Source organism: Streptomyces sp. HUAS MS02 (assembly GCF_055702265.1).
Map to the genome: position 1 here is coordinate 4,837,467 of NZ_CM146747.1, position 115,343 is coordinate 4,952,809.

The following is a 115,343-nucleotide window of genomic DNA, read 5'->3' on the forward strand; positions in this document are numbered from 1 at the left end:
CCTTGAACTCGGAGCCCTCGAAGACATCGGTGATGTCCACCAGCTCCAGCTGGGCCCGCAGGTCCGGCTTGTCGGAGCCGTACTTGAGCATCGCCTCACGGAACGGGATGCGCGGGAAGGGCGAGGTGACGTGCCGCCCGTTGCCGAACTCCTCGAAGAGCTCGGTCATGAGCTTCTCGATGGGCTGGAAGACGTCCTCCTGCTCGACGAAGGACATCTCCACGTCGAGCTGGTAGAACTCGCCCGGCGAACGGTCCGCGCGGGCGTCCTCGTCGCGGAAGCAGGGCGCGATCTGGAAGTAGCGGTCGAAGCCCGAGATCATCAGCAGCTGCTTGAACTGCTGCGGGGCCTGGGGGAGGGCGTAGAACTTGCCCGGGTTGAGGCGCGACGGCACGACGAAGTCGCGGGCGCCCTCGGGGGAGGTGGCGGACAGGATCGGCGTCGCCATCTCGTTGAAGCCGAGGGCCGTCATCTTGTGACGGATGGCGCTGATCACGGCCGTACGCAGCATGATGTTGCGGTGCATGCGCTCGCGGCGCAGGTCGAGGAAGCGGTACTCCAGGCGCCGCTCCTCGTTGACCCCGTCCTCGGCGTTGATGGTGAAGGGGAGCGGGGCGGCCGCGCCGAGCAGCTCGACCTCGCCGACCTCGACCTCGATCTCGCCGGAGGGCAGGTCCGGGTTGATGTTCTCGGCGCCGCGCGAGACGACCTTGCCGTCGACCCGGACGGTCGACTCCTTGGAGATCTTGTCCAGCGCCTCGTAGGCCGGGGTGCCCGGGCGGGCCACCAGCTGCGTGATGCCGTAGTGATCGCGGAGATCGATGAAGAGGATGCCGCCCAGGTCGCGCCGATTGTGCAGCCAGCCGCTCAGCCGGACGTCGGTGCCGACGTCAGAGGCGCGGAGCTCGCCGCAGGTGTGGGACCTGTACCGATGCATCGTCGTTCATCCAGCCTTCGCTGATCGGGGATCTGGCGGGTGTTTCACGGCCGGTGTTCCCTCGGCCGTTGTTTCACGTGAAACAACGCCAAGGGTACCGGCCACCCCGAGATCGCCTCCCCACCATTTCCCCGAGGGCCAGGACATCCAGTTCCCCAGGGGCCAGGGCCTCCAGCGCTTACCGTCGGGCAGGGCCGTCACGCAGAGGCCCACGACGACGCGGCGGTCATTCCCTGACCGGATACGCACCGTCATAGCCATGGGCAGGACCGCAAGCGGTTACTGTCGCTAGCGTCGATTGCCGTCACCTCCGTCGCCGCCGGTCGTGGTTTCTCGTCATGGCTCCGTCATGGTCCTCATCGGCTCATGGGTCGTCATGACCTCCGGCACCGCTCGGTGCCCGGTACAGCTTCGGTGGCACGGTCCGATCAGCTGTTCTTAGAGTGGGTCAATGCGCACTGGTGAGCCCCCGCCCACCGTGGGGGACGTCCTGTCCGCCCTCGCGACGGGACTGTGGACCTGGGACAGCGCTGCCGGAACCGTCACGCTGGACGCCGAGGCCGCCCGGCTCATGGGGCTGCCCGCCCGGCCGACGACCCTGACCCAGGCCGGGGCGCGCTCGCGGCTGCACCCCGTCGACTGGAACGAGATCGTCTCGGTCGTGCAGCTCGCCGTCGCCGAGGACACCCTCGCCGAGGTACGGATCCGGGTCATGGACGAACAGGGCCGGGTCGTCCGTACGATCCGCAGCCGTTCGAAGCCGACCTTCGACCCGGTGCTCAAGTCCTTCGAGCTGATCGGCACCATCCAGGAGGTCACCGAGCCCTCCCCGGCGACCGCCGTGCGGGGGCCGTCCGTCACCGGCGACTGGCGGCGGTCGCGCGAGGCGTTCCTGCTGGACGCGGGCCGGGCGCTGGCCGAGGCGCGGTCCACGGCCGAGGTGCTGCGGGTCGCGGCAGGCCTGGCGATGCCCGGCTTCTCACCGGACGGCCTCGCGGTCTTCGGTGTGGAAGCCGACCGCCTCACCGTCATCGGCCACCACGGGCACAACCAGGGCGACGAACGCCCCTTCACCCATATGCCGCTGGAGACGGACTACCCGGCCGCCGAGGTGGTCCGCACCGGCCGCGCCGTCTATCTCTCCTCCCCCGAGGACTACAAGGGGCGCTACCCCACGGCCTGGCCGCTCGCCGAACAGTTCGGCCGCCAGTCCTGGGCGTTCCTGCCGCTGACCGTCGCCGGCCGCACGATGGGCGCGTGGATGGCGGGCTTCACCCACCCCGTCACCTTCACCCCCGACGAGCGCTCGGTCCTGACCACCGTCGCGCGCATGCTCGCCCAGGCCCTCTCCCGCGCCGGCGCCGCCGAGACCGAGCGCGAACTGACCGACGGCCTGCAGCGCACGATGCTGCCCAGCCTGGGCCCCGAGATACCCGGCATGAGCGTCGCCGCGCGGTACGTCCCCACCGGCGGCGGACTCCAGGTCGGCGGCGACTGGTACGACATGATCGCCCTGCCGAGCGGCCGGTTCGCGCTGGTCATCGGTGACGTCCAGGGCCATGACGTGCGCGCCGCCGGTCTGATGGGCCAGCTCCGCATAGCCCTGCGCGCCTACGCCTCCGAGGGCCACCGCCCCGACGCCGTCCTCTCCCGCGCCTCGCGCTTCCTGCACGGCATCACCGACTCCGCCGCCGACGCCTACCCCGACCTCCGCTTCGCGACCTGCCTCTACGTCGAGGTCGACCCGCCCTCCGGCGTCCTGGACATCGCCCGTGCCGGGCACCCCGATCCGGTGGTCCGCATGGCCGACGGAACGGTCCTCGTCCGGCCCACCCCGGGCGGCCTCCCCCTGGGCATCGACCCCGACGCCGACTACCCCACCACCCGGCTGGTGCTGGAGCCGGGCGAGACCATCCTCCTGTGCACCGACGGCCTCATCGAGACCGGCGGTCACGACCTCGAAACGGGCTGGCGCCGCATCCGCACGATCCTGGAAACCTTCGACGCGGACCCGGCCGAGACCGCGGGGGCCGTGGAGACCGGGGGTGCCTTGGAGGCCGGGGGCGTGCCGGGGGTCGGAGGCGACCTGGAAGCCGGGGGTGTCCCGAGGTTTGGGGAAGCCCTGGAGGCCGGGGATGCCCTGCGATCCGAAGGGGCCCAGCAATCCGAAGGGGCCATGGAGGTCGACGGGGCCACCGAGGTCAGGGAGACGCCGGAGGCCGGGGGTGCCCAGCGATCCGCAGGAACCCTGGAGGTCGACGGGGCTGGAGGAGCGGCGGCGGAGGAGCCGGGCGCCCGCGCCCCGGCGGCGGCCCGCGCCCCGGCCGCCGCCCTCGTCTCCGTTCGGCCGGAGGCCCCCGGGCTCGGGCCGGGGCGGCTGGAGGCGCTGGCCGACGCGCTCGTGCAAGGGGTGCACGGCCCCTCCTCCCACCACACGCCCGGCCCGCTCGCCGACCGGCGCGAGGACGACATAGCGATGCTGCTGCTGTGCCGGGAGAGCGCGGGACGCGGCGGCACCACCGCCGTACCGGCGCCCACCCGCCGCACCGCCCTGACCGTCGCCCAGGCGGAGCCCGAGCGCATCGCCGGCGCCCGTCAGCAGGTGCGCGAACTCCTGCACGACTGGAGCTGCGGCGACCAGGTCGACTCCGCCGTGCTCCTCGTCTCCGAGATGCTCACCAACGTCCTCGTCCACACCGACGCGGACGCCCTCCTCGTCGCCGAGATGACCGGCGACGGCGGCAAGCGCCGGATGCGCGTCGAGGTCACCGACACCAGCGACGACCTCCCCCACAAGCGCCACCCCGGTGAACTCGCTTCCTCCGGCCGCGGCCTCGTCCTCATGGACGTGCTCGCCGACGCCTGGGGCGTGGACCCCCGCGGCGACGGCAAGAGCATCTGGTTCGAGCTGTACGAGACACCCCCGCCGGAAGGTGCGCACGACGAGTCCCTGAGCTAGTGCCGCATCAGGCAACGTTCGCCCTGGGCGGTCTGCGACGATGACGCCATGGCCGAAGAAGTCATTCCCATTCTTCGCGTCGAGGACGCTGCGGCGGCGGTCGCGTGGTACGGGCGACTGGGCTTCGCCAAGCAGTGGGAACACCGATTCGAACCGGGACTTCCCGTGTTCGTCGAGGTCGCCCGGGGTGGGGTGCGGTTGTTCTTGTCGGAGCACAAGGGCGATGCCCGTCCCGACACGTTGGTCTACCTCCGCGTTCGTGATGTCGACGTCATCGCCTCCGAGTTCGGCGTGCAGGCGAAGGATGCTCCGTGGGCACGTGAGATTGAGCTGCGCGACCCGGACGGCAACCGGCTGCGGATCGGAACGCCAGCGGAATGACACTCGTTGGCAGCGCGCGGCAGGGAAGCTGTGGCTGGCGGCTGAGCGAGTACGCGTCCGCGAGTCGATGACGAAGAGGGGCAGCGCCTGCTGCGGATCATCCGCCGGGTCGGCGGGTCGGTGGTGACCTGGCGGCGGGCCCAGATGGTGCTGCTGTCCGCCCAGGCATGCCCGTGGCGAAGATCGCCGAGGTGACGTTCACCAGCGCGGACCGGGTCCGGGACGCGATCCACAACTTCAACGCCGACGGCTTCGACTCCCTCTACCCAAAGTACAAAGGCGGGTCGGACCAGGACATTCACCCTGCCCGAGCGGCGCGAGATCGAGAAGATCGCCAAGTCCAGGCCGGCCGGGCACGGTCTGCCGTTCTCGACCTGAAGCGTGGCCAAGCCGGCCGACTTCCTGGTCGCCGAGGGGGTGGTCGACGACATCAGCCACGAGGGCCTTCGGGTCCTGCTCCGCGAGGAGAGCGTGTCTTTTCCACGTATAAGGACCTGGAAGACCTCCCGAGACCCTGACTATGCCCCCAAGAAGGCCCGCGTCGAGCACCTCTGCGCGATCGCCGACGGCGAGGTCGTACCCGAGGACGGTGAACCCCAAGTCGTCTTATGCCTGGACGAGTTCGGGCCGCTCAACCTCCAGCCCCACCCCGGCCGACAGGGGGCCGAGCGCGGCGGACGGCACAAGGACCCCGACCGGGAGTCCCGGCCCCGACGGCGGGCGACCAACACCCGCCCGCACGGGGTCAGACATCTGTTCGCCGCCTACGACCTTGCCCGGGACAAGCTCTACGGCCGATCAAGCCGAAGAAGAACCGGACGAGGTCCCTGGAGTTCTGCCGCTACCTGCGCAGCCTCCACTCGCCCGAGATCCGCATCGCGATCGTGCTCGACAAGTTCTCCCCGCACCTGACCACGAAGAAGGACAGCCGGGTCGGCGACTGGGCCGCGGCCAACAACGTCGAGCTCGCCTACCCGCCCACGAACAGCTCGTGCTGAACCGCATCGAGGCCCAGTGCACCGCCCTGCGCCACTTCGCCCTGGACGGCACCGACCACGCCGGCCACAAGGAGCAGAGCAGCATGATCCGCCGCTGCATCATCTGGCGAAACCGTCGCGCCGCCGATCACGGCTACGAGCCGTGATCGACAGGGCGAACGTTGCCTGATGCGGCACTAGATGTGTCGTCTCATGACATTGGTTCCTCGTTGTCAGGCTTGCGGGCGTAGGACGTGAGGCGATCGGCGAGTGCGATGACGAGGTCGCGTAGTTCTTTGGGGCGCTCGATGACGAACGGCCGGTCGAGTGAGGCGAGTACTGGAGGCAACCAGTCGAGTCGCTCGGCCCGCAGCTGGACGCGCGGCCAGTGCTCGGCCGCCGGGTCCTGGCCGGCCGCGGGCTCGTGTTCCTCGATGCTCGCGACGCCGGCGGGGAGGTGCGCGCGGATCTGCTCAACTGTCCCGTGGATCCGCAAGGTCACCTCATGCCGGTACTCGGCTGTGGCGAATCCTGACAGCACGCGCTGTGTCGGACCGGGACCCGCGGGCGCTTCGAATGAGCCGGGCAGGGTCCTCGCGTCTGCGATGCGATCGAGCCGGAAGGTTCGGTCTTCGCCGAGCTGGGCGTCCTTGCCCGTGACGTACCACCGGCCCTCGTGGGCGACGATCCCGTAGGCGTGCAGTGTGCGTTCGCTGCGCCGTCCGTCGCGGTCGGTGTAGCGGATCGAGACCGGTCGGCGGTGGCGCACCGCATCGGCGATGGTGAGCAGGAGCCCGGCGTCCGGGGTGTCGAACTCGCCGGGCTGATCCGTGAAGGCGAGGGTGTCCAGGAGTGTGTCGAGCCGGCGGGCAATGTGCTTGGGCAGCACCCGCCGGATCTTCGCTGACGCCGTCTCGTTCGCCGTGCGCTCCGTCGTCGTCAGCCCTGTCCGGCGGCCGGCGACCAGGCCGAGCAGCACGGCCAGCGCCTCGTCGTCGCTGAGCATGAGGGGCGGCAGGCGGTACCCGGCAGCGAGCCGGTACCCGCCGTAGCGGCCGCGCACCGATTCCACGGGCACGTCCAGGTCGATCAGCTGGCCCACATACCGCCGCACAGTGCGCCCTTCGACGCCGAGACGGTCGGCCAGTTCGGCCACAGTCCGGGTGCCGCCCGACTGCAGCAGCTCCAGGAGTGTCAGCACGCGGCCGGTGGGTCGGGGCACGTTCGCAGCCTAACGCGAATACAGGACCGATTCTGTCCCCTATTTCTCCTAGCCTGCGGCGTATACGCCTCCACCACCAGCCAAGGAGATTCCCATGGACTTCGTCTCGATCCGCATCATCACCAGCGACGTCGCACGCCTCGTCGAGTTCTACGAGCGAGCCACAGGAACGCAGGCGACGTGGGCCACCGACGACTTCGCCGAACTCAGGACCGCGGGCGCCACCCTCGCGATCGCCGGCACCCGCACCGTCCCGCTGTTCGCCCCGGGCTCTGCCCGCCCGGCGGACAACCACAGCGTGATCACCGAGTTCCTCGTCGACGACGTGGACCGCGTTCACAACAACCTGACCGGCTTCGTCACCGACTTCGTCAACGAGCCCACCACGATGCCCTGGGGTAACCGGTCACTGCTGTTCCGCGACCCCGACGGCAACCTCGTCAACTTCTTCACCCCCGTCACCCCGGCGGCCATCGAAAAGTTCGCACGCTGACCCCACAAGTTCGCACGCTGACGCCCCGCACAGCTGCTCACGCGGAGCCCCCGAGATCCCGGTGAACGCGGCCACCGAGCCCAAGAGCACCACCAGCAGGGCCGCGCCCGCGGACTTCCTCAACCACTACAACCACGAGCGCCCGCACTCCGCGCCCGGAGGCCGGCCACCCACCAGCCGGACCTCCGGCAGCGACCACCGCATCGTGTTCGACCAGCCACCGAAGCCGCTCGACACAATCCCCCAGCAGCCCACCTTCGAGGACGCCGCGGAACCAACATCCTGAGACCCCACAACTAGACGGCACCCGAGGGGGGACCGGCCGGGGCCGGACCGGGACCACCCGAACCCGGTCGGGGCCCCGGCCGGGACTCCCCGAACCGCCCCCTCAGCTCGTGCGCCACCCCGAACGCCGCGGCCGTCAGCGGCACCGCCAGCAGCATCCCCAGCACCCCCGCGACCGACGCCCCCGCCGCGATCGCGAGCATCACCACCGCCGGATGCATCCGCACGGTGCGGCTCTGGATGGCCGGCAGCAGCACATGCCCCTCCAGCACCTGCACGAGCAGCACGATCCCCAGCACCCACAGCGCGATCACCACCCCCCGGTCCGCGAGCGCGACGAGCACGGCCACCGCACCCGACACGAACGCGCCGAGATACGGCAGGTACGCCCCCACGAACACGAGCGCTCCGAGGCCGATCGCCCCCGGGACGTCCAGGATCCACAGCCCGACGGTGATGCAGACCGCGTCGATGAGGGCGATGAGGGTGGTCCCCCGCATGAACCCTTCGACCGCCTCGAAGGCCCGCCGCGCGATCGCCTCGACGGTGTCGGCGCCCCCGCTCGGTGACAGCGCCCGGATCGTGTCGACGGCCCGGTGCGAGTCCCGCAGGAAGAAGAAGACGAGGAACAGCGCGAGCACGGCCATCGCGATGACCTCCGCGACGACGCTCACCCCGCTGATGACGTTGGACGCCGCCGTCCCCCCGAACCTGGCGAGCAACTCCTTCGCGTTGGCTGCCAGATCGTCGAGCGAGGTCCCCGCCGCCCCGAAGTGCGAGGCGAGATCACCGGCGGCGTCCCGCAGCGAGGCGATGATCTGGTCCCCCGTCTCGACGAGCGCCGCGACCACGATGTACACGGCACCGCCGACGACCCCGACCACGGCCACGCAGGTCAACGCCGCCGCCAGCGACCGGTGCACCCGCGCCTTGACCAGCCTGCGGTGCAGCGGCCCGAGCAGGGCGGTCCCCAACAGCGCGAGCAGCACCGGTGTCACCGCCGTCCGGAACTCCACGCACAGCCGCACGCCGACGTACGCGACCCCGGCCACCAGCAGCGCGACGGCGCACCACGCGGCCAGACGCCGCACGGTTTCGGGAAGCAGCTGCACACCCCCAGGGCACCACGCCCCACCGCCCGTGTCGCCGGATGGGACCCCGCCCGGGTGACGCCGACGCGCGGCCCCCGATCACCGCCGCTCGCACACGATGATCACTGCCGCTCCTACTCGGTGATCACCGTCGCTCGTACACGATCACCCGTCGCCCGCGCACCGACTCGTCCGCCACCACGGTGAAGTACTCCTCCAGCACAGCGGCCTTCATCCGGTCCCGTCCCCCCGACGGCGGACGGGCCACCCCGGGCGCGTCGGTGACCAGCAGGATCCGGTGGCGGGCCAGCATCGCGTCCCGTATCCGGACGGGATCGGCCTCGACCCCCTTGAGCGTCCCGGACGCCACGGGGCTCCGGGCCAGCGCGATGTCCCGCAGGCCCGCGAAGTCGTCGGGGGAGACGAGCGCGGTGTCGCGCCGGGCCGACGGGGCGAAGAGGACCGCGTCGCCGGGCCGCTTCAGGTGCCGTACGTGCACGGCCGCGGCCAGGACGTCGTCGACCCGGCTGTCAGGGGACCGTTTGGCCAGTGAGTGCGGCAACAGCGCCACCATCGCGACGCCGACCAGCACCGGCACGAGCCACGACGCCGTCCTCGGAAACTCCGGCCGGACGGCCCGCACCGCCGCGCTCAGGGCCGCCCCGATCAGCAGCGCCAGGCCCAGCATGCTGAACAGGACGTAGCGGTCGAGGAACACGGGACGGATCAGGCACAGGCCGAGCAGCCCGAGCTGCGGCACCGCCAGCAGCGGCAGCGCGACGGCCGCCAACGACAGCCGCCCCGCCCGCGGCCGGTCCAGCAGGGCCCCCAGCCCGCCGATCGTCAGCAGGACCGCGGGGCCGATCAGCATGTGCCAGGTCAGCGGCGGTATCCAGGAGACCTGGTCGGACTGCCGCCGGCTGAACAGGATCAGCGGCAGGACTCCCGCCGCGGCGACCGCCGAGGCCGCCGCCCAGCGCGTCCAGGTCGCGCGCGGCGCCCGTGCCCACGCCAGGGTCGCCGCGTGTGCGGGCACCACCAGCAGGGACAGCCAGTTCAGCAGCCCGCAGACCAGGATCAGGCCCCCGTACGCCGCCCAGCGCGCCCCTCCGCCGGCCCGCCCCCGCTGGAGCACGGTCACCAGCAGCAGCGTGGAGAGTCCCGCGCCGGCCGCGATCAGCGCGTACGGGCGGCCCTCCTGGAGATGGAACTGCACGGTCGGCAGCAGCCCGAACGCCAGTCCGCCCCCGAGCCCGGCCCAGGGTCCGGCCAGCCGACGGCCGATGACCGTGACACAGGCCGCCGCCCCCGCCATGGCCAGCACCGAGGGCAGCCGCAGCGTCGTCGTACCGGGTCCGAAGCAGGTGAAGAGGCCGTGCATCAGCAGGTAGTAGGCCCCGTGCACGACGTCGACCTGGGCCAGCATGTGGAGGATGTCGGCGGTCGACCGCCGTGCCACCTGCCAGGTCGCGGCCTCGTCCCGCCAGACGCTGTGCTGCCGGGAGAGCCCCCACAGTCCGAGCGCGATCGTCCACAGCACCGGTGCCGACCAGACCGGCAGCCGCCGCGCGGTCGCCGCGGCCGCCGAGCGGACCGCCGTGACCGTCGCGCACCCTCCGAGAAGGGCCGGCGCGGGCGCGCTCAAGTGAGCGGAGAAGGGTGGGCCGGACGTCGGGATCCATCGTCGTGGAACGGCCTGCGCATGGTGTCTCTCCCCGTTTCCCTGCGTGTGCGGGGGAACGGGCAGGACTGAGCCCGCCCCGGCCGATGGCCGGGGCGGGCTCCGAGTGGTGCGCTCTCCCCCGTGAGCGCCACCCGCTCCGGAGGTCAGCCGAAGGGGTGGGCACGCACGAACCTACGCGGCGGGGTGCCGCTCAGCCAGGCGTCGGCCGGGTGGGCATGATCACCCGGTGCGGAGTGAACCCGGACGACGCCCGGTGGCCCGATTGGCGGGGACGAGCCGTATTTGCCCAGCGATGGGCGCTCGCTACAGCCCTTCGGAGGTCATCCCGTGGACCGCCGGGATCGTCCCCAGCCGGCCCTTCTGGAAGTCCTCGAACGCCTGCTGGAGCTCCTGGCGGGTGTTCATCACGAACGGGCCGTAGTGGGCCATCGGCTCACGGATCGGCTGTCCGCCGAGAAGCACGATCTCCAGGTCGGGCGCATGGGAGTCCTGCTGCTCGTCCGCCCGGAAGGTGATCGAGGAGCCCGCGCCGAAGACCGCCGTCTGCCCGAGGTGGATGGGCCGCCGGTCCGCACCGACGCTGCCACGACCGGCGAGGACGTAGGCGAGGGCGTTGAAGTCCTCCCGCCACGGCAGGGTGATCTCCGCGCCCGGCGCGACGGTCGCGTGGAGCAGGGTGATCGGGGTGTGGGTGACGCCCGGCCCCTGGTGACCGTCCAGCTCACCGGCGATGACGCGGAGGAGCGCGCCTCCGTCGGGAGAGGTGAGCAGCTGGACCTGACCACCGCGGATGTCCTGGTACTTGGGGGCCATCATCTTGTCCCGGGCCGGGAGGTTCACCCACAGCTGGATGCCGTGGAACAGGCCGCCGGACATGACGAGGGACTCCGGCGGCGCCTCGATGTGGAGGAGGCCGGAGCCGGCCGTCATCCACTGGGTGTCGCCGTTGGTGATGGTGCCGCCACCGCCGTGGCTGTCCTGGTGGTCGAAGATCCCGTCGATGATGTAGGTGACGGTCTCGAAGCCACGGTGAGGGTGCCAGGGGGTGCCCTTCGGCTCTCCCGGCGCGTAGTCCACCTCGCCCATCTGGTCCATCATGATGAACGGGTCGAGGTGCTGGTAGTTGATCCCCGCGAACGCCCGGCGAACCGGGAAGCCCTCGCCCTCGAACCCACTGGGCGCGGTATTCACGGCGAGCACCGGTCGGGCCACCGCGTCGGTCGGTGCGGCGACACGGGGCAGGGTCAGCGGGTTCTCGACAGTCACTGCGGGCATGTCGGTACCTCCTTGTGCGCTCAGTTTAGTTGACGATTGAACTTCCTGCCACCCTCAACAGCACACAGGCCTTCCGGCATTCCCGCCGAGCCCGCACCCCGGGACGCACCCTGAAGGGGCGCGGGGAGCTGCGCGAACAACCCCCGCAGCCCCGCACTCCGCAACGAACCGCACCCCACCGCCCCGGACCCGGACCCTGACCCGGAACCCGGCGGAACCAGCGGAGCTACCCGTCTGCGAAGCAATGGCGTCTAGCCATACATCCGCCGCATCGCGAACTCCACCATCTGCTCCACGGCCTTCGCGTCGAAGACCATCCGGTGCTCCCCCTCCATGTCGAGGACGAAGCCGTACCCGGTCGGCAGCAGATCGATCACCTCCGCACCGGTGATCACGAAGTACTTCGACTCCTTGCCGGCGTACCGACGCAGCTCCTTCAGCGAGGTGAACATCGGGATCACCGGCTGCTGGGTGTTGTGCAGCGCCAGGAATCCGGGGTTGTCCCCGCGCGGGCAGTACACCTTGGACGACGCGAAGACCTGCTGGAAGTCCTCCGCCGCCATCTGCCCGGTGGTGAAGGCCCGCACCGCGTCCGCGAGGGAGGGCGGGGACGGCTCCGGGTACAGGGGTGGCTGCTGCCCGTAACCGCCCCCCATCTGGCCGCCGGGCATCTGCCCGGGCATCTGCTGCTGCGGCGGCGGGGCGTACTGCTGCTGGGGGCCGGCGCTCTGGTCGTAGCCGTACATGCGGCAAAGCGTAACGAGTCACAGATGACCCGATCGGGGTTGCTTCTTATTACTGATGGGTAGCATCATCGACGTACAAGCTACTAGTTGGTACGTGAACCAGTGCGAGGATCCAGTGCCTCGCCGATCTCTTTCTTACGGAGCCGTCGCCATGGGGCACTACAAGTCGAATCTCCGCGACATCGAGTTCAACCTCTTCGAGGTCCTCGGGCGCGACAAGCTGTACGGCACCGGCCCGTTCGCGGAGATGGACACGGACACCGCCAAGACCATCCTGGAGGAGCTGGCCCGGCTCTCGGAGAACGAGCTGGCGGAGTCCTTCACGGACGCCGACCGCAACCCGCCGGTCTTCGACCCGGAGACGAACACCGCGCCCGTACCGGCATCCTTCAAGAAGAGCTACAAGGCCTTCATGGACTCCGAGTACTGGCGGCTCGGCCTGCCCGAGGAGATCGGCGGCACCACCTCGCCCCGCTCCCTGATCTGGGCCTTCGCCGAGCTGATCCTGGGCGCCAACCCGGCCGTCTGGATGTACTCCTCGGGCCCCGCGTTCGCCGGCATCCTCTTCGAGGAGGGCAACGAGGTCCAGAAGCACATCGCCAAGGTCGCCGTGGAGAAGCAGTGGGGCTCCACGATGGTCCTCACCGAGCCCGACGCGGGCTCCGACGTCGGCGCCGGCCGCACCAAGGCGGTCCAGCAGGAGGACGGCTCCTGGCACATCGAGGGCGTCAAGCGCTTCATCACCTCCGGTGAGCACGACATGGAGGAGAACATCCTCCACTACGTCCTCGCCCGCCCCGAGGGCCACGGCCCCGGCACCAAGGGCCTGTCCCTCTTCCTCGTCCCGAAGTACCTCTTCGACTTCGAGACCGGCGAGCTGGGCGAGCGCAACGGCGTCTACGCCACCAACGTCGAGCACAAGATGGGCCTCAAGGCCTCCAACACCTGCGAGATGACCTTCGGCGACCGCCACCCTGCCAAGGGCTGGCTGGTCGGCGACAAGCACGACGGCATCCGCCAGATGTTCCGCATCATCGAGTTCGCCCGCATGATGGTCGGCACGAAGGCGATCTCGACGCTCTCCACGGGCTACCTGAACGCGCTGGAGTACGCCAAGGAGCGCGTCCAGGGCCCCGACCTGGCGAACTTCATGGACAAGACCGCGCCCAAGGTCACCATCACCCACCACCCCGACGTCCGCCGCTCGCTGATGACGCAGAAGGCGTACGCGGAGGGCATGCGCGCCCTCGTCCTCTACACGGCCTCCATCCAGGACGAGATCCAGGTCAAGGAGGCGGCGGGCGAGGACATCTCCGCCCTGGAGGCCCTGAACGACCTGCTCCTGCCCATCGTCAAGGGCTACGGCTCCGAGAAGGGCTACGAGCAGCTCGCCCAGTCCCTGCAGACCTTCGGCGGCTCCGGGTTCCTCCAGGAGTACCCGATCGAGCAGTACATCCGCGACGCCAAGATCGACACCCTTTACGAGGGCACCACCGCGATCCAGGGCCAGGACTTCTTCTTCCGGAAGATCGTCCGCAACCAGGGCGCCGCGCTGAACACCCTCGCCGAGGAGATCAAGAAGTTCCTGGCCCTCGGGGAGGGCGGCGAGCAGCTGGACGGCGCCCGCGAGCACCTCGCCAAGGCCGCCGTCGAGCTGGAGGCCATCGTCGGCCTCCTCCTCACCGACCTCGCCGCCACCGAGCAGGACGTCAAGAACATCTACAAGGTGGGCCTCAACACCACCCGCCTGCTGATGGCCTCCGGTGACGTCGTCGTCGGCTACCTGCTCCTCAAGGGCGCCGCCGTCGCCGCCGAGAAGCTGGAGACGGCCTCCGCCAAGGACAAGGCCTTCTACACCGGCAAGATCGCGGCGGCGAAGTTCTTCGCGGCCAACGTCCTGCCGGGCGTCACCCTCGCCCGCAAGATCTCCGAGGGCGTCGACCTGGAGCTGATGGAGCTGGACGAGGCGGCGTTCTAGCCCGCCCCGCACCGGCCGCACCCCGGTCCTGGCGCCGGACGGACCCTGCCCGTCCGTCCGGCGCCTCCCCCTCCGTAGCTCACCACGAGGGCCCGCTCCCATCCCCAGGGAGTGGGCCCTCGTACGTCGTTAAGGTGAACCCCATGCGCACACCCCCACGCTTCGATCGCGGCCACACCGACGACCTCATGACCTTCCTGGCGAGCAGCCCGACCCCCTACCACGCGGTGGCGAGTGCCGCGGAACGGCTGGAGAAGGCAGGCTTCCGGCAGGTCTCGGAGACCGACGCGTGGGACGGCTCACTGGGCGGCCGGTACGTGCTGCGCGGGGGCGCGATCATCGCCTGGTACGTCCCGAAGGGCGCCCACCCCCACACCCCCTTCCGCATCATCGGTGCCCACACCGACTCCCCCAATCTGCGGGTCAAGCCCCGCCCCGACAGCGGCGGCCACGGCTGGCGTCAGGTGGCCGTCGAGATCTACGGCGGCCCGCTGATGAACTCCTGGCTCGACCGCGACCTCGGCATCGCCGGCCGGCTCTCCCTGCGCGACGGCACCAGCCGCCTCGTCAATGTCGACAGACCCCTCCTGCGCGTCCCCCAACTCGCCATCCACCTCGACCGGACGGTCTCCTCCGAGGGCCTCAAGCTCGACAAGCAGCGCCACCTCCAGCCCGTCTGGGGCCTCGGCGACGACGTCCGCGACGGCGACCTGATCGCCTTCCTGGAGGAGGAGGCGGGCCTCCCCGCGGGCGAGGTCACCGGCTGGGACCTGATGACCCACTCCGTCGAACCGCCCGCCTACCTCGGCCGCGACAACGAACTGCTCGCCGGACCCCGCATGGACAACCTCCTCTCCGTGCACGCCGGTACGGCCGCACTCGCCTCCGTCGCCGGCTCGGGCGACGAACTCCCCCACATCCCCGTCCTCGCCGCCTTCGACCACGAGGAGAACGGCTCCCAGTCCGACACCGGCGCCGACGGCCCGCTGCTCGGCGGGGTGCTGGAGCGCTCCGTCTTCTCCCGCGGCGGCTCCTACGAGGACCGGGCACGGGCCTTCGCCGGCACCGTCTGTCTCTCCTCCGACACCGGCCACGCCGTCCACCCCAACTACGCGGAGCGCCACGACCCGACGCACCACCCCCGCGCGGACGCCGGCCCGATCCTGAAGGTCAACGTCAACAACCGCTACGCCACCGACGGCTCCGGCCGGGCCGTCTTCGCCGCCGCCTGCGAGAAGGCCGGCGTGCCCTTCCAGACGTTCGTCTCCAACAACTCCATGCCCTGCGGCACCACCATCGGCCCCATCACCGCCGCCCGGCACGGCATCCGCACCGTCGACATCGGCGTGGCCATCCTCTCGATGCACAGCGTCCGCGAGCTGTGCGGAGCGAAGGACCCCTACCTCCTGGCGAACGCCCTGGCGGCCTTCCTGGAGGACTGACCCGCGGCCGTGCACCCCGTCCCGCCCTCAACGCCTGTTAATGACCGGCCTGTCCGGGTACCCGATGTCGACCGGTAGGACCGAACGACCGGAACGACCGGCCGACCCAACCGGACACAGGGAGGAACACTCATGGGCCTGGGCGGGTGCATCATTCTGATCGCGGTGGGGGCCATCCTCACGTTCGCCACCGACTGGGACATGCAAGGGGTCAACCTCGACCTGGTCGGCATCATCTTCATGATCGTCGGACTCATCGGAGTCGCGACGTTCAGCAGTATCGCCAGGCGGAGGCGGGTGGTGGTGCCCCCCACCACCCCGGTCGTGGACGAGACCGGCCAGCAGCGGGGCGGCTACCAGGGCTACTAGGCCGGACAACGGCCTGGGCCGGCCCTGGCTGGTCCGGCCCTGGTCCGGGCCTTTCGGTCCGGGCCTGGGCCGCTCATGGTCGGGGCGCTCCTGGTCGGGGCCCACGCCCCGTCGCCCTCGTCCATCCCCGTCGGCACCAGCGGCAGCCGGTCCGTCCCACCCTCCGTGCGCCGGACCGGCACGCCCCGGTCCTGCTGGTGGACGTGGCAGGCCGGGTGGGCGTGGGAGGGGTCGTCGTCGCAGGAGGCGGCCATCGCCGAGACGTGGAACACGCCCTCGGATATGGACGGGTCGAGTTCGAGCTCGTGGGACAGGGCCGTGCCCGCGCCCTCGCCCCGCAGCTCGGGCCGCCAGCCCCGCACCGCGTACTGCTTCCAGGTGGCGAGCTCCGGATCGTGGAGCATCGGGTGCTTGTGCTGATCCAGTCACTCTTGCCCGCGAGCTCGGGGGCGCGAACGCGGGCCCGCTTGGTCATCTGTCAAACCAATCACACTGAGGGGAATCAGCCTGGCGCGTTGTCCTGCTTCCAGACGGTGTGCAGGCGTTTCGCGGCATCGAACCGATACCCCCGCCCCTCCGCCTTCGTGCCCCAGATCCGATCGACCGCCGCGGACAGCAGGGCTCGCCGTTGCGGCACGTCACTCTGCTGCCGGGCCGTGGTCACAACGGGGTTCCTCGCCAGGAACGCGCACACCACTGCCTCCTCGACACGGACAGCCATGGCTCGCGCACCCGGACAGATATGCCCCAACCTCGGTAGCCCTTCACCCGCCTTCGCCGGGAAACCAGCCTGAGCCCTTCGGGCTACAGACGACGTTTCGGAGCGGGTCCGGGGGAACGTCTGCACGCATGAGATTCCTCGTACGCGACCGGATCCTCGGCATCGGTGACGACTACTGGATCGAGGACGAGCACGGCCGGAAGGCCTTCCTCGTCGACGGCAAGGCCATGCGGCTGCGGGACACCTTCGAGCTGAAGGACACCCGGGGGGAGGTGTTGATCGACATCCGCCGCAAGATGTTCGCGCTGCGCGACACGATGGTCGTCGAACGCGGTGGCGAGCCGCTCGCCACCGTCCGCCGCAAGCGCCTCTCCCTCCTGCGCAACCACTACCGGGTCATCCTGGCGGACGGCACCGAACTCGACGTCAGCGGCAAGATCCTGGACCGTGAGTTCGCCATCGAGTACGAGGGCGAACTCCTCGCGCTCATCTCCCGCAGATGGCTGCACGTCCGCGAGACCTACGGCCTCGACGTCGTACGCGACGACGCGGACCCGGCCCTGCTGATCGCCGTGACGGTGTGCGTGATCAACCTGGCGGAGCGGGAACGGGACGACGACTGAGGGAACACACGTGGCGAAAGCGCACGCCGCCAAGGCTCAGCGCCGCGAAAGCTCGGCGGAGTCGAAGCCCGGCAGGCACGAAGCTCAGCGGCGCGGTGGTTCCAGTCCCAGCAGGCGGTCCTTCAGTGCCGGGAACTGCTCACGCGTCGTCGCGACCCTCGTCGGGTCGAGGTCGACCGTGAGGACCTCCTCGCCGGGGCCCGCCTCCGCCAGGACCTCGCCCCAGGGGTCGACCACGATCGAGTGACCGGCCTGGGGAACTCCCGCGTGCGTACCGGCCGTTCCGCAGGCGAGGACGTAGGCCTGGTTCTCCACGGCCCGGGCCTGCGCCAGCAGCGTCCAGTGGGAGCGGCGGCGCTCCGGCCAGCCCGCCGACAGCACGAACATCTCGGCGCCCGCGTCGACGAGCCCCCGGAACAGCTCGGGGAACCGCAGGTCGTAGCAGGTGGCGATGCCGATGGTGGTGTCCGGGACGCGGAGCGTCACCAGCTCCGCGCCGGCGCCCATCAGCACGGCCTCGCCCTTGTCGAAGCCGAAGCGGTGGATCTTGCGGTAGGAGGCGGCGAGGTCGCCGGACGGTGAGAAGACGAGGGAGGTGTTGTAGAGGGTTCCGTCCGGGGCCCGCTCCGGGATCGAGCCCGCGTGCAGCCAGACGCCCGTGTCGCTCGCCGCCTTGGCCATCGCCTCGTACGTCGGCCCTTCCAGCGGTTCGGCCGCCGAGGAGAAGGATTCGAACGCGAACGCGCCGGTGGTCCAGAGCTCCGGGAGGACGACGAGATCGGCGCCTGCCTGGTCCCGTACCCGCGAGGCCACCCGGCGCCTGCGCGAATCGACCGATTCGTCCTCGTCTACGCCGATCTGGATGAGCGAGGCGCGCACAGTACCACCGTCCTGGCATTCGAGCCGTCCATACCGGCCTACGATCGTCACACGAAAGCACTGCCGGGGTGCCTCAGAGCAGCGTAACTTAACGTTTCACAGCACCCACTGACAGCCGCCGACGACCTACTCCACGCCGTCAACGCCGACGCCCCCACTGAAGACCACCACCCACGTAGCCGACACGTACCGACCGTACTGACACGTACCGACCGCCCGAGGGGTCCCGTTCCGTGAGTCTGCATCCCACTCTTCAGCCCTACGCCGACGCCTGGACCCACTCCGTGGACGCGATATCCGAGCTGGTGTCGCCGCTCGTGGAGGGCGAGTGGAACCGCCGGACGCCATGCCCGGGGTGGTCGGTGCGCGATGTGGTCTCCCATGTCATCGGCCTGGACTGCGAGATGCTCGGCGACCCCCGGCCGATCCACACCCTGCCGCGCGATCTGTACCACGTACGGACCGAGCACCAGCGGTACATGGAGATGCAGGTCGACGCCCGCCGTCACCACACCGCGCCGGAGATGACCTCCGAGCTGGAGTACACGATCATCCGGCGCAACCGCCAGCTGCGGAACGAGTCCCGGGACCCGGGTCACAAGGTGCGGGGCCCGCTCGGCACCGAGCTGACCCTCGAACAGGCCATGCGCAACCGCGCCTTCGACGTCTGGGTCCACGAGCAGGACCTGCGCGCCGCGCTGGGCCAGCCCGGGAACCTGGACTCGCCGGGCGCGCTCGTCGTCCGTGACGAGCTGCTGTCCGTGCTGCCGAAGGTGGTCGCGGAGGACGCCCAGGCGCCGCGCAGTTCGGCCGTCGTCTTCGACGTGCATGGCCCGGTGGAGTTCATCCGTACCGTCCGGGTGGACATCCAGGGCCGCGGCACGCTGGAGACGGCTCCCGCCCTCGGCCCCGCCGCCACCCTCACACTCGACTGGGAGACCTACGTCCGTCTCGCCTGCGGCCGCGTCACCGCCGATCTCGTCGCCGACCGCATCAAGGCGGAGGGTGACCCCCACCTGATCGCGGCGATCCTGCACGCGTTCGCGGTGACCGTGTAGCGGCCGGGTGACCTGGTAGCGGCCGGTTCTGCGGGGCCGCCGGCTCGCGGGGCCGCCGAAGCGCCGCCCCTCACACCGGCGCCCCGGCCCTACGCCGGTACGTGCACCGTCTCCACCCGGCTCGCCACCAGACGTTCCCGCTCGCGGCGGGCCGCGCGGCCGCGCAGGCGGAGGATCTGACTCAGGCCCAGCGCCTGGAGGACGAACACGGCGGAGAAGGCGATGCCGTAGTCGTCGTCGGTCAGGTCCAGGAGGACGCCGACCGCGAACAGGGTCGTCATGGAGGCGACGAAACCACCCATGTTGGTGATCCCGGAGGCGGTGCCCTGACGCTCCGGCGGGTTCGCCGGGCGGGCGAAGTCGAAGCCGAGCATCGAGGCGGGGCCGCAGGCGCCGAGGACCGCGCAGAGCACGATCAGGAGCCACATCGGGGCGTGCTCGCCGGGGTGGACGAGCGTGGCCGCCCACACCACCGCCGTCGCGAGGACGGTGCCGAGCGCCAGCGGCAGCCGCGCGGCGTGGTGCCGGGCGACGATCTGGCCGTACACCAGTCCGACCACCATGTTGGACAGGACCACGAGGGTGAGCAGTTCACCGGCGGTGCCCCGGCTGAGCCCCTGCGCCTGGACCAGGAACGGCATCCCCCACAGCAGCAGGAACACCATCGCCGGGAACTGGGTGGTGAAGTGCACCCACAACCCGAGCCGGGTGCCGGGCTCCCGCCAGGACGCCGCGATCTGCCGCCGCACGTACGCGGCACCGTGGTGCGGGAACGGCTCCGGCTCGTGCCCGTCCGGGTGGTCCTTCAGGAACAGCAGGGTGAGGGCCAGTACGACCAGACCGGCGACCGAGCTGCCCGCGAACGCCACCGTCCAGCCCACCCCGTGCAGCAGCCGGGCCAGCAGCAGCGTCGAGACCAGGTTGCCCGCCATGCCGACCAGGCCCGCCATCTGCGCGACCAGCGGCCCGCGTCGGGCCGGGAACCACCGGCTGCCCAGCCGCAGCACACTGATGAACGTCATCGCGTCGCCGCAGCCCAGCAGCGCCCGCGACGCCAGCGCCATGCCGTACGACGGCGACAGCGCGAAGCCGACCTGGCCGGCCGTGAACAGCAGGATGCCCAGGGTCAGCACCTTCTTGGTGCCGAGCCGGTCGACCAGCAGGCCGACGGGTATCTGCATGCCGGCGTAGACCAGCAGCTGGAGGATCGAGAACGTGGACAGGGCGGAAGCGCCCACATGGAAGCGCTCGGCGGCGTCGAGGCCGGCCACGCCCAACGACGTACGGAAGATGACGGCGACGAAGTAGACGGAGACGCCCACGCCCCAGACGGCGAGGGCGCGACGGCCGCCGGGCGGGTCCCCGGGCAGGGACCCGGCGGACGACGATATGACGGGGCGAGTCAACGGACCTCCCCTCGCGCCAGGTTGGAGAACCAGCTGACGTGGCGGTGCACGATCTCCACGGCCGCCTCCGCGTCGCCCGTGCGCAGCGCCTGGAGGATCTCCTCGTGCTCGGTGAGCGTCTTGGTGATGCGGTCCGGGTGGGCGTGCATCACGGCGACGCCCATCCGCAGCTGCCGGTCGCGGAGTTGGTCGTAGAGGCGGGAGAGGATCTCGTTCCCGCCGCTGCGGACGATCTCGGCGTGGAAACAGCGGTCGGTCACCGCGGCGCCCGCCAGGTCCCCGGCGGCGGCCTGCGCCTTCTGCTGCTCCAGCAGGCTCTCCAGCCGCTCGATCAGCTGCGGCGAGGCCGGGGCCGTCTTGCGGACCGCGTGCTCCTCGACCAGCTGCCGGGTCTCCACGACGTCCGCGATCTCCTGCGCGGACACGGGCAGCACCAGGGCGCCCTTCTTCGGGTAGAGCTTGATCAGCCCTTCGACCTGCAGCCGCAGCAGCGCTTCCCGAACCGGCGTCCGCGACACGCCGACCGCCTCCGCGAGCTCGCCCTCGGTGAGCAGGGTGCCGCCCTCGTAGCGGCGCTCCAGAACACCCTGTTTGACATGGGCGTAGACACGGTCGGCGGCGGGAGGCTGCTTCACGGCGGGAACGGCGAGGGCGGAGACGGGAGCTGGGGCGGAGGGCATGTCCACAGCATAGATACAACACGTACGCATTGCCGCCCTCGTCCACGATCCGGGACGGCACGCCCACCGCGAAACCGGCCCCGAACCCGCCTCGCACCCACCCTGAACCCGCCGAAGAACTGTGAGATGGACGCGAATTGACCCCCGCCCCACCCAGGGCACAACCTTTTGTGCTACTCACTTGTCACATGAGAAGCGGCACTGCTTGCCCGAAACCGGAGCACAAGTGGCCGCGCTCCACAGACATTTGACGCAATCGGGGTACTTGACTTGATTACCGCCATAAAGGGCGCACGTGTCCGCAGAGCCGCTGCAGTCGTCGTGACCACCGGTGCGATGATCGCGACCGGAGTCGTCACCTCCGCTCCCGCGCAGGCGGCTCCCGCGAAGCCGACGATCACCGCCAAGGGCGGGTTCGTGATGAACGCCGCCAACGGCAAGACGCTCTTCACCAAGGCCGCCGACACCAAGAGGCTCACCGCCTCCACCACGAAGGCCATGACGGCCAAGGTCGTGCTGTCGCAGTCGAATCTGAACCTCGACGCCAAGGTCACCATCAAGAAGGAGTACAGCGACTACATCGTCAAGAACGGCGCCTCGTCGGCCAACCTGATCGTCGGCGACAAGGTCACCGTCCGTCAGCTGCTCTACGGGATGATGCTGAAGTCCGGCTGCGAGGCCGCGATGGCGCTTGCCGACAAGTTCGGCACCGGCTCGACGGTCGCGGCCCGTACCAAGAACTTCATCGCCAAGATGAACTCCACGGCCAAGAGCCTCGGCATGACGAACACGAAGTTCGACTCGTTCGACGGCATCAGCAAGGGTGCGAACGCCTCGACCCCGCGCGACCTCAGCAAGCTCGCGCAGAACGTCATGAAGAACACGACGTTCAAGAAGATCGTGGCGACGAAGGCCTACACGGCCAAGACCATCACCAAGACCGGCAGCACCCGCACCATGGCGACATGGAACAACACGAACGACCTGCTCGGCTGGAAGGGCACGATCGGCGTCAAGACGGGTTCCGGCACCGAGGCCAAGTACTGCCTCATCTTCGCCGCCACCCGTAACGGCAAGACGATCGTGGGCACCGTCCTCACCTCCTCCTCCGCGGCCAACCGCACGGCCGACGTGAAGAAGCTGATGGACTACGGCTTCGCCACTCTCTAGACGAGCGGCCTCTCGGAGGCATGCGAAGGGGGCCACCGCTGACCGCGGTGGTCCCCTTCGCGTTTCCCGCGCAAGCCGATCAGGCTTCTTTACCTCGCAATAGTGAACATGGCTAACCCAGCTGGCATATTCGATTTCCACCTCCGTACGTTCCACAGCGGAGGTGGTTCAGATGATCGAACCCAGCAAGCACCAGCCCGACCCCCGCATGCGGAAGGAGGACGCCCTCGACGTCGGCGACTTCGTCTACGCGGCAACCGGAGCCCGCGTCCGCCGACTGACCATGCCGGACGGGACGCATTGGTTCCCAGCGGTGGATGTCTGCAAGCAGTTGGGGCACACCAACACGCAGAAGGCGCTCTCCGACCATGTGCCGGAGAATCATCGAGAGATTCTCGAGACCCTAACTGGAGGTTACGGTCTCGGCGTTCCCGCAGGTAGAGAGTGGCGTCGAGACCTGAATCTCATCGATCTCCAAGGCCTGATCCTGCTCGTCAGCGCCTGCACCAAGCCAGAGTGCGCACCCTTCAAACGATGGGTCGCCGAAGTGATCGAGACCGTTCAGCGCGAAGGCTCCTACACCTTGGAGGAGGCCGAGGTGCAGCCCGCCGATCCGGCGGCCCCCGTCGCGTACGCCATGCCCGAGCAGGTCGCGGAAGCCATCGTCCGCCTGGAGGAGCGCAACCTCCACGCCGACGAGCAACTCGCGCAGGCACAGCACAGGTCGATCGCCCTGCAGGAGCACATGGTGGAGTTGCAGAGCGCAACCCTCGCCGCCCAGCAGGCCATCGCCCAGGCCATGGAACGCATCGCCGACCGGCTCGACGCCCTCGCCCTCACGCTCGCCCGACCGACGCCGGACACCACCGCGCGCTCAACGCGCCCCACCACGGAGACGGTCCTGGCCGACTGGCGCGAGCGGCTGTCCGTGACGGCGGACGTGTGGACGGTGGCCGTCGTGATCGCCCCGGTCCTCGTCGAGGAGGGCGAGTTGCGGCAGCCGCTGGACGCCATCGCGGCCCGTACGGGCCTGTCGGTGCACCGCGTCAACGAATGCCTCCGGCTGCTGCGCAAGCACGCGTGTATCCATCCCGTGGGCGCGGCGGAGGACGGGGCGCCGGTGTATGTGCTCAGCCGTCGCTGACGGCAACGTCTGACCAGGGCTGACAGAGAATGAAAAAGAAAGAATGAAAGAGAAGGGGCCGGTCGCAAGACGAAGTTGCGGCCGACCCCTTCTGCATGACCCTACCCAGTCACCGGACTCACGCCCAAGTGATCAACCTCTTCGGCTGTTCCAGGATCGCCGCCACGTCCGCCAGCACCTTCGAGCCCAGCTCCCCGTCCACCAGACGGTGGTCGAAGCTCAGGGCCAGGGTCGTCACCTGGCGGGGCTTCACCTTGCCCTTGTGGACCCAGGGCTGGAGACGGATCGCGCCGACCGCGAGGATCGCGGACTCGCCCGGGTTCAGGATGGGCGTGCCGGTGTCGATGCCGAAGACGCCGACGTTGGTGATGGTGACCGTGCCGCCCTGCATGGCGGCCGGGGAGGTCCGGCCCTCCTTGGCCGTCGAGACCAGCTCGCTCAGCGACTGCGCCAGCTCCGGCAGCGCCTTGGCGTGCGCGTCCTTGATGTTCGGGACGATCAGACCGCGGGGGGTGGCCGCGGCGATGCCGAGGTTGACGTAGTGCTTGACCACGATCTCCTGGGCGGCCTCGTCCCAGGTGGCGTTGATGTCCGGGTTGCGCCGGATCGCGACCAGCAGGGCCTTGGCGATCAGCAGCAGCGGGTTGACCCGCAGGCCCGCCATCTCCTTGTCCTGCTTCAGCTCCTCGACCAGTTTCATCGTCCGCGTCACGTCCACGGTCACGAACTCCGTGACGTGCGGGGCGGTGAAGGCCGAGCCGACCATCGCCGCGGCCGTCGCCTTCCGGACACCCTTGACCGGAACACGGGTCTCCCGCACGCCGTCGTACGAGGCCACCGGGGCCGGGGTCCCGACGGGAGCGGCGGACGGGGCTGGTGCGACGGGGGCCGGGGTCGCCGCCACGGGCTCGGGAGCCTTCGGCGGGGCCACGGCCGCGTGGACGTCCTCGCGGGTGATGATGCCGTCCGGGCCGGACGGGGTGATCGTCGCCAGGTCCACCCCGAGGTCCTTGGCTAGCTTGCGGACCGGCGGCTTGGCCAGCGGACGCGCGACGGTGACCCCGTGCTGTCCGTGTCCGTTGAGGTCGCCCTGGATGCCCTGGAGGGCCGAGGCGCCGTACAGCGTGTCCTCGGCGGGCGCGGCGGCGGCCGGGACGCCCTTGCGGGGGCGTCGCTTCGTGGAGGACTCGGCGACGCCGTAGCCGACGAGGACCGGCTTGCGGCCCTCGGGCTTCTTGGCCGCCGGCGCCGCCACGGGCTTGGCCGCGGGCTTCGGTTCGGCCGCGGGCTCGGCGGCCGCGGGCCGGGCGGGCGCGGCTTCGTCGGCGCCGGCCGGGGCCGCACCGCCCGCCACGTCCACCGCGATGATCGACGTGCCGACGTCGACCGTGGTGCCCTCGGGGAAGTGCAGGGCGCGTACGACACCGTCGTACGGGATGGGCAGTTCGACGGCGGCCTTGGCCGTCTCGACCTCGCAGACGATCTGGCCGTCGGTGACGGTGTCACCGGGCTGGACGTACCACTTGAGGATCTCGGCCTCGGTGAGTCCCTCGCCCACGTCGGGCATCTTGAACTCGCGCGGAGACGTGTCTGTCATCGTCGTCACGGACCTCTCCCTCAGTACGCCAGCGAGCGGTCGACGGCGTCGAGCACCCGGTCCAGGTTCGGCAGGTACTCCTCCTCCAGCCGGGCCGGCGGATACGGGGAGTGGTACCCACCGACGCGCAGGACCGGAGCCTCCAGGTGGTAGAAGCACCGCTCGGTGATGCGGGCGGCGATCTCCGCGCCCGAACCGAAGAAGACCGGGGCCTCGTGGACCACGATCAGGCGGCGCGTCCGCTCCACGGAGGCCTGGATGGAGTCGAAGTCCAGCGGGGAGACCGACCGCAGGTCCAGGACCTCCAGGGCCCTGCCCTCCTCGGCGGCGGCGTCGGCGACCTCCTGGCAGAGCTTCACCATCGGGCCGTACGCGGCGAGCGTGAGGTCGGTGCCCTCGCGGACCACCCGGGCCTTGTGCAGCGGGCCGGGGATCGCCTCGGGGTTGACCTCGGCCTTGTCCCAGTAGCGCCGCTTCGGCTCGAAGAAGATCACCGGGTCGTCGCTCTGGATGGCCTGCTGCATCATCCAGTAGGCGTCGGACGCGTTCGACGGCGAGACCACCTTCAGGCCCGCCACGTGCGCGAACAGTGCCTCCGGGGACTCGGAGTGGTGCTCGACGGCGCCGATGCCGCCGCCGTAGGGGATACGGACGACGACGGGGAGCTTGACCTTGCCCAGCGAGCGCGCGTGCATCTTGGCCAGCTGGGTGACGATCTGGTCGTACGCGGGGAAGACGAAGCCGTCGAACTGGATCTCCACCACCGGGCGGTAGCCCCTGAGGGCCAGGCCGATGGCGGTGCCGACGATGCCGGACTCGGCGAGCGGGGTGTCGATCACCCGGTCCTCACCGAAGTCCTTCTGGAGGCCGTCGGTCACCCGGAACACACCGCCGAGCTTGCCGACGTCCTCGCCCATGACGAGGACCTTGGGGTCGGCTTCGAGGGCCCTGCGCAGCGATTCGTTGATCGCCTTGGCGATCGCCATGTTCTTCACAGCGGATTGCCCGGCGGTCTGCCCTGCCGCCTGCGCGGCTGTCTGCGTGCTCATCGCTACTTGCCCTCCTCTTCGTCCACATCGGCGAACGACGCCTGGTACGCCGCGAACTGGGCGCGCTCCTCGTCCACGAGCGCGTGGCCGTCCGCGTACGCGTTCTCGAAGATGGCGAAGTGGTCCGGGTCGGGCATGGCACGCACCACTTCGCGCACTCGCCTTCCCAACGCCTCGCTCTCCGCTTCGAGTTCCGCGAAGAATCCCTCGTTCGTGTCCGTTTCGGACTCGAGGTAGCTGCGCAGACGCGCGATCGGGTCCTTGGCCTCCCAGGCCACCCGCTCGTCGTCGTGGCGGTAGCGGGTGGGGTCGTCGGAGGTGGTGTGGGCGCCCATGCGGTAGGTGTACGCCTCGACCAGGGTGGGGCCCTCGCCCCGGCGGGCGCGCTCCAGCGCCCACTTGGTGACGGCGAGGCAGCCGAGGACGTCGTTGCCGTCGACGCGGACGCCCGGGAAGCCGAAGCCCTGGGCGCGCTGGTACAGCGGGACGCGGGTCTGCTTCTCCGTGGGCTCCGAGATGGCCCACTGGTTGTTCTGGCAGAAGAACACGACCGGCGCGTTGTAGACCGCGGAGAAGGTGAAGGCCTCGGCGACGTCGCCCTGGCTGGAGGCGCCGTCACCGAAGTAGGCGATGACCGCCGAGTCGGCGCCGTCCTTGGCGACGCCCATGGCGTAGCCGGTGGCGTGCAGCGTCTGGGAGCCGATGACGATCGTGTAGAGGTGGAAGTTGTTGCTGTTCGGGTCCCAGCCGCCGTTGTTCACGCCGCGGAACATGCCGAGCAGATTGGTCGGGTCGACGCCGCGGCACCAGGCGACGCCGTGCTCTCGGTAGGTCGGGAAGACGTAGTCGTCCGCGCGGGTGGCCCGCCCGGAGCCGATCTGGGCGGCCTCCTGGCCGAGCAGCGAGGCCCACAGGCCCAGCTCGCCCTGGCGCTGCAGGGAGGTGGCCTCGGCGTCGAAGCGACGGGTCAGCACCATGTCGCGGTACAGGCCGCGCAGCTCGTCGGCGGTGATGTCCGCGACGAACGGGTCGTACTCGGCATTCTTGACGCGCTTGCCCTCGGGCGTCAGCAGCTGGACGAGTTCGGGCTGGGCGTCGGTCGGCTTCTTCGCAGTGGCGCGCCTGGTGCCGGTGGTGCCGGCCGCCTTGCTGCCGGTGGTGCCGGTCTTGCCTGCGGCGCTGCGTCGCGGCTTGCGCGCGGCAGTGCTCTCCACGGTCACGTGTGCTCCTCCGTCGGTCCGGCCCCCGGGGTTGCCGGGTGACCAGTGCGGCTCGCCTGATCCCGGTGCCCGTGCACGGGGTGGGTGCCCTTGGCCGGGAACAGACGTGACAGGTGCCCCGGCGAGCGCCCTGCACGAGGCACGTTACCCAGTGCGCCACATTCCTGTGAAACCCCTACTGACCTGCGATTTTCCTTGGATTTCCAAGTAATTCGGTACTAGGGGGTCCAAGTAGTTCGCGTCTGTCGGGAACAGCTGCTGGTCACAGCACTGGCTACAGCCTGGCAGGGGGGCCGGAACACCGGCACGTTATCCCGGCCACCCCGGCCACGGGAAGAGTTCGCCGGGGGCGGGCCGCGAGATCGGTGGCGCAAGTTGCTCCATCCGTGAAGCGGGTGGGAGTGCCCCGCTCCGCCCCGGCGCGGCGTCCGCCCGGCCCGTATGTCTGCGCGTCGAGTCGTAGTTCGGATCTATGCACTCGGTGATCGGTAACGACTGTGTGTGACAAGCATGAGGTCAGCGGCGTGGCGCGTGCCCTAACATCTGGCGCGTGCCGCGCTCATCTGTACCACCCCCTGTGCTCCACGCGCCCCCTCTGGGCCCCCTGCTGGAGCAGTACGCCGCCGGTTCCGTGCTGGCCTGTGAACCCGTGGACGAGGGACTTCTCAATCGCGGCTACCGGCTCCGCACCACCCGCGGCCGGTACTTCCTCAAGCACCACTTCGACCCCGAGACCGCCCACCCGGCCGCGATCCTGCGCCAGCACCGGGCCACCCAGTGCCTCGCCGACCTGGGCGTTCCCGTCGCCCCACCGCTGACCGGACGGGACGGGGGCACGGTGGCGATCGTCGCCGGCCACGCCTACGCCCTGCACCCGTGGATCGAGGGGCGCCACCGGCACGGCGGCCAGCTCACTCCGGGGCAGTGCGCCCGCCTGGGGGCGCTGCTGGGGGTCGTGCACGCCTCCTTGGACCGGGTGATGCCGACGCCGGAGGAGCCGGACGCGTCCGTGAAGGAGCCGGTCTCACCCGCGCGGAAGCGGCTGATCCCGGCGCAGCGGCGGACGGGGGAGACCCGCCGGCCTCGAAGGGGTGCCGGGGCGGCCGTCGGGGCCGAGAGCGCCGATCCGGCGCAGACCTTCGCCCTCATCGACGATCTGCTCGACCGGGTGCGCCGCTACCGCCCGGCCGACCCCTTCGACGCGCTCGCCCGGCACCGGCTGCTGGAGCGGCGGCGCCTGCTGGAACGGCACGCGGACCGGCGGCCGCCCAGGGGCGGCCCGGTGGGGTGGGTGCACGGCGACTTCCACCCCTACAACGTGCTCTACCGGGACGACGTCCCCGAGGTGCCGGCCGCGATCCTCGACTGGGACCGGCTGGGTGTGCAGCCGCGTGCGGAGGAGGCGGTCCGGGCGGCGGTGATCTTCTTCGTACGTCCCGTCGGTGCCCTCGACCTGGCGAAGGTGCGCTCCTACGCGCGCGCGTACCGGCGCTCCGCGGGCGCCGCCCCGGCCGAGCTCGCGGCGGCCGTGCACCGTGTGTGGTGGGAGCGGCTCAACGACTTCTGGATGCTGCGCTGGCACTACGAACGCGGTGACACCCGCGCCGACCCGCAGTTCCCGGCGGCCTCGGCGCTGGTGGTGTGGTGGACACGGGAGTACGACGCGGTGCGCGAGGCGTTCGTGGAGTGAGCCGACGCGCCGCGCGCTGCACGACGAAGGGGTGCGCCGGGCGGGTTCCGCCCCGGCGCACCCCCTCCAGCGTGGTCAGCCCTCTTCGCCGCCGATGCCGCCCGGCAGCCCGCCCGCGTCGCCGCCGCCACTGCTGTCGTCGGTCGGCTCGTCGGTCGGCTCGTCCGTCGGCTCGTCGGTGGTCGGCTCCTCCGACGTGGGCTCCTCGGACGTCGGTTCCTCCGACGGCTCACTCCGCGTCGGCGACGGGGTGGAACTCGGCTGCTGCGTGTACGACGGCGTGTAACCGCCGCCGTTGTTCGAGTCGGTGGTGTCGTCCGTGGGCTCCTCGGTCGCCTCGTCGGTGGGCGACTCGCTGGCGTCCTTGTCCTTGCTGGACGTCGTGGCCGTCGGGGACTTCGTGGTCTCGTTGCCGCCGCCGCCGGAGTCGCCCTTGTTGTTCAGCGCCAGGGCGACGCCCGCCGCGATGGCGATCACCGCGAGGACGGCGAGGATCCACAGCTTGCCGCGGCCGCTGCCCCGGTTGCCGTTGCCCTCGAAACCGCCGTCGTCCCGGCCTCCGCCGCCGTACCCCGGCAGGATCGGCTGCGGGATCTGCGAGGTGCCCGATTCCCCCGGGTGCGGCATGACCGTCGTACCGGACATACCGCCCGGCGGGGTGTGTCGGCCGTCGTGCATGGCGACGGGCCCGGTGTTCCAGGTGCCGGTGTGGCCGCCCTGGTCGTAGAGCATCTGCAGGCCGTACTGGACGAGGCCGCGCATCTCCTCGGCCGTCTGGAACCGGTCGTCCGGCTCCTTGGCGAGGGAGCGCATGACCAGTCCGTCGAGCTCCGGGGGCGCCGCCCCCTCCGAGGTCTCGGAGGGCGGCACCGGGATGTCCTGGACGTGCTGGTAGACCACCGAAAGGGGGGTCTCGCCGATGAAGGGCGGTCGGAGCGCCAGGAGTTCGTAGAGCAGACAGCCGGTGGCGTACAGGTCGGAGCGGTGGTCGACGGCCTTGCCGAGCGCCTGCTCCGGGGAGAGGTACTGCGGCGTGCCCATGACCATGCCGGTCTGCGTCATCGTCGTGGACGCCCCGTGCAGGGCGCGGGCGATGCCGAAGTCCATCACCTTCACCGCGCCGTTCGTGGTGATGATGACGTTCGCCGGCTTGATGTCACGGTGCACGATGCCGTGCTGGTGCGAGTACGCGAGCGCCTCCAGCACACCGGAGACGATGATCAGCGCCTGCTCGGGGCCGGGGGCCTCGGCGTTGAGCAGCAGGTCCCGGATGGTGCGGCCCTCGACCAGCTCCATGACGATGTACGGCACCGGGGTGCCGTTCACGACATCCTCACCGGAGTCGTAGACCGCCACGATCGAGTGGTGGTTGAGGCCGGCCACGGCCTGTGCCTCGCGCGTGAAGCGGGCCTTGGACACGGGGTCCTCGGCGAGGTCGGAGCGGAGCAGTTTGACCGCGACCGTCCGCCCGAGACGTACGTCCTCGGCCGCGAACACCTCGGCCATACCGCCCCGGCCGAGTCTGTGGGTCATCCGGTACCGACCGTCGCCCACGAGCCCGCCGTTGCCCCACAACTCCGGCGCGTCCGACATGCCGCCGCCAGTCGCCTCGGGGTCGGACGGGCCCTGAGAGCGCTGCTGCTGTGCCATCAGTCCTCGCCGTCGTTTCTGCCCGCGGTCCGCGCGGTACTTGTTACGGTCTCCGTCGGCCACGCTACAGCCTTCACGCAAGAGGCCGGTCCGGGTTGGATGCGCGACGGGTTCACGACGGATTCAAGGTGGATTCAAAGGTTGATCGGCCATGAAACCCGCCGCGCGCGCACTCGTGCAAGTTCTGTGTACCGGGCGTACGCCCCCTGTAACGCTTCCGCGACGCTTCTTTCGCGTACGGTCACGGATCGGGCACCGCGCTTGACGTGTCAGTGCCCTGGGGCAGACTTGGCCGGGAATAGCACAAAGGATCACCGGAATCATCAGGGATCACCGATCGCGGGAGCCACGCCAGCTGCTTTCGCGCGCGCCGATGGGGGACGCAGGAAGATGAGCCAGGACGCCGCACAGGGCCGGTACACGGGGCGGTCGCTAGCCGGTGGCCGGTACCAACTGCGTGACCTGCTCGGCGAGGGCGGCATGGCCTCCGTCCACCTCGCGTACGACTCGGTGCTCGACCGACAGGTCGCGATCAAGACACTGCACACCGACCTCGGCCGCGAACAGGCCTTCCGTGAGCGCTTCCGCCGTGAGGCGCAGGCCGTGGCGAAGCTCACCCACACCAACATCGTGTCGGTCTTCGACACCGGCGAGGACGATCTGGACGGCATGACGACGCCGTACATCGTCATGGAGTACATCGAGGGCAAGCCGCTCGGTTCGGTGCTCGACGCGGATGTCGCCCAGCTCGGCGCCATGCCCTCCGACAAGGCTCTGAAGATCACCGCGGATGTGCTGGCGGCGCTGGAGATCAGCCATGAGATGGGCCTGGTCCACCGGGACATCAAGCCGGGCAACGTGATGATGACCAAGCGCAACGTCGTGAAGGTCATGGACTTCGGCATCGCCCGCGCCATGCAGTCCGGTGTCACGTCGATGACGCAGACCGGCATGGTCGTCGGCACCCCGCAGTACCTCTCGCCCGAGCAGGCCCTCGGCCGCGGCGTGGACGCCCGCTCCGACCTGTACTCGGTCGGCATCATGCTCTTCCAGCTGACCACCGGGCGACTGCCGTTCGAGGCGGACTCGCCGCTGGCCATAGCGTATGCGCACGTCCAGGAGGAGCCGGTCGCTCCCTCCTCGATCAACCGTTCCCTGCCGCCGGCCGTGGACGCCATCATCGCCCGCGCGCTGAAGAAGAACCCGAACGAGCGGTTCCCGAGCGCGGAGGCGATGCGGGACGAGTGCCTGCGGGTCGCCGCGTCCCTCCAGCCCGTCGCGCCGAGCATCGTGCCGGGTGTGCAGACGGCCAGCGGCGCGGGGGTCTCCTCCGCGGTCTTCCCGCCGATCGACCACACGGGCGCGCCGCAGTCGGGCAGCGTGCAGACGCCGTACCAGCCGCCGGCGACGGGCGGTTACGGCCCGCCCACGCCCGCCCCCGCTCCCACGCCCGCCCCGTCCTACGGCTACCCGCAGCAGGGCGGCTACCAGACGCCGCCGCAGACCGCCGCGTACTCGCCGCAGCAGGGCTCCAACCCGCCGCCGTACAACATCACGCCCCAGCAGTCCTCGCTGTCGGCCGGGCGTTCCGGGGGCGGGAAGAACAACAAGGGCGTCATCGTGGGCGCGATCGCGGTGTCGGTCCTGGCGGTCGGCGGTCTGATCGTGGCGCTCAGCCTGAACTCCGGCAGTGAGGCCGAAGGCGGCGACGACGGCGCGAACGCGTCCCCCTCGCCGACCGTGGTCGAGGGGCACAAGGGTCCGGACACGTCGAAGGTCATCGACTCGACCGAGTGCACGGAGCCCACGGAGTCGTACAACGACCCGGACAAGATCGAGCTGCCGGACTTCACCTTCAAGAACATCGACTCGGTGAAGAAGTGCTTCCAGGCGGCGGGCTGGCAGTACGACGTCCAGAAGGTCGACGAGAACACGTACGGCGAGGGCACGGTCATGGAGCAGTACCCGTCCGCCTCCGAGGACGTCGACCCCAAGGACATGCCCTCGATCATTCTCAAGGTCTCGACGGGCAACCCGGCCTGACGTCCCTGTCGCGGCCGTTGCGGGAACAGTCGTAGGAAGGGCCCGGCACTCGGTGTGCCGGGCCCTTTGCGTACATGGTGGGGGGTTTCACCGAACGGCTCTCGGAGGCTCTCGTCGAAAGCCTGCCGGAAGGAGTGGTGGCTAGAGGTACGGGCCGCCGGAGCGGCCGAGCGTGCGCGGGTCGTCGTCGCCCTCGTGGCCGCCGACGCCGGGCGGCAGCGCGCGGCGCATCTGCTCCAACTGGGCCCGGGCGGCCATCTGCTGGGCGAACAGCGTCGTCTGGATCCCGTGGAAGAGGCCTTCGAGCCAGCCGACCAACTGGGCCTGGGCGATCCGCAGTTCCGCGTCGCTCGGGATCACCTCGTCGGTGAAGGGCAGGGAGAGCCGCTCCAACTCCTCCACCAGCTCGGGCGCCAGGCCGTCCTCCAGTTCCTTGACGGAGCTGGCGTGGATCTCCTTCAGCCGGGCCCGGCTGGCCTCGTCGAGCGGGGCGACCCGTACCTCTTCGAGCAGCTGCTTGATCATGCTGCCGATGCGCATGACCTTGGCCGGCTGTTCCACCATCTCCGTCACCGGGACCTCGCGGGACTCCTCATCGCCTCCACCGCCGCCCACGGCCATGCCGTCCTGGCCCACGACCAGGATCTGGGGCTGTTCGGGCGACCGTTCGTTCCTCGGCATCTCCATGCCGCCATTCTCTCGCACGCGTACACCTCACCACCCTGGTGCCCCCCACACAGGGTGATCCACCGTTTACGTAGCCATGGTTCGCGTCTTGCCCGGGAGTGGCTGTCGCGTGGGTGCTTCCAGACGGAGCCAGAGGACCGTGCCGCGGGCTCGGGGCGGTGGCCGCGGCCTCGGGAACAGCCGACGGGTTCGGCAGCGGGCCGGAGATCCGCGTCGGCAGGTCGGCGTGCTGAGGGCACAGCGGGTGGGAGCGCTCGGGTCGAGGGCGCGGAGCGGGTCGGTGCGGCGGGTCGGTGCGGCGGGCCAGGGACCGGGCCGGCCGGGGACCGGGCCGGCCGGTGCTGGGACACCGAGCGCCGCCCCGGCGAGCACAGCCCCGACCCGCCGTTGCCGCCCCGCTCGCTGCCGCGACCCGAACGCGCCCCACCCGGAACACGCCGTCTCGGGGCTACCGCCGTGCTCCGCTCCGGCGCGTGTCGGGGCAACTGTGAGCGCAGGGCGGCCTGGGGCAGGGCAGACGCTGCCCGGCAGCCGTCGGCTCGCGGGCGGGACACGCGCGCGGCAGCCGTCGGCTCGCGGGCGGGACACGCGCGCGGCAACCGTCGACTCGCTTCGAGCGCGCCGCATCGACGTCGGTCGGTTCGGAGGGGCGGTGCGACGCGTCCGGATGCCGGGAGGTCGGTGCCGTGTGACGCTGAGGGCGTGGCTACCTGGCTTCGTTCGGTGCGCGTGACGGGACCGGTTCTCGTCGCGGGGCTGCTCGTCGTTCTGGTGACGGGGGTCGCGCCCACGGCGTACGCGGCCGATCCCGACCCCGACCCCGCGACCTCCTGGGCCGGCAGCCGCGCGGGCGAAGGCCGCGAACGGCCGGGGCGGCCGGACGCGGTCCCCGTGGAACCGGAGGACGAGACCTCCACGCCCCCGGAAGAGCCCGCCGCCGAACCGGACGGCCCGGACTCCCCCCTCGCCCCCGACCCCTCGCAGAACGCCGCCCTGCCCGTCCCCGGGGTCCCACCCGGAACCGGCACCGCGACCGTCGAGGAGCCCGTCCTGCAGGCCCTCGCCCTCGGCGGCGGCCTCATCCTCATAGGCATGGGCCTCGGACTGGCCTTCGTGGGGCTGCGCATACGGCGGTACTGAACCGAAGTGAACCGGAGTCGTGCCGCTGGGCCGGGCGCGGCCCAGCGGCTCACCGAACCCTCCTACGGCACCACCAGCAACACCTTGCCCACGTGGCCGCTCTCCTCCAGCACCCGGTGCGCCGTGGCCGCGTCGTGCATGGGGATCTCACGGTCGACGACCGGACGCACATGGCCTCCGGCGATCAGGGGCCAGACGTGTTCGCGTACGGCGGCCACGATGGCCGTCTTCTCCTCCGGGGGCCGGGCCCGCAGCGAGGTCGCGCTGATCGCCGCCCGCTTGGCGAGGAGGGCGCCGATGTTCAGCTCGCCCTTGATACCGCCCTGCAAGCCGATGATCGCGAGCCGTCCGTTGACCGCGAGGACCCGGACGTTGCGGTCCAGGTACTTGGCGCCCATGTTGTCGAGGATGACGTCCGCGCCCCTGCCGTCCGTAGCCGCCCGGACCTCCTCGACGAAGTCCTGCTCGCGGTAGTTGATCAGGATGTCCGCGCCCAGGGCGGCGCACTGCTCCAGCTTCTCCTTGGTACCCGCCGTGACGGCGACCTTCGCGCCGACGGCCTTGGCGAGCTGGATGGCCATCGTGCCGATGCCACTGGAGCCGCCGTGCACGAGGAGCGTCTCACCGGGACTCAGGTGGGCGATCATGAAGACGTTCGACCAGACCGTACAGGTCACCTCGGGCAACGCGGCGGCCTGCCGGAGGTCGAGACCGGAGGGGACCGGCAGCAGCTGACCGGCCGGAACGACGACCTTCTCCGCGTAGCCACCGCCCGAGAGCAGCGCGCACACCTCGTCGCCGACGCTCCACCCGGCCACCCCCGGCCCGATCTCCGCGACCCGGCCGGAACACTCCAGGCCGGGGTAGGGGGAGGCGCCGGGCGGTGGGTCGTAGAAGCCCTGGCGCTGCAGCAGGTCGGCGCGGTTCACGGCGCTCGCCGCCACGTCGATGAGCACTTCGCCCTCGCCGGGCACCGGGTCGGGGACCTCGTCCCAGACCAGGGCCTCGGGTCCACCGGGTTCGGGAATCGTGATCGCATGCATGAGAGGGACGCTACCCCCGCCCTCCCCGTCCGATCCCGGCCCCGTCCCCCCTCGCTTCGCCGATCCCGGACTCCCCCCGCACGCCCCGCGTCTCCCTCGCGCGCGCCCGGGTCTCCGACCTGCAGCACCACCCCGGCCGCCCCCTAACCTGGCTCTGCGGACTCCCACCGCGGTCCAGCCTCGCCGGTCCCTCGGTCGTCCGGCCGTCCGTTCGTTCGTCTCTGGTCGCGTAAACGGGGTGCGATCGACGCTCATCGGAGAGACGGTGGAGACCCCACGGCCGCACGGGCGCTCGCCGACGCGCTTCGCTTCGATACCGAAGCAGCCGAAGCGATCGTGATTTCCCGCGTTTTTCCCGCGCGGCGACCGATGAGTTCCGGCGGTCCCGGCGGTCTCCCCTTGCGTAGCCCCGGACACGGGCCCCGTACGCGGAAGGATCTCAACATGAGCGCACAGACGTCCGGCCTCGCGATCGAGACCGCCGGTCTGGTGAAGACGTTCGGCGAGACCCGGGCCGTCGACGGCGTCGACCTGGCCGTGCCCGCCGGCACGGTCTACGGCGTCCTCGGCCCGAACGGCGCCGGCAAGACCACCACGGTGAAGATGCTCGCCACCCTGCTGCGCCCCGACGGCGGCCAGGCACACGTCTTCGGACACGATGTCGTCCGGGAGGCCGACGAGGTACGCGGCCGGGTCAGCCTGACCGGGCAGTACGCCTCCGTGGACGAAGACCTCACCGGCACCGAGAACCTGGTGCTGCTCGCCCGGCTTCTCGGCCACGACAAGCGAACGGCCCGGGAGCGCGCCGGTCAGCTGCTGGAGGCATTCGGACTGAGCGACGCGGCCGGAAAGCAGGTCAAGCACTACTCGGGCGGCATGCGGCGCCGTATCGACATCGCCGCATCCATCCTCAACACGCCCGACCTGCTGTTCCTGGACGAGCCGACGACCGGCCTCGACCCGCGCAGCCGCAACCACGTGTGGGACATCGTGCGCGCGGTGGTCGCCCAGGGTACGACCGTGCTGCTGACCACGCAGTATCTGGACGAGGCGGACCAGCTGGCGTCCCGGATCGCGGTCATCGACCAGGGCAAGGTGATCGCGGAGGGCACGAAGGGTGAGCTGAAGGCGTCCGTGGGCGCCGGTTCCGTCCATCTGCGGCTGCGCGACGCGGCCCAGCGGCCGCAGGCCGAGGAGGTGCTGCGCCTCGCCCTCGACGCCGACGTGCAGCGCGAGCCGGACCCGGTGGCACTGACGGCGCGCGTCGGTGCGGGATCCGCCAACGGACAGGGGGCCGCCGAGGCCGCCGCCCGGGCGCTCGCCGAGCTGGCCCGCACCGGCATCACCGTCGACAACTTCTCGCTGGGCCAGCCCAGCCTGGACGAGGTGTTCCTCGCCCTCACCGGACACGACACCAAAGCGGCCACGCAGGCCGAGGACGCCCCCGAGACGAAGGACGAGGCAGCGGCATGAGCACGGCCACCACCACCGACAACAAGGAACTCGCCCCCGTCAGCGCCGAGTCGCTCGCCGCGCTGCTCATCGCCAAGGAACGCCCGCCGCGGCCCAGCGCCGTGTCGGCCTCGCTGACCTTCGGCTGGCGGGCCATGCTCAAGATCAAACACGTACCGGAGCAGCTCTTCGACGTCACCGCCTTCCCGATCATGATGGTGCTGATGTACACGTACCTCTTCGGCGGGGCGCTGGCCGGCTCACCGGAGCAGTACATCCAGTTCCTGCTGCCCGGCATCCTGGTGATGTCGGTCGTGATGATCACGATGTACACCGGTGTCTCGGTCAACACGGACATCGAGAAGGGTGTCTTCGACCGGTTCCGCTCGCTGCCCATCTGGCGGCCGTCGACGATGGTCGGCTATCTGCTGGGCGACGCCCTGCGCTACGCGATCGCGTCGGTGGTGATGCTCACCGTCGGCATGATCCTCGGCTACCGCCCGGACGGTGGCGTGGTCGGCGTGGTCGCCGGGGTCGCGCTGCTCATCGTCTTCTCGTTCTCGTTCTCGTGGATCTGGACGATGTTGGGCCTCATGCTGCGCACCGAGAAGTCCGTGATGGGCGTCAGCATGATGGTGATCTTCCCGCTGACCTTCCTGTCCAACGTCTTCGTCGATCCGAGCACCATGCCGGGCTGGCTCCAGGCGTTCGTCAACAACAGCCCGGTCACGCATCTGGCCTCGGCGGTCCGCGAGTTGATGGCGGGCGAGTGGCCGACGGCGGAGCTCGCCTGGACGCTGGGCTGGTCCGCCCTGTTCGTGCTGGTCTTCGGACCGATCACGATGCGGCTGTACAACCGCAAGTAGGAGATCGCTCCGAGAGGGTGGCCCCGGCGTGCGGGACCCCGGGGCCACCCTTTCCGTTCCCGTTACGGCTTTCGCTCCCGTTACGGCTTTCGCTCCCGTTACGGCAGATGCTTGGTCTCGGGGGTGATCTTCGTGCTCGGGGTGGCCCGGACGATGGTGATCAGGCGGTCCGTCAACTGGAGCTCACCGATGGACGGATCGTCGTAGCCCAGCACCCGGTGTCCGCGCAGCACGCTGACCACCAGGTCCTCCGTCTCCCGAACACCTCGTCCCACCTCGGCCTTTATGACCGGCCGTTCGGCGATGTCGAGGCCGCTGCCCTGTTGGATGAGGTCCTCCATCACCATGCCGGCGGCCGGGCTGAGCACGGAGAGCCCGAGGAGCCGTCCGGCCGCGCTGGCGCTGGTGATGACGACATCGGCTCCGGACTGCTTCAGCAGCGGCGCGTTCTCCTCTTCCCGGACGGCGGCCACGATCTTCGCGCCCCGGTTGAGCTGGCGTGCGGTCAGCGCCACCAGAACGGCCGTGTCGTCCCGCGCGGTCGAGATGATGATCTGGCGCGCCTTCTGCAGCTCGGCCCGCAGCAGCACATCACTGCGGGTCGCGTCCCCGATGACCCCCGTGTACCCCTCGGAGGTCGCCGCCTCGATGGCCTTCGAGCTCGGGTCCACGACGACGACCTGCTCCTTCCTCAGACCCGTCGCGCAGACGGTCTGGACCGCCGAACGCCCCTTCGTCCCCCAGCCGACGACAACGGTGTGCTCCCTCAAGGCCGCCCTCCAGCGGTTCAGTCGCCATTCCTCGCGCGTGCGCTCCGTGAGCACCTCCAGCGTGGTGCCGACCAGGATGATCAGAAACAGCACACGCAACGGCGTGATCACGAAGATGTTGGTGAACCGGGCAGCATCGCTGACCGGGGTGATGTCGCCGTATCCGGTGGTGGAGAGGGTGACGGTGGCGTAGTAGAACGCGTCGAGCAGATCCACTGATCCGTCGGAGTTGTCGTTGTACCCCTCACGGTCGGCATAGACGATGAAGGCGGTGGCGACCAGCAGGAACAAGGCCATCGCCAGTCGCTTGCCGACCTGGCGGATCGGCCGCTCGACCTCTCGTTTCGGCAGTCTCACCTGGTGGGTCACGTGACGCTCGTCCGCATTGCGGGCGATCGCGTCCTGGCCCGGAAGTTTCACGTGAAACACTCCCCGTTTCGGCGTACATCCCCTGGCTGCACTCCGCCCCCGACTGCCTGTTGTTTCACGTGAAACACCGTTGGTCGCAAGGCCGTTGGGCCGTATCGACGTTTCACGTGAAACACACCTGGATGCCCGCCGTCGCCCAGGGCAGATCGAGCAGTTCCAGCTCCTGGCCGGAACGAGCGCCGCCCGGCGGTACGACGGCGAGAGCATCGGCGGTGGCGATGCCGCGGAGCATAGCGGGACCGTTGTAGTGCAGCGGAAGGGCGTCATCACCCCGCAGACTGACCGGCACCAGCCGTGTGTCGTACGGGTGCCCGTGCACCGCCTCCCGCAGCGGCATCGTGTACGGCTCCGGGGCGGCTCGCCCGGCGAGGGTGCGCAGCAGCGGCTCGGCGAGCGTGAACAGCCCGGACACAGCGGCCAAGGGGTTGCCGGGCAGCCCGACGAGGTGCTGATCCGGCTTGATCCGGGCCAGCAGCATGGGGTGGCCCGGGCGCACCTTCACCCCGTCGACGAGGAGTTCGGCCTCGACGCGACGCAGGGTGGGGTGGACATGGTCGACGGGTCCGGATGCCGTGCCGCCCGTGGTGACGATGAGGTCGGCGGAGGACTTCTTCACCGCCCGGTACAGGGTGTCGGCGTCGTCGCCGAGGCGGCGTACGGCGGTGACCTCGGCGCCCAGTGCCCGGAGCCAGGAGGGCAGCATCGGTCCGAGGGCGTCCCGGATCGAGCCCTCCCGCGGGAGCCCCTCGGTGAGCAGTTCGTCGCCCAGGACGAGCAGTTCGACGCGGGGACGGGGGAGCACGCTCAACGTGTCGTACCCGGCGGCCGACGCGAGCCCGAGCGCGGCCGGGGTGATCTGCGTGCCGAGCGGCAGCAGTTGGTCGCCGTTGCGGCACTCCTGGCCTCGTGGCCGAATGTCCTGCCCGTGGGCGAGGTCCCGGGTCGGGTGCAGTCGCCCCTTGTCGTCGGTGCGGCCGTGCTCGCTGCGCAGGACGGCGGTCGTGTCCGGCGGGATACGGGCGCCGGTGGCGATCCGGACCGCCTCCCCGTCCGTGAGCCGGACGGACTCGCCGTGACCGGCCAGCACACCGTCCTCGCGTACCGCCCAGGGCCCGGGGCCCGCGACCGCCCAGCCGTCCATCGCCGACGTGTCGAAGGAGGGAAGGTCGGTGAGGGCCAAGAGCGGGGCGGCGAGCACGAGGCCGAGCGCCTTGTCGACGGTGACCGACACGGGGACCCTGCGCCCGGCCGAGCGGGCGGCGCGTTCGGCGACGGCCCGGGCCTCGGGCCAGGAAGTGGCCCGGTGGTGGGAATCGTCCTTGGCCCGGTGCGCGCCGGTCCGACCGGTCGTGGGGGTCTCGCGGGAGGAGCGCGGCTCGGCCGGCCCCCGGACGGGCCTGTCGTTGGCCACGGCCAGCGCCTCCTCCACGTCGAGTTCCTCGGCGTCCTGGGCGGTCATCCGGCGGCCGGGCCGGTGTCCTGGCCGGCGCCGGGCCCGGGGTGGGGCTGGGCGGGCGGGGCGGCTTCGGGCCCGGCATCCGGCCCAGCCTCGGGAGTGGCCTCGTCGGCCCAGCGCAGGGCAAGGGCGGAGGCCTTGCGCGCGGCCTCGGTGACCGCCTCGGGGCCTCCCCCGGCCTTGGCGGCGGCGTAGCCGATGAGGAACGTGGTCAGCGGGGCGGCGGGCCGGGCCACGCTGTGGGCGGCGTCACGGGCGAGGTCGAGCAGCTCTGTGATGTCGACGTCGAGGTCGATCCCCAGCTCGTCCTTGACTGCGGAAATCCATTCATCCAACACGTGGCCATGCTCCCTGATCCGTGCGCGGGCGGCGGCGATGTCGTCCCAGGTGTCGCAGTCGAAGGACGCGAGGGGGTCGGTGATTCGGGTGAGGCGCAGTGCGGCGGTCAGCCGCCGCAGGGGCAGCCCCGTCAGCCCGTCGTGCTCGTCGGCGAGCCGCGCGAGCTCGCGGCGGAGGGTCTCGGCCCGGTAGGCGGCCACGAGCGGCTGGTCACGGCCGTCGGGGTCGGTGACCAGGACGCCGTCGACGGTCCCCTCGTCGGCCATGAGGGCGTCGAGCAGCCGCCGTACCGTCTTCTCGTCCAGGAACGGCAGGTCGGCGGAGAGAACGACCACGTACGGCTCGGTGGTGTGCCGGAGTCCGGCGTCCAGCGCGGCGAGGGGGCCGCCGCCGGGGGGTTCCTCGCGGGCCCACACGACGGGCCGCGCGGTGGGCCGGGGGTCGGAGACGACCACGGTCGTCCCGGCCCCGGCGCACGCGCTCAGCACTCGGTCGAGCAGGGCCCGGCCGCCGACGCGCACGGCGGGCTTGTCCGTGCCGCCGAGCCGCCGGGCGGCACCGCCGGCGAGCACGACGGCGTCGAACACGTCGGTACCGGGGTCCCCCGGGGGCTCGTACGCGGTCACCCTCCGAGTATGCGGGCCTCCACGATCACTGGGAACGGGGGAGGCGGCGCGTTCCCGGCCCGGTCGGGTCCGGCCGCCGCGGCGGCCGGACCCGACGGACGAAGCCGGTGATCAGAGCGTGCGCAGCAGCACCGCCGGCTGTTCGACGCAGTCCGCCACGTGGCGCAGGAAACCGCCCGCCGTGCCGCCGTCGCACACCCGGTGGTCGAAGGTGAGCGAGAGCTGCACGACCTGCCGTACCGCCAGCTCGCCCCGGTGCACCCAGGGCTTGGGGACGATGCGGCCGACGCCGAGCATGGCGGCCTCGGGGTGGTTGATGATCGGCGTGGAGCCGTCGACACCGAACACGCCGTAGTTGTTGAGCGTGAAGGTGCCGCCGGTCAGCTGGCCGGGCGTCAGGGTGCCCGTGCGTGCCGCCTCGGTCAGCCGGGCGAACTCCGCGGCGAGCGACTCCGCGTTCCTGGTGTGCGCGTCCCGCACGACGGGGACGACCAGCCCTCGTTCCGTCTGGGCGGCGAACCCGAGGTGCACCTGCTCCAGCCGTACGACCTCGCGGGCCTCCATGTCGACCGTGGAGTTGAGCTCGGGGAAGCGGGCCAGCGCGGAGGTGCAGATACGGGCGAGCAACGCCAGGAGGGAGATCTTGGGGCCTCCGGCGGCGTTCATGGCCGTGCGGGCGTTCATCAGCTCCGTCGCGTCGGCGTCCACCCAGCAGGTCGCGTCCGGGATCTCACGCCGGCTGCGGGAGAGCTTGTCGGCGACGGCGCCACGGATGCCACGGAGGGGGACACGGGTACCGGACGCGGTGCCCGCGGGCACGGACCGCGAGTCCGGAGTCGCGGCCGGCGTGGCGGTCACGGCCAGGGGTGCCTGGACCGGAGCCGTGGCGGCCCGCAGCGCGTGCTCCACGTCCGCCCGCAGGATCAGGCCCTCGGGCCCCGAGCCCCGCAGCGTCCGCAGGTCGAGCCCGTTCTCCCGGGCGAGACGTCGGACGAGCGGGGAGATGACGGGCACGGGCCCGTCCGGGCGCGCGGGGGAGGTGGCCGCCGTGAGGCTCTCCGGGCGCGCGGAGGAGGCGGCCGAGACGGCCCCGTCCGACTGACCGGGGGAACCGGCCGGCGCTGTCGGCCTCTCGACGGAGTCGAGCGCCACCGTCGGCGCCGCCGGGCCCGCGGGCCGGATCGGCTCGCCCGGCCGCACCCGCCTGCGGCGCGCCGGGGGCGCCCCGGTGCCGTAGCCGACCAGCACGTTGCCGGAGCCCTCGCTCCTGTCGGCGGTGCCCGTGCCCGGCGTCCCGGCGGAACCGTCGGTGACCGGCGCTCCCACCGCCACGGTCAACAGCGGCGCGCCGACGGGCAGTTCCGTGCCCTCCTCGCCGAAGCGGGCGGTGACGACGCCGCCGTAGGGGCAGGGGACCTCGACCATGGCCTTGGCCGTCTCGACCTCGACGACGGGCTGGTCGATCGCGACGACGTCGCCGACCTGGACGAGCCAGCGGACGATCTCGGCCTCGGTCAGTCCCTCGCCGAGGTCGGGCAGCTTGAACTCCAGCACCTGGGCCATCAGTTCTCCGCCTCCCACTGCAGGCGCCCCACGGCGTCCAGGATCCGGTCGACGCCGGGCAGATGGTGCCGTTCCAGCATCGGCGGCGGATACGGGATGTCGAACCCGGCGACGCGCAGCACGGGCGCCTCCAGGTGGTGGAAGCAGCGCTCGGTCACACGGGCCGCGATCTCGCCGCCCGGGCCGCCGTAGGAGCCGGACTCGTGCACGACCACCGCGCGTCCGGTCCGCCGTACCGACGCGGCGACCGTCTCGTCGTCGAAGGGCACCAGGGAGCGCAGGTCGACGACTTCGAGGTCCCAGCCCTCGGCCGTGGCCGCCTCGGCGGCCTCCAGGCAGACGGGAACGGACGGGCCGTAGGTGATGAGCGTGGCGCTGCGGCCCGTGCGGCGCACGACCGCGCGGCCGATCGGCTCGACACTCTGCGGTTGCTCGGGGTTCCAGGTGTCCTTCGACCAGTACAGGCGCTTGGGCTCCAGGAAGACCACCGGATCGTCGGACGCGATCGCGGCGCGCAGCAGCCCGTAGGCGTCGGCGACGGTGGCGGGCGTGACGACATGGAGGCCGGGGGTCGCCATGTAGTACGCCTCGGAGGAGTCGCTGTGGTGCTCGACGCCGCCGATGCCGCCGCCGTACGGGACGCGGATCGTGATCGGCAACGGCATGGCGCCGCGCGTGCGGTTGCGCATCCGGGCGACATGACTGATGAGCTGCTCGAACGCCGGGTAGGCGAACGCGTCGAACTGCATCTCCACGACCGGCCGCAGCCCGTACATGGCCATGCCGACGGCCGTGCCGAGGATGCCCGCCTCGGCGAGCGGGGTGTCGGTGACGCGGTCCTCGCCGAACTCCTTGGCGAGGCCGTCGGTGACCCGGAAGACCCCGCCGAGGGTGCCGACGTCCTCTCCCATGACGTGCACGGTGGGGTCGGCGGTCATGGCGTCGCGCAGGGCGCGGGTGAGCGCCTGCGCCATGGTGGCGGGCTTGAGCGCGACGGTGGTCATCGGTGCGCCCCTTCTTCCTCCGCCGCCAGCTCGGCCCGCAGCAGGGCTTCCTGTTCGCGCAGTTGGGGGGTGGGTTCGGCGTACACGTGGGCGAAGAGGTCCATCGGGTCGAGCACCGGGTCCTGGTTCATGCGCTCGCGCAGGTCGGCGGCCATCGCCTCGGCGGCGTCCCGGGCGGCCCGGATGCCGTCCTCGTCGAGGAGTCCGCGCTCGGTCAGCTCGTGCTCCAGGAGCGCTATCGGGTCGTGCGCGCGCCAGGTCTCGACCTCGGCGTCGCCCCGGTAGCGGGTGGCGTCGTCGGCGTTGGTGTGGGCGTCGATGCGGTACGTCACCGCCTCGACCAGCGTGGGTCCGCCGCCCGCGCGCGCGTGGGCCACGGCTTCGGCGAGCACCTGGTGCACGGCCGCCGCGTCGTTGCCGTCGACCAGGCGGCCCGGCATCCCGTAGCCGACGGCCTTGTGGGCGAGCGACGGGGCGGCGGTCTGCTTGGCGAGCGGGACGGAGATCGCGAAACCGTTGTTCTGGACGAGGAAGACCACCGGGGCCTGCCAGACGGCGGCGAAGTTGAGGGCCTCGTGGAAGTCGCCCTCGCTGGTGCCGCCGTCGCCGACCAGGGCGAGCGCCACCACGTCGTCGCCCTTGAGGCGGGCGGCGTGCGCGAGGCCCACGGCGTGCGGGAGCTGAGTGGCGAGGGGGGTGCACAGGGGTGCGACACGGTGCTCGTGCGGGTCGTAGCCGGTGTGCCAGTCGCCGCGCAGCAGGGTGAGCGCCTGGACGGGGTCGAGGCCGCGGGCGACGGCGGCGAGCGTGTCGCGGTAGCTCGGGAAGAGCCAGTCCCGTTCCTCGAGGACGAGCGCGGCGGCGACCTCGCAGGCCTCCTGGCCGGTGCTGGAGGGGTAGACGGCGAGCCTGCCCTGCTTGGTCAGGGCCGTGGCCTGGGTGTTGTAGCGGCGGCCGCGCACCAGCTCGGCGTAGAGCCGGCGCAGCAGCGCGGGATCGGCGTCGGCGGCCGCGTCCGTGCCGAGCACGCGGTACGGCAGGGCGTCGGGCAGCAGCGGCGCGGGGTCCGTGCGGGGCTGCCAGGCGGGCGGCGGTGTCGGGCGGTACGCGCCCCGCTGCTCCATGACCGTCATACGGCACCTCCTCGTGGGAGTGGCTCAGGGACGCGGCACGGTTGTGACGCGTCTCACCTACCGATTGTTCGGTCGTTGGCGCATTTTGGCTACAGGCACCCTGAGGCTGTGGACAAACGGTTCTGCACAGCCTCAAATGAACGCAGTACGTCCATGGTAGGGAGGCGGGGGCACATGGCACCTGAACAAATGGCCGAGCCTCCGGAGCACGGCCCGGCGCTGCCGCCCCCTCGACCGCTGGACGCCATAGACCAGGACATCCTGCGCATGCTGCAGGCGGACGGCCGCGCCTCGATACGGTCGGTCGCCGAACGGGTCCACGTCTCCCGCGCCAACGCCTACGCGCGCATCAACCGCCTCATCGAGGACGGCGTGATCCGGGGCTTCGGGGCGCGCGTGAACCACGAGCGCGCCGGAAAGGGCACCTCGGCCTACATCACCCTCAAGATCGTGCAGAACTCCTGGCGCACGGTCCGCGACCAGCTGCGCCAGCTCTCCGGCGCCGCCCACATCGCGCTGGTGGGCGGCGACTACGACGTCCTGCTGCTCGTGCACACCTCGGACAACAGAGCCCTGCGCGAGGTCGTCCTCACCAAGCTCCAGGCCATCCCGGAGGTGCTCAGCACCCGGACGCTGCTGGTGTTCGAGGAGGAGGACGTGGAACCGGAGGGCTGAGCGCCCGAGGGCCGGCTGTCCCGCCGGACGGCACCCAGGCGCACGCGCTCACCGAGGGGCGCGCGCCGAGGGGCACCACCGAGGACGGCTCACCCCTGGGCGCGCAACCCCGAGAACACCAGCTGCGTCACGGCGTCGGAGACTTCCCGCTCGCCCATGCCCCGCCCGTCCGGCCGGTACCACTCGACGATCGAGTTGATCATCCCGAAGACCAGCCGGGTCGCGAGCCGCACCTCCACGTCACCCCGGACGTCCCCGTCGGCCGCCGCCGCCTTCAGCAGTTCGGCGACCCGGTGGTCGAAGTCGCGGCGCCGCTCCAGCGCCCAGCGCTCGGTGTCGGTGTTGCCGCGCACCCGCAGCAGCAGGGTCACGTAGGGGAGCTCGTTCATGAGCACCTCGACCATGCGCCGGACGACGTGCTCCAGGCGCTCCACCGCACGCCCCTCACGCGCCGGTTCCTCGTCGAGGATCGCGAAGAGGCCGTCCAGCGCCCGGCTGACGGCCCGGCGCAGCAACTCCTCCTTGCCGGTGACGTGGTGGTATATCGACGACTTGGAGATACCGGCCGCCCTGGACAGGTGCTCCATGGACGTGCCGTCGTAGCCGCGCTCGTTGAAGACCCGGACGGCGACGGACAGCAGCGTCTCCGGGGTGTACGTGTCGCGCTTGGCGGTGGTCATGAGGAGGTGCCCTCCCGCTTGTCGGAAGCGTAGGCGTGGCGGTAGAGCGCCAGGGACGGCGCGTAGCGTCCGGACGGGTCGCGCAGGTGCAGATCGTCCAGGAGGGCGTACGCCCAGTTCCGGCCCAGCCTGCGGCTCCATTCGAAGGGCCCCAGCGGGTAGTTGACGCCCAGCCGCATCGCCGTGTCGATGTCCTCCTTGGTGGCCACGCCCTTGGCGACGGCGTCGTGCGCGAGGTCGATGATCCGTGCCACCGTGCGGGCCACGATCATGCCGGGGGCGTCCCCGATGACGCTGACGTCCTTGCCGAGCGCCTGGAAGAGGCCGGTGGCCTCGGTGAGAGTCTGCGGTGAGGTGTCCTGGGAGGCGGAGAGCGCGATCCGGGTGGCTCTTCGGTAGTCCAGCGCCAGGTCGAAGTAGACGACGTCCCGGAACTCCACCGAGGTCTGCCCGTCGGCGAGGGCCAGCTGGCCGCCGCTCGGCAGGACGAGTCGGGTGCCGTGGTCCTCCTCGTCCTCACGGACGGGGATGCCCGCCTCCCGGATCAGGGTGAGCAGGTCGGAGGCGGGGCCGAGGTCGCCCTCGACGACGACGTACGCCGGCGCGGGCACCGGCTCGGCGGTGTGCGGCTCGGGGCGCTCGGCGCCGTCGGTGTGGTCGTACCAGCCCTGTCCCGTCTTGCGGCCGAGCCGGCCGGACTCGACGAGCCGTCGCTGGGCGAGCGAGGGCGTGAAGCGCACGTCCTGGAAGAACGCCTGCCAGACGGAGTGGGTGACGGACTCGTTGACGTCCTGCCCGATGAGGTCGGTCAGTTCGAAGGCGCCCATCCTGAAGCCGCCGCACTCCCGCAGGATCGCGTCGATGGTGACGGGCTCGGCGGCCTGCGCCTCGTACACCGCGAAGGCCTCCGCGTAGAACGGCCGTGCGATGCGGTTGACGATGAAGCCGGGGGTGTCCGCGCAGGCGACCGGCGTCTTGCCCCAGACGCGCGCCAGCTCGTACGCGCGCGTGGCCGAGGTGACGTCGGTGGCGAACCCGGAGACGACCTCGACGAGCGGCAGCAGCGGCGCGGGGTTGAAGAAGTGCAGGCCCACGAAACGGCCCGGGTTGCGCAGGGCACTGCCGATGGCCGTGACGGACAGGGAGGAGGTGTTGGTGGCGAGCAGGCAGTCCTCGCCGACGATGTCCTCCAAGGCGCGGAACAGTTCCTGTTTGACGTCCAGCCGCTCCAGGACGGCCTCGACGACCAGGCCGCAGTCCGCGAGGTCGGCGAGGCTCTCGGCGGCGTGCAGCCGGGCGCGCGCGGAGTCCCGGTCCGCGCCCGTCATGCGGTCCTTCGCGACGAGCCGGTCGAGCCGGGCGCCGATCGCCTCGGCGGCCTCCCGGGCACGACCGGGGGCGACATCGAACAGGCGTACGGGGTGGCCGGCGACCAACGCGACCTGGGCGATGCCCTGGCCCATGGTGCCGGTGCCGACGACGGCCACGGGGCTGCTGAGGTCGAGTGCTGTCATGTGCGCGATCCTCCCGCACGGGGTTGTCCACAGATGCGGCGGACCCCCTTGTCCCGACCGATCGTTCGGTTACTCTAACTCTGTCCGCCCGCCCGTCGCCCACCACCACCCTGCACGAGGCGCTTCGCGCCGCCCCCCGAATTCATTCCTGCCCAGGTCAGAGCCCGATGAAGAGCCCCTGACGTGAGGAGTTGGTCAAGCATGGCCGCCGAACCGTCCGCGCACACCCTGATCGCCCAGCACCGGCCCACCCTCGACCAGGCCCTGGAAGCGATCCGCACCCGCGCGTACTGGTCGCCCCACCCCGAGCACCCCAAGGCGTACGGCGAGAACGGCAGCCTGGGCATGGCCGAGGGCAAGGCCGCCTTCGACGCCCTCCTCGGCACCCGTCTCGACCTCGGCCAGCCCGGCACCGACGACTGGGTGGGCGGCGAGACCTCCCCGTACGGCATCGAGCTCGGTGTCACCTACCCGCACGCCGACGTGGACACGCTGCTGCCCGCCATGAAGGCCGGGCAGCGCGCGTGGCGCGACGCGGGCGCCGAGGCGCGCGCGGCGGTGTGCCTGGAGATTCTCAAGCGCATCAGCGACCGCACCCATGAGTTCGCCCACGCCGTCATGCACACCAGCGGCCAGGCGTTCATGATGGCGTTCCAGGCCGGCGGCCCGCACGCCCAGGACCGTGGCCTGGAGGCGGTGGCCTACGCGTACGCGGAGCAGGTCCGCACCCCCGACGAGGCGGCGTGGAGCAAGCCCCAGGGCAAGCGCGACCCGCTCGCGCTCACCAAGACCTTCAAGCCCGTCCCGCGCGGAATCGCCCTGGTCATCGGCTGCAACACCTTCCCCACGTGGAACGGCTACCCGGGCCTGTTCGCCTCCCTCGCCACCGGCAACGCGGTGCTCGTGAAGCCCCACCCGCGCGCGGTGCTGCCGCTCGCCCTCACGGTCCAGGTCGCCCGCGAGGTCCTCGCGGAGACCGGCTTCGACCCGAACCTGGTCGCGCTGGCCGCCGAACGCCCCGGCGAGGGCATCGCCAAGGACCTGGCGACCCGCCCCGAGATCCGCATCATCGACTACACCGGTTCCACGTCCTTCGGCGACTGGCTGGAGGCCAACGCCCGCCAGGCGGAGGTCTACACGGAGAAGGCCGGCGTCAACACGGTGCTCGTCGACTCCACCGCCGACTACAAGGGCATGCTCTCCAACCTGGCCTTCTCCCTCTCCCTGTACAGCGGCCAGATGTGCACCACCCCGCAGAACCTGCTCATCCCGCGCGACGGCATCAGCACCGACGAGGGCGCCAAGTCCTACGACGAGGTCGTCACCGATCTCGCGAAGTCCGTCGGCGGCCTGCTGGGCGACGACGCGCGCGCGAACGCGCTGCTCGGCGCGATCGTGAACCCCGACGTCAAGGCACGCCTCGAAGCGGCAGCCTCCCTCGGCGAAGTCGCGCTCCCCTCCCGGGAGATCACCCACCCCGAGTTCCCGGACGCGGTCGTCAGGACGCCGGTGATCGTGAAGCTCGACGGCGCGCGCAAGTACTGGGAGCGGACCGACGACGAGGCCGCGTACCTGAGCGAGTGCTTCGGGCCGGTGTCGTTCGCCGTCGCGGTGGACTCGACGGCGGACGGGCTGGACCTGCTGCGCCGGACCATCGCCGAGAAGGGCGCGATGACCGTCGGCGCGTACACGACCTCCGACGAGGTGGCCGAGGCCGTCGAGGAGGTCTGCCTGGAGGAGTGCGCGCAGCTGTCGCTGAACCTCACGGGCGGGGTCTACGTCAACCAGACCGCGGCGTTCTCCGACTTCCACGGATCCGGTGGCAACCCGGCGGCGAACGCGGCCCTGTGCGACGGGGCGTTCGTCGCCAACCGGTTCCGGGTGGTCGAAGTGCGCCGTGAGGCGTAGCGGATCACGCCGCTGAGCGCCCCTCAGGGGGCGCCCGACCCCGCGCTCCAGTGGTACAGCGTCATCGCCACGCTGGTCGCCAGGTTGTAGCTGGAGACCTGGGGACGCATCGGGAGCGACAGCAAGTGGTCGGCGCGGGAGCGCAGTTCGGTGGAGAGACCGCTGCGTTCGGAGCCGAAGGCGAGAACGGCGTCGTCCGGGAGCTTCAGCCCCCGGATGTCGTCGCCCTCGGGGTCGAGCGCGAACAGGGGGCCCGGGGGCAGATCCGCCACGCTCAGGCGCTCCACGGCGGTCGCGAAGTGCAGGCCCGCCCCGCCGCGCACCACTGTGGGGTGCCAGGGGTCCAAGGTGCCCGTGGTGACCACCCCGGTAGCGCCGAAACCGGCCGCCAGGCGGATCACGGCCCCCGCGTTGCCCAGGTTGCGCGGGTTGTCGAGGACGACGACCGGGGCGGTGCGCGGCATGCGGGCGAGCGCCGCCAGATGGGCCTCACGCGCGGGGCGCACGGCCAGGGCGGCGACGGCGGTGGGATGCGGGCGCGCCACGAGGGTCCGGTACGTCTCCTCCGGAACCTCCTGGAGGAGGCCCGCGAGCCGGTCCCGTACGTCCGGGGCCAGGTCGTCGGCGAGGGCGAGCGCCGCCGCGCGGTCGACGGTGACGGCCACCGGCACGTCGGCGCCGAAGCGCACGGCGTGCTTGAGGGCGTGAAAACCGTCGAGCAGGACAGCGGTGTCGACGAGACGGCGCCAGGCCCGCACGGGGTCCCCGGCCGGGGAGGCGGGCGATGCGCTCGCGGAGGCGTCGGTGGGACGGGCGGATGAGCCGCTCGCCGAGGCGTCGGCGGGACGCGCGGGTGAGCCGCTCGCCGGGTCGACAGCGGGTCCCGCCACCGGTCCGGCCGCTGCTTCGCCCCCAGGCTCGCCCGCCGCTCCGCCCTCGGGTTTGCCCGCCGCCTCGCTCGCAGGTCCGCCGGCCCCTTCGCCCCCTGGCGCGCTCACCGGATCGTTCATGCGGTGAAGCCTACGGGTGGTTGTTCGGCCGTCCCCTTCTCCTGCTTCTCCTGGGGGAGCGGCGGTTGCCCCGGGGTGCGCGGACCCGGGATCGTCCGGTCGCCGCCGGGCGGCACACGGCGCAGGACGCGGTCACGCGCCCGGACCACCAGGCCACCCAGGCGTTTCAGGAAGGGCGTCGGCAGGAAGACGGCGTCGGCGGCGATCATCGCGAGCGAGAAGAACGGCAGCCCCAGCACGACCGCGATCACGGCGTGCTCGGTCATCATGACCGCCAGCAGGACATTCTTGACCCGCCGGTTGAAGAGCGTGAACGGGAAGGCGACCTGCACGACCACCGTCCCGTACGTCACCAGCATCACCATCGTGCCGCTGGACGACATCAGGTCGGAGAGCGCGGCCCAGGGCGAGAAGTAGTCCAGGTGGAACGGGTAGTAGACGGCCGTGCCGTCCTGCCAGCGCGAGCCCTGGATCTTGTACCAGCCGGCCGCCGCGTAGATCAGACACGCCTCGGCCATGATCACGACCAGGGCGGCGTTGTGCGAGAGATTGCCGACGATGTCGAGCAGCGCACGCGGCTTGGCGTCCGACTCGACGCGCCCGGCGACCCACCACAGGCCGTGCACCGCCCACAGACCCCAGAAGAAGGTGAGCCAGCCGCCCAGCAGGCCCCCGGGGATCAGGCCGCCGAACGTCGCCACCAGCAGCGCGAAACCGAGCACAGACCACAGGACGGGACCGACCAGATCCTCCTGCGCCCTGCCGTCGCGCTCCAGACGCTCGCGCGTGCGCCGTGCGCGCCGTGCGTCCAGCGACCAGACCTGGGAGCAGCGGACGAAGACGAGATAGATCGCCATGAGGTGGATGACGTTGTCGCCGCCGTCCCCCATGAAGACGCTGCGGTTCTGCAGCGAGAGCACGCCCACCATGAACAGGACGCTCATGGCGCGGGTGCGCCAGCCGAGCAGCAGCAGGAAGGTCGACAGGACGGCGAGTGCGTAGACGATCTCGAACCACACCATGCTGTCGGACCACATCAGCACCGTGAAGGCGTGGTTGTCCGCGATCAGCCGCTGGGCCAGCTCGAAGCTCCAGGGCCCGTGGGGGCCGTACAGCTCGCGCCGGTGCGGGAACTCTCGCAGCAGGAACAGCAGCCAGGTCGCGGAGAAGCCGATCCGGATGATCGCGCTCTGGTACGGGCCCAGCGCGCGATCGGTGACACGGGTGATGCCGTTGCCGATCGCGGCGACGAGGCGTCCCACGGGGGTCACCGGCGGAACCGGGTGGGGCGGGCTCATGGAGCTCATCCGGCGCTCGCCTCCGTCCGGCCGGTGACGGCACGGTCGGCACCGGCCGCGTCGGCGGCGGCGTCCGTCCGGTCGTCGTCGGTCACCGACCACCAGGGCAGCTCGCGGACGACGGGCTTGTCGGACACCTTTTCCTCGCTCCACTCGGGCGGCTGCACATTGGTGGTACGGGACCGGAGCTGGATGCGCTCGATCTCTCCGCCGGGGCCGCCGGCCTGCTCACGGTCGAGGCGCATCACGACGATGCGGCGCACATAGCGCTCGGACAGATCACCGCGCGACGAGGTGGCGCGGTGCTCGCCGTCATGCGTCGCGGTGTAGAAGTCCCAGGCCCGGCGCAGTTCGTTCTGCTGGGTGTGGCTGGGCACCGGATTGTGGTCGATCGCGGCACCGTCCAGCGCCGACAGGTCGTACCAGCCGGTGGTCCGCACCTCACCGCCGGCCGTGCGGACCTCGGCGCGCGCCTGCACCGCGATGTTCTGCTGCAGCGGGTTCGGCGCGAACAGCTTCCAGTTCTGCTCGAACTCCGGATAGACCCATTCGTCGACCGCCCGGCCGTGCTGCTTCGTCAGTGTGTTCGAGGGTGCTATGTGCAGAAACACCAGCCCGAGATGCGCACAGGTCGCCACCGCCACGATCGCGAGCACCAGCGCCACGGCGATCTGGTACGGCAGGGTCAGCGCGGCGATGCCGGAGGCCGGCTGCGCCGGCTCGGCTATCCGCTCCGGCCGCGAGGGGGAGGACGCCTCCGACGGTGACTCCACCAGCGGCTCCGAGGACTCGGACGGGTGCGGCGACTGCGTCGGTGCCTCACGAGGCGGCTGGCTCTGCGGACTCTTCGGAGGCGTGTCGCGCACGGAGGCCGCGTCACTCTCGGGCTCGTCCGGCCCTCGCCGGGCGTTCGAGTCCTCGTCGTTCGCGTCCATCGCGCCCAGCTCCCCGATTTCCACTACCTGGTCGACTTCCCCACCGGAACTTACTCAGCCGCGTTCCTCCGGCACAGCCCCGATGGCCACAGCAGTCACATCGTCACACCGCTCACACGGCACCCCCGAGGTTATCCACAGCGGGGGACACCTTACGGCGCGGTGCGGTCCGCTTCTCTCCCGAAAGCCGCTGCGGCCGCGCTGCCACCCCTCGGACCAGGCGTTCGTCACCAGGCCGCCGCCCGGGCGCCGCCACACCATTCCCTTCTTCTAGAACCTGTTCTATCTTGACGCCCCGTCATCGGCGACACGGAAGGGGCGGGACCGTGGACTTCACGTTCACCGAGGAGCAGCAGGCGGCGGCCGAGGCGGCGAGGGCGGTGTTCGCCGGGGTCGCGCCGGACGGAGTGCCCAGCCCGTCACTCGTGCCAGGGGCGGTCGCCGACGACTTCGACCGGGCCCTGTGGGCGAAGCTCGCCGACGCGGACCTGCTCAGCCTGTTGCTCGACCCCGCGTACGGAGGGTCGGGGCTCGATCCGATCGCCCTCTGCCTGGTGCTGCGCGAGTCGTCGAAGGTGCTGGCCAGGGTCCCCCTGCTGGAGAGCAGCGCCGCCGCCGTGGCCGTGCAGGCCCACGGCGACGAGGACCTGAAGGCGGAGCTGCTCGCGCGCGTCGCCCGGGGGGAGGTCGTCCTGACCGTCGCCGCGCACGGCCGTACCGGACACGATCCGGCCGAGCTCGCCGTGACCGCCCGCCGGGACGAAGGCGGCGCCTGGGTCCTGGACGGCATACAGACGGCTGTGCCCTGGGCCTACAACGCGGACTTCGTCGTCGTCCCCGCGACGGTCGCACGGACGTCGGTGGCCCCAGGCGCCTCCGCCGAGCGGGCCGACGGGGCAGCGGAGGCCGGTGCCGCCGAGCAGGACCCGGTGGCGGCCGAAGACAGCCGGGCCGTGCTCGCCCTCGTCCCCCGCATTCACGCAGGGGTGACGCTCGCCGAGCAGATCTCCACCACCGGCGAACGGCTCGCGGAACTGCGACTGGATTCGGCGCGGATCGCCGACCGGAACGTCCTCGACGCGGAAGGCGCGTGGGAACGGCTACGGGAACTGCTGGCCACCGGCACCTGCGCCCTGGCTCTCGGCCTGGGTGAGGGTGCCCTCAGCATGACCAGCGACTACGCCGGCAAACGCGAACAGTTCGGCTTCCCGATCGCCTCGTTCCAGGCCGTCGCCGTCCAGGCCGCCGACCGCTTCATCGACCTGCGCGCGATGGAGGCGACGCTGTGGCAGGCCGCCTGGCGCGTCACCTCCGGCGCTGCAGGGGCCCTGCCCGCCTCCGGAGATGTGGCCGTGGCCAAGATCTGGGCCTCGGAAGGAGTACGGCGGGTCGTGCAGACCGCGCAGCATCTGCACGGGGGCTTCGGCGCCGACGTCGACTATCCCCTGCACCGCTACCACGCCTGGGCCAAACACCTCGAACTGTCGCTCGGCCCTGCGGCGGCCCATGAGGAGGCCCTCGGGGACCTGCTGGCGGCACACCCCCTCGGCTGAGCACCGCGCACGCCTCGACGCGGGGCGCGCCCGTCGGATCCGCTCGTCCTCCGCGCGCCCCGAACCGCCACGTTCCCTAGAGAACGAAGCCCGCCCCGCCCTTGTCATCCACCACGGGACGACCGGCGGCAGCCCAGACCTGCATGCCGCCGTCGACGTTCACGGCGTCGATGCCCTGCTGCACGAGATAGTTGGTGACCTGCGCCGAGCGTCCGCCCGAGCGGCAGATCACATGGACCCTGCCGTCCTGCGGCGCCGCCTCGGTGAGCTCGCCGTAGCGCGCCACGAACTCACTGATGGGAATGTGCAGCGCCCCTTCGGCATGACCCGCCTGCCACTCGTCGTCCTCCCTGACGTCCAGCAGGAAGTCGTCGTCCTTGAGGTCTGTGACCTCGACCGTGGGCACACCCGCTCCGAAATGCATGCGTCCGACGCTACCCGACCGAACGGCCGCCGTCCGAAGCCGCCGACAACCGAGCGGACCAGCGGACCGACTCGGCAGCCCAAGCCGCCGCAGCCGCTTCAGCCACCCTGCCGGTCCTGGCCTCCCTGGCCCCCCTGACCGTCCCGGCCACCATCGACGTCCTGGCCGACCAGCCCCGCCAGCTCCGCCTCCCGCTGCTCGACCTCCGCCAGCAGCTGGTCGGCGATCTCGTCGAGGAGGCGGTCCGGGTCGTCCGGCGCGAGGCGGAGCATCGAGCCGATGGCGCCCTCCTCCAGCTCACGGGCGAGGAGCGCGAGAAGCTCCTTGCGCTGGGCGAGCCATTCCAGCCGTGCGTACAGCTCCTCGGCGCGGCTCGGCCTCTGCTCCTCCGGGACCGGCCCGGCCGCCCACTCCTCGGACAGCTCCCGCAGCAGCACCTCGTCACCACGGCCGTAGGCGGCGTTCACCCGGGCGATGAACTCGTCCCGCCGCTCCCGCTCCTTGTCGTCCCGCGCCAGGTCGGGGTGCGCCTTGCGCACCAGTTCGCGGTAGAGCCGGCGGGCCTCGTCGCTCGGGCGGACCCGCTCCGGGGGCCGCACGGGCTGGTCGGTGAGCATGGCCGCCGCCTCGGGGAACAACCCCTCCGAGTCCATCCAGCCGTGGAACAACTCCTCCACGCCCGGCATGGGCATGACCCGAGCGCGCGCTTCCTGCGCCTTGCGCACGTCCTCGGGGTCACCGGTGCGGGCCGCCTTCGCCTCGGCGATCTGGGCGTCCAGCTCGTCCAGCCGCGCGTACATGGGGCCGAGCTTCTGGTGATGCAACCGGGAGAAGTTCTCGACCTCCACCCGGAAGGTCTCCACGGCGATCTCGTACTCGATCAACGCCTGCTCGGCCGCCCGCACGGCCCGCTCCAACCGCTCCTCGGGCCGCCCGGGGACCCCCTCCCCGGCGTCCCCCTGACCATCGGCGGATGCCGGCCCCGCGTCGGACACCGACGACTCGGCAGGCCCCGACGTCCGAGCAGCGGCGTCGCCCTCGGCGGACGGCGTCGCTCCGCCGGGCTCGGCGCCCGCGCCGGGCTCCGGGGTCTCCACGGGCTCGGTGGAGCGCTCGGACGGTGTCTGGTCGGCTTCCGGGGTCGTCACCCGACCCAGCCTAGGCCACGGCCCCAGGCCGCACGGCAAGCCACCGGACACCTGGCCATCGCGCATCCGCACGAACGCCCGACCACCCCAGGCCGCCCTGTCCGTCCACCCTCATCACCCAAGGCCGCCCCGACCGTCCACCCGCCATCACACCTGGCCGCCCCGCCCTCCGCTCCGTACCCCGGGTCCGTCGCGATCCGCCCTCCCCTCAGACCCCCGACTCCGCCGCGATCCGCCCTGCCCGCACCGCCGCCACCAGGTCCGAGTGATCCGCCTCCGTGCGGTCCGCGTAGGTGACGGCGAACGTGGCCGTCGCCTCGTCGAGTTCGTCGTTCTTGCCGCAGTAGCCGGCCAGCAGGCGGGGGTCGGCACTGTGGGCGTGAGCGCGGGCGAGGAGGGCGCCCGTCATGCGGCCGTAGTCGTCGATCTGGTCGGCGGCCAGGGCGGCGGGGTCGACACTGCCCTTGCGGTTGCGGAACTGGCGCACCTGGAAGGGGAATCCGTCGACCGTCGTCCAGCCCAGCAGCATGTCGCTGACGACCTGCATGCGCTTCTGGCCGAGGACCACCCGGCGCCCCTGGTGATCCACCTGCGGCACCTCGAAGCCGGCCGTCACGAGGTGCGGCTCCAGAGCCGACGGGCGGGCCTCCTTCACCTGGAGGACGAGCGCTTCACCACGGTGGTCCAGGAGCAGGACGACGTACGAACGGGTCCCCACACTGCCGGTGCCCACCACGCGGAACGCCACGTCCTGCACGGCGTACCGGGCGAGCAGCGGATGGCGGTCCTCCGAGAGCGTGGTCAGGTACTGCGTCAGGGAGGTGGCCACGACGGCGGCCTCCTTGTCGTCCACGCGGCGCAGCACCGGCGGGGCGTCCACGAAGTGGCGGCCACCGCCCTCCACCTGCCGGGTCGACTTGGCCGCGAAACGGCCGCTGGTGTTGGCGCGCGCCTTCTCAGCCACCCGCTCCAGCGTGCCCAGCAGGTCGTGGGCGTCGGTGTGGGAGACCAGTTCCTCGTCCGCGATGGCGTTCCACGCGTCGAGCGCCGGGAGCTTGGCGAGGAGCCTCATGGTGCGCCGGTAGGCGCCCGTCGCGTCGTACGCCGCCTTGCGGCAGACGTCCTCGTCGGCGCCAGCCTCCCGGCCGGCGAGCACCAGCGAGGTGGCGAGGCGCTTGAGGTCCCACTCCCAAGGGCCGTGCACGGTCTCGTCGAAGTCGTTGAGGTCGATGACGAGCTCCCCGCGGGCGTCTCCGTACAGGCCGAAGTTGGCCGCGTGGGCGTCTCCGCAGATCTGCGCGCCGATGCCGGTGATGGGCGTATGGGCCAGGTCATGGGCCATGAGGCCCGCCGAGCCGCGCAGGAACGCGAAGGGGGTGGCCGCCATCCTGCCGACTCGTATCGGGGTGAGCTCGGGGATCCGGCCGCGGTTGGACTCCTCGACCGCCGACACCGCGTCCGGCCGGTCGGTGGTGAGCGTCAGGTCGGCGTGCGCGCTGCGGGGCACCCTGGTGCGCAGGGCCTTGCCCTCGTCCTTCGGCGACCCCGCCACGGGCCACCGGGCGAACCCCGTCACCGCCGGCACCCGCGCACCGGCGGACCGCGCCACCGTCGCCGCCCCGATCCGCCCGGACTCCGCCGACCCCGGCTCGGCTCCCGCGCCCGCCGCCATCGCACCGACCTCGGTCACAGCGACCGCCTCCCCCGCTCACGTCCACGCACGAACATCAACTCGTGACGACGGTACAGCCGGTGGCCGAAACGCGTCAGACCCTGTGGACAACTCCGCGTCACACCCGTCCACACCTGTGGATAACCGGATGGAAGGACGGAACCGACCTCCGCGCCACCATCGGCGAAGACCGGGAGCCTGCCCGACCGCCTCGTCGCCCAGGTTCGCCGGGAAAAGCGAGGGGCGGCCGCTCCGCCATGAGAGCGGCCGCCCTTGTCATCGAACCTGAGCCCGAGCACGGCTCGTGCGCGCCGCCCACCCGCACCACTGGACGGCGCCAGACGGGCCAGACGGCGACAGACTGCACCGGACGGCTTCAGACAGCTTCGACGGCGTAAGACGGCGCAGACGGCCTCAAGCCGCATACGTGGCGTTCTGCGCGGTGGTCACCACCTCCTGGCCGTCGGCCGGGCTCAGCAGTCCCGCCGCCACCCAGGAACCGACGGTCGACTGCACCCGCGCCACCAGCGCGGCCTTGTCGGCGAACGGCGCCCCGGCCCAGATCTCGTCCAGCAGCGTCGTCCCGTCGGACTTCGCCGGGTTGGCCACGCCCGAGTCGGTGCCGCCGAGGACGACCTTCGGCTCGGAACGCCGGACGTAGGCGTGGGTCGGATCCTCGCTCCCTTCGTGGAAGGGCGCGAACTCGGTGCCGTCCAGCGTGTAGTGCAGCGGCTTACCGCTGACCGGTGCGAGGGACGGCAGCAGGTCACCCGAGAGTCCCGCGTTGCGGTACAGCCCGACCGACAGAGAGCTGGTGGCACTGCTTCTGCCGACCAGGTTGACCGGCCCGTAGAACGGGGTCTGGAGCGTCGGGTCGTCGAGCGCCTTCTCCACCCGCAGCCGGAACGGGATCGTCACCCGGACGACGTCCCCGGCGCGCCAGGTGCGGGAGGGGATCGTGAAGTAGCTCCCGGCGGTCGGCGTACCGCTCACCGCGCTGCCGTTGACGGTCACCCGGAAACCGGCGGTGGCCCAGGACGGCACCCGGAGCCGCAGTTCGAAGGCCGCGCTGCCGCCCCCGACGGTGATCGTGGAGCCCTGCTCGCGGGGATAGTCGGTGCTCTGCGTGATCGTCACGCCCTTGGCCGACCAGTTCAGCGTGGTCGCGCTGTACAGGTTGACGAAGAGCGCGGTGCCGTCGGCCTTGGTGAAGTACACCGAGTCCTGGTACTTGGTGGCGCTCTCCATGCCGGTGCCCTCGCAGCAGGTGGTGCCCTGCTTGGGGGTGTAGTCGCGCACCTGCCCGGGCTTCAGCCCGATGAAGTACGTGACCAGCGGTTTCTCGGCGTCGGCCTTGTCCTGCTTGGAGCCGAGGACCTGGTTGAGCAGGGCCCGCTCGTAGTAGTCCATGTATTTCGGGTCCTGCTCGTGGAAGAACAGGCTCCGGCTCAGCTTGAGCAGGTTGTACGCGCAGCAGGTCTCGGCGTTGGTGTCGCTGATCGTTCCCGAGATGGCCCCGCGAGCCTCCCAGAACTCGGCCGTGCTGGTGCCGCCGATCCCGTACATGCGGTGCGGGATCACCATGCCCCAGAAGTTCTTGGCGGCGGTCAGATAGCGCGTCTCGCCCGTCGCGTCGTACAGCCGGACGTAGCCGGTCATGATCGGAATGTGCTGGTTGGCGTGGAGGCCGTCCAGGATGTCGGTGCCGGCGGCGCAGGCGTCGATGAGCCGGTCGAGGTCGAACAGCTTGGCCAGTGCGAGGTGGTCGGCCTTGCCGGTGATCGTGTACAGGTCGACGATCGCCTCGACGATGCCGCCGAATTCACCGCTGGAGAAGATGCCCCACATCCGCTGAAGCGTGGTGTCGGGCAGCTTGGAGAGCCGCGCGTACATCCAGTCGCACATTCCGGAGGCCAGGTCGAGCGCGCGGGCGTCGTCCGTGGCGAGGTAGGCGTCGAGCAGGCCCTTGAGGATCTTGTGCGCCGTGTAGTACGGCGCCCACACCTTGGTGTAGTCGGCGGTGGTCCGCGTCTCCAGGTCGATGAACTGCGTCTCCGGGTACGCGGCGAGGAAGCCGGGATGGCTCGGTCCGCCCCAGGTGCGGCGCAGCGTGGCGGTCAGGCCGCGTCCGGAGGCATCGTCGAAGGTGCCACCGGAGGTCGCGAAGAAGTAGTACGACGCGAGGTTTCCGAGCCCCGCGGAGGACCTCTTGGCCTCGTTGGTCTGCAGCGAGGTGATCTCCGCCGTGGTCAGAGCCCTCGACCAGACGTTGAACTCGTCGAAGGCGCCCGCGAACACCGGGTCGTCGGGGTAGTTCGAGCGACCCAGCCAGTTGTTCGTGAGGGCACCCAGGACGGACGGGTTGAGCGTCATCGAGGTGTTCTGGGCGACGGCGGTGCCGTTGACATGGAGGGTGCCCGTGGTGCCGCTGATCGTGACAGCCAGGTGGCTCCACTGATCGAGCGGCAGGGCGGCGGTGCCGTTGAGCCCCTGCTCCCCGCCCGCACCACTGTTGGTGATCGCGAAACGCGGCACCCCGCTGCCGTTGCGAGATGCCAGGTACATGTACCGGGTCGTGTTGTCGCCGAAGTCGAAGACCCGCTGCCAGTTGGCGTCGTGGGTGGGCTTCACCCAGACCGACAGGGTGATCGCCGAGGCACCGCCGAGCACGGCGGCCGGCAGGTCGACGTACTGGTAGGAGCCGCGGACGTTCTCGTGCGCGCCGCCCCATCTGCCGGTGACGGCCAGCATGCGCGGATCTTCGCGCAGCGCCTCACGCACCTCGGTGAGCGCACCCACCATGGTGCGGATCTTGTCGGCGTACATCTGCTCCCCGGTGCTCGCGTACGCCTGCGCCAGCATCGTCAGGAAGTGCCCGGTGTAGTGGCCACGGAGATTGCCGTTGGCCTCGCCGTCCAGGCCCTCCCAGCCGCCGGGGGCGACGGCGCCCTTCGTGGAGAGTCCCGCGTTGGCGCGGAAGACCTGCAGCAGCCGGTCGACGTCGTAGCCGCGGCCGTGGTCGAGCATCAGCTGACGCTTGTCCGCGAAAAGGCCCTGGCCGAGCGTCACGTCCTTGAGTTCGAAGGGCCGCACCGACCAGGTGGACGGCGTCGGGACCGTGGCGGCGACCGCACGGCCGCCGCCCGTCCCCAAGGAGGCCCCGGGTGCGGCCGCGGCGAGTATCGCCGACTGGAGGAGGAAACGTCTGGAGAGGGGCGGTGCCATGTGCGCCTCGTCTCTGGCGGTGGGGGGTGGAGGGCGAAAGCGAGCACCATGTTCGACATTGCGAACGTTGTGCGAATTCCCGACCGGAAGATAGGCATGCAACAGTCGGGCGTCAACGGCAATGACGGGCTTTCCGAGGTCAACGACCCACATCGCGGGGCCACTTGCACGCCCTCGACACCGTTTCACGTGAAACATCGCTCGTGCCCACATCTACGACGGTTCACGTGGCGCTGACTCCCCTGACGTATGCGACCGCGCACACCCAGCACGGCACGCCCCCGCGCCGTCCCGCACCACCGGAAGTCGAAAGCCCTTACCGAATCTCCTGAGAGACTCCTCACACTCCAGAGCCCCGCGCAGTAAGCCGACCTACCCGTGCGCATGCAGGTCCGACGACAAAAAGAAGCGGTCCCATCGTGATTACGATGGGACCGCTTCGCTGTGCGCGAGGGGGGAGTTGAACCCCCACGCCCTTGCGGGCACTGGAACCTGAATCCAGCGCGTCTGCCTATTCCGCCACCCGCGCATTGGGTGTGTCCTCAGGCCCCGTTCCTAGCGGTCTGGCGCCTTCCGACATCGAGAAGATTAGCACGCTGGAGAGGGTGGCTTCACATCCCTTAAACCGCGGCCCGCCCCATCCCACGCCGCCTGGCGGGCCGACCAGCACGGACCGAACACACGCCCCCTCCTGTCACGTATCAACGAGTGCTGGTTCACGTATCAACCTCGTACCGGTCCCGGTCATCTCCTTGGGAGAGGGACGGGCGCACAGTCCGGTGCGGGACACTGGTCTCGCGCCGCCTCTACGATCCTTGGCAGAGTTCGGACGGGGTAGTTCGAAGAGGAGCTCCGATGGGAATCCGGGAGGGGACTTCAGTGGGCGTCGACGCCGGGTGACACCGGTCGACCGGGCCGACAGAGGGAACCAGCCGATTTCCCGGCGCGTGGATACGATCAGTAAGCAGTACCGATGCGGTACGCAGAGCGGTGACGACGGAGGAGGTGCCCCATGGGAGTCCTGAAGAAGTTCGAGCAACGTCTCGAAGGTCTGGTCAACGGCACCTTCGCCAAGGTGTTCAAGTCCGAGGTCCAGCCCGTGGAGATCGCGGGAGCGCTCCAGCGGGAGTGCGACAACAACGCGACCATCTGGAACCGCGACCGTACGGTCGTCCCCAACGACTTCATCGTGGAGCTGAGCACGCCCGACTTCGAGCGCCTCAGCCCCTACTCCGGCCAGCTCGGTGACGAGCTCGCCGGCATGGTGCGCGACTACGCCAAGCAGCAGCGCTACACCTTCATGGGCCCCATCAAGGTCCATCTGGAGAAAGCCGACGACCTCGACACCGGCCTGTACCGGGTGCGCAGTCGTACGCTCGCCTCCTCCACCAACCAGCAGGCCCCCTCGGGCGCCCCGGCGAGCCCCGCCGCGGGCCGCCCCGGCGGCTACGGCTACCCGCCCACCGCCGCACCCGCGGGTGCCCCGCCCATGCCGGCCACACCGCCGCCCGGCGGCCGTCCCGCCCCGCTCGGGCAGCGGCCGCCCGCCTCTCCGGCGGGCGGGGGACGCACGCGCTACTGGATCGAGATCAACGGCACCCGCCATCAGATCTCCCGCCCGACGCTGGTGCTGGGACGCAGCACCGAAGCCGACGTGCGGATCGACGACCCCGGCGTCTCCCGCCGGCACTGCGAGATCCGGACCGGAACGCCCTCGACGATCCAGGATCTCGGATCCACCAACGGCATCGTGGTGGACGGGCAGCACACCACCCGCGCTACGCTCCGCGACGGCTCGCGGATCGTCGTGGGCAGCAGCACCATCATTTACCGGCAAGCCGAAGGGTGAAGCGGGGGCAATGTCAGAGCTGACCCTCACGGTCATGCGGCTGGGTTTCCTGGCCGTACTGTGGCTGTTCGTGATCGTGGCCGTGCAGGTCATCCGCAGCGACCTGTTCGGTACGCGTGTCACCCAGCGGGGGTCGCGCCGCGAGAGCGCGCGGCCGCAAGCGGCGGCCCGCCAGGCCGCGCCCCCGCAGCAGCGCGGCCAGCAGCCCGCACCCTCCACCGGCGGTGGCGGCCGTCGCGGGCGCAACGCCCCGACCAAGCTCGTCGTGAGCGAGGGCACACTGACGGGGACGACCGTGGCGCTCCAGGGCCAGACCATCACCCTGGGCCGCGCACACGACTCCACGATCGTGCTGGACGACGACTACGCCTCCAGCCGGCATGCCCGGATCTACCCGGACCGCGACGGCCAGTGGATCGTCGAGGACCTGGGGTCCACCAACGGCACATATCTCGACCGGAACCGACTGACGACTCCCACGCCGATTCCGCTGGGCGCGCCGATCCGCATCGGCAAGACCGTCATCGAGCTGCGGAAGTAGTGCTACATCATGAGTAGGCGCGAGCGGAGCGAGCACGCAGGGGCGGCCCCCACCAGGGCTCCCGGCGCGCTCCCGACCGGAGGGTGGGCACCGTGCGGATGTACCCGGAGCCGACGGGCGAGGTGCGCATGAGTCTGTCACTGCGCTTCGCCGCCGGATCGCACAAAGGCATGATCCGCGAGGGCAACGAGGACTCGGGCTACGCCGGTCCGCGGTTGCTCGCGATCGCCGACGGCATGGGCGGCCAGGCGGCCGGTGAGGTCGCCTCCTCCGAGGTGATCTCCACCCTCGTCACGCTCGACGACGACGTCCCCGGCTCCGACATCCTCACCTCCCTCGGCACCGCCGTGCAGCGCGCCAACGACCAGCTGCGCTCGATGGTCGAGGAGGACCCGCAGCTGGAGGGCATGGGCACCACGCTCACCGCCCTGCTGTGGACCGGCCAGCGACTCGGCCTGGTCCACGTCGGCGACTCCCGCGCCTACCTCCTCAGGGACGGCGTCCTCACCCAGATCACCCAGGACCACACCTGGGTGCAGCGTCTGGTCGACGAGGGCCGCATCACGGAGGAAGAGGCCACCACCCACCCGCAGCGCTCCCTGCTGATGCGCGCGCTGGGCAGCGGCGACCACGTGGAACCCGACCTCTCCATCCGTGAGGTCCGGGCCGGCGACCGGTACCTGATCTGCTCCGACGGCCTGTCCGGCGTGGTGTCCCACCAGACGATGGAGGACACCCTCGCCAGCTACCAGGGCCCGCAGGAGACCGTGCAGGAGCTGATCCAGCTCGCGCTGCGCGGCGGCGGCCCGGACAACATCACGGTCATCGTCGCCGACGTCCTCGACCTCGACACCGGAGACACCCTCGCCGGGCAGCTCTCCGACACCCCCGTCGTGGTCGGCGCCGTCGCCGAGAACCAGCTCCACCTCCAGGACAACGGCATCATGCAGACCCCCGCCGGCCGGGCCTCAGGTCTCGGCCGCCAGGGGCACGGACAGGGCGGCGGCGAGTTCGGCCCGCCCGGCTCCGGCGACACCACCGGATACATGCCCGCCGCGGGCGGCTTCGGCGACTACTCCGACGACGACTTCGTCAAGCCGCGCAAGAAGCGCAGGTGGCTGAAGAGATCCTTCTTCGGCATCCTCGCCCTCGCCGTGGTCGGCGGGGGCCTGTACGGCGGTTACCGCTGGACACAGACGCAGTACTACGTCGGCTCCAACGACGACCACGTGGCGCTGTACCGCGGCATCAGCCAGGACCTGGCCTGGATCTCGCTCTCGAAGGTCGAGAAGGACCACCCCGAGATCGAACTCAAGTACCTGCCGCCCTACCAGCAGAAACTGGTCGAGGCCACGATCGCCGAGGGCGGTCTGGGCGACGCCCGGAAGAAGATCGAGGAGCTGTCCACCCAGGCGTCGGCGTGCAAGAAGAACGCCGAGCGCCGCGAGGCCGCGGACAGCAACGCCAAGACGGGCGAGGGCGAGGCGGGCGGAGTCACGGGAACCACGAAGACCTCCCTCACGTCCAAGGCCACATCGTCCCCGACGCCGACACCGCCGGCGTCCCCGACCCCGACCCAGACTGAGACCGCACCCACACCGTCGACCGGCCCCACCCTCTCGGAGGAGGAGCAGGAGCTGGTCTCACGGTGCGGTGAGCAGTAGGCAAGCCGCGAGGGGCCCACGTACACCATGAGCAGTACTACCAACCCGTCGACGCAGCACACGTCCACGATCGGCGCGATCGGCACACCGAGCCGACGCAACACCGAGCTGGCACTGCTGGCGTTCGCGGTCGTCATCCCGGTGTTCGCCTACGCCAACGTGGGTCTCGCACTCAACGACGAGGTGCCCGCGGGACTCGCCGCCTACGGCATCGGCCTCGGGGTGCTGGCCGGCATCGGGCATCTCGTCATCCGCAAGTTCGCGCCGTACGCCGACCCGCTGATGCTGCCTCTGGCCACACTGCTGAACGGACTGGGGCTGGTGGCCATCTGGCGACTGGACCAGTCGAAACTGCTCCAGCAGATCGGACAGGCCGGCGGCAAGGCGACCAATCAGCTCGTCTACACAGCGATGGGCATCGCCCTCCTCATCGTCGTACTGATCTTCCTCAAGGACCACCGCACCCTCCAGCGCTACACCTACATCTCCATGGCCGGCGCGCTGGTCCTGCTGCTGCTCCCCCTGGTGCCGGGCCTCGGCGCGGAACTCACCTACGGTGCCAAGATCTGGATCCAGGTCGGCAGCTTCACCATCCAACCCGGCGAGTTCGCCAAGATCGTGCTGGCGATCTTCTTCGCCGGCTACCTGATGGTGAAGCGCGACGCGCTCGCACTGGCCAGCCGCCGCTTCATGGGCCTGTACCTGCCGCGCGGCCGCGACCTCGGCCCGATCATCGTCGTCTGGGCGATCTCGATCCTGATCCTCGTCTTCGAGACCGACCTCGGTACGTCGCTGCTGTTCTTCGGCATGTTCGTGATCATGCTGTACGTCGCGACCGAGCGGACCAGCTGGATCGTCTTCGGTCTGCTGATGTCCGCGGCCGGCGCGGTCGGCGTGGCCAGCTTCGAACCCCACGTCCAGACCCGTGTCCAGGCATGGCTCGATCCGTATCGCGAGTACAAGCTCAGCCGCGCGGGGACCAGCGACGGCATCATCCACTCCGAGCAGGCCATGCAGGCCCTGTGGGCCTTCGGCTCCGGCGGCACTCTCGGCACCGGCTGGGGCCAAGGCCACTCCGAACTCATCCGCTTCGCCGCGAACTCCGACTTCATCCTCGCCACCTTCGGTGAGGAGCTGGGTCTGACCGGTGTGATGGCGATCCTGCTGATCTACGGCCTGATCGTGGAGCGCGGTATCCGCACGGCCCTCGCCGCCCGCGACCCGTTCGGCAAGCTGCTCGCCGTCGGCCTGTCCGGCGCGTTCGCCCTCCAGGTCTTCGTCGTCGCCGGCGGTGTCATGGGCCTCATCCCGCTGACCGGTATGACGATGCCGTTCCTGGCGTACGGCGGATCCTCGGTCATCGCCAACTGGGCGCTCATCGGCGTCCTGATCAGAATCAGCGACACCGCGCGCCGGCCCGCACCCGCACCCGCACCCAACCCCGACGCCGAGATGACCCAGGTGGTCCGCCCGTCATGAACAAGCCCCTGCGCCGCATCGCGATCTTCTGCGGGCTTCTGGTACTCGCCCTGCTCATCCGCAACAACTGGCTCCAGTACGTCCAGGCGGATGCCCTCGCCACCCACAAGGAGAACCGGCGCGTCTCCATCGAGCGCTACGCCACGCCTCGCGGGGACATCATCGTCGACGGCAAGGCCATCACCGGGTCCGTCGCGACCGAGGGCGCCGACTACAAGTACAAGCGCACCTGGAAGAACGGCGAGATGTGGGCGCCGGTCACCGGTTACTCCTCCCAGATCGTCGGCGCCACCCAGCTGGAGAACCTCGAGGACGGCATCCTCACCGGCAACGACGACCGGCTCTTCTTCCGGAACACGCTGGACATGATCACCGGCAAGAAGAAGGAGGGCGGCAGCGTCGTCACCACCCTCAACGCCGCCGCGCAGAAGGCGGCCTTCGAGGGCCTCGGCGACAAGAAGGGCGCCGTCGCCGCGCTCGACCCCAAGACCGGCGCGATCCTGGCCCTCGCCTCCACGCCGTCCTACGACCCGTCGACCTTCGCCGGAATCAGCACCAAGGACAGCGAGACCTTCTCGAAGCTGGAGAAGGACGCCGACAAGCCGATGCTGAACCGCGCGCTGCGCGAGACCTACCCGCCGGGCTCCACGTTCAAGGTGGTCACGGCCGCCGCGGCCCTGGAGAACGGCGTCGTCTCGGACATCGACGACAAGACGGACTCGCCTGACCCGTACAAGCTGCCGGAGTCGTCCACCCCCCTCACCAACCAGCATGGCGTGTGCAAGAACGCCACCCTCCGCTACGCGCTCGAGCAGTCCTGCAACACGGTCTTCGGCAAGCTCTCCGACAGCGTCGGCAACGACAAGATGATCGAGCAATCCGAGAAGTTCGGTTTCAACGACGCCACGCTGGACACTCCCGTGCGCGCCGCGGAGAGCATCTACCCCGAGGACAACCGCCCGCAGAACGCGATGGCCGGCATCGGTCAGGCATCCAACCGGGCCACCCCGCTCCAGATGGCCATGGTCGCCTCCGCCGTCGCCAACGACGGCAAGCTGATGGCTCCGTACATGGTCGACCAGCTGCGGGCTTCCAACCTCGACGTCATCGAGACCCACGACCCCGAGACGCTCTCCCAGGCGGTCTCACCGGAGAACGCCCAGAAGCTCCAGGACCTGATGGAGAGCGTCGTCAAGACGGGTACCGGTAAGAACGCGCAGATCAGCGGCGTCACCGTCGGCGGCAAGACCGGTACAGCGCAGCGCGGCGTGAACAACAAGGAGAAGCCGTACGCCTGGTTCATCTCCTACGCCAAGCTCAGTGACGGCAGCTCGCCGGTCGCCGTGGCCGTGGTCGTCGAGGACAGCGACGCCTCGCGTGGCGACATCTCCGGTGGCGGTCTCGCCGCCCCGATCGCGAAGAGCGTGATGCAGGCAGTGATCAACAGCAAGAAGTGACCCCGCTCACGTCGCCTTCACATCGGTGCACGTTGCGATACCGGTCCTGTATCGGGTGATGCGGTTGGCCAGGTCACAGAAGGCGAGCCGGGTACCGTATGCCCGGAGCACAGCCGCCGGACCACACATGGGTGCGGTCGGGACCGACGGAGAGGGCTGGTAGGAAGCTATGGAAGAGCCGCGTCGCCTCGGCGGCCGGTACGAGCTGGGCCAGGTGCTCGGCCGTGGTGGCATGGCGGAGGTCTACCTCGCGATGGACACCCGCCTCGGCCGCACCGTGGCGGTGAAGACGCTGCGAGCGGACCTCGCGCGCGACCCCACCTTCCAGGCCCGGTTCCGCCGGGAGGCCCAGTCGGCCGCCTCGCTCAACCACCCCGCGATCGTGGCGGTCTACGACACGGGCGAGGACTACATCGACGGGGTCTCGATCCCGTACATCGTCATGGAGTACGTCGAGGGCTCCACCCTCCGTGAACTTCTCCACAGCGGCCGCAAGCTGCTGCCGGAGCGGGCCATGGAGATGACCATCGGCATCCTCCAGGGACTGGAGTACGCCCACCGCAACCAGATCGTCCACCGCGACATCAAGCCGGCCAACGTCATGCTGACGCGCAACGGCCAGGTCAAGGTGATGGACTTCGGTATCGCCCGCGCCATGGGTGACTCCGGGATGACGATGACGCAGACGTCCGCGGTCATCGGCACCGCCCAGTACCTCTCGCCGGAGCAGGCCAAGGGCGAGCAGGTGGACGCCCGGTCCGACCTGTACTCCACCGGCTGTCTGCTCTACGAGCTGCTGACGGTCCGCCCGCCGTTCGTGGGTGACTCCCCCGTGGCGGTCGCCTACCAGCACGTGCGGGAGGAGCCGCAGCCCCCGAGCGTCTTCGACCCGGAGATCACTCCGGAGATGGACGCAATCGTCCTGCGTGCCCTGGTCAAGGACCCGGACTACCGCTACCAGTCCGCCGACGAGATGCGGGCCGACATCGAGGCCTGCCTCGACGGCCAGCCCGTCGCCGCCACGGCGGCCATGGGTTCGGTCGGCTACGGCGGCTACCCGGACGACCAGCCGACCACCGGCCTGCGCGCCGACGCCGGTGCCACGACGATGCTCCCGCCGGTCGGCCCGGACGACGGTTACGGCTACGACGACCGCCAGGGCCGTCGCCGCCAGCAACAGAAGAAGAACAACACCTCGACGATCCTTCTGGTCGTCGCGGGTGTGCTGGTGCTGATCGGTGCCGTCCTCATCGGGCAGTGGATGTTCTCGGGCAATGACGCCGGCAACGACACCCTCAAGGCGCCGAACTTCATCGGCCAGAGCGAGGCGGAAGCGAAACAGGCGGCCACCAACGTCGACCTGAAGGTGGAGACCTCCCAGAAGCCCTGCGAGGACCAGAAGAAGGGCAACGTCTGCGAGCAGAACCCGCAGGCGGGTACCCCGTTGAAGAAGGGCGACACTGTCGCCCTGGTCATCTCGACGGGTGCTCCGAAGGTCACAGTCCCCGACGTCCAGGGCATCCAGTTCGACGAGGCCGAGGCCGAGCTCAAGGACAAGGGCTTCGAGGTCGAGAAGAAGACTGAGGAGTCCGACCGCACGCCCGGCATTGTGACCGATCAGGACCCGGCCAGCGGCAAGCTCGAGAAGGGCTCCACGATCACGCTGACTGTCGCCAAGGCGCCGGACAAGGAGACCGTCCCGGACGTGGCCCGGCAGAGTTGTGACAACGCCAAGAACCAGATGGCGGCCAACAACCTCGTCGGCACCTGCACCGAGGTCGAGACCCAGGACCCCAACCTCGTCGGCAAGGTCATCGCGACCAACCCCGAGGCCGGCTCCGAGCTCAACAAGGGCGACACGGTCACCATCCAGATCGGTAAGGCGGCCGAGGAGGAGAAGAAGGCCCAGGTCCCGAACGTCGTGGGACGGACCGTGGGCGAGGCCAAGCAGATCCTCCAGGCGGCCGGCTTCACCAACATCCAGTTCGCGGGCGGCAGTGACCAGAGCGACACCGCGTTCGTCACCGACCAAGACCCGGACGGCGGCAACGAAGCCGACCCGACCAAGACGACGATCACCCTCGCCTCGGTCGGTTTCGGCGGCAACAACGGCAACAACAACAATGGCGGCGGCGACGGTGGAGGATTCTTCGGCTAGCGCCGCCCGCTAAGACGGAGGGGCTGAGAGAGCCCTCTGCCCCGTACGACGAAGGAGCCCCGGCACCCTCCCTGAGGGGGTACCGGGGCTCCTTCGTCGTCTCGATGTTTCACGTGAAACCGGATGTTTCACGTGAAACATCCCTCCGGGGGAGCAACCACCGCGCGGCTATCGAAGTTCCTTCGGCACCGTACGCTCCGCGTTCACCCGTTCCACGCGCTCGAGCTCGCCCCACACGATGTACCGGTACCGGGACGTATAGACGGGCGTGCAGGTGGTGAGGGTGATGTATTTGCCGGCCTTCTTCTTGCCGGACTCCTTGGGGATGTTCGAGAGGACCTTGACGTTGTACTTCGAAGTCTCGGAGAGGGTGTCGTAGACCTTGTAGACGTACCAGTTGTCGCGGGTCTCGAAGACGATCGCGTCGCCCTTCTCCAGCTTGTCGATGTTGTGGAACTTCGCGCCGTGGCCGTCCCGGTGGGCGGCCAGGGTGAAGTTGCCGTCCTTGTCGGAACTGGGGAGGGTCGCCTTGACCGGGTCGGTGTAGTAGCCGGCGACACCACCGTTGAGGATCTTGGTGGAGGTGCCCTTCTTCACCAGGACCTCGCCGTTCTTCATGGCGGGCACGTGCAGGAAGCCGATGCCGTCCTTGGTGTCCAGGGCGCCCGGTCCGTCGTCCGAGGCCCAGGTGTCGCGGACCTTGTTCGCTTCCTTGTCCGCCTCACGGTCGGCGAGCACGTTCGTCCACCACAGCGAGTAGACGACGAACAGACCGAGCACGAGGCCCGCCGTGATGAGGAGTTCACCGAAGACACTGACCGCCATGGCGATCCGGCTCATGCCGCGGCGCCGCGGCGTGGCCTCGGACGCGTCCGTCTTCTCTTCGGTGTCGTCGGTGGTCACTGCCACAGTTCTTCCGCCCTTGGTCGAGCCCCTACTGGACGAGCGCGTCGGGCTTCCCCTCGCTGCGCGGCCGTTCCTCCACCATCTTGCCCCACACGATCATGCGGTACTTGCTCGTGAACTCCGGCGTGCACGTGGTCAACGTGATGTAGCGACCCGGCTGGGTGAAGCCGGAGCCCGGGGGCACGGGCTGGAGCACGCTGACGTTCGACGGCGGGGTCACCGGCAGGATCGAGGCCATGTCGTAGACGTAGTACTTGTCCTGCGTCTCCACGACGATCGGATCGCCCGGCTTGAGTCGGTTGATGTAACGGAACGGTTCACCATGGGTGTTGCGGTGGCCCGCGATACCGAAATTACCCGTCTTGTCCTCGGGCATGGCCGTCTTGATGCTGTTCTCGTCGTAGTGGCCGACCATTCCGCGGTCCAGGACCTTCGACTTGCTGATGCCCTCGGCGATCGGCACGACGACGTCCAGCTTCGGAATGTGCAGGATGGCGAAGCCCTGCCCGGGCTCGAAGGCGCCCGGCGCGCGCTTGCCGCTCTTCCACTCCTCCTGGAGGCTCGTCGCCTCCCGGCCCGCCTGCTGATGGGCGCGGATGTTGGACCACCAGAGCTGGTAGGTGACGAAGAGCAGCATCACCACGCCGGTGGTGATGAACACCTCGCCGATGACCCGGCTCGCGATCACTCCCGCGCTGGGCTTGCGCGCCCGCGCCGCCCGCCGCGCCTCGATCCTGGAACGGGGCGCCGACAGCCCGTCCTCTCCTAAGCCCTCCTCGGGCCCCTGAGCGGCTCCTGGACCCGCGTGGGCCCCGAAGGAGCCCCCGTGCCTCCCGTGCCGTCTCGCGGCCTTACGGCGGGCCGCACGGCCTCCGGGAGCCGGGGGCGCGGGTATCGGCTCGGCCGCGGCGGCCAGCCGCCGCGCCTCCTCCACCCGGAGGGCCACCGTCTCCTCGTCGATCGGAGGGTGCTGCAGCGCGGTGTCGGTCCCGTACAACCCCTCGGCCGTGGGTCGGGGACGCGGCTCGTAGGTGTCGTACGACTCGTAGGGCTGGTACGGCTCGAACGAGGGCTCCGTGTACGGCTGCTGCTGGCCGAACCAGTCTCCCTGCCCGTACTGCGAGCCCTGCTGGACGGTCTGCGAGCCCTGCTGGACGGTCCAGGCCTGAGGCTCGGCCGGATCGCCGAACGACTCCCCCGGCTGGAAGGCCTCCGCCTCAAACGCCTCGGCGCCCCCGTACGCGGCCTCGCCGCCGTAGGGGGCACTCTCGCGCTCGGGGCGCAGTGCCGTCACGCCGTGGCCCTGCCCACCACGGGGGCGAGCCCCGTCGACCTGGCCACGGCCCCTTGGTCGCCGCATTCGGCCAGCCAGTTGGCCAGCATGCGGTGGCCGTGCTCGGTGAGCACCGACTCGGGGTGGAACTGCACGCCCTCGACCGGCAGTTCCCGATGCCTGAGGCCCATGATGATCCCGTCGTGCGTGCGCGCCGTGACCTCGAGCTCGGCCGGCACGGTGGCCGGCTCCGCGGCGAGGGAGTGGTAGCGGGTCGCGGTGAAGGGGGTGGGCAGGCCCGCGAAGACTCCCTTGCCCTCGTGTTCCACCAGTGAGGTCTTTCCGTGCAGCAGTTCGGGCGCGCGGTTCACGACACCGCCGTAGGCCACCTGCATGGACTGCATGCCGAGGCAGACGCCGAAGACGGGGACGCCGGTCGCGGCACAGTGGCGGACCATGTCCACGCAGACGCCGGCCTCCTCGGGGGTGCCCGGGCCGGGGGACAGGAGCACGCCGTCGAAGCCGTCCTGGGCGTGGGCGGTCGCCACCTCGTCGTTGCGCAGCACCTCGCACTCGGCGCCCAGCTGGTACAGGTACTGGACCAGGTTGAAGACGAAGCTGTCGTAGTTGTCGACGACGAGGACCCGGGCGGGTCGGGCGGCACTCACTGGTCGTTCACCGTCACATCGTTGAAGGGCAGCAGGGGCTCTGCCCAGGGAAAGACGTATTGGAAGAGGACATAGACGACAGCCAGGGTCAGCACGATCGAGATCAGCGCCTTCAGCCACGCGCTACCCGGCAGATGTCGCCAGATCCAGCCGTACATGCCGTCCCTTCCTTCACACCACGGCACCGGAATCACGCCGCACCGCCACCAGACTAACGGCGTAGTGCCTCCGGTTTCCCTGACTCGACAGGCTGCGTGGAATCCAGATGGCCCCAGACGATGAGCCGGTGACTGTGTCCCCACTCCGGGTCGCATGTCGTCAGCGTCAGATAGCGCCCCGCGCGCGTGTAGCCCGATTTCGTCGGCACGGGGTCGATGACCTGGACGTCCGTGGGCAATGTCCGGTAGGGACCCTTGTCGATGACGTACGTGAACCAGTCCGCGCCGTCGGACAGGACGACCTCGTCGCCGGGACGCAGCTTGGGAAAATCTTTGAAGGGATCGCCGTAGGTACGCCGGTGGCCGGCGACCGCGAAGTTCCCCTTCTGTCCCAGCTGCGCGGTGTTCGCGTAGTGGCCGAGTCCTTTCTTGAGAGTGTCCGTCTTCGTACCCTCCAGGACGGGCTTGTTCCACGTGGAACCCAGACGCGGGATGTACATGAGCGCGAAGGGCTCGCCGCTCTCGTACGCGGCGGGCGGCTCTGGCGCAGACGAGGGGCCCGGGCCGGACGTCGGCTGCTTCGCCCACCGGTCCTGGAGCAGGTCGACCTGGTGATCCATCTCGGTGTCGGCTTTCACACCGGTCCAGAACAGCACGTAGACGACGAAGAGCACGATCAGGGTGCCGACGGTGATGCAGAGCTCGCTGGCGGTCCTCACGATCACGCGCACCGACACGGGTCCCCCGGCTGCCGTCACTCCACGGGCTTCGCGTACTTCAGATCCACTGTGCCCGAGTAGCCGGGAAGAGTCACCGGCCCGTCCTCGGTGACTTTCCAGCCCAGCCCGTAGACGTTCACGTAGACCATGTAGTTCTGGATCGCCTTGCTGGCGTTGAGCGCCTTCTGCAGCTTCTCGGGATCACCGACCGCCTGGATCTTGTACGGGGGCGAGTAGACGCGGCCCTGGAGGATCAGGGTGTTGCCGACGCAGCGGACGGCACTGGTGGAGATCAACCGCTGGTCCATGACCTTGATGCCCTCGGCACCACCCAGCCACAGGGCGTTCACCACGGCCTGCAGGTCCTGTTGGTGGATGACCAGGTAGTCGGGCTGCGGCTCGGGATATCCGGGGAGTTTGGCGGTGGCGTCCGGCGGGGCGTCGTTGAGGGTGACCGTGAGGGCCTGCCCCCTGAGCTTCTGGGTACCGGCGTTCTTCTCCAGTGCCTTGAGCCGGGCGTCCTCGGCCTTGGTACTGCCGTCGTCCCGCTCGGCCAGGGCCTCCACGTCGTCCCGGAGGACCGCGTTGGACTCGTCGAGCTGCCCGTTCTTGTGGCTGCGCTCCTGGATCAGGTCGGAGAGCTTCAGCAGAGAGGCGTCCGTACGGATGTTGGTGCCCTTGGCCGTGTCGAAGCTGGTGAAGAAGATCAGCCCAGCGAGGGCGAAGACCCCGACGGTGAGCACGCGCACGGGCCGGAAACCGCCTCGGGAGGAGGTGCCGGTACCCGCCTCGGGGGAGTCGGCTGAATTGCTCAACGTACCCTTATCTCCTTAGGCGCCGCGGAAGCACTACGCTAACGGACGCCCGGGGGAGCATTCAGTGTCCCCTTGTACGCTGCCCCGGAGCCCGCCACAGTTCCCTGCGCGGCCACGCAGCGCATCGACAGGAGAGACCCTCGTGCCGAAGTCACGTATCCGCAAGAAGGCCGACTACACGCCGCCGCCGTCCAAGCAGGCCACGAACATCAAGCTGAACAGCCGCGGCTGGGTGGCCCCGGTCATGCTGGCCATGTTCCTCATCGGGCTGGCCTGGATCGTCGTCTTCTATGTGACGGACGGCTCGCTGCCGATCGACTCGCTCGGCAACTGGAACATCGTGGTCGGCTTCGGCTTCATCGCCGCCGGATTCGGTGTCTCCACCCAGTGGAAGTAGTGGTCTCCGCTCGGTGGAGCTAGTTCTCCCCAGAGCAATCCACGGAGTTATCCACAGGCGTTTTCCACAGTGGGGAAAAAGAACGACGATCTGTGGATAACTCACTGGGCGTTGACGCCGGTACGACTGACCTACCGGCACCCGCAAGCGTGTTCGCCCCCTTCCTGACCTGCGAAAACACAGGTGAGCGACAGGGGGCACACCTGTTCCCGCACCCTATGCACAAGATCCGCCACCGTCTGTGGACAACAGTGCTGTAACAGTGCCCGGACCAGCACCCGGATGGTGACGATCCGCCATCACCTCAGGTCAGCTGGGCCGTCCTCAGCAGGGTCACGATGATCACGGCGGCCAGTACCAGCACGCACACGCCGTACTGGATCAGTGCTCGCCGTTCGCGCGGTGCGTGCACCATCGCATAGCCGATCAGCACACCGCCGACGAGACCGCCGACATGGGCCTGCCAGGCGATGCCGGACCAGCCGAAGGTGATGACCAGGTTGATGACCAGCAGGATGACGACCGGGCGCATGTCGTACTTCAGCCGACGCATGAGGACGGCTGTCGCGCCGAAGAGGCCGAAGATGGCGCCGGATGCACCGAGCGTCGATTGGCTCGGCTCGGCGAGCAGGTAGGTGAGTGCGCTGCCCGCGAGGCCCGAGGCGAAGTAGAGCGCCAGATAGCGGGCTCGACCGAGGGCGGCTTCCAGCGGACCGCCGATCCACCACAGGCTGAGCATGTTGAAGGCGATGTGCATGACACCGCCGTGCAGGAACATCGACGTGACCAGCCGGTACCACTGACCTTCGGCGACGCCTTGGATTGAGCCGAAATCGGAGCCCCAAGCCCGCCCGACGAGTGCGAACCGCTCGGTGAAGGAGTCGCCGATGGCCTCCTGTACCAGGAAGAACAGCAGATTCGCGCCGATCAGGATCTTGGTGACGAGCCGGGGGTCGGCGGTGACCGTGCCGCCCGCGAGAGTGCGCGGGGCGGCGGCTGAGGGGGCGTGGCCCGTGCCGGAGCCGTTGCGGACGCATTCGGGGCACTGGAAGCCGACGGAGGCGCTCACCATGCACTCGGGGCAGATGGGCCGCTCGCAGCGGGTGCAGCGGATACCTGTCTCCCGGTCCGGGTGCCGGTAGCAGGTGGGCAGGCTCGGCGCGTCCTTCGAGCCGCTCGGCACCTGGTCCATCGGGTCCCTCCGTCTCCTGGATGGAACGCATCGCCCCGCCCATCCTTACGGATGAGCGGGGCGATTGGTTCCCTTCAGGACCTTGTGAACCTTTCGGGGTCCGGTCCGGGCGGTGAACCCGTGATGCGCGTTCGGTGCGACAGGCCCGAGGGCTCAGCCCTGGCGGGTCTCGACGACGACCGACTCGATGACGACGTCGTTGACCGGACGGTCGGTGCGCGGGTTGGTCTGGGCGCCGGCGATGGCGTCCACGACCTTCTGGCTGGCCGCGTCGACGACCTCACCGAAGATGGTGTGCTTGCGGGTCAGCCACGCCGTCGGGGAGACGGTGATGAAGAACTGCGAGCCGTTGGTGCCCGGGCCGGCGTTGGCCATGGCCAGCAGGTAGGGCTTGTCGAAGGCGAGGTCCGGGTGGAACTCGTCCGCGAACTGGTAGCCGGGACCACCGGTGCCGTTGCCCAGCGGGTCACCGCCCTGGATCATGAATCCACTGATCACCCGGTGGAAGACCGTGCCGTCGTAGAGCTTGTCCGTGGACTTCTGGCCGGTGGCCGGGTTGGTCCACTCACGCTCGCCCTGGGCGAGCTCGACGAAGTTACGGACCGTCTTGGGCGCGTGGTTCGGCAGCAGCCGCACCTCGATGTCGCCATGGTTGGTCTTCAGGGTGGCGTACAGCTGCTCTGCCACGATCTGCCTTCCGTTGTCCTTTGTGACTCCCCCGATCCTCGCACGGCCGACGCCGTGCGTCCCCCGACGCCCTCGCTCTCGTACGGCGGGCGTATGGAAAACCGGCCGAGTACCACCGGTACCGGCGCGCTTCACGGCGATCCGTGGCATTGTCGGCCTTGTCGTGGACAAGTTCCCGTTGTCCCGCATTCATCCTCTATTGCACGTGACCGGATTCATGAGCGGCTCCTGTCGATGATCGGCCGGGGCCGAGGGCATGACCCGGATGCCCGCCCGCACATGCCCCGGAGCACTCCGAGAGGCATGATCCCCAAAAGGGTGGAAAGTCGAATTACGTACGCCACCGAGGAGGAGGATCCCGTGACCCGCATCGACAGCGTGCGCGCCGCGACCGGCTCGGCGAAGGACAGCGTGCTGCACGCCGCGGAAGTGGTGGCGCCCTACGCCGACACGGCCAAGGACAAGGCCTCGCACTACGCGCAAGAGGCACGTGTACGACTCGCGCCGAAGGTGTCGCAGGCCGCGGAACAGGCACGCGTCCAGTACGGCGCCCATGTCGTCCCGCGCTTGGAGCAGGCTCGCACGCATGTGCCGCCGAAGGTCGACCACGCGGCCCATGAAGCCGCCGCACGCACCCGCAAGGCGGCCCGTCAGGCCGCCGACTACTCCCGTCCCCGTATCGAGCAGGCCGTGGCCGCCGCCGGCCCCGTCCGCGAGGAGGCCACCGCCCGCAGCGTCGCGGCGCTGGCCGCACTGCGGGGACAGGTCTCACCCCAGCAGATCCAGCGGCTGGTCCGCAGGCAGCAGCGCAGGGCCAGGCTCGGCCGTGCCGCCAAGGGCCTGGCCGTCCTGGGTGTCCTGGCGGGGGGCGCCTTCGCCGCCTGGAAGTGGTGGGACAAGCAGGCCAACCCCGACTGGCTCGTCGAGCCCCCTGCCGCCACCGAGGTCTCCGACTCCGGTCGTCTGTCCGCTGTGGACGGCAGTGGTCAGTCCGTTCTCGACCCCGAGGTCGAGGCCAAGCAGGCGGAGGACGAGGCGGCCGACCGGGACAACCGGCGCTGAGAACCGACTGAGCATCGGCAGCCGAGGCCGCTTTCTCTACGGTCGGCGTCGGAGGACGTGTTCCGTTCCGACTCAGCCCTGCCCGAGGGCGCGTTCGGCGGGACATCTTTCAACAGCCCTGTGGGGCAGAAGACTTGACGGTCTTCTGCCCCACAGGGCTGTTTCACGTGAAAGTGCGCCACCCCACGAGACCCCCTGCACCCCACCAAACGGAATGTGTTGATCCGGTTGCGAAGGGTGACGCACACATTTCCTCAGCCCTCGTGTGACCCAGGACACTGGTTTCGCATTTGCGCACGCCGACACGTGCCAGCATCCGTTGCCCCGTTCCAGCAGGCTTCTTTCCACGGAGTGCACAGATAGCGATCGCGACGGCCGCCGCCCAGGGCGCCACTGACGACCATGCTTCCCGAGGCAGAAAAAAGACCGGGCCAGATGTCCTAAGACATCCGGCCCGGTCGATCCGCTGTGGAGCCTAGGGGAGTCGAACCCCTGACATCTGCCATGCAAAGACAGCGCTCTACCAACTGAGCTAAGGCCCCGGAAGGGAAGCATCCACCCGGAGGCAAGGGCCACCGGGAGGCTTCGCAGACCAGAGTACCGGGTCACCCCCGGGATCTCGCAAAAAGATTGGGGGTCCCCGTGAACGACCACTCTCCGTAAGATGCTCGTCGTGGTTCGCTACAGCGAACCACGGTATTTGGGGAAGCGATGGGGAGACGCAATGGACGCCGCACAGCAGGAAGCGACCGCAAGAGCCCGGGAGCTGCAGCGGAACTGGTACGGAGAGCCGTTGGGGGCGCTCTTCCGTAGGCTCATCGAGGACCTGGGTCTCAACCAGGCCAGGCTCGCGGGGGTGCTGGGCCTGTCCGCACCGATGCTGTCGCAGCTGATGAGCGGTCAGCGTGCCAAGATCGGCAACCCGGCGGTGGTCCAGCGGGTGCAGTTGCTGCAGGACCTCGCGGGTCAGGTCGCGGACGGCAGCGTGAGCGCCGCCGAGGCGACCGAGCGCATGGATGAGATCAAGAAGTCACAGGGGGGCTCGGTGCTCAGCAACACCACGCAGTCGACGACGAGTTCGGGGGCGCCCACGGTCAAGCGGGTCGTCCGCGAGATCCAGTCGCTGCTTCGCTCGGTCGCCGCCGCGGGCGACATCATCGAGGCGGCGGACACCCTCGCCCCGACCCACCCTGAGCTGGCAGAGTTCCTCCGGGTGTACGGCGCGGGCCGCACCTCGGACGCGGTGGCGCACTACCAGTCCCACCAGAACTGAGCTCAAGGCCCGGTCCCCGAAAGGGGGTTCGGCGACCGGGCCGAGGCCGAAGAGGGGGAGCCGAGGAGGGGGAAGGGGTCTGTAGGCCCCTCGTGAGCGGCAGCGTCGTGGACGTAGGCTCCGCGCAAGAACCGGAATCAGGAACAGGACAGAGCGACAGGGGGACAGAAGCGGGTACTAGCTCCGAGGGAAGCCGGGCACGTGCGAGCCGGCTCCGCGGAGGGCGGCGCGAGCGCCGTGCCCTCCGCCGACGGGCAGCCAAGAGGGGAGCCGAAGGGGGAACGACGCACAGCTATGGGTGAGGTCTTCGCCGGCCGGTACGAACTGGTCGACCCGATCGGGCGCGGGGGAGTCGGCGCGGTCTGGCGCACCTGGGACCACCGCCGCCGCCGCTATGTGGCCGCCAAGGTCCTGCAACAGCGTGACGCGCACGCCTTGCTGCGCTTCGTCCGTGAGCAGGCCGTACGGATCGACCACCCTCATGTGCTCGCCCCCGCCAGCTGGGCCGCCGACGACGACAAGGTCCTGTTCACCATGGACCTGGTGGCCGGAGGCTCCCTGGTCAACCTCGTCAACGACTACGGCCCTCTCCCGCCGACCTATGTCTGTGGCTTGCTCGACCAACTCCTGTCCGGCCTCGCCGCCGTGCACGCCGAGGGCGTCATCCACCGCGACATCAAGCCCGCCAATGTGCTCCTGGAGGCCACGGGGACGGCCCGCCCCCGCCTGCGCCTGTCCGACTTCGGCATCGCCATGCGTCTGGGCGAGCCCCGCCTCACCGAGACCAACTACGTGGTGGGAACGCCTGGTTATTTCGCTCCCGAGCAGATGCTGGGCGCGGATCCTGACTTCCCCGCCGATCTCTTCGCTGTGGGTCTCGTCGCCCTGTACCTCCTGGAGGGCGCGAAGCCCGACGCCAAGGCCCTCATCGAGCACTTCGCCGCCCATGGCACTCCGAAGGCGCCGCGAGGTATCCCCGAGCCACTGTGGCAGGTCATCGCCACGCTGCTCCAGCCGGACCCCAACTCCCGCTTCCGCACCGCCACAGGCGCCCGCAAGGCCCTCGCCGCGGCCATCGAGCTGCTGCCCGAGCCGGGGCCCGACGACGAGTTGGTGGAGGTCTTCGACCAACTCGGCCCGCTTCCCACCGGGTTCGCTCCCGAAGGCCCCCTGCACAGGGCATCAGGACTGGACAAAACAGGCACAGGCGCCGGTGCCGACACCAGCGGCACGCCCTCCCCGACTCCCGTCACGGACACGACCCCACCACCGCCTCACCATCCGCCGGCCTACGGACCGCCCCCCATGGGGCCGCCGTCCCAGCCCGGGGCGGGCCCCGCGCTACCGGCGCCGTTCCCAGGCAGCGCCCCTCCGCCCCCGTACACAGCCACAGGCTCCATATCTCCGCCCCCCATGCCCACCACCGCCCCGCCCCAGACCGACTCCGCCAGCTCCAGCAGGAGCTCGGGCTTCGGTACTGGTACTGGTACTGGTGCTGGTGCTGGTGGCGCGGGAACCGACCCAAGCACGGGTGCCGGCGCCGGCACGGGAACAGGAACCGGTCACTGGTCCCAGGATTCCGGGGCCTCGTCTTCGGCGTCTCCGGCGCCGTCGCCCCACCCCGGTCACATATCGCCCGGGGCGCCCCCCGCCGCCGTACCACCGCGCCCCGAACGCGCCCCCGCATCGCAGCCCTCCACGATGTCGGACACCGGCAGCTTCCATCTGCCCCCGCCCCAGGTGCTCACCGCCCAGGCGGCCTCGCGACAGATCGACCAGCATTCCCCCGGCCTGGGCCACCCACAGCAGCAACCCGAGCAGCAGGCCAGTCCCCTTGCCGGAACGCCCCTCCGAACAGGCCCAGCGCACCACCCCGAACCCGTGCATGTGCCCTCCCCCCGGTCCCACCCGCCGCTGGGCCTCTCTCAGGACCCCGCCTCGGCGGTGCAGCACGCGTACGCCTCTACTGGTTCATACACCGCTGGGCCCCCGGAGGTTCCACGTCGATCGAGGGCGCTTCCGCGGCGCCGTCCGGGCCCGCCGGTCAAGGTGGTCGTCCCGGTCCTGCTGCTCGCCCTGGCCTGCTTCGCGGTGGGGTTCTGGGCACTGGGACAACTCTGATCCCCGTCCTACCCCCGGGACGCCCCGTGCCGCCCACGCGCTGCCGCGCCCGCACCGTTCGAGCGTTCGGACTCGATGGCAGCGGACGCCCTCCTGCGGGCCACGAGTGTCCACGCCAGAAGCCCGAGAACCAGCAGACTGCCCGTGCCGAGGCCGCCCGCCGCGACGACGGTCATGGCCAGTCGTCGGTCTCCACCGACCGAGGAGTTCCCGGAGCCCTTCCCGTCATCAGAACCCCCTGTGCCCCCTCCGTCACCGCCGTCCCGGGAGCCGCCCTCCAGCGTGTCCCCCGTGATGCCGTTCTCGGCGGCCTCCCGATCCCCTTCGGTGACCTCGAAGACGCCGCGCGGCTCGGAGTCCCCCAGATATCCCGGCCCGGGCCCGGCCTCTCCCTCCAGCCGCACCCGTAGCGTCAAGCCGACCGGCTTGTCGCCGAACCGGTCGGCGACCGACGTCCCGAGGTGCAGTGCCAGGTAGTACCAGCCGGCGAACCGCATCCCGCCCACCTCGTCGTCGGGAGAGAAACGGTTCTCGTACGCGACGGGCGGGAGCGGGTCCAGAGAGACGGAGCGTTGGTCACCCCCGTAGTTGGCCGTCCTGTTGTCCACCAGGCCGCGTACGGGGTTGTAGAGCGACATGGCGAACGCGTTCCCGACGTAGCCGTCACCCTCGGTCGTGCTGCCCAGTTCGGCGGTGGCCTGGAGTTGCTGACCCCAGCCGACGGGCACCTTGTAGAACAGGGTCTCCCCGGCTCTGATGCCGACCTCGTCCTGCCAGACGCCCTGTGCCACGGGGCTCGCCGCGGCGAAGCCGCTCCCGCCGCGGCGGGGCTCGGGGTCACCGGAGACAGCGTCGGGGGAGGCGGAGTTCCAGCTCTGGGGAGCGCTCGTCGAACCGCCCTTCGTCACAGCGGGCTCCGAAACGAAGCCGAGCTCCAGCCCCCACTCATCCGACGCACCCTCCGAGGGGGAGCCCGTCACGAAACCGGAAGCCGAACCGGAAGCCGAACCGGAAGATGCGCCGGTCACCGAGCCGGAGGCAGAGCCCGCGCTCGTCCCCGAACCGGCTCCGGTGACCGAGCCGACGCGTTCGACGACGACGTAGTACACCCCGGCCCCCTGGCACATGTACTCGTCGGTGCCGACCTCCCGCGAGGCCCAGGCGGTGACGGGGTGCGCGCTGCGGGTCGGTCCGAAGCGGGCGGTCTCGTAGGAACAGCGATGTGCGTCGGCGTCCTGCACGGACACCCTGACCCCGTCCGCGGAACCGACCGCCGAACCCGCCTTGGGTACGGCCGTGGCCGAGACGTACGCGTTGGTGGCGGCGCCGAGATCGAGACGGTAGTACAGCTTGCTGCCCGGCCCGATGGAGCTCCGGTAGGTCTTGCCGGCCGCCAGTCGCACGGCTCCCGTGCTGCTCGTGGCGCCCTCGACCGCCCTCGCGTCCTCGGCGTAGGAGTACGGGGCGGGCCCGTCCGCCGCCCCGGCGGGGCCGGACTGCGCCATCGTCACGCACAGGGCCGCTCCCACGGCCGCCCCGGCTCGCCACCAGACCGTGCGCCGCCCCATCAAGCGCCACCCCTCGTCGTAGACCGTGATGCGAGGCCCCAGCCCTGTGATCGCGGCCCCGAACGCGCCCATCCTGCCCGGCCATGCGCGCCGATGCCGGTGTTCCTGGGGACGAGCGGCTGAAAACGGCCTCTGCCCGGCCCGGCACCTTGCTGCCGCAATCACATCGTTCGCTAACGCGAATCAAGGTTCGGTGCAATTTCCGCAAAAGTCCCACAAGGCGGGAGAAGCGCCGCCGAGCAACACAAAACCCCGACCGCCAGGGCGGTCGGGGTCTGCTCTGAGACTGATGTCGACGTCACGAACCCGTGGGCACGGAGTCAGTCGCCTCCGTCCACAGATCCTGCTCGGCGCGATCCGCCTGGATCTGGCGGTACACGAGGAGCCCGCCGATGGCGGCCAGTGCGACCAGGAGAAGCTTCTTCACCGCGCGACCTCGTCTTTCCTTGACGTAGGGGACCTCTGGCGCCCGACTATACACACCGACCGATACCGATCGGTGACCTGCGTCGGCCCCTCAACTCCCGCAGGGAAGAGCGCAGTAGAACCGGACGCCACTGTTCCGATCGCAGGTTCATCACACAGGTCCATCACATCTCGCACACCTCGACGGATCCCGCGGACCTCGGCTTCCTGCAACTTTTCAGACCTCCCTGCAACCCCTCGGGCCTCCCTGCACCCATCCGAGTGGTGTTCATCCGAAGATCGACGCGCCATGAACGTCGGTCCATGATTTCGGAGCCCACATACACATCATGAGGAAAGTACGCAAATCGCCCAACCCGAAAGTGAGGGGCCATGGCCCAGAACAAGGTCATGAAGCTGTGGACCGCCATCGTCACCGCCTTCCTCGCGCTGTGCACGGCGCTCGGACTCGTCACGACCACCGCCTCGGCGGCGGTACCGCAGACCGAGACCACCCGCAACTGCGCGGCCACCGCGACGACCCCGGCGATGTCCCTCCCGGCCCGGCCCCACGACCGCGCCCTGCCCCCCACGATGAAGCAGCGCATCCGCGCCGAGGCCCACGGCTCCTCCCCCTCCTGCCGCCGCCGCACGGCGCTGCACACGGCCACGGACACCGCCACGGACGTCACGGGCCAGGGTGCGGTCCCGGAGGCACCTGTGCCACAGGCCGAGCATCCAGGCGCACCTCTCCCACGCTGATCTGCGGCAGGCCAGGACAGACCCAGCGGCGATCTTGCGTACGACGCCCGCTGCACGACCATGAACGACGAAGACCCTCGGCCGGACTCGGCTGGGGGTCTTTCCGTGCGACAGCGCGTTCGCGCGCAGCCCACGGGATACGCCTGGGCGGCCGGTGACGGTGGCAAGAGAGAGCGAGTCGGAGCGAGTCGGAGCAAGTCGTCCGCGCAAGTCGTCCGCTCCGACTCTGCGTTGGCTGATCAGGAGAGGAGGGGGCCGAGGATGGAAGCCGTCCTGCCGCCCATCGTCGGGATCCCATCGTCGAGGTCCGCGGCACCCCACGTGTCCCTCACGACAGCAAAGACCCCCAACCGCAACCGGTTGGGGGTCTTCTGTCTGGTGGGGCTAACAGGATTTGAACCTGTGGCCTCATCCTTATCAGGGATGCGCTCTAACCAACTGAGCTATAGCCCCGCCGCGCTTTGCGGTGTGTCCCGCGCGCTGACTCCTGAAGATTAGCGCACGACGTGGGCAGTCCCAAAATCGATACCCGCAGGGCGACCGCGACGCGGTGAGCCGCGCTTACTCGTCCTCGGCGAGCGTCAGCTCGATGCCGCCCACGAAGCCCGCGGAGAGGTTGTAGATGAAGGCTCCGAGGGTGGCCAGGGCGGTGGCGAGCACGACGTCGATGACCGCGATGATCGTGGTGAAGATCAGCACATTGGGCAGCGACAGGAACGACTGCAGGTCGAATCCGTTGGACTCGTTCGAGCCGGTCGCCTCCGAGATGGTGGCGCCGACCGTCGAGAACACGCCCATCGCGTTCATGACCATCCACAGCACCGCCGCCGCGACGACCGTGCAGATGCCCAGGGCGATGGAGAGCAGGAAACTGACCTTCATCACGGACCACGGGTCGGCCTTGGCCACCCGCAGCCGCGCCTTGCGCGTGCGCGGCGTCGTGCGTGCCCCCGTACGAGGCTTGCGGGAGGACGCCTCCGGAGCCGGCGCATAGGCCTGCGGCGGGTGGTACGGGCCCGACTGCTGCTGCGACTGCCGCTCACCCGGCAGCGCGGAGTCGGCGGCCTGCGCCGGAGCCTGGTGCTGCGGCTGGGGCTGGGCCCCGGCCGACGGACCGCCCTGACGGCCCGGCCCGGCCTGAGCCGCGGCCGGACTTCCGGACACGGGCTTCTGTGCCTGCGGACCACGGGAGTCCGTCGTGGTCGCCCCCTGCGATCCCGGCCTCTCCGGCGCGGCCGCGTCGGTCGCGTCCGGCTTGATGGCCTTCAGCTGGGTCGTGTGCGTGTCCATCGCACGCGCGGCGGAGCCACGGCCGCCGCCGTCCGCCTCCGACCCGGTCGAAGTGCCGGCCGAAGTACCGGACGATCCGGCGCCCGTGGCTCCGCTCACGCTGACTCACTCCTCGTGCTACTCGGACGAGGGCGCCTCACCCTCGTCCGTACCGGTCGATGGGGCAGCCTCGGCGGTCTCGTCGACGGCATCGTCGCCGTCGACCTCCTCCGCCTCCCGCCCCGCCTCGGCGTTGCGAGCGATGCCGACCACGGCATCGCGCTTGCCCAGGTTGATCAGTTGGACGCCCATGGTGTCACGGCCGGTTTCCCTGATCTCGTTGACTCGCGTACGAATCACACCGCCCGACAGCGTGATGGCGAGGATCTCGTCGGTCTCCTCGACCACCAGCGCGCCGACGAGCGAACCGCGGTCCTCGACGATCTTGGCGGCCTTGATGCCGAGGCCGCCGCGACCCTGGACGCGGTACTCGTCGACGGCGGTCCGCTTCGCGTACCCGCCGTCTGTGGCAGTGAACACGAACGTACCGGGTCGAACAACATTCATCGAGAGCAGCTCGTCCCCCTCGCGGAAACTCATGCCCTTGACACCCGAGGTGGCACGGCCCATGGGCCGCAGCGCCTCGTCCGTCGCCGTGAAGCGGATCGACTGTGCCTTCTTGCTGATCAGAAGGATGTCACTCTCTGCCGATACGAGTTCGGCTCCGATCAGTTCGTCATCGGAACCGTCCTCCTTCTCACGAAGGTTGATCGCGATGACACCGCCGGAACGGGGCGAATCGTAATCCTTCAGAGGCGTCTTCTTCACAAGACCGCCCTTGGTGGCGAGCACCAGGTAGGGCGCGGCCTCGTAGTCGCGGATGGCGAGGATCTCGGCGATCGCCTCGTCCGGCTGGAAGGCCAGCAGGTTGGCGACGTGCTGTCCACGCGCGTCACGCCCGGCGTCGGGGAGCTCGTACGCCTTGGCCCGGTAGACACGGCCCTTGTTGGTGAAGAACAGCAGCCAGTGGTGGGTCGTGGACACGAAGAAGTGGTCGACGATGTCGTCTTCCTTGAGCTTCGTACCGCGAACGCCCTTGCCGCCACGCTTCTGCGCCCGGTAGTCGACCGTCTTGGTGCGCTTGACGTAGCCGCCGCGCGAGACGGTGACGACGATGTCCTCCTCGGCGATGAGGTCCTCGATGGACATGTCGCCGTCGTAGGGGACCAGCATCGTCTTGCGGTCGTCGCCGTACTTCTCGACGATCGCGGCGAGCTCCGCGCTGACGATCCCGCGCTGACGCACGGGGGAGGCGAGGATCTCGTTGTACTCGCGGATCTTGGCCTGGAGTTCGTCGTGCTCCTGGATGATCTTCTGGCGCTCCAGGGCGGCCAGGCGGCGCAGCTGCATCTCGAGGATGGCGTTGGCCTGGATCTCGTCGATCTCCAGGAGGTCCATCAGGCCCGTGCGCGCGATGTCGACGGTGTCGCTGCGCCGGATCAGCGCGATGACCTCGTCGATGGCGTCCAGGGCCTTCAGCAGGCCGCGCAGGATGTGCGCGCGCTCCTCGGCCTTGCGCAGCCGGAACTTCGTACGGCGGACGATGACCTCGATCTGGTGCGTCACCCAGTGGCGGATGAACGCGTCCAGGGAGAGGGTCCGGGGGACGCCGTCGACCAGGGCCAGCATGTTGGCGCCGAAGTTGGTCTGCAGGTCGGTGTGCTTGTACAGGTTGTTCAGCACGACCTTGGCGACCGCGTCGCGCTTCAGGACGATGACCAGGCGCTGGCCCGTACGGGACGACGTCTCGTCGCGGACGTCCGCGATGCCGCCGATCTTGCCGTCCTTCACGAGGTCGGCGATCTTCTGCGCGAGGTTGTCCGGGTTGACCTGGTACGGCAGCTCCGTGACCACCAGGCACTGGCGGTTCTGGATCTCCTCGACCTCGACGACCGCGCGCATCGTGATGGACCCGCGGCCCGTGCGGTACGCCTCCTCGATGCCCTTGCGGCCGACCACGAGGGCGCCGGTCGGGAAGTCGGGGCCCTTGATGCGCTCGATCAGCGCGTCCAGGAGGTCCTCGTGGGAGGCCTCGGGGTTCTCCAGGTACCACTGGGCGCCGGCCGCGACCTCGCGGAGGTTGTGCGGCGGGATGTTCGTCGCCATGCCGACCGCGATGCCCGCCGAGCCGTTGATCAGCAGGTTCGGGAAGCGGGCCGGGAGGACGGTCGGCTCCTGGGAGCGGCCGTCGTAGTTGTCCGTGAAGTCGACGGTCTCCTCGTCGATGTCACGGACCATCTCCATCGACAGCGGCGCCATCTTGCACTCGGTGTAGCGCATGGCCGCCGCCGGGTCGTTGCCCGGCGAGCCGAAGTTGCCGTTGGAGTCCACCAGCGGCATCCGCATCGACCACGGCTGCGCGAGGCGGACCAGCGCGTCGTAGATCGAGGAGTCACCGTGCGGGTGGTAGTTGCCCATGACGTCGCCGACGACGCGGGCACACTTGTAGAAGCCCTTCTCGGGCCGGTAGCCGCCGTCGTACATGGCGTACAGAACACGGCGGTGAACGGGCTTGAGACCGTCGCGTACGTCGGGCAGCGCGCGGGACACGATGACGGACATCGCGTAGTCCAGGTACGAACGCTGCATCTCCGTCTCGAGCCCGACGGGCTCGATGCGCACGGTCGTCTCGCCGGCGTCGTCAGGCGTGACGGTGGGGTTCTCGTCGGCCATTGCTGGTGGGGATCCTTCCTGGTGCGGTCAGCTGAGACCGACTCAGATGTCGAGGAAGCGAACGTCCTTGGCGTTGCGCTGGATGAACTGCCGCCGGGCCTCGACGTCCTCGCCCATGAGGACCGAGAACAGTTCGTCGGCCTGAGCGGCGTCGTCCAGCGTGACCTGGCCGAGGACCCGGTGGTCGATGTCCATGGTCGTGATGCGCAGTTCCTCTGCGTTCATCTCGCCGAGACCCTTGAAGCGCTGGATCGAGTCCTCCCTGACGCGCTTGCCGTTCTGCCGGCCCAGCTCGATCAGGGCGTCGCGCTCACGGTCCGAGTACGCGTACTCGAAGTCGTCCCGGCCCCACTTGATCTTGTAGAGCGGGGGACGCGACAGGAACACGTGCCCGGCCTCGACCAGCGGCCGCATGAAGCGGAACAGGAAGGTCAGCAGCAGGGTGTTGATGTGCTGGCCGTCGACGTCGGCGTCCGCCATCAGGATGATCTTGTGATAGCGGAGCTTCGAGATGTCGAAGTCCTCGTGCACACCCGTGCCGAAGGCGGAGATCAGCGCCTGGATCTCCTGGTTCTGCAGGATCTTGTCGATCCGCGCCTTCTCGACGTTGAGGATCTTGCCGCGGATCGGGAGGATCGCCTGGTACTGCGGGTTGCGGCCGGACTTGGCCGAACCGCCGGCGGAGTCACCCTCGACGATGAAGATCTCGCACTTGATGGGGTCGTTCGACTGGCAGTCGCTCAGCTTGCCCGGCAGCGACGCCGTCTCCAACAGGCCCTTGCGACGGGTCAGGTCACGCGCCTTGCGGGCCGCCACGCGCGCGGTGGCCGCCTGGATGGACTTGCGGATGATGTCCGCGGCCTCGACCGGGTTGCGGTCCAGCCAGTCCGTCAGGTGCTCGTGGACGACCTTCTGCACGAAGGTCTTGGCCTCCGTGTTGCCCAGCTTGGTCTTGGTCTGGCCCTCGAACTGCGGCTCGCTCAGCTTGATCGAGATGATCGCGGTGAGACCCTCGCGGATGTCGTCACCCGTGAGGTTGTCGTCCTTCTCCCGGAGCAGCTTCTTGTCACGCGCGTAGCGGTTGATCAGACCGGTCATCGCGGCGCGGAAGCCCTCTTCGTGCGTACCGCCCTCGTGCGTGTGGATGATGTTGGCGAAGGAGTACACGCCCTCGCTGTAACCGCTGTTCCACTGCATCGCGACCTCGACGGACAGGGCCTTGTCCTTGTCCTCGGCCTCGAAGTCGATCACGGAGGGGTGCACCACGTCGCCCTTGCGGGAGTTGAGGTGCTTCACGAAGTCGACGATGCCGCCCTCGTAGTAGTACGAGACGGCCTTGACCTCGTGCTTCTCGTCCTCGCCGGCCTCGTCCGCCCCGGCGGTGGCCTTGGCCGACTCGCGCTCGTCGGTGAGGTTGATCCTCAGCCCCTTGTTGAGGAACGCCATCTCCTGGAAGCGCCGCGAGAGCGTCTCGAAGGAGTAGTGGGTCGTCTCGAAGATGTCCGGGTCGGCCCAGAAGGTGACCGAGGTGCCGTGCTCCTCCGTGGCCTCGTGCTGGGCGAGCGGAGCGGTCGGGACGCCGAGCTTGTAGTCCTGCGTCCAGCGGTAGCCGTCCGTCTTGACCTCGACGGCCACCTTGGTCGACAGGGCGTTCACGACGGAGACACCCACGCCGTGCAGACCGCCGGAGACCGCGTAGCCGCCGCCACCGAACTTGCCGCCCGCGTGCAGGACGGTCAGCACGACCTCGACGGCCGGCTTGCCCTCGGACGGCACGATGCCGACCGGGATGCCGCGGCCGTTGTCGACGACCCGGACACCGCCGTCGGGAAGGATCGTCACATCGATGGTGTCCGCGTGGCCTGCCAGGGCCTCGTCGACGGAGTTGTCCACGACCTCCTGCACGAGGTGGTGCAGGCCGCGCTCACCGGTCGAGCCGATGTACATGCCGGGCCGCTTGCGGACCGCGTCCAGCCCTTCGAGGACGGTGATGGCACTGGCGTCGTACGCCGAGGGAGAGGCCTCGGCCGTTCCGGCCAGGGCCTCGGTGGACGGGATGTTCTCGTTGGGGTTGCCGGAATCGGCCACGAAGCGCCCTTTCTGGCACAGCACAAGCCAGGCTCTTGGCGGGTTTGCCGGAGCGGCTGCGGCATGTTGCGGTGGAAGCCTTTGTCAGCGTTGCACAGTGTTTCCGAAGCGGTCCCCACGAATGGGGCGGGATTAGCTTCCAGTCTACCGGTAGCGCCGACAGTGATGGGGGTTTGCCGGTACCTGAGTCCGCATGTGCCGCCCTGAACCGGTCTCTCCCGACTCCCCATATGCGGAGCGGGGCTCCAAGAGGCTCACAGCGGCACTCAGCGCTTCCGGGTGTCAACCCTTTGCTACTCCCGGGTCAGGTCGACGTTCGCATCCGCATGCGAACGTCCGCGCCGGAGCGCGCGGGCGCCCGCCGACGCTCGGAGGACCGCCGGTCATGGGCGCGGGAGCACCTGGAAATGTGACTACGGTCACCCGTAGGTATCGCCGGGGCCCGTGCTTCCCGGGGCCCGCAGGGGACCGTAGCGACGGGCCGAAGAGCCGGCGGGGCCGTGGACCTTGAGGAGCCGCACGGTGCCGTGGCCGAGGTCCTCGTTGAGCCGGGCGACGAGCTGCGGGGCGAGCAGCCGGACGTTCGTGGCCCAGGCGGTGGAGTCGCACCGCACGTGCAGGACCCGCTCGTCCTCGTCGTAGCGCTCGGGCACGCACCGTCTGGCCAGGTCGTCGCCGACGATCTGGGGCCAGCGCCCCATGACGCCGCCGACGGCGGCCGGCGTCTCCCAGCCCCGCTCGGTGATCAGCCTGTTGATGGCGGGGCCGAGCGGCATCGGGTCCCGGCCGTCGGCGCGCGCACCGGAGCGCAGCCCGGGGCCCCGTCGTGCCTGCTTCTGCTGCTGGGTGGCTTCGCCACGCGCGCGTGCGGCTTCCTTCGCGGCGCGCAGCGCCACGCGCGCGAGGTCCACGCCGGAGGGCTCGGGCGGCTTGGGGGTTGCGTCGGATCCGCTCATACGCGCTCCACCGTCCCGTCGGACACGGCGTACCGCGTCCCCATCAGTACGCCTGGTACGTCGTCGTCGACCGCCGCGGTCACCAGGACCTGCTCGCCCGGCGCGACCAGCTCCGCCAGCCGCTCCCGCCGACGGGTGTCCAGTTCGGCGAAGACGTCGTCGAGGATCAGCACCGGCTCGTTGCCCTCGGCGCGCAGCAGGTCGTAGGAGGCGAGTCGCAGCGCCAGGGCGTACGACCAGGACTCGCCGTGGGAGGCGTAGCCCTTGGCCGGCAGCTGACCGAGCTTGAGGATCACGTCGTCGCGATGGGGCCCCACGAGGGTGACGCCCCGCTCGATCTCCTGCTTGCGGCTCTCGGTGAGGGCCGCCGTCAGCTGCTCGTACAGCTCCTCGCGCGCGTGCCCGACGAGGCCGGGCGAGGAGGGTTTGTACTCCAGGCCGACGGGGCCGCCGCCGGGTGCCAGTTGTTCGTACGCCTTGTCGGCGAGCGGCTGGACCGCGGCGACCAGATCGAGACGCTGGGCGAGCAGTTCCGCCCCCACGCGCGCGAGGTGCTGGTCCCACACGTCGAGGGTGGACAGGTCCATGGAGCGGCCGCCGTGCCGACGGGCCAACGCGGCCGTCTTGAGCAGGGTGTTGCGCTGCTTGAGGACCCGCTCGTAGTCGGAGCGCACTCCCGCCATGCGCGGGGCCCGCGCGGTGATCAGTTCGTCCAGGAAGCGCCGCCGCTCACCGGGGTCGCCCTTGACCAGCGCGAGGTCCTCCGGCGCGAACAGCACTGTCCGTACGATGCCGAGGACATCGCGTGGCCTGACCTGCGAGGACCTGTTGATACGGGCCCGGTTGGCCTTGCCGGGGTTCAGCTCCAGCTCGACCAGCTGCTGCCGTTCGCCCTGCCGCACCTGTGCCCGGATCACCGCGCGGTCGGCGCCCATGCGGACCAGGGGCGCGTCCGACGAAACCCGGTGGCTGCCCAGGGTCGCCAGGTAGCCGACCGCCTCGACCAGGTTGGTCTTCCCCTGCCCGTTGGGGCCGACGAACGCGGTGACGCCCGGGTCGAGCGGGACCTCGACCCGGGCGTACGAGCGGAAGTCGGCCAGTGACAGGTGCGTGACGTGCATGGTCGGGTGCCGACCTCCCCCAGGGTTGTGGACCACCGTGCGGCCCTGTGGACGACTTCTCGTCGACCGTAGTGTGGTCGTCGTTGTTCTGTGCCGTGCGCGCTTCGCGCCGTGGGCTACTTCTTCTCGACCGCGTGGCCACCGAACTGGTTCCGCAGCGCCGCGATCATCTTCATCTGCGGTGAGTCCTCCTGGCGCGACGCGAACCGCGCGAAGAGGGAAGCCGTGATCGCGGGGAGCGGCACGGCGTGGTCGATGGCGGCCTCCACGGTCCACCGGCCCTCGCCGGAGTCCTGCGCGAAGCCCTTCAGACCGTCCAGGTGTTCGTCCTCGTCGAGGGCGTTCACCGCCAGGTCGAGGAGCCAGGAGCGGATGACCGTGCCCTCCTGCCAGGAACGGAAGACCTCGCGGACGTCCGTCACCGAGTCGACCTTCTCCAGGAGCTCCCAGCCCTCGGCATAGGCCTGCATCATCGCGTACTCGATGCCGTTGTGGACCATCTTCGCGAAGTGCCCGGCGCCGACCTTGCCGGCGTGCACCGCGCCGAGGTCGCCCTCGGGCTTCAGCGCGTCGAAGACCGGTCGTACCTTGGCGACGTTCTCCGCGTCGCCGCCATACATCAGCGCGTAGCCGTTCTCCAGGCCCCAGACGCCGCCGGAGACACCGCAGTCGACGAAGCCGATGCCCTTCGCCGCCAGCTCCTCGGCGTGCTTCTCGTCGTCGGTCCAGCGGGAGTTCCCGCCGTCCACGACGACGTCACCGGGCTCCAGCAGCTCGGCCAGCTCGTCGACGGTCGACTGGGTGGCGGCACCGGCCGGGACCATCACCCACACGACCCGCGGGCCCTTGAGCTTGCCCACAAGCTCTTCGAGGCTGTGGACATCGGCGAGATCCGGGTTCCGGTCGTATCCGATGACGGTGTGGCCCGCGCGGCGTATCCGCTCGCGCATGTTGCCGCCCATCTTGCCGAGGCCGACGAGACCGAGCTCCATCAGTTGTTCCTTAGGTTGCGACGTGGCAGGAGGGCACCTGAACTGCGTACCCACGCACGAGCCTAAACCCGGACGCTCACGCACACCTGTGGGCATACCCGCTCATAAGTACACCCCTACCTGCGGCTTCGCGCCGAAGGCCCGGTGATCCACCGGGCCCCCACAGCGCTGTGGACAACCTCCGCGGCTCGGCCGCGGCGGCATCCGCCCGGTCAGCCGCTGAGCCGAACCGGCATGATCAGGTACTTGTAGGCCTCGTCCGCCTCGGCGTCCACGGCCGGCTTGCCGCTGAGCAGCGCGGGCTTGGTGGACGTCGTGAACGACAGCTGGGCCACCGGGGAGTCGATGGCGCTCAGGCCGTCCAGCAGGAACGTCGGGTTGAAGGCGATCGAGATGTCGTCGCCCTCCAGCTGGGCGTCGACCCTTTCCACAGCCTGTGCGTCGTCGCTGGAGCCGGCCTCCAGGATCAGCACGCCCTGCTCGAAGCTCAGTCGCACCGGGGTGTTCCGCTCGGCGACCAGGGCGACACGCTTGACGGCTTCGACGAAGGGCGCGGTCTCGATGACGGCCACGCTGTTGAACTCCGTCGGGAAGAGCGTGCGGTACTTCGGGAGGTCACCCTCCAGCAGCCGCGTGGTCGTACGACGGCCCGCGCCCTCGAAACCGATCAGGCCTTCCCCCGAGCCCGAGCCGGAGAGGGCCAGGATGACGCTGTCGCCGCTCGTGAGGGCCTTGGCGGTGTCCAGGAGCGTCTTGGCGGGCACCAGGGCGACCGCGGACGCCTCGGGGTTCTCCGGCTTCCACAGGAACTCGCGGACCGCGAAGCGGTAGCGGTCGGTGGAGGCCAGCGTGACCGTGTCGCCCTCGATCTCGATGCGGACACCGGTGAGGACGGGCAGCGTGTCGTCACGGCCGGCGGCGATGGCCACCTGGGCGGCGGCGGAGGCGAAGACCTCGCCGGGGACGGTGCCCGTGGCGTTCGGCATCTGGGGCAGCGCCGGGTACTCCTCCACAGGCAGTGTGTGGAGGGTGAACCGCGAGGAACCGCAGACCACCGTCGCCCGTACACCGTCGGTGGAGATCTCCACCGGGCGGTTGGGCAGAGCGCGGCAGATGTCGGCGAGCAGGCGGCCGGAGACGAGCACCGTGCCCTCCTCGTCGACCTCGGCCTCCACGGACACCCGTGCGGAGACCTCGTAGTCGAAGCTGGAGAGGCTCAGCTGGCCTTCCTCGGCCTTCAGAAGGAGGCCGGCGAGGACCGGCGCCGGCGGACGGGCCGGGAGGCTGCGCGCCGCCCAGGCAACTGCCTCCGCGAGTACGTCGCGTTCCACCCGGATCTTCACTGTTGCCGCCTCCTGCTGTTGCCGGCGCTTCTCGCCCTGCCTGGCTTCGTCGTCTGTCTCGGTGTCGCTGGCTCCTGTGACGGGAAGGACACCGGGGAACAGTCTGACGCACACCACTGACACTCGGAGCCTCTCGGGGTCAAGTCGTGACGAGGCGCGGTCAGGCAGCCGAGAGCGAGTTGTGCACAGGACCCTCTTCGAAACGGATTCCCAGCTCTCTCTAGTTGGGAGTAGTAGTAGGGCCTGTGGAAACCGTGGATAACCCCGTTTTCGCAGCTCAGGTGGCAAATTTTGTCCACCGTGCCTGTGGGCGGAGGCGGTGGACAACCGGGGGTCTCTGTGGAGAACGGAAAGTTCTGCACACACCGTGCACAGCCCCGGGGCACTTCTCCCCAGCGGCGTCCCCAGGTTTACCCGTCTTTCCCACAGCCCAACCAGGCAACTTCGTGTGACGCCTTTCACTCGACACGGTGAGGAGACGCGTGGGCTTGCCGAACAGTGGACAGGCATGTGGAGAAGCCGACGGTCACTGGGGACAACCGGCCACAGCCTGTGGGTCGTCGGTGGACAACTCCGTCCACAGTCTGTGGATCACCGCTTCGTCCACAGTCTGTGGAGATCTTTCGTCCACGGATCCACAGGGGGGTGACCTGGCCCGATGATCTCTCGACAGCCCGCCCTGTGGACACGATCTGTATAACTTCCCGGTCCCCAGGGTGTGGACGGCAGAAAGTCCCCGAATCTGTGGAGGAAGGCCGTGACGCCGCAGGTAATCGAACACCTGATGACGGGACGGCGACGGCCTGGGCCGCCTCGGAGCCGACCGGCACCCGTCGACGAGACGCGTGGAAGCCGCCGAGAAAGGCTGAGGGCGCCCTCGGGAACTCGTCCCGGGGCGCCCTCAGCGACGTACGACGGCGTTCTGACCGCGGTCCGGCAGCCGTGTCGTCGACGGCTGTGTCGGGATCGGCCGCATCGTGGTCGGCTGTCTCGCCGGCTCTGTCGTCAGCCGTTCTTGATGCGGTTCGTCAGCTCCGTCACCTGGTTGTAGATGGACCGGCGCTCGGCCATGAGCGCGCGGATCTTGCGATCGGCGTGCATGACGGTGGTGTGGTCCCGGTTGCCGAACTGCGCGCCGATCTTGGGTAGCGACAGATCGGTCAGCTCACGGCACAGATACATCGCGATCTGGCGGGCGGTGACGAGGGCGCGGCCGCGCGAGGTGCCGCACAGGTCCTCCACCGTGAGCCCGAAGTAGTCGGCCGTGGCGCCCATGATCGCGGTGGCGGTGATCTCCGGGGACGCGTTCTCGCCGCCCGGGATCAGGTCCTTGAGGACGATCTCGGTCAGCCCGAGATCGACCGGCTGCCGGTTGAGCGACGCGAACGCCGTCACCCGGATCAGCGCGCCCTCCAACTCGCGGATGTTGCGCGAGATACGGGAGGCGATGAACTCCAGCACCTCCGGCGGGGCGTTGAGCTGCTCCTGGACCGCCTTCTTTCGGAGGATCGCGATCCGCGTCTCCAGCTCGGGCGGCTGGACGTCGGTGATCAGGCCCCACTCGAAACGGTTCCGCAGTCGGTCCTCCAGGGTCACCAGCTGCTTCGGCGGCCGGTCGCTGGAGAGCACGATCTGCTTGTTCGCGTTGTGGAGCGTGTTGAAGGTGTGGAAGAACTCCTCCTGCGTCGACTCCTTGTCCGCCAGGAACTGGATGTCGTCCACGAGCAGGATGTCCATCTCGCGGTACCGCTTGCGGAAGCTGTCGCCCTTGCCGTCGCGGATGGAGTTGATGAACTCGTTGGTGAACTCCTCCGAGCTCACATATCGCACGCGCGTGCCCGGGTAGAGGCTGCGCGCGTAGTGCCCGATCGCGTGCAGCAGGTGCGTCTTGCCGAGGCCCGACTCCCCATAGATGAAAAGGGGGTTGTACGCCTTGGCCGGCGCCTCGGCGACGGCCACCGCGGCCGCGTGCGCGAAGCGGTTCGAGGCGCCGATGACGAAGGTGTCGAAGAGGTACTTCGGGTTCAGGCGTGCCGTCGGCTCACCCGGGCCGGGGGCCGGTGCGGGCTGCGCCGCCAGGGGGCCGGGCGCACTGCTGGCCGGACCGCCCCGGTGCACATGTCCCGAACCCGGCGGCGGGTCGGGGAGCTCTCGCCGGTCCGGTCGCGGGTAGTCGGAGTCGGCGCCGGTCCGGTCGTAGTCGGGGCGCGGGTCGTACGGACGCCTGTCCGTCGACTGCGAGCGGTAGTCCGACGACGGCGAAGCGTAGGGGTCCCGCTCCGGGAAACCGAGCCTCTGCTGCTGCCAGCCGTAGTCGTCCTGCGACGGCCGAGGCCAGGCGCCCGGCTCGGGCCGCTGGTACTCGGACGGATACGCGGGACGCGCGGTCGGCAACTGGTCCGAGCGGCCGACGGACTGCTGGTCCGAGCGCGGGGGCGGCAGCAGGTCGCCGGGGCCGCCACCCGGCTGGTCGCCGCGCCCCGGTCCACGGTCGGTGGCCCGGTGGCGGCCGTACCCCTCGTAAGGATCGCGTCCCTGGCTGTCGTACCCGCTCGGATTCTCGTACGAGTTCTGCGTCTCGTACCCGCCGCGCGTCTCGCGCCCCTGGCTGTCGTACGAGTCCCTGCTGTCGTAGGACTCGCGGTTCTGGGCCGGAACGGAGGGGAGCTCGGGCTCCTCGAAGCGGTGCTGGAGCGGTGGGAGCGGCTGCTCGCCGACGGAGCTGTCGACGGTGATCGCGATCCGGATCGGGCGGCCGCACTCCCGGCTCAGCGTCTCGCTGACGATCGGCGCGAGACGGCCCTCGAGTACGCCCTTCGCGAACTCGTTGGGTACGGCGAGAAGTGCCGTGTCCGCGACCAGGGCGAGCGGCTGGCAGCGCTTGATCCAGCGCTCGTCCTTCACCTCGACGCCCTGGCCCTGGCCCTCACCCAGAAGCTTTTCCAGTACGCGTGGCCACACTGCGGCAAGATCGGCAGGTACGTCAGCCACAGGGCACGCTCTCTCACAGGTCCCACGAACGTGTGGTTCTGGGACAGGTCGGTTTGGAACTCGGGTGGGGCACTCGGAACGAGGTGCTGGTGGGCGGGTCGGGGCCCAGCAGCCAAAGCAAAGGGAACGAATCGGAGTTCAGCACGGTAGTCACGGCGACCGGTGCGGTTCAAGTTGTTGTCCCCAGCCTGTGGATAGTGTCTCCCCGTGGCCGCTGGTTTGACCGGATGGCGTAGCCGCGCGTACCGTAACCAGGTCGAGTTGTCGATGGCTGCTGCCGCCTGCCTCCGATGGGCACAGGTCACGTCAGGTGATCGGACAGCGGTGCACTCGGGCGTTGATACGAGCTACTCGTGGGCGCACGGTGACAGCCAGGACGGCACCCGCAAACACCGATTTCTTTCTGGAGCCCCCGAGTGAGCAAGCGCACCTTCCAGCCGAACAACCGTCGTCGCGCGAAGACCCACGGCTTCCGCCTGCGGATGCGTACCCGTGCCGGCCGCGCGATTCTCGCGAACCGCCGCAGCAAGGGTCGCGCCAGCCTGTCCGCCTGATCCTGATCAGGTCATGACGTCGTGCTGCCTACCGAGCATCGGCTGAGGCGGCGCGAGGACTTCGCGACCGCGGTACGACGAGGACGCCGGGCCGGACGCCCTCTCCTCGTCGTTCACCTACGTAGCGGTGCCACGGACCCGCACGCGCCTGGGGAGAGCGCTCCCCCGACGCGTGCGGGTTTCGTCGTGAGCAAGGCCGTCGGTGGTTCGGTTGTGCGCAACAAGGTGAAGCGCAGGCTTCGCCATCTGATGCGCGATCGAGTCGCCCTGTTTCCCCCCGGTAGCCTGGTAGTCGTACGAGCGCTGCCCGGAGCGGGTGACGCCGACCACGTACAACTGGCCCAAGACCTGGATGCCGCCATAGGGCGGCTGCTGGGAGGGGGCGCACGATGAAGTACCCGCTGCTGGCGCTGATCAAGCTGTACCAGTGGACGATCAGTCCGCTGCTCGGGCCGGTGTGCAAGTACTACCCGTCGTGCTCCCACTACGGCTTCACGGCCATCGACCGGCACGGTGCGATCAAGGGAACGGCACTCACCGCCTGGCGCATCCTGCGATGCAATCCGTGGTCGCTCGGCGGTGTGGATCATGTCCCGCCGCGCAAGCGCCCACGGTGGCACGAGATGTTGCGTGGCGCCTGGCGTGCACGCAAGGGCGGGACCTCCGCCGCCGAACTGGCCACCGAGGGGCACGTCTCCTCGGGCCCGGCCGCAGAGACCCCGTCCCATGCCCAAGGAGCATGATTAGTGGACACGATTGCCAGCCTCTTCAGCTTCATCACGACACCTGTCTCCTGGGTCATCGTCCAGTTCCACAAGGTGTACGGCGCCCTCTTCGGCGCTGACACCGGGTGGGCCTGGGGCCTGTCCATCGTGTCCTTGGTGATCCTGATCCGTATCTGCCTGATCCCGCTCTTCGTGAAGCAGATCAAGGCGACCCGGGCGATGCAGACGTTGCAGCCCGAGATGAAGAAGATCCAGGAGCGCTACAAGAACGACAAACAGCGTCAGTCCGAAGAGATGATGAAGCTGTACAAGGAGACGGGCACCAACCCGCTCTCCTCGTGCCTTCCCATCCTGGCGCAGTCACCGTTCTTCTTCGCCCTGTACCACGTGCTCAACAGCATCGCGAACAACGACACCATCGGTGTCATCAACGAGAGCCTGTTGGAGAGCGCGCAGAAGGCGCACATCTTCGGTGCGCCCCTGGCCGCGACCTTCACGGACTCCGCTGCCGAGGCGGCCGCACTCGACGCCTCTATCACCACGGTCCGGATCGTCACCGCGATCATGATCGTCCTGATGTCGGCGTCGCAGTTCTACACGCAGCGTCAGCTGATGACGAAGAACGTCGACACCACGGTGAAGACGCCGTTCATGCAGCAGCAGAAGATGCTGATGTACATCTTCCCGATCATGTTCGCTGTCTTCGGCATCAACTTCCCGGTCGGTGTCCTCGTCTACTGGCTGACCACCAACGTGTGGACCATGGGCCAGCAGATGTACGTCATCCACAACAACCCGACCCCGGGTTCCAAGGCCCAGGCGGCCTACCTGGAGCGCCTCTTCAAGCACGTCGCGCGGCACGGCAAGACCCGCAACCGCCGTGAGCGCGCCATCGTCAAGGCGATCGTCGTCAAGGGCCGTGACCGCAACGAGTACGAGCGGAAGTTCATCACCGGCCTGGGCAAGGAGGGCCTCGCGGCCCAGAGCGACGGCACCGTGATCAAGAGCGAGGTCCCGGTCGCCACCGCCGAGGACGGCACGTCGGCGACCCCGAAGCGCCAGCAGCCCAAGCGCCAGACCAAGTCGCAGCGTCAGTCCGGTGGCGCGAAGACCACCGACGACACCGATCCGAAGACCGAGCCCACGTCGCTGACCAAGTCGGACGAGCCGGAGGACGCCAAGCCGGCGGCCGCTGCCAAGAAAGCCGCGCCCAAGCCCGGTGCCGGCGGCCGCAGCAAGGCTCAGTCCGGTCAGCGCAAGGGTCAGCAGCGCCCCAAGTCCCCGTCCAAGAAGTAAGAAGGAGTCCATCCCGTGACGGAAGGCACCACCTCCGCAGCCTCCGAGGGTGGCGACACCCTGACCCGCCTGGAGCAGGAGGGTGAGATCGCGGCGGACTACCTGGAAGGTCTGCTGGACATCGCCGACCTCGACGGTGACATCGACATGGACGTCGAGGCCGACCGTGCCTCTGTCTCGATCATCAGCGACTCCGGTAGCCGTGATCTGAGCAAGCTCGTCGGCCGCGAGGGCGAGGTGCTTGAGGCGCTCCAGGAGCTCACGCGCCTGGCCGTGCACCGCGAGACCGGTGACCGTAGCCGTCTGATGCTGGACATCGCCGGGTACCGGGCCAAGAAGCGCGCCGAGCTCTCCGAGCTGGGTGCCAAGGCGGCGGCCGAGGCCAAGAGCACGGGCGAGCCCGTGAAGCTGCAGCCGATGACGCCCTTCGAGCGCAAGGTCGTGCACGACGCGGTCAAGTCCGCCGGTCTGCGTAGCGAGTCCGAGGGCGAGGAGCCGCAGCGCTTCGTCGTCGTCCTGCCTGCCTGACTCGGTACCAACGCTTCTCCGGCCCCGTCTGCCTGCAGGCGGGGCCGAACTTTGTCAGCCTGTTGTTCTGGTGTCAGCGCCCAGTGCGCTCTTGCGGTACGGAAGGACGGTCCCCGTGACGGAGGCAGCGGAGCTCCCCCCTGCGCCCGAGCAGGCGCGCGACGTATTCGGTGATCGCTACGCGGATGCGGTCCGATACGCCGAGCTCCTGGCTGAGGCGGGAGTACAGCGCGGGCTCATCGGCCCGCGGGAGGTACCCCGTCTGTGGGAGAGGCACCTGCTGAACTGTGCGGTGCTCTCCGAGGTCGTGCCCGAGGGGGTGACGGTGTGCGATGTCGGCTCCGGTGCCGGGCTGCCTGGTATTCCGCTGGCCCTCGTCCGGAACGATCTGAAGATCACGCTGCTGGAGCCTCTGCTGCGGCGCACGAACTTCCTGACCGAGGTGGTCGAGCTCCTGGGCCTCGACCATGTGACCGTCGTTCGTGGCCGGGCCGAGGAAGTCCTGGGGACGCTGCAGCCCGTCCACGTGGTGACGGCACGAGCGGTGGCACCGTTGGACCGCCTGGCCGGCTGGGGTATCCCGCTACTCCGCCCGTACGGGGAGATGCTGGCGCTCAAGGGCGACACCGCGGAAGAGGAGCTGAAGAGCGCCGCCACCGCCCTGAGCAAGCTCGGCGCGGTGGAGACTTCCATCCATCATGTGGGTGAGGGCGTGGTCGATCCGCTGTCCACGGTGGTCCGGGTGGAGGTCGGGGAGAGCCCCGGAGGAGTGCGCTTCGCCGCCAAGCGGGCGAAGGCGGCTCGGTCAGGTCGGGTACGGCGTCGCCGCTAGGCACTGATCTGGACGTTCGTTGATCCGTCCTGACGACGAGTCGTACTCCACACAAGCTTCCAAACCTACGCATCTCGGAGTGTCGCGCAAGCCTGGCCTGTGCCGCTGGGCATCGTGTTTCACGTGAAACGTCGCTCACTGCTGCACGGCATCATCAGTCGTGGCCGCGCCGCGGCCGAACCGCGCGACCGGAAGCCTCTCGGGTCACTCGGAGAGGTAACGGAGTTTTCCACAGAGGTGGAATTCTCCACAGAACACCAGGCCTCACTGGTTCACGACCCCGAAGACATGGGAGGCTCTGTTCATTGCGAGCCTGAAGTCGAGGAGAGTGAATCCTTGCGGTCCGACGCCAACATCGCGGGACCGATGACCGATCCGGTCCCCGGTCCCCGTACCGAGTCGATGGGGGAGGATGTTTCACGTGAAACACCGCCCCCGATGGACGACACTCCCATCGGTCGTGCTGCCCAACTGGCGGTAGAGGCTCTGGGCCGGGCCGGTGAGGGATTGCCGCGGCCCGAACAGACCCGAGTCATGGTCGTCGCCAACCAGAAGGGCGGCGTCGGAAAGACCACAACGACGGTCAACCTCGCCGCGTCGCTGGCTCTGCACGGCGCCCGTGTCCTCGTGGTCGATCTGGACCCCCAGGGCAACGCGTCCACCGCGCTGGGGATCGACCATCACGCCGAGGTGCCGTCCATCTACGACGTGCTGATCGACAGCAAGCCGCTGTCGGAGGTCGTCCAGCCCGTTCCCGATGTGGAAGGCCTCTTCTGCGCCCCCGCCACGATCGATCTCGCCGGTGCGGAGATCGAGCTGGTGTCGCTGGTGGCACGAGAGAGCCGACTGCAGCGAGCCATCCAGGCGTACGAGCAGCCCCTGGACTACATCCTCATCGACTGTCCGCCCTCGCTCGGTCTCCTGACGGTGAACGCATTGGTGGCCGGCCAGGAAGTCCTCATCCCGATCCAGTGCGAGTACTACGCGCTGGAGGGCCTCGGTCAGCTGCTCCGCAACGTCGACCTGGTACGGGGGCACCTCAACCCCGTCCTCCATGTGTCGACCATCCTGCTCACCATGTACGACGGACGGACCCGCCTGGCGTCCCAGGTCGCCGACGAGGTGCGCACCCACTTCGGTGAAGAGGTGCTGCGGACGAGCATTCCCCGCTCCGTCCGTATCTCCGAGGCGCCGAGCTATGGGCAGACGGTGCTGACTTACGATCCAGGATCGAGCGGTGCCCTCTCCTACCTTGAGGCGGCACGAGAAATCGCACTGAAGGGCGTGGGCGTCGGGTACGACCCGACGCACGCTCACATCGGTGCTCAGAACAATCCGAGTGTGGTGGAGGGGATCCAGTGAGTGATCGACGGAGGGGGTTGGGCCGTGGTCTCGCCGCACTGATCCCAGCGGCCGCGACGGGCGAGAAGGAGGCTCCGGCCGCCGCTGCGCCCGCCGCTACGCCACCAGCTGCATCTGTTTTCGTTCCCGAACGTGGGGTGGCAGCCTCGAAGCTGGCCACGCTCCCCTCTGTTTCACGTGAAACAGAGGAGTTGTCGCCCAGCACCGCAGTCGAACTGCCGGCAGCACCGGTCGGCGCCTACTTCGCTGAGCTTCCTCTCGACTCGATCACCCCGAACCCGCGCCAGCCGCGCGAGGTGTTCGACGAGGATCTTCTCCAGGAACTCGTCACCTCCATCAAGGAGGTCGGCCTTCTCCAGCCCATCGTCGTACGGCAGGTGGGCCAGGGCCGCTACGAACTCATCATGGGTGAGCGGCGTTGGCGTGCCTGTCATGAGGCCGAGCTCGACGCGATCCCGGCGATCGTACGGGCGACGGACGACGAGAAGCTGCTGCTGGACGCGCTTCTGGAGAACCTGCACCGTGCGCAGCTGAACCCGCTGGAAGAAGCCTTCGCGTACGACCAGCTGCTCAAGGACTTCAACTGCACGCATGACCAGCTGGCGGACCGCATCGGTCGCTCGCGCCCGCAGGTCTCCAACACCCTGCGCCTTCTGAAGCTTTCCGCGGCGGTTCAGCGCCGTGTGGCAGCCGGTGTTCTCTCGGCCGGGCACGCACGCGCGCTGCTCTCCGTCGAGGACTCGGAGGAGCAGGACAAGCTGGCTCACCGGATCGTGGCCGAGGGACTCTCGGTGCGGGCGGTCGAAGAGATCGTCACCCTCATGGGATCGCGTCCGAAGAGCGCGGCACGGTCCAAGGGCCCGCGGGCCGGCTCCGTACCGTCCCCGGCGCTGGGCGAGCTCGCGACCCGACTGTCGGATCGCTTTGAGACGCGCGTGAAGATTGATCTGGGGCAGAAGAAGGGCAAGATCACCGTGGAGTTCGCCTCCACGGAGGACCTTGAGCGGATCCTGAGCACGCTCGCTCCCGGCGAGAAGCTCGCTCTCCAGAAGAGCCTCCTGGACGATGCGTCGGAGGAGTCGGAAGCCTGACCCCCCGGTTCGTGCCACGGGCTTCGGCTCGTCGACCGCATGAGCGGGCTGTGTCCGATGTATACCGGACACAGCCCGCTCTTTGCTTTGAGGCGGTATCTAGGCAATCGCATCGTCGATACGATGCGTTCGGGTATGGCGCATCGACCTGGCGGATCTTTATGGAGAGGCGGGCCATGCGAACCGTGAGCCGTTCCGGACTGGTGACCGCAGGCCTGGGACTGGGGGCCGTCGGCGGATTCGTCGGCAGTCTGCTCAGGGAGCGGAGCGCTCTGACAGCCGCTCGCGACGCTGCGGGCGAAGGAAGCGAGGAACAGCCTTTATGGGCCGTCGGCTCGTACCGCTCACGCTGGACAACCTTCAGGACCTTCCCAAGCGGTGTCGCTCGTGTGTCTTCTGGGAGTTGGACCCAGTCAGCGGCGAAGCCGCGGTAAAGGCGGGCACTCCCGCCCTTGAGAAGGAAGCGTGGATCTCAGCCGTCCTGCTTGACTGGGGATCCTGCGGTCGGGTCGTCTACGTGGACGAGGTACCGGTGGGCTTCGTGCTGTATGCGCCTCCGGCTTATGTCCCCCGCTCGACCGCGTTTCCCACGAGCCCGGTCTCCCCTGACGCCGTCCAGCTGATGACGGCTTTCATCATGCAGGGTTACCAGGGCCAAGGGCTGGGCCGCGTGATGGTCCAGACGGTCGCCAAGGACCTACTGAGACGAGGCTTCAAGGCGATCGAGGCCTTCGGGGATGCCCGTTGGAAGGAACCGGCGTGTGTGCTTCCCGCCGACCATCTGACGGCCGTGGGCTTCAAGACGGTGCGGCCCCACCCCACTCATCCCCGACTGAGACTGGAGCTGCGGACGACGCTCTCCTGGAAGGAAGACGTCGAGCTGGCGCTGGACCGGCTCCTGGGCGCCGTCCAGAAGGAACCGGTGCTGCGACCCCTCTAATGAGAAAGGGCCGACCCTCCTGGGTCGGCCCTTTCGTGTTTCACGTGAAACATCACTCGGAGATGAAGTCCTCGAGGTCCCGCACGATCGCCGCCTTGGGCTTGGCGCCGACGATGGTCTTGGCGACCTCGCCACCCTGGTAGACATTCAGCGTCGGGATGGACATGACGCCGTACTTGGCAGCAGTGCCGGGGTTCTCGTCGATGTTGAGCTTGACGATCTCGATCTTGTCGCCGTACTCCTGGGCGATCGCTTCGAGGGACGGCGCGATCTGGCGGCACGGACCGCACCAGGCGGCCCAGAAGTCCACCAGGACGGGCTTGTCGTTCTTGAGGACGTCCTGCTCGAAGGAGTCGTCGGTCACGTTCTTCAGAGTGCCGGCCACTGAGGGCTCCTAACTGGTTGGTGCGGTGGGGCGGACGGGGGTCAGACGGTGGTCTTCTCGGGCTCGGCGGCCTGGTCGCCGTCGGCGAGGGCGGCGAGGAAGCGCTCGGCGTCGAGGGCGGCGGAGCAGCCGGTACCGGCGGCGGTGATCGCCTGGCGGTACGTGTGGTCGACGACGTCACCGGCGCCGAAGACACCGGTGAGGTTCGTACGGGTCGACGGAGAAGCCACCTTCAGGTAGCCCTCGTCGTCCAGGTCGAGCTGTCCCTTGAACAGTTCCGTGCGCGGGTCGTGTCCGATGGCGATGAACAGGCCCGTCACCGGCAGCTCGGACGTCTCGCCCGTCTTGAGGTTGCGCAGCTTCAGACCGGCGAGCTTCTGGTCGCCCTGGATCTCGGCCACCTCGCTGTCCCACACGAAGGAGATCTTCGGGTCGGCGAACGCACGCTCCTGCATTGCCTTGGAGGCACGCAGGGTGTCCCGGCGGTGGACGATGGTCACGGACTTGGCGAACCGTGAGAGGAAGGTGGCCTCCTCCATGGCGGTGTCACCGCCACCGATCACGGCGATGTCCTGGTCCTTGAAGAAGAAGCCGTCACAGGTGGCGCACCAGGAAACACCACGACCGGAGAGCGCGTCCTCGTTGGGGAGCCCGAGCTTGCGGTGCTGGGAGCCCGTGGTGACGATGACGGCCTTGGCGCGGTGCACCGTGCCCGCGGTGTCCGTGACGGTCTTGATCTCGCCGCTCAGGTCGACGTCGACGATGTCGTCCGGGACGAGCTCGGCACCGAAGCGCTCGGCCTGGGCCCGCATGTTGTCCATGAGGTCGGGGCCCATGATGCCGTCCCGGAAGCCGGGGAAGTTCTCCACATCGGTGGTGTTCATCAGCGCACCGCCTGCGGTGACGGCGCCCTCGAACACCAGCGGCTTCAGCGACGCGCGCGCGGTGTAGAGCGCCGCCGTGTAGCCGGCGGGCCCGGAGCCGATGATGATCACGTTACGGACGTCGCTCACGGCTTGATTCCTCGTCTCTGGAGACTGCTGCGTACTGCCGGTGGGAGCTGCTCTCGAAACTCTCACCCCACCCAACGGATCCTAAGGGGCGCGCATTCCCGGTGTGTCCGGGCACACGGAGGCGCGTCCCGGCCGCGGGCTCGCCGGAGGTGGCACAGCGGGGGAGACAGTCCTCAAGGACGGGAGTAGGAACGCTTCAGGAGAACGTCGCCGGCAGGTTCGGAAGCCTTCTCCAGGCACGAGGCGTCGACGATGTATGCGGTGACGCGTGCGTCGTCGGAGCGGTCGGGCAGCAGCACGAGGTACGCGTCAGTTCCCCGGTAGGTACCCAGCTCGGAAGCGATCGCACCTGTGGTGTCTCCGATGCCCTTCGCGATGCAGTCGGGCACGTCAGTTACGAAGAACGTCTTCGTGCGCTCGTCCGGGGACGCCGCAGTCCCGAAGTGATCCTTCTCGGGCCGGCCGCCGCTTTCCGTCTTGCTCAGGAGGTCTTCGACCCGCTTCTCCAGCTTGACGCCGGAGAACGCGGCGGTAGCGGAGTTCGGGGGATCGTCGTTCTCGCCGAGCGACTGGACGAGAACGCCGCCGAAGCCCAGGACCGCGATCGCGAGGACGGCACCGATGGCCGTCCTGCGACGGCTGCGCCGCTTCTGACTCGTCCGACCCGGGCCGGTGGACGCGCGTGGATGACCGGCAGGGCGATCCACGGCAGGCGATGTTTCACGTGAAACATGCGTGCCGTCTTCGCGCTCAGCGGGGCGGGAGACATCGGCTCGCTCTTCGGCCGTCTCGCTCTCGGTTGCCGTGGCGTTCAGCAGAGCCTCGGCGGCCAGGGCGGCGTCGATCCGTCCCGCTACGTCGTCGGGCATACGCGGAGGCCCTGGCAAGGTACCGAGCAGATCGCGGATCTCTTCCAGCGATGCGTAGACGTCGGAGCAGAGCGGGCATTCGTCCAGGTGCCGGCGGACATCCGCGGTGCGGGAAGGAGGCAGAAGACCCTCACTGAGGTCGGAGATCTCCGCGACCTCCGGGTGCCCGGCCGTGTCGGTCGTGGATGTCACGCCCGCCCACCTCCGCCCTTCACAGCCGCTGAATCGCTTGGCCCTGCATCATGTGCTTCCGCTGCGGGTGGGACGGATGTCCCCTGCGTCCGGTTCCTTCCGCGCCCCGACTTTTTGCCGCCCTCCCCCTCACCCTCCGCTCGGAGATGGGTCAGGAGCGGCAGAAGTCTGGCTCTGCCACGGGCGCAGCGGCTCTTCACCGTGCCGGTCGGCACATCGAGGATGCGGGCGGCCTCCGCCACCGGATAGCCCTGCATGTCCACCAGGACGAGCGCCGCCCGCTGATCCTTCGGGAGGGTGCCCAGAGCCTCCAGCAGCTGGCGGTGCAGATCGTTGCGCTCGGCAGGAGCGGATGCCGATTCGTGCGGCTCCAGGAGCTGCTCCAGGCGCTCGGTGTCGTCGACGGGCGACGTCTTGCGGGACGCCGCTTTGCGGGCACGATCCAGGCAGGCGTTCACCGTGATGCGGTGCAGCCAGGTCGTGACGGCCGACTGGCCACGGAAGGTGTGGGCGGCCCGGTAGGCGGACACCAGGGCGTCCTGGACGGCGTCGGCGGCTTCCTCGCGGTCGCCCAGGGTCCGCAGCGCCACCGCCCACAGGCGGTCCCGGTGCCGCCGTACGAGCTCGCTGAAGGCGTCGGGGTCGCCCTCGACATGGCGTGCCAGGAGATCCTGATCGCTCACCCCGCTGTGATCGGCGCTGTGCGCCACCGGACCCCCCTCCTTCGACGAGCTCTCAGCCCATGAACTTCACGTCGGTGATCGCCTGCTTGTATCCGGCGCCACTGAACTGGTCACCGGCGCCCTTCGGCACATCGGTGAGCCAGACGAGAACGTACCGGGTCTTCACCGGCTTCTTGGCAGAGATCTTCAGGTCCGTGGCGTTCGTCCTGTTGGTAGCGATCTTCGTCATGGAGCTGAGGGGGGCGGAGGACGACAGGGAGTCGGCCGCGTACAGCGTGGCCGTGGTGTGGTCCCCGGAGTAGTAGAGCCCTATCGAGGCCGCAGACACGTCCTTGGCCGAGCCCAGGTCGTAGACGATGCCGACGCCCTGCTTGAAGGGAGCCAGCGTGGGGCCGTCGTTGAAGGAGTAGGTCCTCCAGTACGTCGACGAGCTGTTGTCGTACGTCAGATCCACGTCGTCCGCGTGCTGAGGCTTCCCGTCCGGGTAGTACTCCGCGGCGCCCTTGATGCTGAGCGCCGTGATGGGCTTGGCCTTGTCGCTGCCCTTGTCGTTGCCGTCGGTTGTCTGGCTCGTGTCCGGCTCGCCGGACTGGCCTCCCTTGCCCATGAGCGCGTCGGCCAGCTGCCAGCTGCCGAGACCGAGTGCGGCGATCAGCAGGGCCGAGACGGCCCACTTGAGGGCCTTGCCGGTGCGGCTCTGCAGCGGGGGCGGCGGGGTCGGCAGGGGCTGCGTGATGCCGGCATGGGGGGACTGACGGCCGTACGTGCCCTGCTGGTACGTCGTGTGCTGGTAGTCCGGCGGCGCGGTGAACGTGGGCTCCGGCGGGCGGATGCGGGGCATCTCACCGATCGCCTTCACCAACTCCTCCGGCGTCGTGCACGGGGACTCATGACGGGAGGCGGTGGCACCGTCGTTGACGAGCGCCCGCATGGACAACTCCGACAGCCCTCGGTGGACGCCCGCTCGGACCTGATCGGGCGCGATGAGACCGACGCCCTTGGGGAGCCCGGAGAGGCCATGCGCGTCGTTCTCGTACGGCCAGCGCTGGGTGAGCGCCGCGTACAGCAGCGCACCGATCGCCTCCGTGTCGGTGCGCTGCGGGGTGTCCGAGCTGATGCCTCGCAGCGCGGCGTTCACCGCGAGACCACGAATGCGCCACTGGCCGGAGGCGGAACGCAGCACCGCACTCGGGTTGAGCCGCAGATGCGACAGGCCCTCCCGGTGCGCGGCGGCCATGGCGTGGGAGATCTGCGTGACCATCTGGTAGGCGTCATGTGGTTCCAGCGGACCCGACGCCAGCAGCGTCGTCAGTTCCGTGGCGTCGGGCAGCCATTCGTGCACCACGTACACGAGGTCGTTCTCCTCGACCGCGTCCAGCACCTGGACGAAGCGGGGGTCGCCCAGCAACGCGGAGGAGCGGGCCGCCGCCAGCACGGAACGCGCGCGTACGTGATCGGCGGGCAGCACATGCACGCCGACCGCGCGACGCAGTTTCTCGTCCACGGCACGCCAACTGCTGAAACCGTCCAGACGGGTGACGCACTCTTCGAGGCGGTAGCGCCTGGCGAGCTTGTGACCGCTGTGCAGTTCGGGCGGTGTCGTCTTCGACGGGACCTCGGTACCGCCGCTCCCCTGTGCCTCTTCGCTCGCCGAGCTTTCCGTGTCCCGCTCCCGGTTCTGGGCCTCCCCGTCGGCCGTGGACTGGTCCGCTTGTGCGGTCAGCGGCTCGTCGCCACTGTTGTCTGCCACGTCGACGGCAGCCGTGCTCCGTTCCGCCACCGTCGTCCCTGCCTCCCCATCCGTTGAGCGTTCCAAGACGCCAAAGCCAATTGTGCCCACAGTCCGCCGCTATGAGCGACACGCGTCGGCGGACGATGGTTGTGCGCGTACCCCAGGCTCAGCGCCCCAGCCGTCCGCGGACCATACCGACCATCGAGTTGAGCTCTTCGATGCGCATGCGTCGCGCGGCGACGTAGAAGACACCGAGCAGAACGATTCCTCCCCCGAACAGTGCGAGCATCGAGCCGCCGACGCCCTGTCCCAGGGCCCGGCTGATGCCGTAGCAGGCGGCCCCACTGAGCAGCGCCGCGGGCAGCGAGGCGATGGACAGGCGCGCGTACGTCCGCATGACCCTGGAGCCGTCCAGGTCCCCGCCCAGCCGCTTCTTGAGGCGACGCCAGGCCACGCCGACACCGATCATGTAGGCCAGACCGTACGAGGCCGCCATGCCGACCACGGCCCAGCGGGCCGGGATCACGAAGAAGCAGACCGCCGAGGCGCTCGCGTTGACGGCCGCCACGATGACCGTGTTGTAGAAGGGCGTCCGGGTGTCCTCGTACGCGTAGAAGGCGCGGAGGACGACGTACTGCACGGAGTAGGGGATCAGGCCGAGCCCGAAGGCCATCAGCATGAAGCCCATGTTCGTCGCCGCGCCGGTGCCGGACGAACCGAAGATCAGCGTGCACATCGGGATGCCGAGCGAGACGAAGCCGAAGGCGATCGGCACGATGGCGACGGCCGTGGTGCGCAGGCCCTGTGAGATGTCGTCACGCACGGCGCCGGCGTCGTCCTCGGCAGCCGAGCGCGAGATACGAGGCAGGAGGGCGGCCATGAGCGAGACCGTGATGATGGCCTGCGGCAGGCCCCAGATGAGCTGAGCGTTGGCGTACGAGGCGAAGCCGGTGCCCTTGGCGGAGGAGTCGATGGCCGAGGCGGTGGCCAGCTGGGTGACCACGAGCGCGCCCGCCTGGTTGGCGAGGACGAAGAGGATCGTCCACTTGGCGAGCATCGCGGCCTTGCCGAGGCCGTGCCCCTTCCAGTCGAAGCGAAGCCGCAGCCGGAAACCGGTCTCCCGCAGGTACGGGATCATCGCGAGAGCCTGGACCACGAGGCCGAGGAGAATTCCGACGCCGAGGAGCCGCACCCCCTCCGGCGGGATGTTGTCCACATCCATGTGGGAGTCGGCGGCGCTGCCGTAGACCCAGAGGAACGCGCCGAGGGTGACGATGATGACGAGGTTGTTGAGGACGGGGGTCCACATCATCGCGCCGAACCGGCCGCGGGCGTTGAGGATCTGCCCCATCACCACATGGATGCCCATGAAGAAGATGGAGGGCAGGAAGTACCGGGTGAAGGTGACCGCGGTCTCGTTGGCCGCGGCGTTGTCGGCCACACCCACCGACAGCGCACGGACCAGGAGCGGAGCGGCGAACATCGCCAGCGCGGTGAGGAGCCCGAGGACGACCATGACCAGGGTCAGCAGGCGGTTGGCGTACGCCTCTCCGCCATCGTCGTCGTCCTTCATGGCCCGCACGAGCTGCGGCACGAAGACGGAGTTGAGGCCCCCGCCGACGGTCAGGATGTAGATCATCGTCGGGAGTTGGTAGGCCACCTGGAAGGCGTCGCCCAGCAGAGCGAGGCCGAGCGCCGAGACGATCATCGCCGAGCGGATGAACCCCGTGAGGCGCGAGACCATGGTGCCCGCCGCCATGACGGCGCTCGACTTCAGCAGGCCCGAAGCCCGGCCGCCCTTCTTCGCGGCAGGGGCGGGCGTGGGAACGGGTGCGGGCTCCTCGAGCGTCGGGCGGCCGGCCCCGGGGCCCGAGGGCGGGGTCGGACCCGGAACGGACGGCTGTCCCACCGGGGAGCCGCCCTGCTGCTGGTCGCGGAAGAGATGGGCGAAGGCGTCCGGCTCGTGGCGCTCCTCACCGGCCTGGGTCACCAGGTCGTCCACGCCGACGAACTGGGTGGTACGGGCGTCGTCGCCGTAGGGCAGATGCCGGGTCGGCCCCTCGGGCTCGGGCGCCGGCGTCTGGGCCCACACACGAGGGTCGGGCGCGTACTGCGGAGCCGACGGCTGCGCGTAGAGCGGCTGCTGCGGCTGGTAGGTGCCCGGAGCCGGTGGCGGGTGGGCGGCGCGGTCGTAGAGAGCCTCCGCGACCGGGTCCTGGGCGGCGAGGTCCCGAGCGCGGTAGGGGTCCTGGTCGTAGGCGTCCTGGAGGTACATGTCCGCGGGAGGCTGCGGCGGCACCTGGCCCGGCCCGGGCAGCGGGCCGTCGGGATACCCCGAGTCGGCCGCGCCCTGGCCGCGGTCACCGTCGTACGGCGCGTTCATGGTTACCCCACCTCATCGTCCCCGGGCCCACCGGCCACGACAATCGCTCAACGGTCCACTCTCTCACCCGTGCCGGACGGGTCGGTGCTTTCCGGAGCGGTGTCCGGTGCCGGGTCACTCGGGTGCTCCGGCTCGTCCGTCCCGGAATTCACCGGGAGCTCCTCCTCGACAGTGTGTACGACTGAGGCGGCCTCCGTGTTCGCGTCGTCGTCGCTCGGGGTGCTCTCCGACGCCTCGTCGTCCGTCGGGGCTCCCTCCGCCTCCAGCCGCGCGGCGGCGCGCTTGCGCTGGGTGTACATCCGGAAACCGGCGAGGACGAGGAGCAGGACGCCTCCGGCGATGACCAGCATCACCGTGGGGGTGATCTCGGTGACGTCCACCGTGAACGTGACCTCGTCACCATACTTCTCGCCGTCCACGGTGTAGAGCTGGGCGACGACGGTGACCGGCCCGTTGGCCTCGGCGTTGGTGGTGAACTTCACCGACTCGCTGTGCCCACCGGAGATGTCGACGGACTGCTCGTCGAAGTCGTCGTCATCGATCTTCAGACGCTTCGGTGCTTTGGACGTGAGGCGCAGCGTCAGGTTGTCGACACCCTGCACGAGGTTGTTCTGCACGGTCACGGGGATCGTCGCGCTGCGGCCCGAGAGCTTCGTCTCGGACTTCTCGATCAACCGCACCTGCTCGGTGAGCGAGTTGAGGTACGACTGGACGCTGTTGCGGTACACCGCCCCGTCCATGGAACGGCCTCGCCAGGAGGTGGACATCTCCCGGTCCATGGTCCTGCCGAACGGTGTGACCACGCGGGACTGGTCGGAGAGGATCACCTTGAAGCGGTCGAGGTCGGCCTGCGTGGTTCGGATCTCCTCGAAGGCGGACTTCGGCAGCGCCTGCTTCCGCAGTGACGAGGGGTAGGCCGAGGCCGACGGGATCTTGGTGTTGGCCCTCGGATCGGGCTTCGCGGCGGCGGCAGCCGCGAGTTCCTGGGGCTGCGACCAGTTTCCGCCCTCGAGCGCGGTGAGAGCCTGCGCCATCGTCTGTGCCTGGCTGGCCGACGGCATGCGCTGCGGAGCGATCACGATGCTGCGCTGCTTGCTGTTCTGGAGGTCCGTGGTCAGGCTCTGGGCGAGGAACCGCTGCACCGCCAGCGTGGAACGCTCGGCCTTCGTCATGTCGCCCTGGAAGGCCGTCGACAGTCGGGAGTCCGCGACCACCGCCGTGGTGCCGCCGCCGACGGGCCGAGCCGCGTTGGGCGTGTAGGACAGGCCGCTGCTCTCCTGCAGGCTGTCGCTGCGGGCGATCACCTTGTCGGCGCCCGCGGAGATGGCGACCTTGACGATCGACGGGTCGACGGCGCCGTTCACCGGCCAGGCGAAGTCGGTCTCCGGCTCCACCCTGAGGATGTTCTGGACCGTGTCCGATGCCACATCGGTGGCGTCCTTCAGACGGCTCAGCGAGCCGGTGATCGTCCTGCCGTTGTGGGCCAGCGCCGCGAGGTCGGGGTCGGCGAAGGGAAGGGCGATCACCTCCTCGCCCTGGACCGCCGTCTCCAGCTCCGCCAGCCATTCCTTGGCGACGGCCTGATTCCTGCCCGCGACGGTGGTGTCCCCGCTGCGGACCTGGTAGCCGCCCGTCATCGCGACCACGGATGCCAGCAGGTCCGGATCGATCACCCACGTGATGTCCAGGTCCTTGCCCAGCGTCAGCAACTGCTCCAGACGTCCGCCGGCGGAGATCTCCTTTGCCAGGTCGTCGTTGAGGAAGACAGGCGTCTGCCGCTCGCCGGGACCGGTCTCGGCCGTCAGATGGGTGCTGGAGATCAGCGGCCAGAGGAACGTGGTCTTCGTCTTGGTGCCCGCCTCGTCCGGCTGCCAGGGCAGGAACGTGCGCTGGATGCCGAGGACCTGGTCGTACTGCGCTGCGGCGGTCCTGCCCGAGAGGGAGACTCCCAGCTGATAGACACCGTCCGAGCCGAGGTCCAGTTCCTTGACGGGCACGGAGATGGTGAAGGGTTGCGCCACCCCGGAGGCGAGCGCGGAGAACTTCTCCACGTACTTGCCGCCGACCTCCGGGCCGTCGGCGTACTGGTCGAAGCCGGTCCGTTTGGCCGCGTCGTCGATGGACGAGCGGCCCTTCACGGCAGCCGGGGCCACACGCAGGCCCACGTGGGCGTCCGTGACGGTCTGCTTGCCCTTGTTCGTGACCGTGCCCGAGACGGTCACGGTGTCGCCCTCGGTGGGCACGCTGGGGCTGAGCGAGTCGAGGGAGACCTCGACGGTGTTCGACCCCGTGGCCTCGGCCAGGGCGGCCTTCGGGGCTGCCTGCGCCGACGGGACTGCGGGCAGCTGGAACAGGCCGGCCAACAGGGGCACCCCGGCGAAGAGGGCCCCGGTGCGCAGCAGCCACCGGCGGGCAGGTGAGGGACTCGTCCCTTGGAAGTCTGCCGCCTCGGCCACGCGCTCGCCCGTCCCTCGTCGTCGTCAGTGGTCGTCGGAATGTGCGTCCACGCATGGTAACGATGTGCGCTGAGGGGAAGTGCCGCGGTCCGCTCCACAAGATCGGGGGACGAGGCCGGGCTGTCCCTGTATGTGCACGTATCAAAGGGGTGGGCGAGGGGGCCACCTGCACGAAGCCTTTGTGCACGTTCAATGGAGGCGACCGCGGCCACCGGCGCCCCGTACCCTTTTCAGTTGTGCCGAACGCCAACGAAGACCTCAGTGCCCTGAGCCAGGTGCAGCGCCGCGCGGTGAGTGAACTGCTGCGGGTGTCCCCTGTCGCCGACGACCTCGCCC

At 69.7% G+C, this 115,343-nt stretch carries 96 protein-coding genes, 3 tRNA genes and 2 pseudogenes (2 of these 101 cut by a window edge); 41 read left to right on the forward strand and 60 right to left on the reverse strand.

Annotated elements, in window-relative coordinates:
- Positions 1–937 carry the 5' portion of an aspartate--tRNA ligase gene (gene aspS / locus ACZ9QC_RS20725; protein WP_472921504.1) on the reverse strand. Its footprint begins 827 nt before the window's first position, so only the first 937 of its 1,764 coding nucleotides appear in the window; the start codon lies at positions 935–937; its stop codon lies beyond the left edge, outside the window.
- Between the two features lie 451 nt (positions 938–1,388).
- Here aspS and ACZ9QC_RS20730 point away from each other — a divergent pair, with 451 nt between their 5' ends.
- The 3 genes and pseudogenes from ACZ9QC_RS20730 (at position 1,389) to ACZ9QC_RS20740 (ending at position 5,444) form a co-directional block, all read left to right on the forward strand.
- Positions 1,389–3,896, forward strand: a complete 2,508-nt coding sequence (locus tag ACZ9QC_RS20730; RefSeq protein ID WP_472921505.1) for a SpoIIE family protein phosphatase — start codon at positions 1,389–1,391, stop codon at positions 3,894–3,896.
- 48 nt (positions 3,897–3,944) lie between these two features.
- On the forward strand, positions 3,945–4,277 hold the full coding sequence (locus ACZ9QC_RS20735; protein WP_472921506.1) for a glyoxalase superfamily protein: 333 nt from the start codon (positions 3,945–3,947) through the stop codon (positions 4,275–4,277).
- A 34-nt stretch (positions 4,278–4,311) separates the two neighbouring features.
- Positions 4,312–5,444, forward strand: a pseudogene (locus ACZ9QC_RS20740) (IS630 family transposase).
- A 21-nt stretch (positions 5,445–5,465) separates the two neighbouring features.
- On the opposite strand, the gene ACZ9QC_RS20745 reads toward ACZ9QC_RS20740, so the two are convergent.
- Complete coding sequence (locus tag ACZ9QC_RS20745) at positions 5,466–6,476, reverse strand: helix-turn-helix transcriptional regulator (protein WP_472921507.1); 1,011 nt, start codon at positions 6,474–6,476, stop codon at positions 5,466–5,468.
- A 94-nt stretch (positions 6,477–6,570) separates the two neighbouring features.
- Between ACZ9QC_RS20745 and ACZ9QC_RS20750 the strand changes: the two genes are divergently transcribed.
- Both ACZ9QC_RS20750 and ACZ9QC_RS20755 read left to right on the forward strand, forming a co-directional pair.
- Complete coding sequence (locus ACZ9QC_RS20750) at positions 6,571–6,969, forward strand: VOC family protein (RefSeq protein WP_472921508.1); 399 nt, start codon at positions 6,571–6,573, stop codon at positions 6,967–6,969.
- 61 nt (positions 6,970–7,030) lie between these two features.
- On the forward strand, positions 7,031–7,255 hold the full coding sequence (locus tag ACZ9QC_RS20755; protein ID WP_472921509.1) for a hypothetical protein: 225 nt from the start codon (positions 7,031–7,033) through the stop codon (positions 7,253–7,255).
- A 10-nt stretch (positions 7,256–7,265) separates the two neighbouring features.
- Here ACZ9QC_RS20755 and ACZ9QC_RS20760 read toward each other — a convergent pair whose 3' ends face one another.
- The 4 genes from ACZ9QC_RS20760 to ACZ9QC_RS20775 form a co-directional block, all read right to left on the reverse strand.
- Complete coding sequence (locus ACZ9QC_RS20760; protein WP_472921510.1) at positions 7,266–8,366, reverse strand: AI-2E family transporter; 1,101 nt, start codon at positions 8,364–8,366, stop codon at positions 7,266–7,268.
- Positions 8,367–8,490: 124 nt separating this feature from the next.
- Entirely contained in the window at positions 8,491–9,885 is a 1,395-nt protein-coding gene (locus ACZ9QC_RS20765; RefSeq protein WP_472921748.1) for a glycosyltransferase family 39 protein, read from the reverse strand.
- Positions 9,886–10,332: 447 nt separating this feature from the next.
- Positions 10,333–11,304 (reverse strand): pirin family protein, encoded by a 972-nt coding sequence (locus tag ACZ9QC_RS20770; RefSeq protein WP_472921511.1) that lies wholly within the window; start codon positions 11,302–11,304, stop codon positions 10,333–10,335.
- A 251-nt stretch (positions 11,305–11,555) separates the two neighbouring features.
- Positions 11,556–12,050 carry an SseB family protein gene (locus ACZ9QC_RS20775; RefSeq protein ID WP_184906245.1) on the reverse strand — a complete coding sequence of 165 codons (495 nt, stop codon included), beginning with the start codon at positions 12,048–12,050 and terminating at the stop codon, positions 11,556–11,558.
- Between the two features lie 151 nt (positions 12,051–12,201).
- Between ACZ9QC_RS20775 and ACZ9QC_RS20780 the strand changes: the two genes are divergently transcribed.
- The 3 genes from ACZ9QC_RS20780 (at position 12,202) to ACZ9QC_RS20790 (ending at position 15,839) form a co-directional block, all read left to right on the forward strand.
- Positions 12,202–14,028, forward strand: coding sequence for an acyl-CoA dehydrogenase (locus tag ACZ9QC_RS20780; RefSeq protein WP_472921512.1), 1,827 nt, complete (start codon positions 12,202–12,204; stop codon positions 14,026–14,028).
- A 143-nt stretch (positions 14,029–14,171) separates the two neighbouring features.
- A complete protein-coding gene (locus ACZ9QC_RS20785) occupies positions 14,172–15,470 on the forward strand; it encodes a M18 family aminopeptidase (RefSeq protein WP_472921513.1) in 1,299 nt (432 codons plus the stop codon).
- 132 nt (positions 15,471–15,602) lie between these two features.
- Positions 15,603–15,839 (forward strand): DUF6458 family protein, encoded by a 237-nt coding sequence (locus ACZ9QC_RS20790; RefSeq protein WP_215457022.1) that lies wholly within the window; start codon positions 15,603–15,605, stop codon positions 15,837–15,839.
- A gap of 119 nt (positions 15,840–15,958) precedes the next feature.
- Here ACZ9QC_RS20790 and ACZ9QC_RS20795 read toward each other — a convergent pair.
- Positions 15,959–16,180, reverse strand: a pseudogene (locus ACZ9QC_RS20795) (alkyl hydroperoxide reductase); the annotation flags it as partial.
- Positions 16,181–16,341: 161 nt separating this feature from the next.
- Positions 16,342–16,503, reverse strand: a complete 162-nt coding sequence (locus tag ACZ9QC_RS20800) for a hypothetical protein (protein WP_472921514.1) — start codon at positions 16,501–16,503, stop codon at positions 16,342–16,344.
- Between the two features lie 185 nt (positions 16,504–16,688).
- Between ACZ9QC_RS20800 and ACZ9QC_RS20805 the strand changes: the two genes are divergently transcribed.
- Entirely contained in the window at positions 16,689–17,183 is a 495-nt protein-coding gene (locus ACZ9QC_RS20805) for an LURP-one-related/scramblase family protein (RefSeq protein ID WP_472921515.1), read from the forward strand.
- Between the two features lie 84 nt (positions 17,184–17,267).
- Here ACZ9QC_RS20805 and ACZ9QC_RS20810 read toward each other — a convergent pair whose 3' ends face one another.
- Positions 17,268–18,062 carry a carbon-nitrogen family hydrolase gene (locus tag ACZ9QC_RS20810; RefSeq protein ID WP_472921516.1) on the reverse strand — a complete coding sequence of 265 codons (795 nt, stop codon included), beginning with the start codon at positions 18,060–18,062 and terminating at the stop codon, positions 17,268–17,270.
- A 233-nt stretch (positions 18,063–18,295) separates the two neighbouring features.
- On the opposite strand from ACZ9QC_RS20810, the gene ACZ9QC_RS20815 reads away from it, so the two are divergent.
- Positions 18,296–19,120, forward strand: coding sequence for a maleylpyruvate isomerase family mycothiol-dependent enzyme (locus ACZ9QC_RS20815; protein ID WP_316727125.1), 825 nt, complete (start codon positions 18,296–18,298; stop codon positions 19,118–19,120).
- A gap of 89 nt (positions 19,121–19,209) precedes the next feature.
- Here ACZ9QC_RS20815 and ACZ9QC_RS20820 read toward each other — a convergent pair whose 3' ends face one another.
- Positions 19,210–20,526 carry an MFS transporter gene (locus ACZ9QC_RS20820; RefSeq protein ID WP_472921517.1) on the reverse strand — a complete coding sequence of 439 codons (1,317 nt, stop codon included), beginning with the start codon at positions 20,524–20,526 and terminating at the stop codon, positions 19,210–19,212.
- Positions 20,523–21,206, reverse strand: coding sequence for a GntR family transcriptional regulator (locus ACZ9QC_RS20825; RefSeq protein WP_472921518.1), 684 nt, complete (start codon positions 21,204–21,206; stop codon positions 20,523–20,525). Before ACZ9QC_RS20825 ends, ACZ9QC_RS20820 begins: the two co-directional genes overlap by 4 nt.
- Before the next feature lie 321 nt (positions 21,207–21,527).
- Between ACZ9QC_RS20825 and ACZ9QC_RS20830 the strand changes: the two genes are divergently transcribed.
- Together ACZ9QC_RS20830 and ACZ9QC_RS20835 are read left to right on the forward strand one after the other, a co-directional pair.
- A complete protein-coding gene (locus ACZ9QC_RS20830) occupies positions 21,528–22,376 on the forward strand; it encodes a D-alanyl-D-alanine carboxypeptidase family protein (protein WP_472921519.1) in 849 nt (282 codons plus the stop codon).
- 172 nt (positions 22,377–22,548) lie between these two features.
- Positions 22,549–23,520: a BRO-N domain-containing protein gene (locus ACZ9QC_RS20835; RefSeq protein ID WP_472921520.1), complete on the forward strand. Its 972-nt coding sequence runs from the start codon at positions 22,549–22,551 to the stop codon at positions 23,518–23,520.
- A 118-nt stretch (positions 23,521–23,638) separates the two neighbouring features.
- Here ACZ9QC_RS20835 and ACZ9QC_RS20840 read toward each other — a convergent pair whose 3' ends face one another.
- From ACZ9QC_RS20840 to pdhA (ACZ9QC_RS20850), 3 genes are read right to left on the reverse strand one after another with little or no spacing between them, the layout of a single operon-like run.
- Positions 23,639–25,126, reverse strand: coding sequence for a dihydrolipoamide acetyltransferase family protein (locus tag ACZ9QC_RS20840; protein ID WP_472921521.1), 1,488 nt, complete (start codon positions 25,124–25,126; stop codon positions 23,639–23,641).
- Positions 25,127–25,137: 11 nt separating this feature from the next.
- Positions 25,138–26,166, reverse strand: coding sequence for an alpha-ketoacid dehydrogenase subunit beta (locus ACZ9QC_RS20845; protein ID WP_472921522.1), 1,029 nt, complete (start codon positions 26,164–26,166; stop codon positions 25,138–25,140).
- A 2-nt stretch (positions 26,167–26,168) separates the two neighbouring features.
- Positions 26,169–27,386: a pyruvate dehydrogenase (acetyl-transferring) E1 component subunit alpha gene (gene pdhA, locus ACZ9QC_RS20850; protein ID WP_472921523.1), complete on the reverse strand. Its 1,218-nt coding sequence runs from the start codon at positions 27,384–27,386 to the stop codon at positions 26,169–26,171.
- A gap of 550 nt (positions 27,387–27,936) precedes the next feature.
- On the opposite strand from pdhA (ACZ9QC_RS20850), the gene ACZ9QC_RS20855 reads away from it, so the two are divergent.
- Positions 27,937–29,076 carry a phosphotransferase gene (locus ACZ9QC_RS20855; protein WP_472921524.1) on the forward strand — a complete coding sequence of 380 codons (1,140 nt, stop codon included), beginning with the start codon at positions 27,937–27,939 and terminating at the stop codon, positions 29,074–29,076.
- 75 nt (positions 29,077–29,151) lie between these two features.
- Here the strand turns inward: ACZ9QC_RS20855 and ACZ9QC_RS20860 are convergent, their stop codons facing one another.
- The gene (locus tag ACZ9QC_RS20860; protein WP_472921525.1) at positions 29,152–30,726 is read right to left on the reverse strand and encodes a protein kinase domain-containing protein; all 1,575 of its coding nucleotides are present in this window, start codon (positions 30,724–30,726) and stop codon (positions 29,152–29,154) included.
- Between the two features lie 390 nt (positions 30,727–31,116).
- Between ACZ9QC_RS20860 and ACZ9QC_RS20865 the strand changes: the two genes are divergently transcribed.
- Positions 31,117–32,769 carry a protein kinase domain-containing protein gene (locus tag ACZ9QC_RS20865; RefSeq protein WP_472921526.1) on the forward strand — a complete coding sequence of 551 codons (1,653 nt, stop codon included), beginning with the start codon at positions 31,117–31,119 and terminating at the stop codon, positions 32,767–32,769.
- A 141-nt stretch (positions 32,770–32,910) separates the two neighbouring features.
- Here ACZ9QC_RS20865 and ACZ9QC_RS20870 read toward each other — a convergent pair whose 3' ends face one another.
- Positions 32,911–33,456, reverse strand: a complete 546-nt coding sequence (locus ACZ9QC_RS20870) for a bacterial proteasome activator family protein (RefSeq protein ID WP_391445798.1) — start codon at positions 33,454–33,456, stop codon at positions 32,911–32,913.
- Positions 33,457–34,158: 702 nt separating this feature from the next.
- On the opposite strand from ACZ9QC_RS20870, the gene ACZ9QC_RS20875 reads away from it, so the two are divergent.
- Positions 34,159–34,596 carry a hypothetical protein gene (locus ACZ9QC_RS20875; RefSeq protein WP_472921527.1) on the forward strand — a complete coding sequence of 146 codons (438 nt, stop codon included), beginning with the start codon at positions 34,159–34,161 and terminating at the stop codon, positions 34,594–34,596.
- A gap of 62 nt (positions 34,597–34,658) precedes the next feature.
- On the opposite strand, the gene ACZ9QC_RS20880 is transcribed toward ACZ9QC_RS20875, so the two are convergent.
- On the reverse strand, positions 34,659–35,639 hold the full coding sequence (locus ACZ9QC_RS20880; RefSeq protein ID WP_472921528.1) for an NAD(P)H-quinone oxidoreductase: 981 nt from the start codon (positions 35,637–35,639) through the stop codon (positions 34,659–34,661).
- A gap of 444 nt (positions 35,640–36,083) precedes the next feature.
- Between ACZ9QC_RS20880 and ACZ9QC_RS20885 the strand changes: the two genes are divergently transcribed.
- Together ACZ9QC_RS20885 and ACZ9QC_RS20890 are read left to right on the forward strand one after the other, a co-directional pair.
- On the forward strand, positions 36,084–37,112 hold the full coding sequence (locus ACZ9QC_RS20885) for an ATP-binding cassette domain-containing protein (protein ID WP_472921529.1): 1,029 nt from the start codon (positions 36,084–36,086) through the stop codon (positions 37,110–37,112).
- Positions 37,109–37,957 (forward strand): ABC transporter permease, encoded by an 849-nt coding sequence (locus ACZ9QC_RS20890; RefSeq protein WP_184906284.1) that lies wholly within the window; start codon positions 37,109–37,111, stop codon positions 37,955–37,957. Before ACZ9QC_RS20885 ends, ACZ9QC_RS20890 begins: the two co-directional genes overlap by 4 nt.
- A gap of 98 nt (positions 37,958–38,055) precedes the next feature.
- Here ACZ9QC_RS20890 and ACZ9QC_RS20895 read toward each other — a convergent pair whose 3' ends face one another.
- From ACZ9QC_RS20895 to pdhA (ACZ9QC_RS20920), 6 genes are all read right to left on the reverse strand, one after another.
- Positions 38,056–39,147, reverse strand: a complete 1,092-nt coding sequence (locus tag ACZ9QC_RS20895) for a potassium channel family protein (RefSeq protein WP_472921530.1) — start codon at positions 39,145–39,147, stop codon at positions 38,056–38,058.
- 112 nt (positions 39,148–39,259) lie between these two features.
- Entirely contained in the window at positions 39,260–40,615 is a 1,356-nt protein-coding gene (locus ACZ9QC_RS20900; protein WP_472921531.1) for a molybdopterin molybdotransferase MoeA, read from the reverse strand.
- Positions 40,612–41,577 carry an NTP transferase domain-containing protein gene (locus tag ACZ9QC_RS20905; RefSeq protein ID WP_472921532.1) on the reverse strand — a complete coding sequence of 322 codons (966 nt, stop codon included), beginning with the start codon at positions 41,575–41,577 and terminating at the stop codon, positions 40,612–40,614. Before ACZ9QC_RS20905 ends, ACZ9QC_RS20900 begins: the two co-directional genes overlap by 4 nt.
- A gap of 111 nt (positions 41,578–41,688) precedes the next feature.
- Positions 41,689–43,140, reverse strand: a complete 1,452-nt coding sequence (locus tag ACZ9QC_RS20910) for a dihydrolipoamide acetyltransferase family protein (protein WP_472921533.1) — start codon at positions 43,138–43,140, stop codon at positions 41,689–41,691.
- Positions 43,140–44,144, reverse strand: a complete 1,005-nt coding sequence (locus ACZ9QC_RS20915; protein WP_472921534.1) for an alpha-ketoacid dehydrogenase subunit beta — start codon at positions 44,142–44,144, stop codon at positions 43,140–43,142. The genes ACZ9QC_RS20910 and ACZ9QC_RS20915 overlap by 1 nt, the downstream gene beginning before the upstream one ends.
- Positions 44,141–45,277, reverse strand: coding sequence for a pyruvate dehydrogenase (acetyl-transferring) E1 component subunit alpha (gene pdhA / locus ACZ9QC_RS20920; protein ID WP_472921535.1), 1,137 nt, complete (start codon positions 45,275–45,277; stop codon positions 44,141–44,143). The genes ACZ9QC_RS20915 and pdhA (ACZ9QC_RS20920) overlap by 4 nt, the downstream gene beginning before the upstream one ends.
- Positions 45,278–45,466: 189 nt before the next feature.
- On the opposite strand from pdhA (ACZ9QC_RS20920), the gene ACZ9QC_RS20925 reads away from it, so the two are divergent.
- Entirely contained in the window at positions 45,467–45,952 is a 486-nt protein-coding gene (locus ACZ9QC_RS20925) for an Lrp/AsnC family transcriptional regulator (protein WP_013002201.1), read from the forward strand.
- Positions 45,953–46,041: 89 nt separating this feature from the next.
- On the opposite strand, the gene ACZ9QC_RS20930 is transcribed toward ACZ9QC_RS20925, so the two are convergent.
- Both ACZ9QC_RS20930 and ACZ9QC_RS20935 read right to left on the reverse strand, forming a co-directional pair.
- Complete coding sequence (locus ACZ9QC_RS20930) at positions 46,042–46,632, reverse strand: TetR/AcrR family transcriptional regulator (RefSeq protein WP_472921536.1); 591 nt, start codon at positions 46,630–46,632, stop codon at positions 46,042–46,044.
- On the reverse strand, positions 46,629–48,146 hold the full coding sequence (locus ACZ9QC_RS20935) for a 3-hydroxyacyl-CoA dehydrogenase (protein ID WP_472921537.1): 1,518 nt from the start codon (positions 48,144–48,146) through the stop codon (positions 46,629–46,631). The genes ACZ9QC_RS20930 and ACZ9QC_RS20935 overlap by 4 nt, the downstream gene beginning before the upstream one ends.
- Positions 48,147–48,347: 201 nt before the next feature.
- Between ACZ9QC_RS20935 and paaN the strand changes: the two genes are divergently transcribed.
- The gene (paaN, locus tag ACZ9QC_RS20940) at positions 48,348–50,054 is read left to right on the forward strand and encodes a phenylacetic acid degradation protein PaaN (RefSeq protein ID WP_472921538.1); all 1,707 of its coding nucleotides are present in this window, start codon (positions 48,348–48,350) and stop codon (positions 50,052–50,054) included.
- Positions 50,055–50,077: 23 nt separating this feature from the next.
- Here paaN and ACZ9QC_RS20945 read toward each other — a convergent pair whose 3' ends face one another.
- The 3 genes from ACZ9QC_RS20945 to ACZ9QC_RS20955 form a co-directional block, all read right to left on the reverse strand.
- Positions 50,078–50,812, reverse strand: coding sequence for a TrmH family RNA methyltransferase (locus ACZ9QC_RS20945; RefSeq protein WP_472921749.1), 735 nt, complete (start codon positions 50,810–50,812; stop codon positions 50,078–50,080).
- Positions 50,813–51,060: 248 nt separating this feature from the next.
- Positions 51,061–52,371, reverse strand: coding sequence for an HTTM domain-containing protein (locus ACZ9QC_RS20950; protein ID WP_472921539.1), 1,311 nt, complete (start codon positions 52,369–52,371; stop codon positions 51,061–51,063).
- The gene (locus tag ACZ9QC_RS20955) at positions 52,368–53,297 is read right to left on the reverse strand and encodes a DUF5819 family protein (RefSeq protein WP_472921540.1); all 930 of its coding nucleotides are present in this window, start codon (positions 53,295–53,297) and stop codon (positions 52,368–52,370) included. The genes ACZ9QC_RS20950 and ACZ9QC_RS20955 overlap by 4 nt, the downstream gene beginning before the upstream one ends.
- A 326-nt stretch (positions 53,298–53,623) precedes the next feature.
- Between ACZ9QC_RS20955 and ACZ9QC_RS20960 the strand changes: the two genes are divergently transcribed.
- Entirely contained in the window at positions 53,624–54,850 is a 1,227-nt protein-coding gene (locus ACZ9QC_RS20960; RefSeq protein ID WP_472921541.1) for an acyl-CoA dehydrogenase family protein, read from the forward strand.
- A 76-nt stretch (positions 54,851–54,926) separates the two neighbouring features.
- On the opposite strand, the gene ACZ9QC_RS20965 is transcribed toward ACZ9QC_RS20960, so the two are convergent.
- The 5 genes from ACZ9QC_RS20965 to ACZ9QC_RS20985 all read right to left on the reverse strand — a co-directional run bounded on the left by ACZ9QC_RS20965 (position 54,927) and on the right by ACZ9QC_RS20985 (position 61,848).
- Positions 54,927–55,256: a rhodanese-like domain-containing protein gene (locus ACZ9QC_RS20965; protein ID WP_230215576.1), complete on the reverse strand. Its 330-nt coding sequence runs from the start codon at positions 55,254–55,256 to the stop codon at positions 54,927–54,929.
- Positions 55,257–55,372: 116 nt separating this feature from the next.
- Positions 55,373–56,422, reverse strand: a complete 1,050-nt coding sequence (locus ACZ9QC_RS20970) for a J domain-containing protein (protein ID WP_472921542.1) — start codon at positions 56,420–56,422, stop codon at positions 55,373–55,375.
- Between the two features lie 208 nt (positions 56,423–56,630).
- Positions 56,631–58,094: a DUF2252 domain-containing protein gene (locus ACZ9QC_RS20975; protein ID WP_472921750.1), complete on the reverse strand. Its 1,464-nt coding sequence runs from the start codon at positions 58,092–58,094 to the stop codon at positions 56,631–56,633.
- Between the two features lie 414 nt (positions 58,095–58,508).
- Positions 58,509–61,319 (reverse strand): beta-L-arabinofuranosidase domain-containing protein, encoded by a 2,811-nt coding sequence (locus tag ACZ9QC_RS20980; protein WP_472921543.1) that lies wholly within the window; start codon positions 61,317–61,319, stop codon positions 58,509–58,511.
- A 445-nt stretch (positions 61,320–61,764) separates the two neighbouring features.
- Positions 61,765–61,848, reverse strand: a tRNA-Leu gene (locus ACZ9QC_RS20985).
- 483 nt (positions 61,849–62,331) lie between these two features.
- Here ACZ9QC_RS20985 and ACZ9QC_RS20990 point away from each other — a divergent pair.
- The 6 genes from ACZ9QC_RS20990 to pknB all read left to right on the forward strand — a co-directional run bounded on the left by ACZ9QC_RS20990 (position 62,332) and on the right by pknB (position 70,467).
- Positions 62,332–63,168: a DUF3662 and FHA domain-containing protein gene (locus ACZ9QC_RS20990; RefSeq protein WP_184906310.1), complete on the forward strand. Its 837-nt coding sequence runs from the start codon at positions 62,332–62,334 to the stop codon at positions 63,166–63,168.
- Positions 63,169–63,178: 10 nt separating this feature from the next.
- Entirely contained in the window at positions 63,179–63,709 is a 531-nt protein-coding gene (locus ACZ9QC_RS20995) for an FHA domain-containing protein FhaB/FipA (protein ID WP_217185206.1), read from the forward strand.
- A gap of 128 nt (positions 63,710–63,837) precedes the next feature.
- Positions 63,838–65,373 (forward strand): Stp1/IreP family PP2C-type Ser/Thr phosphatase, encoded by a 1,536-nt coding sequence (locus ACZ9QC_RS21000; RefSeq protein WP_472921544.1) that lies wholly within the window; start codon positions 63,838–63,840, stop codon positions 65,371–65,373.
- Positions 65,374–65,400: 27 nt separating this feature from the next.
- Positions 65,401–66,852 carry an FtsW/RodA/SpoVE family cell cycle protein gene (locus ACZ9QC_RS21005; RefSeq protein ID WP_472921545.1) on the forward strand — a complete coding sequence of 484 codons (1,452 nt, stop codon included), beginning with the start codon at positions 65,401–65,403 and terminating at the stop codon, positions 66,850–66,852.
- A complete protein-coding gene (locus ACZ9QC_RS21010; protein WP_472921546.1) occupies positions 66,849–68,309 on the forward strand; it encodes a peptidoglycan D,D-transpeptidase FtsI family protein in 1,461 nt (486 codons plus the stop codon). Before ACZ9QC_RS21005 ends, ACZ9QC_RS21010 begins: the two co-directional genes overlap by 4 nt.
- Positions 68,310–68,478: 169 nt before the next feature.
- Positions 68,479–70,467 carry a Stk1 family PASTA domain-containing Ser/Thr kinase gene (gene pknB, locus ACZ9QC_RS21015; RefSeq protein ID WP_472921547.1) on the forward strand — a complete coding sequence of 663 codons (1,989 nt, stop codon included), beginning with the start codon at positions 68,479–68,481 and terminating at the stop codon, positions 70,465–70,467.
- Between the two features lie 168 nt (positions 70,468–70,635).
- Here the strand turns inward: pknB and ACZ9QC_RS21020 are convergent, their stop codons facing one another.
- The 6 genes from ACZ9QC_RS21020 to ACZ9QC_RS21045 are packed head-to-tail and all read right to left on the reverse strand — an operon-like array spanning position 70,636 to position 75,006.
- A complete protein-coding gene (locus ACZ9QC_RS21020) occupies positions 70,636–71,376 on the reverse strand; it encodes a class E sortase (RefSeq protein ID WP_472921548.1) in 741 nt (246 codons plus the stop codon).
- Positions 71,377–71,401: 25 nt separating this feature from the next.
- Positions 71,402–72,667 (reverse strand): class E sortase, encoded by a 1,266-nt coding sequence (locus ACZ9QC_RS21025; protein ID WP_472921549.1) that lies wholly within the window; start codon positions 72,665–72,667, stop codon positions 71,402–71,404.
- A complete protein-coding gene (locus ACZ9QC_RS21030) occupies positions 72,664–73,314 on the reverse strand; it encodes an aminodeoxychorismate/anthranilate synthase component II (RefSeq protein ID WP_472921550.1) in 651 nt (216 codons plus the stop codon). Before ACZ9QC_RS21030 ends, ACZ9QC_RS21025 begins: the two co-directional genes overlap by 4 nt.
- Complete coding sequence (locus tag ACZ9QC_RS21035; RefSeq protein ID WP_472921551.1) at positions 73,311–73,472, reverse strand: hypothetical protein; 162 nt, start codon at positions 73,470–73,472, stop codon at positions 73,311–73,313. The genes ACZ9QC_RS21030 and ACZ9QC_RS21035 overlap by 4 nt, the downstream gene beginning before the upstream one ends.
- 53 nt (positions 73,473–73,525) lie before the next feature.
- Entirely contained in the window at positions 73,526–74,209 is a 684-nt protein-coding gene (locus ACZ9QC_RS21040; protein WP_472921552.1) for a class E sortase, read from the reverse strand.
- 17 nt (positions 74,210–74,226) lie between these two features.
- Positions 74,227–75,006 (reverse strand): DUF881 domain-containing protein, encoded by a 780-nt coding sequence (locus ACZ9QC_RS21045; protein ID WP_472921553.1) that lies wholly within the window; start codon positions 75,004–75,006, stop codon positions 74,227–74,229.
- Between the two features lie 142 nt (positions 75,007–75,148).
- Between ACZ9QC_RS21045 and crgA the strand changes: the two genes are divergently transcribed.
- Positions 75,149–75,403: a cell division protein CrgA gene (gene crgA / locus ACZ9QC_RS21050; RefSeq protein ID WP_045558527.1), complete on the forward strand. Its 255-nt coding sequence runs from the start codon at positions 75,149–75,151 to the stop codon at positions 75,401–75,403.
- Between the two features lie 304 nt (positions 75,404–75,707).
- On the opposite strand, the gene ACZ9QC_RS21055 is transcribed toward crgA, so the two are convergent.
- Positions 75,708–76,595 carry a rhomboid family intramembrane serine protease gene (locus tag ACZ9QC_RS21055; protein ID WP_472921554.1) on the reverse strand — a complete coding sequence of 296 codons (888 nt, stop codon included), beginning with the start codon at positions 76,593–76,595 and terminating at the stop codon, positions 75,708–75,710.
- 153 nt (positions 76,596–76,748) lie between these two features.
- Entirely contained in the window at positions 76,749–77,282 is a 534-nt protein-coding gene (locus tag ACZ9QC_RS21060; protein WP_045558525.1) for a peptidylprolyl isomerase, read from the reverse strand.
- A gap of 360 nt (positions 77,283–77,642) precedes the next feature.
- Here ACZ9QC_RS21060 and ACZ9QC_RS21065 point away from each other — a divergent pair, with 360 nt between their 5' ends.
- A complete protein-coding gene (locus tag ACZ9QC_RS21065) occupies positions 77,643–78,344 on the forward strand; it encodes a DUF5324 family protein (RefSeq protein ID WP_472921555.1) in 702 nt (233 codons plus the stop codon).
- Between the two features lie 469 nt (positions 78,345–78,813).
- Here ACZ9QC_RS21065 and ACZ9QC_RS21070 read toward each other — a convergent pair.
- Positions 78,814–78,886: transfer RNA gene (locus ACZ9QC_RS21070), tRNA-Ala, on the reverse strand.
- A gap of 182 nt (positions 78,887–79,068) precedes the next feature.
- On the opposite strand from ACZ9QC_RS21070, the gene ACZ9QC_RS21075 reads away from it, so the two are divergent.
- Both ACZ9QC_RS21075 and ACZ9QC_RS21080 read left to right on the forward strand, forming a co-directional pair.
- Positions 79,069–79,617: a helix-turn-helix domain-containing protein gene (locus tag ACZ9QC_RS21075; RefSeq protein ID WP_033530590.1), complete on the forward strand. Its 549-nt coding sequence runs from the start codon at positions 79,069–79,071 to the stop codon at positions 79,615–79,617.
- 294 nt (positions 79,618–79,911) lie between these two features.
- Positions 79,912–81,738, forward strand: a complete 1,827-nt coding sequence (locus ACZ9QC_RS21080) for a serine/threonine-protein kinase (protein ID WP_472921556.1) — start codon at positions 79,912–79,914, stop codon at positions 81,736–81,738.
- A gap of 8 nt (positions 81,739–81,746) precedes the next feature.
- Here ACZ9QC_RS21080 and ACZ9QC_RS21085 read toward each other — a convergent pair whose 3' ends face one another.
- Together ACZ9QC_RS21085 and ACZ9QC_RS21090 are read right to left on the reverse strand one after the other, a co-directional pair.
- Positions 81,747–83,378 (reverse strand): hypothetical protein, encoded by a 1,632-nt coding sequence (locus ACZ9QC_RS21085; protein WP_472921557.1) that lies wholly within the window; start codon positions 83,376–83,378, stop codon positions 81,747–81,749.
- 226 nt (positions 83,379–83,604) lie between these two features.
- Entirely contained in the window at positions 83,605–83,733 is a 129-nt protein-coding gene (locus tag ACZ9QC_RS21090) for a DLW-39 family protein (RefSeq protein WP_003999697.1), read from the reverse strand.
- Between the two features lie 371 nt (positions 83,734–84,104).
- On the opposite strand from ACZ9QC_RS21090, the gene ACZ9QC_RS21095 reads away from it, so the two are divergent.
- Positions 84,105–84,473: a DUF6344 domain-containing protein gene (locus ACZ9QC_RS21095; RefSeq protein WP_472921558.1), complete on the forward strand. Its 369-nt coding sequence runs from the start codon at positions 84,105–84,107 to the stop codon at positions 84,471–84,473.
- A 376-nt stretch (positions 84,474–84,849) separates the two neighbouring features.
- Here the strand turns inward: ACZ9QC_RS21095 and ACZ9QC_RS21100 are convergent.
- The 9 genes from ACZ9QC_RS21100 to dnaA all read right to left on the reverse strand — a co-directional run bounded on the left by ACZ9QC_RS21100 (position 84,850) and on the right by dnaA (position 97,966).
- Positions 84,850–84,926: transfer RNA gene (locus ACZ9QC_RS21100), tRNA-Ile, on the reverse strand.
- 108 nt (positions 84,927–85,034) lie between these two features.
- A complete protein-coding gene (locus tag ACZ9QC_RS21105) occupies positions 85,035–85,862 on the reverse strand; it encodes a DUF3566 domain-containing protein (RefSeq protein ID WP_472921559.1) in 828 nt (275 codons plus the stop codon).
- A gap of 18 nt (positions 85,863–85,880) precedes the next feature.
- Entirely contained in the window at positions 85,881–88,475 is a 2,595-nt protein-coding gene (gene gyrA, locus ACZ9QC_RS21110) for a DNA gyrase subunit A (RefSeq protein WP_472921560.1), read from the reverse strand.
- A 42-nt stretch (positions 88,476–88,517) separates the two neighbouring features.
- Positions 88,518–90,587, reverse strand: coding sequence for a DNA topoisomerase (ATP-hydrolyzing) subunit B (gene gyrB / locus ACZ9QC_RS21115; protein WP_472921561.1), 2,070 nt, complete (start codon positions 90,585–90,587; stop codon positions 88,518–88,520).
- 395 nt (positions 90,588–90,982) lie between these two features.
- Positions 90,983–91,519: a DciA family protein gene (locus tag ACZ9QC_RS21120; RefSeq protein WP_472921562.1), complete on the reverse strand. Its 537-nt coding sequence runs from the start codon at positions 91,517–91,519 to the stop codon at positions 90,983–90,985.
- Complete coding sequence (gene recF / locus ACZ9QC_RS21125; RefSeq protein ID WP_472921563.1) at positions 91,516–92,640, reverse strand: DNA replication/repair protein RecF; 1,125 nt, start codon at positions 92,638–92,640, stop codon at positions 91,516–91,518. The genes ACZ9QC_RS21120 and recF overlap by 4 nt, the downstream gene beginning before the upstream one ends.
- A gap of 116 nt (positions 92,641–92,756) precedes the next feature.
- On the reverse strand, positions 92,757–93,632 hold the full coding sequence (gnd, locus tag ACZ9QC_RS21130; RefSeq protein WP_215456972.1) for a phosphogluconate dehydrogenase (NAD(+)-dependent, decarboxylating): 876 nt from the start codon (positions 93,630–93,632) through the stop codon (positions 92,757–92,759).
- A 212-nt stretch (positions 93,633–93,844) separates the two neighbouring features.
- Entirely contained in the window at positions 93,845–94,975 is a 1,131-nt protein-coding gene (gene dnaN, locus ACZ9QC_RS21135) for a DNA polymerase III subunit beta (RefSeq protein ID WP_215456970.1), read from the reverse strand.
- Between the two features lie 1,005 nt (positions 94,976–95,980).
- Complete coding sequence (gene dnaA, locus ACZ9QC_RS21140; protein ID WP_472921564.1) at positions 95,981–97,966, reverse strand: chromosomal replication initiator protein DnaA; 1,986 nt, start codon at positions 97,964–97,966, stop codon at positions 95,981–95,983.
- 416 nt (positions 97,967–98,382) lie between these two features.
- On the opposite strand from dnaA, the gene rpmH reads away from it, so the two are divergent.
- The 9 genes from rpmH to ACZ9QC_RS21185 all read left to right on the forward strand — a co-directional run bounded on the left by rpmH (position 98,383) and on the right by ACZ9QC_RS21185 (position 105,294).
- Positions 98,383–98,520 carry a 50S ribosomal protein L34 gene (gene rpmH, locus ACZ9QC_RS21145; RefSeq protein WP_005482975.1) on the forward strand — a complete coding sequence of 46 codons (138 nt, stop codon included), beginning with the start codon at positions 98,383–98,385 and terminating at the stop codon, positions 98,518–98,520.
- Between the two features lie 21 nt (positions 98,521–98,541).
- Positions 98,542–98,913: a ribonuclease P protein component gene (gene rnpA / locus ACZ9QC_RS21150; protein WP_078853524.1), complete on the forward strand. Its 372-nt coding sequence runs from the start codon at positions 98,542–98,544 to the stop codon at positions 98,911–98,913.
- Entirely contained in the window at positions 98,910–99,263 is a 354-nt protein-coding gene (yidD, locus tag ACZ9QC_RS21155; protein WP_472921565.1) for a membrane protein insertion efficiency factor YidD, read from the forward strand. The genes rnpA and yidD overlap by 4 nt, the downstream gene beginning before the upstream one ends.
- Before the next feature lie 3 nt (positions 99,264–99,266).
- Positions 99,267–100,541: a membrane protein insertase YidC gene (gene yidC / locus ACZ9QC_RS21160; RefSeq protein ID WP_472921566.1), complete on the forward strand. Its 1,275-nt coding sequence runs from the start codon at positions 99,267–99,269 to the stop codon at positions 100,539–100,541.
- Positions 100,542–100,556: 15 nt separating this feature from the next.
- Complete coding sequence (locus ACZ9QC_RS21165) at positions 100,557–101,069, forward strand: Jag family protein (protein WP_319103533.1); 513 nt, start codon at positions 100,557–100,559, stop codon at positions 101,067–101,069.
- A gap of 115 nt (positions 101,070–101,184) precedes the next feature.
- On the forward strand, positions 101,185–101,901 hold the full coding sequence (rsmG, locus tag ACZ9QC_RS21170; protein ID WP_215456960.1) for a 16S rRNA (guanine(527)-N(7))-methyltransferase RsmG: 717 nt from the start codon (positions 101,185–101,187) through the stop codon (positions 101,899–101,901).
- 288 nt (positions 101,902–102,189) lie between these two features.
- Positions 102,190–103,263: a ParA family protein gene (locus tag ACZ9QC_RS21175; protein WP_078853556.1), complete on the forward strand. Its 1,074-nt coding sequence runs from the start codon at positions 102,190–102,192 to the stop codon at positions 103,261–103,263.
- A complete protein-coding gene (locus tag ACZ9QC_RS21180) occupies positions 103,260–104,354 on the forward strand; it encodes a ParB/RepB/Spo0J family partition protein (protein ID WP_472921567.1) in 1,095 nt (364 codons plus the stop codon). The genes ACZ9QC_RS21175 and ACZ9QC_RS21180 overlap by 4 nt, the downstream gene beginning before the upstream one ends.
- Before the next feature lie 322 nt (positions 104,355–104,676).
- Positions 104,677–105,294 carry a GNAT family N-acetyltransferase gene (locus ACZ9QC_RS21185; protein WP_472921568.1) on the forward strand — a complete coding sequence of 206 codons (618 nt, stop codon included), beginning with the start codon at positions 104,677–104,679 and terminating at the stop codon, positions 105,292–105,294.
- A gap of 52 nt (positions 105,295–105,346) precedes the next feature.
- On the opposite strand, the gene trxA is transcribed toward ACZ9QC_RS21185, so the two are convergent.
- From trxA to ACZ9QC_RS21220, 7 genes are all read right to left on the reverse strand, one after another.
- Positions 105,347–105,679, reverse strand: coding sequence for a thioredoxin (gene trxA / locus ACZ9QC_RS21190; RefSeq protein ID WP_184906362.1), 333 nt, complete (start codon positions 105,677–105,679; stop codon positions 105,347–105,349).
- Between the two features lie 41 nt (positions 105,680–105,720).
- The gene (gene trxB / locus ACZ9QC_RS21195) at positions 105,721–106,692 is read right to left on the reverse strand and encodes a thioredoxin-disulfide reductase (RefSeq protein ID WP_472921569.1); all 972 of its coding nucleotides are present in this window, start codon (positions 106,690–106,692) and stop codon (positions 105,721–105,723) included.
- 173 nt (positions 106,693–106,865) lie between these two features.
- On the reverse strand, positions 106,866–107,753 hold the full coding sequence (locus tag ACZ9QC_RS21200; protein WP_472921570.1) for an anti-sigma factor family protein: 888 nt from the start codon (positions 107,751–107,753) through the stop codon (positions 106,866–106,868).
- Positions 107,750–108,463 (reverse strand): RNA polymerase sigma factor SigM, encoded by a 714-nt coding sequence (gene sigM, locus ACZ9QC_RS21205; protein WP_184906368.1) that lies wholly within the window; start codon positions 108,461–108,463, stop codon positions 107,750–107,752. Before sigM ends, ACZ9QC_RS21200 begins: the two co-directional genes overlap by 4 nt.
- 25 nt (positions 108,464–108,488) lie before the next feature.
- Positions 108,489–110,216: a protein kinase family protein gene (locus tag ACZ9QC_RS21210; protein ID WP_472921571.1), complete on the reverse strand. Its 1,728-nt coding sequence runs from the start codon at positions 110,214–110,216 to the stop codon at positions 108,489–108,491.
- Positions 110,217–110,334: 118 nt separating this feature from the next.
- Complete coding sequence (murJ, locus tag ACZ9QC_RS21215; RefSeq protein ID WP_472921572.1) at positions 110,335–112,551, reverse strand: murein biosynthesis integral membrane protein MurJ; 2,217 nt, start codon at positions 112,549–112,551, stop codon at positions 110,335–110,337.
- Positions 112,552–112,598: 47 nt separating this feature from the next.
- Positions 112,599–115,007: a DUF6049 family protein gene (locus ACZ9QC_RS21220; RefSeq protein ID WP_472921573.1), complete on the reverse strand. Its 2,409-nt coding sequence runs from the start codon at positions 115,005–115,007 to the stop codon at positions 112,599–112,601.
- A gap of 236 nt (positions 115,008–115,243) precedes the next feature.
- On the opposite strand from ACZ9QC_RS21220, the gene ACZ9QC_RS21225 reads away from it, so the two are divergent.
- Positions 115,244–115,343, forward strand: the beginning of a protein-coding gene (locus ACZ9QC_RS21225; RefSeq protein WP_472921574.1) for a CCA tRNA nucleotidyltransferase. Its footprint extends 1,349 nt past the window's final position; only the first 100 of its 1,449 coding nucleotides appear in the window; the start codon lies at positions 115,244–115,246; the stop codon falls past the right edge of the window.

Coding starts and splice junctions, on each gene's coding strand:
- ACZ9QC_RS20860 (WP_472921525.1), bottom strand. CDS start 30,726: ATGGCACAGCAGCAGCGCTCTCAGGGCCCGTCCGACCCCGAGGCGACT.
- recF (WP_472921563.1), bottom strand. CDS start 92,640: ATGCACGTCACGCACCTGTCACTGGCCGACTTCCGCTCGTACGCCCGG.
- ACZ9QC_RS21005 (WP_472921545.1), top strand. CDS start 65,401: ATGAGCAGTACTACCAACCCGTCGACGCAGCACACGTCCACGATCGGC.
- ACZ9QC_RS20900 (WP_472921531.1), bottom strand. CDS start 40,615: ATGACCGCCCAGGACGCCGAGGAACTCGACGTGGAGGAGGCGCTGGCC.
- ACZ9QC_RS20925 (WP_013002201.1), top strand. CDS start 45,467: ATGGCCGAGCCTCCGGAGCACGGCCCGGCGCTGCCGCCCCCTCGACCG.
- ACZ9QC_RS20770 (WP_472921511.1), bottom strand. CDS start 11,304: ATGCCCGCAGTGACTGTCGAGAACCCGCTGACCCTGCCCCGTGTCGCC.
- ACZ9QC_RS21075 (WP_033530590.1), top strand. CDS start 79,069: ATGGACGCCGCACAGCAGGAAGCGACCGCAAGAGCCCGGGAGCTGCAG.
- ACZ9QC_RS21175 (WP_078853556.1), top strand. CDS start 102,190: ATGGGAGGCTCTGTTCATTGCGAGCCTGAAGTCGAGGAGAGTGAATCC.
- ACZ9QC_RS20730 (WP_472921505.1), top strand. CDS start 1,389: ATGCGCACTGGTGAGCCCCCGCCCACCGTGGGGGACGTCCTGTCCGCC.
- ACZ9QC_RS21085 (WP_472921557.1), bottom strand. CDS start 83,378: ATGGGCGCGTTCGGGGCCGCGATCACAGGGCTGGGGCCTCGCATCACG.
- ACZ9QC_RS20910 (WP_472921533.1), bottom strand. CDS start 43,140: ATGGCCCAGGTGCTGGAGTTCAAGCTGCCCGACCTCGGCGAGGGACTG.
- ACZ9QC_RS21010 (WP_472921546.1), top strand. CDS start 66,849: ATGAACAAGCCCCTGCGCCGCATCGCGATCTTCTGCGGGCTTCTGGTA.
- ACZ9QC_RS20930 (WP_472921536.1), bottom strand. CDS start 46,632: ATGACCACCGCCAAGCGCGACACGTACACCCCGGAGACGCTGCTGTCC.
- gyrA (WP_472921560.1), bottom strand. CDS start 88,475: ATGGCCGACGAGAACCCCACCGTCACGCCTGACGACGCCGGCGAGACG.
- ACZ9QC_RS21035 (WP_472921551.1), bottom strand. CDS start 73,472: ATGTACGGCTGGATCTGGCGACATCTGCCGGGTAGCGCGTGGCTGAAG.
- ACZ9QC_RS20885 (WP_472921529.1), top strand. CDS start 36,084: ATGAGCGCACAGACGTCCGGCCTCGCGATCGAGACCGCCGGTCTGGTG.
- ACZ9QC_RS21000 (WP_472921544.1), top strand. CDS start 63,838: ATGAGTCTGTCACTGCGCTTCGCCGCCGGATCGCACAAAGGCATGATC.
- ACZ9QC_RS20935 (WP_472921537.1), bottom strand. CDS start 48,146: ATGACAGCACTCGACCTCAGCAGCCCCGTGGCCGTCGTCGGCACCGGC.
- ACZ9QC_RS20870 (WP_391445798.1), bottom strand. CDS start 33,456: ATGGAGATGCCGAGGAACGAACGGTCGCCCGAACAGCCCCAGATCCTG.
- paaN (WP_472921538.1), top strand. CDS start 48,348: ATGGCCGCCGAACCGTCCGCGCACACCCTGATCGCCCAGCACCGGCCC.
- ACZ9QC_RS21120 (WP_472921562.1), bottom strand. CDS start 91,519: ATGAGCGGATCCGACGCAACCCCCAAGCCGCCCGAGCCCTCCGGCGTG.
- ACZ9QC_RS20775 (WP_184906245.1), bottom strand. CDS start 12,050: ATGTACGGCTACGACCAGAGCGCCGGCCCCCAGCAGCAGTACGCCCCG.
- ACZ9QC_RS20805 (WP_472921515.1), top strand. CDS start 16,689: ATGAGATTCCTCGTACGCGACCGGATCCTCGGCATCGGTGACGACTAC.
- ACZ9QC_RS21095 (WP_472921558.1), top strand. CDS start 84,105: ATGGCCCAGAACAAGGTCATGAAGCTGTGGACCGCCATCGTCACCGCC.
- ACZ9QC_RS21055 (WP_472921554.1), bottom strand. CDS start 76,595: ATGGACCAGGTGCCGAGCGGCTCGAAGGACGCGCCGAGCCTGCCCACC.
- ACZ9QC_RS20785 (WP_472921513.1), top strand. CDS start 14,172: ATGCGCACACCCCCACGCTTCGATCGCGGCCACACCGACGACCTCATG.
- gnd (WP_215456972.1), bottom strand. CDS start 93,632: ATGGAGCTCGGTCTCGTCGGCCTCGGCAAGATGGGCGGCAACATGCGC.
- ACZ9QC_RS20835 (WP_472921520.1), top strand. CDS start 22,549: ATGATCGAACCCAGCAAGCACCAGCCCGACCCCCGCATGCGGAAGGAG.
- yidD (WP_472921565.1), top strand. CDS start 98,910: ATGAAGTACCCGCTGCTGGCGCTGATCAAGCTGTACCAGTGGACGATC.
- pdhA (WP_472921535.1), bottom strand. CDS start 45,277: ATGACGGTCATGGAGCAGCGGGGCGCGTACCGCCCGACACCGCCGCCC.
- ACZ9QC_RS20780 (WP_472921512.1), top strand. CDS start 12,202: ATGGGGCACTACAAGTCGAATCTCCGCGACATCGAGTTCAACCTCTTC.
- ACZ9QC_RS20750 (WP_472921508.1), top strand. CDS start 6,571: ATGGACTTCGTCTCGATCCGCATCATCACCAGCGACGTCGCACGCCTC.
- ACZ9QC_RS21185 (WP_472921568.1), top strand. CDS start 104,677: ATGGGCCGTCGGCTCGTACCGCTCACGCTGGACAACCTTCAGGACCTT.
- ACZ9QC_RS20845 (WP_472921522.1), bottom strand. CDS start 26,166: ATGAGCACGCAGACAGCCGCGCAGGCGGCAGGGCAGACCGCCGGGCAA.
- ACZ9QC_RS20825 (WP_472921518.1), bottom strand. CDS start 21,206: ATGCCCTCCGCCCCAGCTCCCGTCTCCGCCCTCGCCGTTCCCGCCGTG.
- ACZ9QC_RS20890 (WP_184906284.1), top strand. CDS start 37,109: ATGAGCACGGCCACCACCACCGACAACAAGGAACTCGCCCCCGTCAGC.
- murJ (WP_472921572.1), bottom strand. CDS start 112,551: ATGAACGCGCCGTACGACGGTGACCGCGGCCAGGGCGCGGCCGACTCG.
- ACZ9QC_RS20865 (WP_472921526.1), top strand. CDS start 31,117: ATGAGCCAGGACGCCGCACAGGGCCGGTACACGGGGCGGTCGCTAGCC.
- ACZ9QC_RS20995 (WP_217185206.1), top strand. CDS start 63,179: ATGTCAGAGCTGACCCTCACGGTCATGCGGCTGGGTTTCCTGGCCGTA.
- ACZ9QC_RS20735 (WP_472921506.1), top strand. CDS start 3,945: ATGGCCGAAGAAGTCATTCCCATTCTTCGCGTCGAGGACGCTGCGGCG.
- ACZ9QC_RS20990 (WP_184906310.1), top strand. CDS start 62,332: ATGGGAGTCCTGAAGAAGTTCGAGCAACGTCTCGAAGGTCTGGTCAAC.
- ACZ9QC_RS20975 (WP_472921750.1), bottom strand. CDS start 58,094: ATGGCGGCGGGCGCGGGAGCCGAGCCGGGGTCGGCGGAGTCCGGGCGG.
- ACZ9QC_RS20980 (WP_472921543.1), bottom strand. CDS start 61,319: ATGGCACCGCCCCTCTCCAGACGTTTCCTCCTCCAGTCGGCGATACTC.
- ACZ9QC_RS20955 (WP_472921540.1), bottom strand. CDS start 53,297: ATGGACGCGAACGACGAGGACTCGAACGCCCGGCGAGGGCCGGACGAG.
- pknB (WP_472921547.1), top strand. CDS start 68,479: ATGGAAGAGCCGCGTCGCCTCGGCGGCCGGTACGAGCTGGGCCAGGTG.
- ACZ9QC_RS20790 (WP_215457022.1), top strand. CDS start 15,603: ATGGGCCTGGGCGGGTGCATCATTCTGATCGCGGTGGGGGCCATCCTC.
- ACZ9QC_RS21080 (WP_472921556.1), top strand. CDS start 79,912: ATGGGTGAGGTCTTCGCCGGCCGGTACGAACTGGTCGACCCGATCGGG.
- ACZ9QC_RS20915 (WP_472921534.1), bottom strand. CDS start 44,144: ATGACCACCGTCGCGCTCAAGCCCGCCACCATGGCGCAGGCGCTCACC.
- ACZ9QC_RS20950 (WP_472921539.1), bottom strand. CDS start 52,371: ATGAGCTCCATGAGCCCGCCCCACCCGGTTCCGCCGGTGACCCCCGTG.
- ACZ9QC_RS20880 (WP_472921528.1), bottom strand. CDS start 35,639: ATGCATGCGATCACGATTCCCGAACCCGGTGGACCCGAGGCCCTGGTC.